Annotated in this window: 112 protein-coding genes, 3 tRNA genes and 1 riboswitch (2 of these 116 only partly in view); of the genes, 63 read left to right on the forward strand and 52 right to left on the reverse strand. The window is 61.2% G+C overall.

Going from position 1 to position 110,331, the window contains the following annotated elements; genetic code table 11:
- Positions 1–118, forward strand: the end of a protein-coding gene (locus tag ACSQ16_RS09075; protein WP_317406041.1) for an NAD(P)H-hydrate dehydratase. It extends 746 nt beyond the left edge of the window; 118 of the gene's 864 nt are visible here — the last part of the coding sequence; its start codon lies beyond the left edge, outside the window; its stop codon occupies positions 116–118.
- Here ACSQ16_RS09075 and ACSQ16_RS09080 read toward each other — a convergent pair.
- The gene (locus ACSQ16_RS09080) at positions 106–627 is read right to left on the reverse strand and encodes a Hint domain-containing protein (protein ID WP_317406042.1); all 522 of its coding nucleotides are present in this window, start codon (positions 625–627) and stop codon (positions 106–108) included. The two genes, ACSQ16_RS09075 and ACSQ16_RS09080, sit on opposite strands and share 13 nt — an antisense overlap.
- A 132-nt stretch (positions 628–759) precedes the next feature.
- On the opposite strand from ACSQ16_RS09080, the gene ACSQ16_RS09085 reads away from it, so the two are divergent.
- Positions 760–843: transfer RNA gene (locus tag ACSQ16_RS09085), tRNA-Leu, on the forward strand.
- A 50-nt stretch (positions 844–893) separates the two neighbouring features.
- On the opposite strand, the gene ACSQ16_RS09090 is transcribed toward ACSQ16_RS09085, so the two are convergent.
- The 7 genes from ACSQ16_RS09090 to ACSQ16_RS09120 are packed head-to-tail and all read right to left on the reverse strand — an operon-like array spanning position 894 to position 7,382.
- Positions 894–1,823 (reverse strand): AEC family transporter, encoded by a 930-nt coding sequence (locus ACSQ16_RS09090; RefSeq protein ID WP_243260867.1) that lies wholly within the window; start codon positions 1,821–1,823, stop codon positions 894–896.
- Between the two features lie 33 nt (positions 1,824–1,856).
- Entirely contained in the window at positions 1,857–2,654 is a 798-nt protein-coding gene (locus ACSQ16_RS09095; protein ID WP_243260866.1) for an MBL fold metallo-hydrolase, read from the reverse strand.
- On the reverse strand, positions 2,654–3,460 hold the full coding sequence (locus tag ACSQ16_RS09100; protein WP_243260865.1) for a TatD family hydrolase: 807 nt from the start codon (positions 3,458–3,460) through the stop codon (positions 2,654–2,656). Before ACSQ16_RS09100 ends, ACSQ16_RS09095 begins: the two co-directional genes overlap by 1 nt.
- Positions 3,461–3,473: 13 nt before the next feature.
- Positions 3,474–4,586: a DNA polymerase III subunit delta' gene (locus tag ACSQ16_RS09105; RefSeq protein ID WP_243260864.1), complete on the reverse strand. Its 1,113-nt coding sequence runs from the start codon at positions 4,584–4,586 to the stop codon at positions 3,474–3,476.
- Between the two features lie 47 nt (positions 4,587–4,633).
- The gene (tmk, locus tag ACSQ16_RS09110; RefSeq protein WP_243260863.1) at positions 4,634–5,278 is read right to left on the reverse strand and encodes a dTMP kinase; all 645 of its coding nucleotides are present in this window, start codon (positions 5,276–5,278) and stop codon (positions 4,634–4,636) included.
- Positions 5,275–6,465, reverse strand: a complete 1,191-nt coding sequence (locus tag ACSQ16_RS09115) for a D-alanyl-D-alanine carboxypeptidase family protein (RefSeq protein WP_243260862.1) — start codon at positions 6,463–6,465, stop codon at positions 5,275–5,277. The genes tmk and ACSQ16_RS09115 overlap by 4 nt, the downstream gene beginning before the upstream one ends.
- Before the next feature lie 23 nt (positions 6,466–6,488).
- Entirely contained in the window at positions 6,489–7,382 is an 894-nt protein-coding gene (locus tag ACSQ16_RS09120; protein ID WP_243260861.1) for an SPOR domain-containing protein, read from the reverse strand.
- 247 nt (positions 7,383–7,629) lie between these two features.
- Here ACSQ16_RS09120 and ACSQ16_RS09125 point away from each other — a divergent pair.
- Positions 7,630–7,719 (forward strand) — tRNA-Ser (locus ACSQ16_RS09125).
- A 22-nt stretch (positions 7,720–7,741) separates the two neighbouring features.
- On the opposite strand, the gene ACSQ16_RS09130 is transcribed toward ACSQ16_RS09125, so the two are convergent.
- The 13 genes from ACSQ16_RS09130 to ACSQ16_RS09190 form a co-directional block, all read right to left on the reverse strand.
- Entirely contained in the window at positions 7,742–8,494 is a 753-nt protein-coding gene (locus ACSQ16_RS09130; RefSeq protein WP_243260860.1) for an ABC transporter permease, read from the reverse strand.
- Complete coding sequence (locus tag ACSQ16_RS09135) at positions 8,494–9,261, reverse strand: ABC transporter ATP-binding protein (RefSeq protein ID WP_435988730.1); 768 nt, start codon at positions 9,259–9,261, stop codon at positions 8,494–8,496. Before ACSQ16_RS09135 ends, ACSQ16_RS09130 begins: the two co-directional genes overlap by 1 nt.
- A complete protein-coding gene (locus ACSQ16_RS09140) occupies positions 9,228–9,911 on the reverse strand; it encodes a TenA family protein (RefSeq protein WP_243260858.1) in 684 nt (227 codons plus the stop codon). Before ACSQ16_RS09140 ends, ACSQ16_RS09135 begins: the two co-directional genes overlap by 34 nt.
- Complete coding sequence (locus ACSQ16_RS09145) at positions 9,908–10,855, reverse strand: ABC transporter substrate-binding protein (RefSeq protein WP_243260857.1); 948 nt, start codon at positions 10,853–10,855, stop codon at positions 9,908–9,910. Before ACSQ16_RS09145 ends, ACSQ16_RS09140 begins: the two co-directional genes overlap by 4 nt.
- Before the next feature lie 37 nt (positions 10,856–10,892).
- Positions 10,893–11,855, reverse strand: coding sequence for a HesA/MoeB/ThiF family protein (locus tag ACSQ16_RS09150; protein WP_243260856.1), 963 nt, complete (start codon positions 11,853–11,855; stop codon positions 10,893–10,895).
- Positions 11,852–12,448, reverse strand: coding sequence for a thiamine phosphate synthase (locus tag ACSQ16_RS09155; RefSeq protein ID WP_243260855.1), 597 nt, complete (start codon positions 12,446–12,448; stop codon positions 11,852–11,854). The genes ACSQ16_RS09150 and ACSQ16_RS09155 overlap by 4 nt, the downstream gene beginning before the upstream one ends.
- The gene (locus tag ACSQ16_RS09160; protein WP_243260854.1) at positions 12,445–13,206 is read right to left on the reverse strand and encodes a thiazole synthase; all 762 of its coding nucleotides are present in this window, start codon (positions 13,204–13,206) and stop codon (positions 12,445–12,447) included. The genes ACSQ16_RS09155 and ACSQ16_RS09160 overlap by 4 nt, the downstream gene beginning before the upstream one ends.
- A 3-nt stretch (positions 13,207–13,209) precedes the next feature.
- The gene (thiS, locus tag ACSQ16_RS09165; RefSeq protein WP_243260853.1) at positions 13,210–13,407 is read right to left on the reverse strand and encodes a sulfur carrier protein ThiS; all 198 of its coding nucleotides are present in this window, start codon (positions 13,405–13,407) and stop codon (positions 13,210–13,212) included.
- Complete coding sequence (locus tag ACSQ16_RS09170) at positions 13,397–14,377, reverse strand: FAD-dependent oxidoreductase (RefSeq protein ID WP_243260852.1); 981 nt, start codon at positions 14,375–14,377, stop codon at positions 13,397–13,399. Before ACSQ16_RS09170 ends, thiS begins: the two co-directional genes overlap by 11 nt.
- Positions 14,370–15,173: a bifunctional hydroxymethylpyrimidine kinase/phosphomethylpyrimidine kinase gene (gene thiD / locus ACSQ16_RS09175; protein ID WP_243260851.1), complete on the reverse strand. Its 804-nt coding sequence runs from the start codon at positions 15,171–15,173 to the stop codon at positions 14,370–14,372. Before thiD ends, ACSQ16_RS09170 begins: the two co-directional genes overlap by 8 nt.
- Before the next feature lie 66 nt (positions 15,174–15,239).
- A riboswitch (TPP riboswitch) is annotated at positions 15,240–15,337 on the reverse strand.
- A 111-nt stretch (positions 15,338–15,448) separates the two neighbouring features.
- Positions 15,449–18,778, reverse strand: a complete 3,330-nt coding sequence (locus ACSQ16_RS09180; RefSeq protein ID WP_243260850.1) for an error-prone DNA polymerase — start codon at positions 18,776–18,778, stop codon at positions 15,449–15,451.
- A complete protein-coding gene (locus tag ACSQ16_RS09185; RefSeq protein ID WP_243263190.1) occupies positions 18,778–20,265 on the reverse strand; it encodes a Y-family DNA polymerase in 1,488 nt (495 codons plus the stop codon). Before ACSQ16_RS09185 ends, ACSQ16_RS09180 begins: the two co-directional genes overlap by 1 nt.
- Complete coding sequence (locus tag ACSQ16_RS09190) at positions 20,213–20,947, reverse strand: ImuA family protein (protein WP_243260849.1); 735 nt, start codon at positions 20,945–20,947, stop codon at positions 20,213–20,215. The genes ACSQ16_RS09185 and ACSQ16_RS09190 overlap by 53 nt, the downstream gene beginning before the upstream one ends.
- A 135-nt stretch (positions 20,948–21,082) precedes the next feature.
- On the opposite strand from ACSQ16_RS09190, the gene ACSQ16_RS09195 reads away from it, so the two are divergent.
- Positions 21,083–21,721, forward strand: coding sequence for an SOS response-associated peptidase (locus tag ACSQ16_RS09195; RefSeq protein WP_243260848.1), 639 nt, complete (start codon positions 21,083–21,085; stop codon positions 21,719–21,721).
- Here ACSQ16_RS09195 and ACSQ16_RS09200 read toward each other — a convergent pair.
- Both ACSQ16_RS09200 and ACSQ16_RS09205 read right to left on the reverse strand, forming a co-directional pair.
- The gene (locus ACSQ16_RS09200; protein ID WP_243260847.1) at positions 21,718–23,148 is read right to left on the reverse strand and encodes a UdgX family uracil-DNA binding protein; all 1,431 of its coding nucleotides are present in this window, start codon (positions 23,146–23,148) and stop codon (positions 21,718–21,720) included. The genes ACSQ16_RS09195 and ACSQ16_RS09200 overlap by 4 nt on opposite strands.
- Positions 23,148–24,383: a putative DNA modification/repair radical SAM protein gene (locus ACSQ16_RS09205; RefSeq protein ID WP_435988793.1), complete on the reverse strand. Its 1,236-nt coding sequence runs from the start codon at positions 24,381–24,383 to the stop codon at positions 23,148–23,150. The genes ACSQ16_RS09200 and ACSQ16_RS09205 overlap by 1 nt, the downstream gene beginning before the upstream one ends.
- Before the next feature lie 227 nt (positions 24,384–24,610).
- Here ACSQ16_RS09205 and dctP point away from each other — a divergent pair, with 227 nt between their 5' ends.
- From dctP to choV, 15 genes are all read left to right on the forward strand, one after another.
- Positions 24,611–25,582: a TRAP transporter substrate-binding protein DctP gene (gene dctP / locus ACSQ16_RS09210; protein ID WP_243260846.1), complete on the forward strand. Its 972-nt coding sequence runs from the start codon at positions 24,611–24,613 to the stop codon at positions 25,580–25,582.
- 7 nt (positions 25,583–25,589) lie between these two features.
- Complete coding sequence (locus ACSQ16_RS09215; protein ID WP_007120055.1) at positions 25,590–26,084, forward strand: TRAP transporter small permease; 495 nt, start codon at positions 25,590–25,592, stop codon at positions 26,082–26,084.
- 1 nt (position 26,085) lies between these two features.
- Complete coding sequence (locus ACSQ16_RS09220; RefSeq protein WP_120350810.1) at positions 26,086–27,402, forward strand: TRAP transporter large permease; 1,317 nt, start codon at positions 26,086–26,088, stop codon at positions 27,400–27,402.
- Positions 27,403–27,581: 179 nt separating this feature from the next.
- A complete protein-coding gene (locus tag ACSQ16_RS09225; protein WP_435988731.1) occupies positions 27,582–29,099 on the forward strand; it encodes a malonate--CoA ligase in 1,518 nt (505 codons plus the stop codon).
- 198 nt (positions 29,100–29,297) lie between these two features.
- Entirely contained in the window at positions 29,298–32,156 is a 2,859-nt protein-coding gene (locus ACSQ16_RS09230; RefSeq protein ID WP_243260844.1) for a monovalent cation/H+ antiporter subunit A, read from the forward strand.
- A gap of 1 nt (position 32,157) precedes the next feature.
- The gene (locus ACSQ16_RS09235; RefSeq protein WP_243260843.1) at positions 32,158–32,499 is read left to right on the forward strand and encodes a Na+/H+ antiporter subunit C; all 342 of its coding nucleotides are present in this window, start codon (positions 32,158–32,160) and stop codon (positions 32,497–32,499) included.
- Positions 32,496–34,040, forward strand: a complete 1,545-nt coding sequence (locus ACSQ16_RS09240; protein WP_243260842.1) for a monovalent cation/H+ antiporter subunit D — start codon at positions 32,496–32,498, stop codon at positions 34,038–34,040. The genes ACSQ16_RS09235 and ACSQ16_RS09240 overlap by 4 nt, the downstream gene beginning before the upstream one ends.
- A gap of 1 nt (position 34,041) precedes the next feature.
- Positions 34,042–34,542 carry a Na+/H+ antiporter subunit E gene (locus ACSQ16_RS09245; RefSeq protein ID WP_243260841.1) on the forward strand — a complete coding sequence of 167 codons (501 nt, stop codon included), beginning with the start codon at positions 34,042–34,044 and terminating at the stop codon, positions 34,540–34,542.
- On the forward strand, positions 34,539–34,826 hold the full coding sequence (locus ACSQ16_RS09250) for a K+/H+ antiporter subunit F (RefSeq protein ID WP_093925894.1): 288 nt from the start codon (positions 34,539–34,541) through the stop codon (positions 34,824–34,826). Before ACSQ16_RS09245 ends, ACSQ16_RS09250 begins: the two co-directional genes overlap by 4 nt.
- Positions 34,823–35,218, forward strand: a complete 396-nt coding sequence (locus ACSQ16_RS09255; protein ID WP_243260840.1) for a Na+/H+ antiporter subunit G — start codon at positions 34,823–34,825, stop codon at positions 35,216–35,218. The genes ACSQ16_RS09250 and ACSQ16_RS09255 overlap by 4 nt, the downstream gene beginning before the upstream one ends.
- 119 nt (positions 35,219–35,337) lie before the next feature.
- Entirely contained in the window at positions 35,338–35,628 is a 291-nt protein-coding gene (locus tag ACSQ16_RS09260; protein ID WP_243260839.1) for a caspase family protein, read from the forward strand.
- A gap of 36 nt (positions 35,629–35,664) precedes the next feature.
- Entirely contained in the window at positions 35,665–36,966 is a 1,302-nt protein-coding gene (locus ACSQ16_RS09265; protein ID WP_243260838.1) for a peptidoglycan-binding protein, read from the forward strand.
- Positions 36,967–37,094: 128 nt separating this feature from the next.
- Positions 37,095–38,015 carry a choline ABC transporter substrate-binding protein gene (locus ACSQ16_RS09270; protein WP_243260837.1) on the forward strand — a complete coding sequence of 307 codons (921 nt, stop codon included), beginning with the start codon at positions 37,095–37,097 and terminating at the stop codon, positions 38,013–38,015.
- 86 nt (positions 38,016–38,101) lie between these two features.
- Positions 38,102–38,935, forward strand: coding sequence for a choline ABC transporter permease subunit (choW, locus tag ACSQ16_RS09275; RefSeq protein WP_243260836.1), 834 nt, complete (start codon positions 38,102–38,104; stop codon positions 38,933–38,935).
- Positions 38,932–39,951, forward strand: coding sequence for a choline ABC transporter ATP-binding protein (gene choV, locus ACSQ16_RS09280; protein ID WP_243260835.1), 1,020 nt, complete (start codon positions 38,932–38,934; stop codon positions 39,949–39,951). Before choW ends, choV begins: the two co-directional genes overlap by 4 nt.
- 74 nt (positions 39,952–40,025) lie before the next feature.
- Here the strand turns inward: choV and cueR are convergent, their stop codons facing one another.
- Both cueR and ACSQ16_RS09290 read right to left on the reverse strand, forming a co-directional pair.
- Complete coding sequence (cueR, locus tag ACSQ16_RS09285; protein WP_243260834.1) at positions 40,026–40,421, reverse strand: Cu(I)-responsive transcriptional regulator; 396 nt, start codon at positions 40,419–40,421, stop codon at positions 40,026–40,028.
- Between the two features lie 9 nt (positions 40,422–40,430).
- Positions 40,431–42,938 (reverse strand): heavy metal translocating P-type ATPase, encoded by a 2,508-nt coding sequence (locus ACSQ16_RS09290; RefSeq protein WP_243260833.1) that lies wholly within the window; start codon positions 42,936–42,938, stop codon positions 40,431–40,433.
- 302 nt (positions 42,939–43,240) lie between these two features.
- Here ACSQ16_RS09290 and ACSQ16_RS09295 point away from each other — a divergent pair, with 302 nt between their 5' ends.
- Positions 43,241–48,472: a GEVED domain-containing protein gene (locus ACSQ16_RS09295; protein WP_435988732.1), complete on the forward strand. Its 5,232-nt coding sequence runs from the start codon at positions 43,241–43,243 to the stop codon at positions 48,470–48,472.
- A gap of 48 nt (positions 48,473–48,520) precedes the next feature.
- Here the strand turns inward: ACSQ16_RS09295 and egtB are convergent, their stop codons facing one another.
- The gene (egtB, locus tag ACSQ16_RS09300) at positions 48,521–49,783 is read right to left on the reverse strand and encodes an ergothioneine biosynthesis protein EgtB (protein WP_435988733.1); all 1,263 of its coding nucleotides are present in this window, start codon (positions 49,781–49,783) and stop codon (positions 48,521–48,523) included.
- A gap of 235 nt (positions 49,784–50,018) precedes the next feature.
- On the opposite strand from egtB, the gene purU reads away from it, so the two are divergent.
- On the forward strand, positions 50,019–50,903 hold the full coding sequence (gene purU / locus ACSQ16_RS09305) for a formyltetrahydrofolate deformylase (RefSeq protein ID WP_093925904.1): 885 nt from the start codon (positions 50,019–50,021) through the stop codon (positions 50,901–50,903).
- 150 nt (positions 50,904–51,053) lie between these two features.
- Here the strand turns inward: purU and ACSQ16_RS09310 are convergent.
- A tRNA-Thr gene (locus ACSQ16_RS09310) sits at positions 51,054–51,129 on the reverse strand.
- A gap of 127 nt (positions 51,130–51,256) precedes the next feature.
- On the opposite strand from ACSQ16_RS09310, the gene ACSQ16_RS09315 reads away from it, so the two are divergent.
- A complete protein-coding gene (locus tag ACSQ16_RS09315; protein ID WP_243260830.1) occupies positions 51,257–52,132 on the forward strand; it encodes a hypothetical protein in 876 nt (291 codons plus the stop codon).
- 3 nt (positions 52,133–52,135) lie between these two features.
- Here ACSQ16_RS09315 and ACSQ16_RS09320 read toward each other — a convergent pair whose 3' ends face one another.
- Complete coding sequence (locus ACSQ16_RS09320) at positions 52,136–53,539, reverse strand: pyridoxal phosphate-dependent decarboxylase family protein (RefSeq protein ID WP_243260829.1); 1,404 nt, start codon at positions 53,537–53,539, stop codon at positions 52,136–52,138.
- Positions 53,540–53,725: 186 nt separating this feature from the next.
- On the opposite strand from ACSQ16_RS09320, the gene hpaR reads away from it, so the two are divergent.
- Positions 53,726–54,196 carry a homoprotocatechuate degradation operon regulator HpaR gene (hpaR, locus tag ACSQ16_RS09325; RefSeq protein ID WP_317406076.1) on the forward strand — a complete coding sequence of 157 codons (471 nt, stop codon included), beginning with the start codon at positions 53,726–53,728 and terminating at the stop codon, positions 54,194–54,196.
- 13 nt (positions 54,197–54,209) lie between these two features.
- Here hpaR and ACSQ16_RS09330 read toward each other — a convergent pair whose 3' ends face one another.
- Positions 54,210–55,094 carry a 2-dehydro-3-deoxygalactonokinase gene (locus ACSQ16_RS09330; protein ID WP_243260828.1) on the reverse strand — a complete coding sequence of 295 codons (885 nt, stop codon included), beginning with the start codon at positions 55,092–55,094 and terminating at the stop codon, positions 54,210–54,212.
- Positions 55,095–55,275: 181 nt separating this feature from the next.
- Between ACSQ16_RS09330 and ACSQ16_RS09335 the strand changes: the two genes are divergently transcribed.
- The 9 genes from ACSQ16_RS09335 (at position 55,276) to ACSQ16_RS09375 (ending at position 64,981) form a co-directional block, all read left to right on the forward strand.
- Entirely contained in the window at positions 55,276–57,567 is a 2,292-nt protein-coding gene (locus ACSQ16_RS09335; protein ID WP_435988734.1) for a bifunctional salicylyl-CoA 5-hydroxylase/oxidoreductase, read from the forward strand.
- The gene (locus ACSQ16_RS09340) at positions 57,564–58,295 is read left to right on the forward strand and encodes an SDR family NAD(P)-dependent oxidoreductase (protein ID WP_243260826.1); all 732 of its coding nucleotides are present in this window, start codon (positions 57,564–57,566) and stop codon (positions 58,293–58,295) included. The genes ACSQ16_RS09335 and ACSQ16_RS09340 overlap by 4 nt, the downstream gene beginning before the upstream one ends.
- Positions 58,292–58,753, forward strand: a complete 462-nt coding sequence (locus tag ACSQ16_RS09345) for a MarR family winged helix-turn-helix transcriptional regulator (protein ID WP_243260825.1) — start codon at positions 58,292–58,294, stop codon at positions 58,751–58,753. The genes ACSQ16_RS09340 and ACSQ16_RS09345 overlap by 4 nt, the downstream gene beginning before the upstream one ends.
- Entirely contained in the window at positions 58,743–59,543 is an 801-nt protein-coding gene (locus ACSQ16_RS09350; protein ID WP_174858736.1) for an enoyl-CoA hydratase family protein, read from the forward strand. Before ACSQ16_RS09345 ends, ACSQ16_RS09350 begins: the two co-directional genes overlap by 11 nt.
- 41 nt (positions 59,544–59,584) lie before the next feature.
- Positions 59,585–60,736, forward strand: coding sequence for an acyl-CoA dehydrogenase family protein (locus ACSQ16_RS09355; protein ID WP_243260824.1), 1,152 nt, complete (start codon positions 59,585–59,587; stop codon positions 60,734–60,736).
- Positions 60,733–62,355: an AMP-binding protein gene (locus tag ACSQ16_RS09360; RefSeq protein WP_243260823.1), complete on the forward strand. Its 1,623-nt coding sequence runs from the start codon at positions 60,733–60,735 to the stop codon at positions 62,353–62,355. The genes ACSQ16_RS09355 and ACSQ16_RS09360 overlap by 4 nt, the downstream gene beginning before the upstream one ends.
- Positions 62,352–63,179, forward strand: a complete 828-nt coding sequence (locus ACSQ16_RS09365) for a tryptophan 2,3-dioxygenase (RefSeq protein ID WP_243260822.1) — start codon at positions 62,352–62,354, stop codon at positions 63,177–63,179. Before ACSQ16_RS09360 ends, ACSQ16_RS09365 begins: the two co-directional genes overlap by 4 nt.
- Positions 63,180–64,367 (forward strand): kynureninase, encoded by a 1,188-nt coding sequence (kynU, locus tag ACSQ16_RS09370; protein ID WP_243260821.1) that lies wholly within the window; start codon positions 63,180–63,182, stop codon positions 64,365–64,367. It abuts the gene before it with no gap.
- Between the two features lie 215 nt (positions 64,368–64,582).
- Entirely contained in the window at positions 64,583–64,981 is a 399-nt protein-coding gene (locus tag ACSQ16_RS09375) for a RidA family protein (protein ID WP_243260820.1), read from the forward strand.
- Positions 64,982–65,039: 58 nt separating this feature from the next.
- Here the strand turns inward: ACSQ16_RS09375 and ACSQ16_RS09380 are convergent, their stop codons facing one another.
- From ACSQ16_RS09380 to ACSQ16_RS09390, 3 genes are read right to left on the reverse strand one after another with little or no spacing between them, the layout of a single operon-like run.
- Positions 65,040–65,834: a metal ABC transporter permease gene (locus ACSQ16_RS09380; protein WP_093925917.1), complete on the reverse strand. Its 795-nt coding sequence runs from the start codon at positions 65,832–65,834 to the stop codon at positions 65,040–65,042.
- The gene (locus tag ACSQ16_RS09385; protein WP_243260819.1) at positions 65,827–66,597 is read right to left on the reverse strand and encodes a metal ABC transporter ATP-binding protein; all 771 of its coding nucleotides are present in this window, start codon (positions 66,595–66,597) and stop codon (positions 65,827–65,829) included. The genes ACSQ16_RS09380 and ACSQ16_RS09385 overlap by 8 nt, the downstream gene beginning before the upstream one ends.
- Positions 66,594–67,073, reverse strand: a complete 480-nt coding sequence (locus ACSQ16_RS09390; protein ID WP_243260818.1) for a Fur family transcriptional regulator — start codon at positions 67,071–67,073, stop codon at positions 66,594–66,596. Before ACSQ16_RS09390 ends, ACSQ16_RS09385 begins: the two co-directional genes overlap by 4 nt.
- Positions 67,074–67,156: 83 nt before the next feature.
- Here ACSQ16_RS09390 and ACSQ16_RS09395 point away from each other — a divergent pair, with 83 nt between their 5' ends.
- A complete protein-coding gene (locus ACSQ16_RS09395; RefSeq protein ID WP_435988735.1) occupies positions 67,157–68,233 on the forward strand; it encodes a zinc ABC transporter substrate-binding protein in 1,077 nt (358 codons plus the stop codon).
- Between the two features lie 244 nt (positions 68,234–68,477).
- Here the strand turns inward: ACSQ16_RS09395 and ACSQ16_RS09400 are convergent, their stop codons facing one another.
- The 3 genes from ACSQ16_RS09400 to ACSQ16_RS09410 are packed head-to-tail and all read right to left on the reverse strand — an operon-like array spanning position 68,478 to position 70,226.
- On the reverse strand, positions 68,478–69,536 hold the full coding sequence (locus ACSQ16_RS09400; RefSeq protein ID WP_243260816.1) for a YeeE/YedE family protein: 1,059 nt from the start codon (positions 69,534–69,536) through the stop codon (positions 68,478–68,480).
- Positions 69,529–69,867, reverse strand: coding sequence for an ArsR/SmtB family transcription factor (locus tag ACSQ16_RS09405; protein WP_243260815.1), 339 nt, complete (start codon positions 69,865–69,867; stop codon positions 69,529–69,531). Before ACSQ16_RS09405 ends, ACSQ16_RS09400 begins: the two co-directional genes overlap by 8 nt.
- The gene (locus ACSQ16_RS09410; protein WP_243260814.1) at positions 69,864–70,226 is read right to left on the reverse strand and encodes a hypothetical protein; all 363 of its coding nucleotides are present in this window, start codon (positions 70,224–70,226) and stop codon (positions 69,864–69,866) included. The genes ACSQ16_RS09405 and ACSQ16_RS09410 overlap by 4 nt, the downstream gene beginning before the upstream one ends.
- 97 nt (positions 70,227–70,323) lie before the next feature.
- On the opposite strand from ACSQ16_RS09410, the gene ACSQ16_RS09415 reads away from it, so the two are divergent.
- The 12 genes from ACSQ16_RS09415 to ACSQ16_RS09470 all read left to right on the forward strand — a co-directional run bounded on the left by ACSQ16_RS09415 (position 70,324) and on the right by ACSQ16_RS09470 (position 80,836).
- The gene (locus ACSQ16_RS09415) at positions 70,324–71,061 is read left to right on the forward strand and encodes a cytochrome c biogenesis CcdA family protein (RefSeq protein ID WP_243260813.1); all 738 of its coding nucleotides are present in this window, start codon (positions 70,324–70,326) and stop codon (positions 71,059–71,061) included.
- A 22-nt stretch (positions 71,062–71,083) separates the two neighbouring features.
- Complete coding sequence (locus ACSQ16_RS09420) at positions 71,084–71,668, forward strand: thioredoxin family protein (protein ID WP_394805075.1); 585 nt, start codon at positions 71,084–71,086, stop codon at positions 71,666–71,668.
- Between the two features lie 136 nt (positions 71,669–71,804).
- The gene (soxX, locus tag ACSQ16_RS09425; RefSeq protein ID WP_208604006.1) at positions 71,805–72,278 is read left to right on the forward strand and encodes a sulfur oxidation c-type cytochrome SoxX; all 474 of its coding nucleotides are present in this window, start codon (positions 71,805–71,807) and stop codon (positions 72,276–72,278) included.
- A 114-nt stretch (positions 72,279–72,392) separates the two neighbouring features.
- Positions 72,393–72,812, forward strand: a complete 420-nt coding sequence (gene soxY, locus ACSQ16_RS09430) for a thiosulfate oxidation carrier protein SoxY (protein WP_243260812.1) — start codon at positions 72,393–72,395, stop codon at positions 72,810–72,812.
- Positions 72,813–72,845: 33 nt separating this feature from the next.
- Positions 72,846–73,175: a thiosulfate oxidation carrier complex protein SoxZ gene (gene soxZ / locus ACSQ16_RS09435; protein ID WP_067941571.1), complete on the forward strand. Its 330-nt coding sequence runs from the start codon at positions 72,846–72,848 to the stop codon at positions 73,173–73,175.
- 43 nt (positions 73,176–73,218) lie between these two features.
- On the forward strand, positions 73,219–74,067 hold the full coding sequence (gene soxA, locus ACSQ16_RS09440) for a sulfur oxidation c-type cytochrome SoxA (protein WP_243260811.1): 849 nt from the start codon (positions 73,219–73,221) through the stop codon (positions 74,065–74,067).
- 87 nt (positions 74,068–74,154) lie between these two features.
- A complete protein-coding gene (soxB, locus tag ACSQ16_RS09445) occupies positions 74,155–75,855 on the forward strand; it encodes a thiosulfohydrolase SoxB (protein ID WP_243260810.1) in 1,701 nt (566 codons plus the stop codon).
- Positions 75,856–75,928: 73 nt separating this feature from the next.
- Positions 75,929–77,188, forward strand: coding sequence for a sulfite dehydrogenase (gene soxC, locus ACSQ16_RS09450; RefSeq protein WP_243260809.1), 1,260 nt, complete (start codon positions 75,929–75,931; stop codon positions 77,186–77,188).
- Positions 77,172–78,227: a c-type cytochrome gene (locus tag ACSQ16_RS09455; protein WP_243260808.1), complete on the forward strand. Its 1,056-nt coding sequence runs from the start codon at positions 77,172–77,174 to the stop codon at positions 78,225–78,227. The genes soxC and ACSQ16_RS09455 overlap by 17 nt, the downstream gene beginning before the upstream one ends.
- A gap of 121 nt (positions 78,228–78,348) precedes the next feature.
- Entirely contained in the window at positions 78,349–79,005 is a 657-nt protein-coding gene (locus ACSQ16_RS09460; RefSeq protein ID WP_067628353.1) for an ATP-dependent Clp protease proteolytic subunit, read from the forward strand.
- A gap of 123 nt (positions 79,006–79,128) precedes the next feature.
- Positions 79,129–80,397, forward strand: a complete 1,269-nt coding sequence (gene clpX / locus ACSQ16_RS09465; RefSeq protein ID WP_243260807.1) for an ATP-dependent Clp protease ATP-binding subunit ClpX — start codon at positions 79,129–79,131, stop codon at positions 80,395–80,397.
- Between the two features lie 70 nt (positions 80,398–80,467).
- Positions 80,468–80,836, forward strand: a complete 369-nt coding sequence (locus ACSQ16_RS09470; protein WP_243260806.1) for a RidA family protein — start codon at positions 80,468–80,470, stop codon at positions 80,834–80,836.
- Here the strand turns inward: ACSQ16_RS09470 and ACSQ16_RS09475 are convergent.
- Positions 80,833–82,608, reverse strand: coding sequence for an FkbM family methyltransferase (locus ACSQ16_RS09475; RefSeq protein WP_243260805.1), 1,776 nt, complete (start codon positions 82,606–82,608; stop codon positions 80,833–80,835). The genes ACSQ16_RS09470 and ACSQ16_RS09475 overlap by 4 nt on opposite strands.
- Positions 82,609–82,731: 123 nt before the next feature.
- Between ACSQ16_RS09475 and ACSQ16_RS09480 the strand changes: the two genes are divergently transcribed.
- Entirely contained in the window at positions 82,732–83,115 is a 384-nt protein-coding gene (locus ACSQ16_RS09480) for an NADH:ubiquinone oxidoreductase subunit NDUFA12 (protein ID WP_093925932.1), read from the forward strand.
- Between the two features lie 55 nt (positions 83,116–83,170).
- On the forward strand, positions 83,171–83,533 hold the full coding sequence (locus ACSQ16_RS09485) for a DUF2155 domain-containing protein (protein WP_093925933.1): 363 nt from the start codon (positions 83,171–83,173) through the stop codon (positions 83,531–83,533).
- Here the strand turns inward: ACSQ16_RS09485 and aat are convergent.
- The 8 genes from aat to ACSQ16_RS09525 all read right to left on the reverse strand — a co-directional run bounded on the left by aat (position 83,497) and on the right by ACSQ16_RS09525 (position 91,440).
- On the reverse strand, positions 83,497–84,132 hold the full coding sequence (gene aat, locus ACSQ16_RS09490; RefSeq protein ID WP_243260804.1) for a leucyl/phenylalanyl-tRNA--protein transferase: 636 nt from the start codon (positions 84,130–84,132) through the stop codon (positions 83,497–83,499). The genes ACSQ16_RS09485 and aat overlap by 37 nt on opposite strands.
- Before the next feature lie 6 nt (positions 84,133–84,138).
- Positions 84,139–85,491: an acetyl-CoA carboxylase biotin carboxylase subunit gene (gene accC, locus ACSQ16_RS09495; protein WP_093925935.1), complete on the reverse strand. Its 1,353-nt coding sequence runs from the start codon at positions 85,489–85,491 to the stop codon at positions 84,139–84,141.
- 9 nt (positions 85,492–85,500) lie between these two features.
- Positions 85,501–86,001, reverse strand: a complete 501-nt coding sequence (gene accB, locus ACSQ16_RS09500; protein WP_243260803.1) for an acetyl-CoA carboxylase biotin carboxyl carrier protein — start codon at positions 85,999–86,001, stop codon at positions 85,501–85,503.
- Positions 86,002–86,193: 192 nt separating this feature from the next.
- Complete coding sequence (locus ACSQ16_RS09505) at positions 86,194–86,946, reverse strand: ABC transporter ATP-binding protein (protein WP_243260802.1); 753 nt, start codon at positions 86,944–86,946, stop codon at positions 86,194–86,196.
- Positions 86,947–86,979: 33 nt separating this feature from the next.
- Complete coding sequence (locus tag ACSQ16_RS09510) at positions 86,980–87,744, reverse strand: ABC transporter ATP-binding protein (protein WP_093925938.1); 765 nt, start codon at positions 87,742–87,744, stop codon at positions 86,980–86,982.
- 10 nt (positions 87,745–87,754) lie between these two features.
- Positions 87,755–88,960, reverse strand: coding sequence for a branched-chain amino acid ABC transporter permease (locus ACSQ16_RS09515; protein ID WP_435988736.1), 1,206 nt, complete (start codon positions 88,958–88,960; stop codon positions 87,755–87,757).
- Between the two features lie 3 nt (positions 88,961–88,963).
- Positions 88,964–89,992: a branched-chain amino acid ABC transporter permease gene (locus ACSQ16_RS09520; protein ID WP_243260800.1), complete on the reverse strand. Its 1,029-nt coding sequence runs from the start codon at positions 89,990–89,992 to the stop codon at positions 88,964–88,966.
- A 101-nt stretch (positions 89,993–90,093) separates the two neighbouring features.
- Positions 90,094–91,440: a substrate-binding protein gene (locus ACSQ16_RS09525; protein WP_243260799.1), complete on the reverse strand. Its 1,347-nt coding sequence runs from the start codon at positions 91,438–91,440 to the stop codon at positions 90,094–90,096.
- A 236-nt stretch (positions 91,441–91,676) separates the two neighbouring features.
- Here ACSQ16_RS09525 and ACSQ16_RS09530 point away from each other — a divergent pair, with 236 nt between their 5' ends.
- The 4 genes from ACSQ16_RS09530 to ACSQ16_RS09545 all read left to right on the forward strand — a co-directional run bounded on the left by ACSQ16_RS09530 (position 91,677) and on the right by ACSQ16_RS09545 (position 96,500).
- Entirely contained in the window at positions 91,677–92,969 is a 1,293-nt protein-coding gene (locus ACSQ16_RS09530) for a helix-turn-helix domain-containing protein (RefSeq protein WP_317406088.1), read from the forward strand.
- Positions 92,970–93,084: 115 nt separating this feature from the next.
- On the forward strand, positions 93,085–93,453 hold the full coding sequence (locus tag ACSQ16_RS09535; RefSeq protein ID WP_093925942.1) for a response regulator transcription factor: 369 nt from the start codon (positions 93,085–93,087) through the stop codon (positions 93,451–93,453).
- Positions 93,454–93,459: 6 nt separating this feature from the next.
- Positions 93,460–93,762, forward strand: coding sequence for a hypothetical protein (locus ACSQ16_RS09540; protein WP_093925943.1), 303 nt, complete (start codon positions 93,460–93,462; stop codon positions 93,760–93,762).
- A complete protein-coding gene (locus tag ACSQ16_RS09545; protein WP_243260797.1) occupies positions 93,762–96,500 on the forward strand; it encodes an ATP-binding protein in 2,739 nt (912 codons plus the stop codon). Before ACSQ16_RS09540 ends, ACSQ16_RS09545 begins: the two co-directional genes overlap by 1 nt.
- Here ACSQ16_RS09545 and ACSQ16_RS09550 read toward each other — a convergent pair.
- Positions 96,497–96,919 carry a TIGR01244 family sulfur transferase gene (locus tag ACSQ16_RS09550; protein WP_243260796.1) on the reverse strand — a complete coding sequence of 141 codons (423 nt, stop codon included), beginning with the start codon at positions 96,917–96,919 and terminating at the stop codon, positions 96,497–96,499. The two genes, ACSQ16_RS09545 and ACSQ16_RS09550, sit on opposite strands and share 4 nt — an antisense overlap.
- 67 nt (positions 96,920–96,986) lie before the next feature.
- Positions 96,987–97,226 carry a hypothetical protein gene (locus tag ACSQ16_RS09555; RefSeq protein WP_243260795.1) on the reverse strand — a complete coding sequence of 80 codons (240 nt, stop codon included), beginning with the start codon at positions 97,224–97,226 and terminating at the stop codon, positions 96,987–96,989.
- A 108-nt stretch (positions 97,227–97,334) separates the two neighbouring features.
- On the opposite strand from ACSQ16_RS09555, the gene ACSQ16_RS09560 reads away from it, so the two are divergent.
- The 3 genes from ACSQ16_RS09560 to tig all read left to right on the forward strand — a co-directional run bounded on the left by ACSQ16_RS09560 (position 97,335) and on the right by tig (position 100,151).
- Positions 97,335–97,619, forward strand: coding sequence for a DUF2312 domain-containing protein (locus ACSQ16_RS09560; protein ID WP_067261835.1), 285 nt, complete (start codon positions 97,335–97,337; stop codon positions 97,617–97,619).
- Between the two features lie 126 nt (positions 97,620–97,745).
- Positions 97,746–98,666: a calcium/sodium antiporter gene (locus tag ACSQ16_RS09565; RefSeq protein WP_243260794.1), complete on the forward strand. Its 921-nt coding sequence runs from the start codon at positions 97,746–97,748 to the stop codon at positions 98,664–98,666.
- Positions 98,667–98,819: 153 nt separating this feature from the next.
- Positions 98,820–100,151 carry a trigger factor gene (gene tig / locus ACSQ16_RS09570; RefSeq protein WP_243260793.1) on the forward strand — a complete coding sequence of 444 codons (1,332 nt, stop codon included), beginning with the start codon at positions 98,820–98,822 and terminating at the stop codon, positions 100,149–100,151.
- A gap of 207 nt (positions 100,152–100,358) precedes the next feature.
- Here tig and ACSQ16_RS09575 read toward each other — a convergent pair whose 3' ends face one another.
- From ACSQ16_RS09575 to rpsF, 6 genes are all read right to left on the reverse strand, one after another.
- Positions 100,359–102,317, reverse strand: coding sequence for a bifunctional 2',3'-cyclic-nucleotide 2'-phosphodiesterase/3'-nucleotidase (locus tag ACSQ16_RS09575; protein WP_093925948.1), 1,959 nt, complete (start codon positions 102,315–102,317; stop codon positions 100,359–100,361).
- A gap of 72 nt (positions 102,318–102,389) precedes the next feature.
- On the reverse strand, positions 102,390–102,875 hold the full coding sequence (locus tag ACSQ16_RS09580; RefSeq protein WP_167360175.1) for a transglycosylase SLT domain-containing protein: 486 nt from the start codon (positions 102,873–102,875) through the stop codon (positions 102,390–102,392).
- 127 nt (positions 102,876–103,002) lie between these two features.
- The gene (locus ACSQ16_RS09585) at positions 103,003–103,269 is read right to left on the reverse strand and encodes a hypothetical protein (protein ID WP_243260792.1); all 267 of its coding nucleotides are present in this window, start codon (positions 103,267–103,269) and stop codon (positions 103,003–103,005) included.
- A 175-nt stretch (positions 103,270–103,444) separates the two neighbouring features.
- Complete coding sequence (rplI, locus tag ACSQ16_RS09590) at positions 103,445–104,071, reverse strand: 50S ribosomal protein L9 (protein WP_093925950.1); 627 nt, start codon at positions 104,069–104,071, stop codon at positions 103,445–103,447.
- 11 nt (positions 104,072–104,082) lie between these two features.
- Positions 104,083–104,310 (reverse strand): 30S ribosomal protein S18, encoded by a 228-nt coding sequence (rpsR, locus tag ACSQ16_RS09595; RefSeq protein WP_005852865.1) that lies wholly within the window; start codon positions 104,308–104,310, stop codon positions 104,083–104,085.
- A gap of 28 nt (positions 104,311–104,338) precedes the next feature.
- On the reverse strand, positions 104,339–104,692 hold the full coding sequence (gene rpsF / locus ACSQ16_RS09600) for a 30S ribosomal protein S6 (RefSeq protein WP_007119975.1): 354 nt from the start codon (positions 104,690–104,692) through the stop codon (positions 104,339–104,341).
- Positions 104,693–104,905: 213 nt separating this feature from the next.
- Here rpsF and fabD point away from each other — a divergent pair, with 213 nt between their 5' ends.
- From fabD to mltG, 9 genes are all read left to right on the forward strand, one after another.
- On the forward strand, positions 104,906–105,838 hold the full coding sequence (gene fabD, locus ACSQ16_RS09605) for an ACP S-malonyltransferase (protein ID WP_243260791.1): 933 nt from the start codon (positions 104,906–104,908) through the stop codon (positions 105,836–105,838).
- A gap of 17 nt (positions 105,839–105,855) precedes the next feature.
- Positions 105,856–106,041 (forward strand): hypothetical protein, encoded by a 186-nt coding sequence (locus ACSQ16_RS09610; RefSeq protein WP_435988737.1) that lies wholly within the window; start codon positions 105,856–105,858, stop codon positions 106,039–106,041.
- Positions 106,042–106,260 carry a hypothetical protein gene (locus tag ACSQ16_RS09615; RefSeq protein WP_435988738.1) on the forward strand — a complete coding sequence of 73 codons (219 nt, stop codon included), beginning with the start codon at positions 106,042–106,044 and terminating at the stop codon, positions 106,258–106,260.
- Positions 106,257–106,826 carry a hypothetical protein gene (locus ACSQ16_RS09620; protein WP_243260789.1) on the forward strand — a complete coding sequence of 190 codons (570 nt, stop codon included), beginning with the start codon at positions 106,257–106,259 and terminating at the stop codon, positions 106,824–106,826. Before ACSQ16_RS09615 ends, ACSQ16_RS09620 begins: the two co-directional genes overlap by 4 nt.
- A gap of 22 nt (positions 106,827–106,848) precedes the next feature.
- Positions 106,849–107,586, forward strand: a complete 738-nt coding sequence (gene fabG / locus ACSQ16_RS09625; protein WP_243260788.1) for a 3-oxoacyl-[acyl-carrier-protein] reductase — start codon at positions 106,849–106,851, stop codon at positions 107,584–107,586.
- Positions 107,587–107,788: 202 nt separating this feature from the next.
- A complete protein-coding gene (locus ACSQ16_RS09630; RefSeq protein ID WP_067261852.1) occupies positions 107,789–108,022 on the forward strand; it encodes an acyl carrier protein in 234 nt (77 codons plus the stop codon).
- A 159-nt stretch (positions 108,023–108,181) separates the two neighbouring features.
- On the forward strand, positions 108,182–108,715 hold the full coding sequence (locus ACSQ16_RS09635) for a GNAT family N-acetyltransferase (protein WP_243260787.1): 534 nt from the start codon (positions 108,182–108,184) through the stop codon (positions 108,713–108,715).
- Between the two features lie 155 nt (positions 108,716–108,870).
- Positions 108,871–110,130 (forward strand): beta-ketoacyl-ACP synthase II, encoded by a 1,260-nt coding sequence (fabF, locus tag ACSQ16_RS09640; protein ID WP_243260786.1) that lies wholly within the window; start codon positions 108,871–108,873, stop codon positions 110,128–110,130.
- Positions 110,131–110,331, forward strand: the start of a protein-coding gene (gene mltG / locus ACSQ16_RS09645; protein ID WP_243260785.1) for an endolytic transglycosylase MltG. It continues 984 nt past the right edge of the window; 201 of the gene's 1,185 nt are visible here — the first part of the coding sequence; its start codon is at positions 110,131–110,133; the stop codon falls past the right edge of the window.

Below are 110,331 nucleotides of genomic sequence, written 5' to 3' on the forward strand. Positions count from 1 at the left end.
AATGGCCGCATGGCTGCACGCCGAAGCGGCGCTGACCCATGGCCCCGGTTTGATTGCTGAGGATTTACCAGACCTGTTGCCGCAGGTGCTTCGTGCCCTGAACGTTCAAGCGGCGTGAAGCACCGCGCCCCGCGCGCGGGCAGCATCGGCGGTGCCAAGTTCTAACCCATCGGCGTAGATAATATGCGGACCGTCGCAGAAAATCTGGATCAGCGTCGTTTCTTCTTCGCCCAGATCGGTAATGAATTCGTCATCCACCAGCGCCCGCGCGGCGACCAAGGCCCGCTCAGAGTTGAACAGTGCCCGTGCGCGCCAATCACGGACCAGCACCATTTGATCCCCGGCAAGCTGCGCATCACGTTCAGGCCGTGTATGGCCTAGTGATCCAGCCGCCAAAGCAATACGCCGCGCCTTTCGAGTGGAGCGTTGGATATGCATGATCTTTGCGAAACCGCTATCGCGCGTGATGATCCGATCCCCGACGGAGAGATACTCAACCGGAATTTCGCCATCCAGCGTTAGAATAAGGGCGCCCTGCACAAGACCAGTGTCCAGCGCAGCATAGGGGGAAAACTGGCCCGCATGGCGATCATTGCCGCCTACGCACCCGACCGTATTCGGTTTCATGGGCGTTTCTTTCTGTTGTACCTGCTCAGGTATGATCAACCATATGCAAACATCTAGTTAATGTCTTGTGTTTTTTGCTCTCGCATCTGCCGCGCGGGTTTGCTAATCAGCGCGGGCACCGGTTGGTGCAGTGCGGGTGTGGCGGAATTGGTAGACGCACCAGATTTAGGTTCTGGCGCCTATGGCGTGGGGGTTCGAGTCCCTTCACCCGCACCACTCCCCCTCTTAATTGACTGGCTTTGAGGTGTTTTCATAGGCGCTTGCGCTCAGCCTAGGACCGTTAGCCAGAGCCATACCGTCAAGATCGAGCTGCCCGTGGCAATTAGGACCGAGCTTGCCGCCACCCGGCGTGCGCGGCCGTACATGTTGGCGAAGATATAGGCGTTGAACCCCGGTGCCATGGCCGCCGTCAGCACGCCTGACCGAAATCCCGCCTGCGGCAGGTTAAGGGCGCTGCCAAAGCTCCAAACCAAGGCAGGGTGCACCAGCAGGGCAATGGCGCAGACCATGAGGATCGCCTTCATATCGCCTTCGGGCTTGTATTGCAGCAGTACGCCGCCAAGCGCGAAGAGCGCGGCAGGCAGGGCGGCGCGGACGATCAGCGACAACGCGTCATCCACCACGCCGGGGATTGGCAGACCGATGAGATTGACCGCGAACCCCCCAAGGATCGCGATGACCAGCGCATTGCGGAACATCGCCCGGCTGACATTGCGCAAAAGCGACAGGCCCGACTGCCCCCGGTTGCGCACGAATTCCATCACCGTGATGCCCAAACCATAGCAAAAGGGCGCGTGGAACGACAGGATCGCATAGTTCCCGGCTAGCGCCTCGGGCCCATAAGCCCGTTCGGTGATCGGCAGGCCCAAGAGGATCGAGTTCGAAAACAGGCAACAAAACCCGATCGCCACACTGTCCTCCCAATCGCGGCGGAACAGCACCCGCGCACCAAGGATACCAAGCGCAAAGCAAAGCGCCGCGCCGCCGTAGAAACTGCCCAAAAGGCGCGGGTCATAGCTGCTGGACAGGTCAATGCGGGCAATGGCTTGGAACAGCAGGCAGGGGATGGCGAAATTCTGGGTGAACTTCATCACCCCATCGATGCCGGAGACGGGGAAAAGCCCGCGCCAGACGGCGACATACCCAAATCCGATGACCAGAAAGACCGGCAGGATGACGTCTAAAAGAGTTTGCACGAATATGGCCTTTAAAAAGCGCGGAATGCCTCGTCAGAGGGGGAAATGCAGGGTCAGCCCATCATAGGCCGGTTGAATGTGCGCGGCTGTCTCAGCGGCAAGGGTCTGGTAATCAAGATCGTTATGCAGATTGGTCAGCACAGCCGTTTTGGGCTGCACCCGGTCGATCCACTCCAACGTCTGCGCCAGATGGCTGTGGGTGGGATGTGGATCACGGCGCAGCGCATCGACGATCCAGCAGCGCAGGTTATCCATCATCGGCCAGCACGCATCCGGTATGGCCGAGACATCGGGCAGATAGACGATATCGTCAAAGCGAAAACCGAGCGCGTCGATATTGCCGTGGGTGACGGTGAAGGGTGTGAATTTCAGCGTGCCGCCGGGGCCGTCGATGCTGACCTCTCCGGTGATGTCATGCATATCGAGGATCGGCGGATAGCTGGACCATTCGGGCTGCACAAAGGCATAGCCAAACCGCTCAATCAGCGCGTCCCGTGTGGGCGCATCGGCCCAGACCGGCAGCCGCGCGCGCATGTTCATCACGACCATGCGCAGGTCATCCAGCCCGTGCACGTGGTCCGCATGGGCATGGGTGTAGATCACCGCATCAAGCCGCCCGATGCCCGCGTCGAGGAGTTGACTGCGCATGTCGGGGGAGGTGTCGATCAATACGGTGGTGGTGCCTGCCTCCGTCACCCGCTCGACAAGGATCGAACAGCGGCGGCGGGCGTTCTTGGGCTCATTCGGGTCGCAAGCGCCCCAGTGGCCGCCGATCCGCGGGACACCCCCGGAAGAGCCGCAGCCCAATATGGTCACCCGCAGGTCAGCCATCAGCGCGCGGGCTCCCAAGCGGCGGCTTTCGCGAAGAGACGCTCAAAATTCGCCTGCGTGCGGGCCGCGAAATCGGCGTAGTCGAGGCCAAAGGTCTCTGCCGCACGGCGGGCGGTATGGGCGGTGAAGGCCGGCTCATTCGGCTTGCCGCGATGCGGCGGCGGGGCGAGATAGGGCGCGTCGGTTTCCACCAGAATACGGTCGAGCGGGGCGGCGGCGAAAATGTCGCGCAGATCCTGCGACTTGGGGAAGGCGGTGATGCCGGACATCGACAGGTAGAACCCCAGATCAAGCGCCGCGCGGGCCAGATCAGCGGAGGAGGAGAAGCAGTGCATGACGCAGCTATAGGCGCCATTCGCATGTTCCTCGCGCAGGATGCGGGCCATGTCGTCATCCGCGTCGCGGGCGTGAATGATCAGCGGCAGGCCACTTTCCCGCGCTGCTGCGATATGGATCCGCAGGGAGGTCTTTTGCACCTCCGCACTCTCGGCGGTGTAGTGGTAATCAAGACCGGTCTCACCGATGCCGACCATCTTGGGGTGCTGGGTCAGGGAGAGCAGTTCGTCGACGGAAGTCAGGGGCTCTTCGGCAGCGGACATCGGGTGGGTGCCTGCGGCGTAGAAAACCGGATCATGCGCTTCGGCGATGGCGCGCACGCTCGGTTCGTTCTTCAGCCGGGTGCAGATGGTGACCATCCGTGTGACGCCAGCTTCACCTGCTCGGGCGATGACGGCGGGCAGGTCGGCGGCAAGGCTCTCGAAATCGAGGTGGCAATGGCTGTCGGTGATGTGGGGCGTGTCGGTCATGCTGTCCTTTCGGCTATCGCGGCGCCGTCTGGCCTATTTGCCGCAGGGTATCTAGGACCAGCGCGGCAGGGTCAAGGTTCACCGCCAGCCCGTGACGGGCGCGGTCGGATATCTGCTGCGCCGCATCGGCCCATGCGCGCCCCTGTGCGGGGCTGGGCGAGAGGCGTTGCAGCACGGTGATTTCATCGGGGCAGGCGGCACGCGCAGGCGGCGCACCGGTGGCCCCGGTGCGCGCCAGACGGACCAGCAGCAGGTCGAGCAGGGTAAAGAGCAGGTCGAGCTTGGCCTCCCCCCCGCGTTGTGCTGCGGCTTCGGCCAGTTTGATGGCGCGGCCTCGGTCCATCTGAGGGAGTGAGGAGATTAGTCCGACGAGATCGGCATAGGTTTTGACCCCGCCCATCAGCGACAGGCGCAGCGCCCCGCCGACCGAGCCGCCGGACAGCTCGGACAGTGCGGCGGGATCGTCTTCGACCTCCACCCCCGAGCCGGCCAGCGCCTCGGCCATCTGGTCCGCGTCAAGCGTGCCGAGCCGCAGCGTCCGGCAGCGCGAGCGGATGGTGGGCAGCAGGCTGGAGGGTTGGTGGCTCAGCAGCAGCAGGATCGCCCGCTCTGGGGGTTCTTCCAGCATCTTGAGCAAGGCATTGGCGGCGTTGGGGTTCATCTCATCCGCGTCGTCGATGATGACCACGCGTCGGCCCCCGTCGGCGGCGGACATCTGGAAGAAGCCGTTCAAAGCGCGGATGTCATCGACGACGATCTGCTTGCGCATCTTCTTGGTGTCGGGGTTCAGCGTGCGGGTGACGGATTTCAGCCCCGCTTCGGCGCCGGCGGCCACGCGGCGGGCGACAGGATGCTCGGGGTCGATCTCAAGCGTGTCAGCCGGGGGCAGATCAAACATGCCGCCATCGGGGTCGGGCGTGGCCAAAAGAAACCGCGCGATGCGCCATGCCAGCGTCGCTTTGCCGACACCGCGTGGGCCGGTGAGCATCCAAGCGTGGTGCAACTTGCCGCTGTTAAAAGCGTCGAGAAAGGCAGCCTCGGCTGCGCTTTGGCCGATCAGTTTCGGCGTGTCGCGCGGGTGGCGGGCACCTTCCACACGGTCTGGCTGGGGGGCGTCGTCTGTCATGGCCTCGGTCTAGCATGTTTCGCCGCAGAGGGAAGCGGGCAGGGCGATCAGCCCAAATGGGCGGTCACGGTCGTGGTCACATCACGCGCAACGCTGTCAATATCGCGGCCCCCGTCGATTACTTGGAAACGGTGGCTGAATTCCTCGGCAAGGCTGAGAAAGCCCGCACGCATCTTGGCCTGAAGCTCGACGCCGAAATCCTCGAAACGTTCTTCTACCGTCTGGCGCGACAAGGCGCGTTCGAGACCGTTTGTCGGGTCCATGTCGATCAGGATGGTCAGATCAGGCTCCACACCGATCATCAGCACATGCAAATCATCTACCATCTGCCGCAAATCGCCCCGCGACAGGCCCTGATACATCCGCGTGCTGTCAGCGAAACGGTCGCAGATGACGATCTTCCCTGCCTCAAGCGCGGGGCGAATGGTCCGTTCCAGATGGTCACGTCGCGCGGCGGTAAAAAGCAAGATTTCAGTCTGCGCCGACCAGCGGTCCGGATCGCCCTGCAAGACGAGCGCACGGATTTCCTCGGCCCCCGGGCTGCCGCCCGGTTCGCGGGTCAGCACCACATCATGGCCCTGCGCTGTCAGATGGTCTGCCAAAAGTCGCGCTTGGGTGGATTTGCCGGACCCGTCAATGCCTTCAAAGGTGACAAACAGACCCGGCGTGCGGGTCTTTTCTATAGTCGTCACGAAGCTTCCGCTTCCACTTCGGGGGCGGCCTGCGGCCCGGCGTTGAGGCGGTTCATCAGATGCATTGCGGCGGCGGTCATCTTGACCATGAAGCCGCCCGGAGAGATGGAGGCGGAAGCCACCAGCGGCACGCGCATGGCTGGCAGTTCGCCCCGATCAATTACCAATTCGCCCAATTCGTCACCCTTGCTGATCGGCGCTTGGAATGGGCCGGTATAGATCACTTCGGCTTCGATCTCATCGCCGCCGGTGACGGGCACCAGCATCGACAGATCGTCTTTCAGTTCAAGTCCCACAGATTGGGTGGTGCCAAGTGCCACAGGTGCTTCGGCGATCTGTGTGCCTGCTTCGCCCAGATCACGCTGGGTGAATTGGCGGAAAGCCCAATTGACAACCGATTCAGCTTCTTGTGCGCGGGCGGCTGCACTGTCGAGGCCGGAAAGCACAAAGATCACCCGGCGATTGCCCTGCTTGGCCGAGCCGACAAGCCCATAGCCTGCCTCATTGGTGTGACCGGTTTTCAGGCCATCCGCGCCGATGCCAAGGCCCAGCAAAGGGTTGCGGTTGGTCTTGTTCTGCGGTGCGCGGCCATCAAAGGCAAATTCGCGTTCGGCAAAAAGCGGGTAGAACTGCGGGTAATCCGAGATGATCCGGTTCGCCAGCAGACCGAGGTCACGCACCGACATCAGATGCCCTGCCTGCGGCCAGCCGTTGGAATTGGCGAAGGTAGAATTGGTCATTCCCATCTGTTGTGCGCGCTGTGTCATCAGCCGGGCAAAGCCGTATTCTGTGCCATCGGGGCTCAGCGCCTCGGCGATCACGGCGGAGGCGTCATTGCCAGACAGAACGATGACACCACGGATCAGGTCTTCGACCGACACGCGGTCGGTGGTGTCGAGGAACATCGTCGAGCCGCCATAGGACATGGCGTGTTCGGACACCGGCAATTCCTCAACCAGATCAAGCCCGCCATTCTGCTTGCCACGCTCGACGGCCTCAAAAGCCATATAAAGCGTCATCAGCTTGGACATTGATGCGGGCGGCAGCGGTTCATCCGCGTTCTTGGCCAGCAGCACGGTGCCGGTGGTTTGGTCCAGCACATAGGCGGCGGTGGCGCGGGTGTCGAAAGCGGCGGCAGGCTGGAGCGTGAGCACCAGTGCCACGGCGGCGGCAAAAAGGCGGATCATAGGAAGCATTTCCTCCGGTTTTGTCAGTTCGACACGGCGTAGGCGTCGGTAAAGCCCTCAGCTTTGACCTTCTTGAGAAGGCTGTCGAGTTCGGATTGGCTTGTGGCGGGGCCGATCACCACGCGCCAGAAGGGTTTGTTGTTTATAGAGCTTTCTTTGACGGTGGGCACCATGCCCGCGCCGCGCATCTGTTTGGCCGTGCGGGTGGCATTGGCCTCCACACTAAAGATGCCCAGTTGCACGAAGGGTTTGGAAAGCTTGGCTCCAGCCGCCGGGCTGGCCGGTTTTTGGGCCGCAGGCACGGGCGCTGCTGCCGTCGGCGTGGTGCTGGCTGCTGCCTTAGCCGGTGCCGTCGCGGCAGGCTCCAACGCCGTCGCTGTCACGGGGGCCGGGGCGGCAATGGCGCTTGTCGCATCGCCGGTATTTTCCGCCTCAAAGCTTCCCTCAGGGGCCGCGCTTTCTTCGCGGCGCAACGCGGTTACGTTGAGCGGCGCCGGAGCGCCCGCCAGAATGCCAAGTGCCGCGGCAGCGTCCGAGGAGATTTGCAGTTTCGGGCCGGGCAGTTCCCGCTCGCGCCGGAACAGCGCGCCGATCACGAATTTGCCATTGGCCTCATTGCGCACGATCACGCGCTCAGGTTCGGTCACGTCAGGGTGCGCCACCCAGACCCCACCGAGCGAGGGGCGACCGTCCCAGAGCCCTTCATCTGTGGCCGAGAATACTTCGGGTGCTTCGACATCGCGCTCAACCAGTTTGGTCGAGGTGCTGCGCGGCGCGCTGGCGCCGTCCTTTGCGCCGAAGGGCAGGCTGAAATCGCCGCCTTCACAACCTGCCAGCAAACCGATTGCGAGAATGCTCACACCTAAGCCCGCTGCGCGGCGTTTCTTGGTGCGCAACGGTTGATTGTCCCTGCTCATGCCTTTGATGTCCTTGCCTGCTGTCGTCGCGCATCGCGACCCATGTCCCGCGAGAATGTCGCGCCGTTGGATCGGCACGCCCTACGCCCCTCTGAAAGGGACTTTGGCGCACGATAACCTGACCAAGCGCCTGTGAAAAGGCCGCCGACAGAAGATCGGCGAATTTCCCCAAGGTTGTGCTGGGGGTTAGGGGGCGCAAATGTGTGTTTGCCGAATCAATCAGAGCGCTCTAGGAGGAGCGTGCTGCGGAGGAGTGGCAGAGTGGTCGAATGCACCGGTCTTGAAAACCGGCGTGCGTGAGAGCGTACCGTGGGTTCGAATCCCACCTCCTCCGCCACCATCCCCTTAATCGCAGCCCGCTATGTATAGAACCGCCGCGCCGGCCAGCGGGCCAGCGCTTCGACGATCACCCACAACATTAATGACAGCGCAGCCAGCACCATCAATGCTGCAAACATCAGTGCCGTCTGGCCGCGGCCATTTGCCATCAGCATCAGATGCCCCAGCCCGCGGGATGACCCAACCCATTCGCCGATCAACACCGCCAACGGTCCATAGACCACAGCAAGGCGCAGACCAGAGATCAAGCCGGGCACGGCGTGGGGCAGGCGCAGCAGCAGCGTTTCGCGCCAGCGGCTGGCCCCGGCAAGGCGCGATAGATCGCCAAGGCCGGGGGGAAGCGCCATTAGGCGGTCGAACAAAGACGAGGCGATGGGGAAATAGGTAACAAGGGCGATGGTTACGATTTTGGACGGCATGCCATAGCCGAGCCAGAGCGTAATGACCGGCGCAAGGGCAAAGACGGGCACGGCTTGAGCCACAACCAGCATCGGGCGCAGCAGCCAGCGTGCGTGGCGGGATAGGGTCAGCAACAGCGCGGTTTCGATCCCTAGAAAAACCCCCACTCCAAGGCCGAGCGCGAGATTGCCCGCTGACCAAAGGGCGTTCTGCCACAGCAGCGTGGCATTGGCACCAAGCGCTTGCAGCACAAGCCACGGCCCCGGCAAGATAAAACGCGGCACACCGCTGAGGGTGACAACCAACTGCCAAACTGCGACCGCAAGCGCAAAGCTTACCGCACCGCGCCATACTCTATGTCCGGTAAATGGCATCAGGCGGCTTTGTCGGGAAAGGTGAGGCCTATCCGGCGCAGCAAGTCCGCTTGGGCTGCGAGGGTATCGGGCGCATCAATACGGCGCGGGGGCGGCGGGGAAGGTAGGGCGCAGGGTGAAATCCCGCCGCGCGCCACGATCCATGCGTGATTGGCCAACCGCAGAGCTTCGGCAGGGTCATGGGTAATCAATACAACGGTCCGTCCCGCCAGCAACCGAGCGGCCAAACCCTGCATCTGATGGCGGGTCACCACATCGAGTGCAGAAAAGGGCTCATCCAGCAGGACAATGTCGCGCCCCTCATAGAGCGTGCGGGCTAAGGCGACGCGCTGGCGTTGACCGGCGGAGAGTTCGGCAGGTCTGCGATCCGCCTCTGAACCCAATCCGACCTCGGCCAAAAGCGCCTCAGCGCGTTCAGGGTCGGGGCGTTCTCCGCGCAGGCGGGCGGCGATTGTGACATTTTCTAAGGCGCCAGCCCAAGGCAGCAGGTGATCGTCCTGCGCCATCATGGTCACGCGCGGCGCAAGATGCGCGCCGTCCTCTGCTTTGATCTGCCCGTGCAGCCGCGCCGCACAGGGCAACCCGGCCAGCAGACGCAGAAGCGAGGTCTTTCCGACGCCCGAGGGGCCAAGAAGCACGCTCCATTCGCCGCCGGGCAAGGTGATGTCAAAGAGGTCAATCAAAGTGGCTTTGGCACCTTGTAAAACCCCCGCAAGATGGATCGCAGGAGCGGTCATGCGCCAATCGGCGAAAGCGCCATGTTCCAAAACCCCACCTCAAGCCGTGTCGCGGTATCAAACCGGGATTGTAGCGTCGTCGCGCGCGGCAATGATTGCCATTCCGGCCCCAGACGCCGTTCTAGCGCACCATCGATCAGCGCTCCCACATCACGGCACAGGGCTTGGTATTCCTCCCCTCCATAGACGGCGCACCAATCGGCATAGGGGCCGGTGCTGCCTTTGAGCCGCAAACCGATCTCGCCGTAGCCTAAAACACAGGGCGCGAGGGCGGCCATGAGATCAAGGAAATCACCGGAATAGCCGGCCTCTAGCACATAGCGGGTATAGGCGAGGTTGCCGGGGGCTTCTGCCGTGGCCTCAAGCGTCACGCGGTCGATGCCGTGGGCTGCACAGGTTTCTACATGCAGCGGCATCTCGACATGAACCAGCGCATGAACTGTGGCGCTGGCGGCGGCCATCTCATCCAGCGTTTCCGCCTTGGCTGCAGCCAGCGCCCAAGAGCGGGCGAAGTGGATGAGAAAGACGTAATCCTGCCGCAGGTAATGCAGGTAGCTCGCCTGTGGCAGGGTGCCGTCACGCAGCCCTTCGACGAAGGCATGGCGGGTGTAATCCCGCCAATCCTGTCCGGCCCCAGCGCGCCATGCGGCAAAGGCTCGGCCATAGTCGGTGGCCGTCATGGCTTGGCCTTCGCGGTCACATCCACCACCAGATCGGTGGCTGGGATTGTCGTCTCAACCACGCCGCTTTCCTGCATGAAGGTCTCAAAGCGATCGTAGCGCCCATGGTCCACGGCAGCGGGGCGGGTGGCGAAACGCGGCCAAGTGTCTACCCATGCGCGGGTGTTCAACTCGTTACGCAGTTCGGCGTCAGAGGCAAAGAAGACCTCTCCGCTGGCGGTCGGATCATTCACGATATCGGCAGCGGCCCGTTCGGTGGCACGCAGGAAACGGGCGATCATGTCGCGGTCCATCTTTTCGGCATGGGCGACGTAGATCAACTCGTCATAGGCTGGCACGCCCTCGGCTTCGGGATAGAAGCAGCGGCCTTCATGGCCTTCGATCTGCATCTGGTTCAACTCGAAATTGCGGAAGGCGCCAATTACACCATCAACTTGGCCTGACATCAGGGCGGGGGAAATCGACCAGCCGATGTTGATCTGCTCAACCTCTGAGGGGTCCACACCATTGTTGCTCAGCATCGCGTCCAGCAGCATCTCCTGCACGCCCGCCACGGCAAAGCCTACTTTGCGCCCTTTAAGATCGGCCATCTCCTGCACCGGGCCATCGGCGCGGACGACAAGGCAGGTGAGCGGGGTCTCAATCAACGTGCCGACACGGCGCAGGTCCAGCCCTTCGCGCTGGGCCAAATGCAGTTCTGGTTGGTAGGAGACCGCAAGATCGACCTGGCCCGCCGCGACCATGCGCGGCGGCTCATTCGGGTCGGCGGGGGAGATCAGTTCAACCTCCAGCCCCGCATCGGTGAAATAGCCGTTTTCTTGCGCTAGAATGATCGGCCCATGATCGGGGTTGATGAACCAGTCCAGCATGACGGTCATTTTATCCTGGGCCAGCGCAGGCGCAGCAATGAGGGTCAGGGCAAGGGGGGCGAGGATATTTTTCAAGGGAAAGGCTCCAATATAATGTTTGTTCAGAAAAGGATTAGGCGCTAGGCAGGGCCAGCAGGGCGATCTCGCCCGGCCAGCGGGTGCGAAGGGTGCTGGCTGCGTGATGCGCGCGCAGGCCGGTGCGGCAGGCGAGCACGATGCGGGATGTGTCGGGCGGTAGCGGCATGTCGGGCAGCGCATCGGGCGGGACATGGCACGCTTGGGGTGAGAAAGGCGCGGGCGCTTCGGCACGCAGGTCGATGACCCGATCGCGGGGGGTGATCTGGCTTTCGGCTATGAAAGGTGTCAGCGTTTCAGGCTCGGGTGCGCCGTCAAATCGAAAGCCCGACATGCGCCAATTTGCGGCGTCCCAGATCATCAGCTGCCCAAGCGGGGAGGGCGCGAGCCCCAGCAGCACCGACAGCGCCATCTGCGCCTGCGCCGCGCCGATCATTCCCACCACGGGGCCCAAGACGCCCGCCGTGGCACAGGTGGCCGCCGTCTGCGGCAAATCAGGGAAAACCGCGCGGAGAGAGGGGGCAGGCCCGCAAAAGCCGCCAACATAGCCCGACAGCCCAAGCGCCGAAGCCGAGATCAGCGGTTTGCCCTGTGCCAAGGCCTCATCCGAAAGCGTCAGGCTGGCGGCGAACGTATCCGCGCAGTCGAGGGCGATATCGCATTCCGCAAGCAATGCGGGCGCATTGGCGGGGGTGAGCCATTCAGCGCGGGGCATAACCGTTACCTCGGGGTTCAGTGCTGCCATGGCCTTTGCGGCGGCACTGACCTTGGGCCTGTCGATATCATCCATGCGGTAGAGCGGTTGGCGGTGCAGGTTACTCATCGCCACCACATCGCCATCGACCAACGTAATTTGCCCAACACCGGCCCCGACGAGATATTGCAGCACCGGCACCGCCAGCGCACCGGCACCAACGACCAGAACCCGCGCCGCAGCCAGCCGAGCCTGTCCCTCGGCACCGACCTGCGGCAGAACGGTCTGGCGGGCATAGCGGCTCATGCCGTTACCTCAAGCCATTCGCGCATCCGCGCCTCGGGGTTGGCGTGAAGGGTGATATCCGTGACCGCCGCCACCGTATCGGCCCCGGCGGCAAAGGCCCCCGGCGCGCGGGCGACTGACATGCCGCCGATGGCGCAAAGCGGGATATCCCCGATCCGCGCTTTCCATTCGGTTAACCGGTCAAGCCCCTGTTCGGTCCATTTCATCTTTTTCAGGATCGTCGGATAGACGGGGCCAAGCGCGATGTAATTGGGGGCGAGGGCCAGCGCACGGTCAAGCTCTGCGTGGTCGTGGGTGGAGAGGCCCAGTTTCATCCCCGCGCGCCGGATCGCGGGGATGTCGGCCACGTCCAGATCCTCTTGGCCCAGATGCAACCAGTCGGCCCCCAGTTCGATCGCCATCTCCCAATGGTCATTCACCACCAACTGCGCACTGTGCTGACGGCAAAGGTCAAGCGCGGTGGTGATCTCGCTCCGCAACACCTCTTCAGGTGCATCCTTGATGCGAAGCTGCACCAGCCTCACGCCCAAAGGCACCGCCCGCGCAACCCATGCAGCACTGTCAAAAACAGGATAAAAACGCGGCAGGGTCATAGCCAAGCCTTTCCGATCACGGGGGTGGAGGGCACCGCCATATCGCGCTGGCCCATCGGGCCGGAGGCGGCGGCAAGCGCCCCCGCGCGGCAGGCCAGCGCGAAGGCTTCGGCCATGGCGGCGGGGTCACGGGCCTCGGCCACGGCGGTGTTCAAAAGCACCGCGTCGAACCCCAGCTCCAACGCCTGCGCGGCATGGCTGGGCAGGCCGAGACCTGCGTCAATCACCATTGCCACATCGGGAAATGCCGCCCGCAGGCTGCGCAGCCCGTGGAGATTGTTCAGCCCCAGCCCGGAGCCGATTGGAGCACCCCAAGGCATCAGCACCCGGCAGCCCGCATCGACCAGTCGGGCAGCCAGCACCTGATCTTCTGTGGTATAGGGGAAGACCTCGAACCCATCGGCGCAGAGCGCCTCGGCGGCCTCGACCAGCCCGAAGGGATCGGGTTGCAGGGTGTCGGCATGACCGATGACCTCCAGCTTGATCCAATTGGTGCCGAAATACTCCCGCGCCATCTGTGCCGTGGTGATCGCCTCGCGCGCGGAATGGCAACCGGCGGTATTAGGCAGCAGATGCACGCCAAGCCCGCGCACCATGTCCCAAAACGCCTGACCCGCGCCCTGTTCGCGGCGCAGCGAAACGGTTGCAACCGGGGCGGCACTTTGGCGAAAGGCGGCCTCCATCACCGCGGGCGAGGGGTAGCGCGCGGTGCCTAGCATCAGGGGCAGGGGCAGGGTGGTGCCGTAAAAGTCGCGCATCGCTCAGCCCCCCTGCATGGCGCTGAGCACTTCGAGCCGGTCGCCGTCGCTGAGCGTCGTCGCACCCCGCGCGCCTGCGGGGACGAAACTGCCGTTGAGCGCGGTGGCGACTTTCGCCTCGCCCCAGCCAAGCTCCACCAATGCCGCATCAAGCTGCGCGGCCGCGACCTCACGCGCTTCGCCGTTCACTTCAATTTTCACGAAATAAATCCCCCGTTGTCGCTGTTGCAAGAAAGGCCGCCGCTTGTTCGGCCAAGGCCGGAGCCATCAAAAATCCATGCCGAAACAATCCATTAAGGTGCAGCACTGCACCGCGTTGCACGATGCCGGGCAGGTTGTCGGCAAAGGCCGGGCGCAGGTCCTCGCCCATCTCGACGATCTCCCCTTCGGCAAAGCGCGGGTCGAGCGCATAGGCCGCCGAGAGCAATTCCAGCGCCGACCGAGCCGTCATCTTGGCGCGGCTGGCACTCTCGATCTGGGTCGCGCCCAGCATGTAAAGTCCGTCGCCACGCGGCACCACATAAAGCGGGTGGCGCGGGTGCAGCAGGCGGATCGGGCGGGTGAGGGTGATCTCAGGCGCACGCAGCAGGATCATCTCGCCGCGCACCGCACGCAGGCCGGGCAGGTCGGCGCTGGCGGCCATGCCTCGGCAGTCGATCACCGGGCCTGTGACCTCCGAAGGTGTGAGGGGCGTGGTCTCGACCTTCACTCCTTGGGCGGTGAGCGTTTCGGACAGATCATGCAGCGCTTGGCGCGGGTTCAGATGCGCTTCTTCGGCAAAGAACAGCCCGCGCCGATGACGCCCTGCGAGGTCCGGTTCTAGGGCCGCGATGGCCTCCGCGTCGCAAGTGCTGTGGCCGTCGGTCCGGTCGGCGAACCGCTGGATCTCAGCGCGGTCACGTTCCGGGGCGAGGACCAGCGTGCCCCTATGGGTGACCTCGGTAATCTCAGACCACAGCACCGCGGCACGTCGCCCGTGGGTCACCACCGCAGGCTCGCTCAGCGCCCCTTCGCAGAAGGGCGCGAGCATACCGCCCGCCCACCATGAGCAGCCATGCGGGCCGGGCGTGCCTTTGCGGTCGACGAGCCTTGGCCGCAGCCCCTGCGCCAGACAGGCCCGAGCGGCCCAGAGCCCGGCCACGCCCGCGCCGATGATGGTGACGTCACTCATGGGGCCAAACCGCGTGGAAATGATGCACCGGGCCATGGCCACTGCCGATGTTGAGGGTGTCGGCAGCGGCAATGGCGCGTTGCAGATAGGCATGGGCGGCCTGCGCGGCCTGCGGCAACGTCTGCGCCCGCGTCAGCCCCGCGGCGATGGCGGCGGAAAGTGTGCAGCCGGTGCCGTGGGTGTTGGCGGTGTGCTGGCGGGGCGCGGAAAGGCGCAGGGTTTCATCCGCGGTGATCAGCAGATCGACGCAGGTCTGCCCCTTGCCATGCCCACCCTTCATCAGCACCGCGCCGGGACCGGCAGAGAGCAGGGCGCGGCCCTGTTCCAACATGGTGGCCTCATCGGTGGCTTCTTGCGTGTCCAGCAACCGCGCGGCTTCGGGCAGGTTTGGCGTTAGTAAATGGGCCAAGGGCAGCATCCGGTCACGCAGTGTCGCCACCGCCTCGGCAGAGAGCAGCGCATCGCCGGATTTTGCCACCATCACCGGGTCAAGCACCACAGGCGCGGCGCAGCCCGCCAGCCCCTCAGCTACGGCGGTGATCGTTTCAGGATCGCCCAACATGCCCACTTTCACCGCACCGATCGCCAGATCATCAAAGACCGCCGCCATCTGTGCGCGGATCATTGCGGGAGAGATCATCTCGACCCCAGTGACCGCGCGGGTATTCTGCGCGGTCACGGCGGTGAGCACGCTGGCCCCGTAAACGCCAAGCGCGCTGAAGGTCTTGAGATCGGCTTGAATCCCCGCCCCGCCGCCGCTGTCGGAACCCGCAATCGTCAGTGCTTGAAACGCCATTTGGCCCCCATTCTTCAGATGGGCCAAGGGCGTGTGGATACGGGATAAACGACGGGCCGCGCGGGGCCGATGCTTGGTTCCGTTCCCTACGCCGGTACGACCCGGATCAGGTTCGATGGGTCGGTTTTTCACCTCTCAGCCTTGCGGCACCCCAACGGATTGCGGGCAGGCTAGCGAGGGGCGTTCATAGGGTCAACAGGGGATCTGTTATTTATTAGTTTTCTTTTTATATCATGTGGTTGTGCTGCATATCTCATGCATCACATGAGAATTCGTTAATGAAAATCCCGCGATCTGGGGATCACCTTGGCGTCGCGCGGATGGCCGTGCATGGCCACCTGACCGGGCAGCGGATTGGTAGGGTGATCGCCCCGCGTGGTGATGCCGGGCATCGGTGCGTTCGACAGGTCCGCCAGCCGGTCAGAGCGATCCTCCAACCTATCGGCCACCACGTGGATCACTCGTCCGTCAGTCTGCACGCGCCCTTCGACGACCAGAAGCCGCGCCGACATGATCGTGGGGCGGTAAAGCTTGAACATATTCGGCCAGATCACGAGGTTCGCCACGCCGCATTCATCCTCCAGCGTGATGAAACACACCCCCTTGGCGCTGCCTGGCTTTTGCCGCACCAGCACCAGCCCGGCGAGCTTGACCCGTCGCCCATGGCCCATGCGCGCCAGATCGCGGGCCGAGGCAAACCCCTGCGCGGCGAGGCTGGAGCGGTAGAAGGACATCGGATGCGCCTTGAGCGACAGCCGCAGGGTTTGGTAGTCGGCCACGACCTGTTCGGCCTTTGGCATCACCGGCAGGGTGACTTCCAGCTCCGGCCCCTGAGCCGCGGCCTCGGCATGGTCAAAGATCGGCAAGGCGGGCGCGTCGCGCAGCCCTTGCGCCTGCCAGAGCGCTTGGCGTCGGTCGATCCCCATGCTGCGCATCGTGTCGGCGGCGGCCAGTTGACGGATCGCCTTGGCGTCGAGGCCCGCGCGGCTCTTGAGGTCCTCGACATCTGCGAACGGCGCATCACGCCGGTGCATGATCCGCGCGCCTGCTTTTTCCTGCAACCCGTCCACCATGCGCAGCCCCAGCCGCAGGGCAAAACCGTCGCCGCAGGGTTCCAGCGTGCAGTTCCAGTCCGAGAAGTTCACATCAACCGCGCGCACCTCAACCTGATGCTCACGCGCATCGCGCACGATCTGGGCGGGGGCATAAAATCCCATCGGCTGGGAGTTCAGCAGCGCGCAGGCAAAGGTCGCCGGGTAGTGGCATTTCATCCATGAAGACACATAAACCAGCTTGGCAAAACTCGCGGCATGGCTTTCGGGGAACCCGTATTCGCCGAAGCCTTTGATCTGGTCAAAACAGCGCTGCGCGAAGATGGGATCGTAGCCGCGGTTGGTCATTCGGCCCACCATCTTGTCCTGCAGCTTTTCGATGGTCCCGCGCGAGCGGAAGGTGGCCATGGCCTTGCGCAGCTCGTTCGCCTCGGTCGGGGAAAACTGTGCCGCGTCGATAGAGATCTTCATCGCCTGTTCTTGAAAGATCGGCACGCCCAGCGTCCGGCTGAGGATGCTGAAGAGTTCGTCCTGCGGATAGGCTGGGCCAGGGGCGGGGTAGACCACGCTCTCCATCCCCTGACGGCGGCGCAGGTAGGGGTGTACCATATCGCCTTGGATCGGGCCGGGGCGGACGATGGCGACTTCGATCACTAGATCGTAGAAGACGCGGGGGCGCAGTTTCGGCAGCATCGCCATCTGCGCACGGCTTTCCACCTGAAAGACCCCCAGACTGTCGCCCCGGCAGAGCATGTCGTAGGTCGGTCGCCCGGTGGCGTCGTCCTCATGGTCCTCCACCGGGACCGTGGCCAGTTCCAGCGGGCGGTCGTAATGCGCCTCGATCAGATCGAAACATTTGGCGATACAGGTGAGCATGCCAAGGGCGAGGATATCGACCTTGAAGATTTGCAGCGCGTCGATGTCGTCCTTGTCCCATTCGATGAAACTGCGCTCGGGCATGGCGCCGTTGCCGATGGGCACGATCTCGGTCAGGGGGCGTTCGGTCAGGATGAAACCGCCGACGTGTTGGGATAGGTGGCGCGGCATGCCGATCATCTGGGAGGCCAGTTTCAGCACCATGCGCAGATAGGGATCTGACAGGTCCAACCCCGCCTCGCGGGTGCGGGCGTCGTCCATCTGGCCCTCGAAACTGCCCCAGATCGTGCCCGCGAGTTTCGAGGTCACGTCTTCGCTAAGCCCCATCGCCTTGCCGACCTCGCGAATGGCCGAGCGCGGGCGGTAGTGGATCACCGTGGCGCAGAGCCCGGCGCGGTGGCGGCCGTATTTGCCGTACATGTACTGGATGACTTCCTCGCGCCGCTCATGCTCGAAATCCACGTCGATGTCGGGCGGCTCGTTGCGTTCCTCCGACAGGAACCGCTCGAACAGAAGGTTGTGCACCGCCGGGTCGACCGAGGTGATGCCGAGGCAGAAGCAGACGGCGGAGTTGGCCGCAGAGCCGCGCCCCTGGCAGAGGATCGGCGGTTCAGCTTCCTCGCGGGCAAAGCGCACGATGTCGTAGATGGTCAGGAAATAGCGGGCGATTTTTTTGGACGCGATGAGGGCGAACTCCTTTTCGATCGTCTTGGTCACCGCCTCGGGCACGCCTTGCGGGTAGCGGCGGGCGGCACCTTCCCATGTCAGCCGCGCCAATTCCTCCATCGGGCTGCGGCCATCGGGGACGATCTCATGCGGGTATTCGTAGGCCAGATCAGTCAGTTGAAAGGTGATCCTGTCCGCCAGACGGCGCGTCTCGGCGATGGCATGGGGCCAGTCGGTGAAGAGGCGGGCCATCGCCTCGGGCGATTTCAGGTGCCGCTCGGCATTGGCGGCCAGCAGGTAGCCCGCTTTCGGCACGATCACGCCTTCGCGGATCGCCACCATCACGTCCTGCAGCGGGCGGCGGTGGCGGGCGTGGTAGAGCACGTCGTTGGTGGCCAAAATCCTCAGCCCATGGGCGCGGGCCAGTGAGTCCAAGCGGTTGATCCGGGCCCGGTCATCGCCACGATAAAGGAAGCTTGCGCCCACATGCCGCATGTCCGGCAGTGCTTTCACCAGACGCGGCAGGCCAGCGGCAAAGACATCAAGGTTTTCGGGCGGCATGACGATGAGGTGCAGCCCTTCGGCATGCCCCTGCAGCATCTCCAGCGTCAGATGGGTCTCGCCCTTTTGCTGCCATTCGCCGTCCACCGATTGCATCTTGCCCGCCGATAGCAGCGTCGAGAGCCGCGCATAGGCGGCGCGGTCCTGCGGGTAGGCCAGCAGTTCAGTCCCGCAGAGCAGCACCAGACGCGCGCCGATCAGGGGGCGGACATGCGCCTTTTCCGCCTCCACATGCAGCCGCACCACGCCCGCCAGCGTGTTGTGATCCGCGATGCCGAGGCTGTCGTAGCCGTGGTGATGCGCCGTCTCGACCAGATCGACGGCGTCCGAGGCGGCGCGCAGGAAGGAAAAGCAACTGGCCAGCCCAAACTCCACGTATTCCGCCCGCGGCGGGGCGGCAAAACCGTCTTCGCCCAGCGTTCGGCGCTTATGCCCTTCTTGCTCGGGCATCAGGCAAAGAGCCCATGCAAAAACCAGCGCGGCTCGGCCCCGCGACCGTCATAAATCACCCCCTCGCGGTAGAGCCAGAAACGCTGGCCGCCTTCGACCTCCACCTTGTAGTAATCGCGCAGACGGGTGCCGGGGCGGTCGCGCCACCATTCGGGCGCGATGCGTTCGGGGCCGGTGTGGCGCGTGGTTTTATAGGTGACGCGCCGCCAGTTGAACTGCGAGGGCGGGCCTTCGGGCACGGCATAGATCACGCGCACCTCTTCGGCGGGGGTCAGCAGACGCAGCGGGCGGTCGCGCAGCAAGGCGGGTGCAGCGGTGGGGGTGCCGTGCAGGGCGTCGACACGTTGCTCCACCCGTTCGGGCTTATGGGTCTCGCGCCATTGCGGCCAGTTGACCTTGTCCGCGCCCAGCTTCGCGGCGAGCCGGTCGAGCAGCCCGGCCACATCCGCCGAAGGGTCGCGTTTGCCGTCGAGGTGGTCTTGCATCAGCGGCAGCGGTTCGCTGGCCAGCGCCTCCAGCGTCAGCAGGTCAAAGCCAAAGCCGCTGTCGATGTTTTCAAGTTTGCCGTCGAACAGTCTGCGCAGATGCGCGGCGTCCCGGCTGGCGCGGGCGGTGGCGACCCCAAGGCCGCGCCAGTCGCCGTCGATGCGATAGACGGTCAGCCGCAGCCGCCGTGCGCCCAGTTCCGCCCTGGCCAGTTGTGCGCAGAGATCCTCGACCAGCGCGGGCAGATGTGGGGCGGGGTCGATCACCGGCTCAGGTAGGCGGCTGCGGGTTATGAAATGGCGGTGGTCCGGCGGGGCGTTCAGCGGGTTGGGGGCCTTGCCGAGGGCCTTGTCGAGCAGGATCAACGGGTTGCGATCGGGCTTGAGGCTGGCAAAGCGCCGCATCAGCGCGGCGCGGGGCAGATCGCTCAGCGCGCCGATGGTCTTGAGGCCAAGCCGGTCCAAGAGCCGCGTGGTCTGCGCATCCAGCCGCAGGGCGGCGACGGGCAGGGGGGCGAGGGCGGTGGCCACGTCCTCGGCCCCGCAGATCTGCGCGCCGGAGCCGAAGCGTGCCAGTGCCTGCGCGGCACCGGGGGTGGGGGCCATGGCCACCCGCGCGGTCAGCCCCTGTAGCGCAAAACGGCTGCGGATGTCGCGCAGCATCGCGGCCTCTCCGTCGAACAGATGGGTGCAGCCGGTCACGTCCAGCAGCAGGCCGTGGTCCTGATCCCGCGCCGTCCAAGGGCACCAGCGCCGCGCCCAATGCACTAGCCGTTGGATCAGCGCCTCATCGCCCTCCAGATCCGCAGGCTCAACATGCAGATCGGGGTGAATGGCTTGCACATCGACCACCCGCGCGCCCGCCTCGATCCCGCGCATCGTGGCGGCAGCGCTCAGCCCATGGACCACCGGCCCATGGGTTCCGTCGCGCGACAGGATGACGGGCACCTCATCCCCCGGAACGCTGCGGTATTGGGCGATCACCCGGCGCCACCGCTCCATCGTCAGCATAGGGAACCAGACGGAGACGATCCGCGGTGCGGGGGCTTTGGCTTTTGTCGGGGTCATGGGCAGCCACCCAACGTCCCGGCGCATGGCCACGCGCGCGAAACAGTTCCAAATCCCAGCGGGCCGCGCCGGGGGCCTGCGCATCGTAGGGATGGGCCTGTGAGGGCAGCGAGGAAATGCGCCAACGCATTCGCGCCGCACTCAAGCCGCCGGGATCGCCGCTGCGAATGAGATAGAGCGGCACATTTGAGGCCTCGGCCCGAAGCGAGAGCCGTTTGGTGGCGGTGAAATCCAGCACCTCCGGCCCGCCGTGCACCTCGCCGATCACGGCAGAAAGCCCCGCACAGGCGGCCCCTTCCTCCATCGTCCAAAGCACATCGCGCGGGTGGCTGACGGTGACCAGCAGCACCGGTTGTTCCAGCCCGAAACCGCGCAAGCTGGGCGTATAGGGTGCCCCATTCTCGCGCCGCGACAGAAAGTCCTGCACCCAAAGCACCGGCCCCTTGCCACGCGGCAGCAGCGACAGCACGAAGGCACTGGCCGGGGCCGTGGCAAAAGCCCCCGGAAAGACATCCGTCAGCGGCGCATGTGCTGCCAGAACCCCCGGTTCGGGGGGTGTCGACGGCAGCCGCCGCGGCAGGGTAAGGACCTGCCCATATGTAGAATCGGTTGTCATGCACGACTCCATATGTTCATATTTTGTTCTAGTTATAAATCATCAATTGCGGCGCTGTCAAAGTTCCTGTGACCCTTGCCGGGCGCGGGCAAAACCGCATCTAATGGGCCAAGACGACGGCAAGGGGGCCAACCGATGTGCAATCTCTATTCCTTGACCAAGGGGCAGGCCGCGATCCGCGGCTGGTTCGACGGCATCGACGACCAAACAGGCAACCTGCCGCCGATGCCCGGCATCTACCCCGACTATGCCGCCCCGGTGGTGTGCCACGGCGATAGCGGCCCGGTGCTGAGTATGATGCGGTGGGGGATGCCGTCCCCGGCCTTTGCGCTCAAGGGCAAGAAGACCGACCGCGGCGTCACCAACATCCGCAACATCGCCTCGCCGCATTGGCGGCGCTGGCTGGTGCCGGAGCATCGCTGCGTCGTGCCTTTCACCGCCTTTTCCGAGCCGCTGAACCGCCCCGGCGAACGCTCGCGCCCGATCTGGTTCGCGCTTGGCGAGGACCGTCCGCTGGCCTTCTTTGCTGGGGTCTGGACGCAATGGACGAGCGTGCGAAAACTCAAGGACGGGGAGACCACGGATAACCTCTTCGGCTTCCTGACCACCGAGCCCAATGCCGAGGTCGGCGCCGTGCACCCCAAGGCGATGCCGGTGATCCTGACCACGCCCGATGAGGTGCAACGCTGGCTGAGCGCCGAGACCGCCGACCTGCCAAAGCTGCAACGCCCGCTGCCCGATGGTGCCCTTCAGGTCATCGACCCCGAGGATTAAGCCGCCTCCGCCATCATCCGCGCCGCCATCGCCAAATCGGAACGGAACTGCGCCGTGGCCTCCTCGCGCACCCGGGGATCAGGCACGCGCAAGAGGTAGGAGGGGTGCAGGGTGATCAGCACCGGGATGCCCTCGGGCCCCGTCTCGATCGTGCCACGGCGTTTCAGGATGCCCGTGCCCTTGCCGGTGAGGCTCTGCGCCGCCGTGGCGCCCATGGCGAGGATCAGCTTCGGCTGCACCTGCGCCACCTCGGCGTTCATCCACCAGCGGCACTGGTCGATCTCGGGCGTCTCGGGGCGCTGGTGAATGCGGCGCTTGCCCCGGGCGGTGAATTTGAAGTGTTTGACGGCATTGGTGACAAAGGCCGCCTCGCGGTCCAGCCCGGCCTCGCCGGCGATGCGGTCGAACATCTGTCCCGCCGGCCCGACGAAGGGGCGGCCCGCGAGATCCTCCTGATCGCCGGGTTGTTCACCGACCACCATCAGATCGGCGCGGTTTGGCCCTTCGCCCGGCACGGCTTGGGTCGCATGGCAATGCAGCGGGCAGCGGGTGCAGGCGCGGATGGCGGCGGGCAGTTCTTCCATCGGGCCGTTCCAAGCGGATGAGAAGGCCGAAAGCTGCGCCTGCACCCGGTCCATCCGCACCGGCGGCAGGGTCGGTGCCGCTTCGGCCATGGCGCGGGCGCGGGCGGGGGCCTCGGCGATCATCTGGGGGATGAAAGCGGCCTCGGGCATGTTTTTCCAGTATTTCTTGGGCATCTCGGACTGCATCGCCTTCACCATGAGGCGGGCGGGGTTAAAGATGTTCTGGAAATAGGTGATCCATAGCTGCTCGCCCGCGTCTTCGGGCAGGTCGGGTTTTTCGTGGCCCTCTTGGAACGTGAGTTTGCCGTTCTCGAAGATCGCCGAGACATCCGGCGTCAAAATGCGCCAATCCATGTCGGAAAACCGCCGTACGAAGAAATCCGCCGTGGGCTCCACCGTATGATGCGTGGGCTCGAACCACGCGGCGAAGCTGCGGCGCGGGGCGTTTGGGTCACCGATCTCGCGGAAGCGGACGAAGGCCTTCATCTTGTGTTGGCAGCGGCGGACGTTCTTCTCCATCCCGCGCAGCACGGCGAGGTCGGCATCGCCCCGGTCCGACATCAGATGCGGCGCGTCTTTCACGCGCCAGAGAAAGGCATAGAGCCGGGCGAAGCGTTCGGGGTCGCTGTGCCAGACGGCCGTTTCCGCCATCGAGACAAAACTGCGCGGGACCGAGACCTGCCCGGCTTTAGGTGACACAGTCTCGCCGACAAAAAGATCGGGCGCGGCGGCATGATCGCCCCAGAGGATCTGCTCGGGCGGGACACCTGCGGCCAGAAAACCGCGCGCCGCTTCGCGCCATGCTTTCGCCGTACCAATGGGGGGGAGCGAGACCCGCTGCATCAGACCAGGTTCAACTGTTCGGGCGGCGGCGCGAAACGTGCGCGCAGGTCGGCGCTGTCGGTCAGCCCACCGGGCGACCAGCCGCCTGCCGTCACAAAGGCGCGGGCCTTTTTCATCGAGGCACCCATGCGGGTCAGGTCTTCGTAGCGCAAGCTGCGATGCCGTCGCGCGGCGAGGATACGGGTCACGGTTTTCACCCCGAACCCCGGCACCCGCAGCAGCATCTCGCGGCTGGCGCGGTTGACGTCGAGCGGGAAGTGCTCGCGGTGCACCAGCGCCCAAGCGAGCTTGGGGTCGACCTCAAGGTCGAGATTGCCGTCGCGGGTGACGGAGGTGATCTCGTCCAGTTGGAAATCATAGAAGCGCAGCAGCCAGTCGGCCTGATAAAGCCGGTGCTCGCGTTGCAGGGGCGGGCGGATCAGCGGCAGTTTGGCGGAACTGTCGGGGATCGGCGAGAAGGCGGAATAGTAAACGCGCTTCAGCTTGTAGCTGGAATAGAGCCGCGTCGATTGGCCCAGCACCGTGGCGTCGTTCGACCCGTCCGCGCCGATAATCATCTGCGTCGACTGGCCTGCGGGCGCGAAGCGGGGCGGGCGCTTGCCGGAGAAAGATTTCTCTTTGCTCGCGTCCTTGACCATCCGGACATTCGCCATAGCCCGGCGGATTTGCTCGGGCTTCTTCTCCGGCGCGTATTGCTGCACCGCCGTGTCGGTGGGAAGTTCGACATTGATCGACAAGCGGTCGGCCAAACGGCCCGCTTCCTCGATCAACTCAGGGGAGGCATCGGGGATCGTCTTAAGATGAATATAGCCGCGAAAGTTCTCCTCGTGCCGCAGCTTGCGGGCGATCTGCACCATGTCGGACATGGTCGCATCGGGCGAGCGGATCACGCCCGAGGACAAGAACAGCCCTTCGATATAGTTGCGGCGGTAGAACTCAATGGTCAGTTTCACCACCTCATCCACGCTGAACCGCGCACGGTCCACGTTGGAGGACACGCGGTTGATGCAGTAGCTGCAATCGTAGATGCAGAAATTGGTCATCAGGATCTTGAGCAGGCTGATGCACCGCCCGTCGGGGGCGTATGCGTGGCAGATGCCGCTGCCTTCGTTTGACCCCAGCCCCTTGCCATCACGCGAGTCGCGTTTGGTGGAGCCGGAGGAGGCGCAGGAGGCGTCGTATTTCGCCGCGTCGCTGAGAATCGCCAGTTTTTGATCGAGTGTCTGTTTCGCCATGCGTTCTGTATATGTTCTCATGACATGCCTGTCATTAAACTATCTTAATGCCGCGACAATCTGCGCATGGTCCCGCCTGTGCAAAGGCGCGGGCAGGGGGGCGAGAGTTTAAATTGACGTAGGGAAATCTTGTCGCTACCAATTACATGCAGATACATATTATGCATATGCATGCGAAGGCGTCGGGGCAGAGATCGCGAGCTTTTGATAACAACTGGGAGACGACCATGAAAACAACGACCACGCTCAGCGCGGCGCTCTTTGCCGTGAGCACCCTTGCCACCACCAGCACCGCCCAGGCAGAGGAAATCACCCTACGCGCCGTGTCGGCCTTTACCCTTGGCACCGCTTTCAGCCGCGAATTTGAATCCTTTGTTGAGTGGATCAATGAGAATGGCAAAGGTGTTGTGCAAATCAATCTTATCGGCGGCCCCGAAGCCGTGCCGCCCTTTGAATTGGGCAACGCCGTGCAATCCGGTGTGGTCGATATCGCCAACAACACCACCGCCTATTACCCGAACCTGCTGCCCACGGGCGATGCGCTGCATCTGGCGGAAAACACCATTCAAGAGCAGCGCGAGAACGGCTGCTATGAACTGGTCGACCGCATCCACCAAGAGCAGATGAACGCCAAATACCTCGGCCATGGCGGCGACGGCATTGGCTATCACCTTTATCTGACCAAGCCGGTCGAAGGGCCGGACCTCAGCGGTCTGACCATCCGCACCACGCCGGTTTATCAGGCGATGTTTACGCAGCTGGGTGCCAATCTGGTGCGCACCGCGCCGGGCGAAGTCTATAGCGCGCTGGAACGCGGTGCGATCGATGGCTACGGCTGGCCGAGCCAAGGCGTGTTGGATCTGGGTTGGGACGAGCAGACGAAATACCGTGTCGATCCGAGCTTTTACAATGTCGACGTGAACACTCTGGTGAACCTCGACACATGGAACTCTCTGACCGACGAACAGCGCGCCAAGCTCGAAGAGGGCGCGGCTTGGATGGAAGAGCTTAACAACGACAACGCCGACCGCAACGCGACGGAATACGCGGCGCAGGCAGAGGCGGGGATCGAGACGATCACCTTCAGTGAGGCCGATGCCGAAGCTTGGACCAATGCCGCGCGTGATGCTGGCTGGGCCGCTGTCGCAGAGGTGGATGCCGATCTTGCGCAGCAGATGCGCGCCTGCATGACCAAGTGATCGCCCGATGATCTCAACACTGTTTGACCGGACACTCCGGGGGCTGGCCGTCTTTTCGGCCGGTATCCTCGGGGTGATCGCGGTGTTTATCGCGATCAACGTGGTGCTGCGCAATCTGGGGCTGCCGGTGGTCTATGGCGCGCTGGATGCAATCCAATATGCGTTGATGATTGCCACTTTCCTTGGCGCGCCTTGGGTGCTGTCAATCGGCGGGCATGTGAAGGTTGATCTGATCACCAGCAACCTGTCGCAGCGCACTGCCTATGCTTTGACCCGCCTGACCAGCGCCATTGGCGCGGTGACGGCAGGGGTGCTGGGCTGGTACGGGTTGCAAGCGGTGCTGGCTTCTGCCGCCCGTGGGTCGATGATCCGCACGTCTTTCGTGATCCCGGAGTGGTGGATGCTGGCCTTTGTGCCGCTGTCGCTGGCGCTTTGTACGATCATCTTTATCCGTCGTCTGCTCTATCCGGAAACGGCCGAGCGTAGCTTGAGTGGTCTTTGACATGGATTGGGGCCTGACACTGACCTTGATGCTGGGCGGATTGGCGGTTTTGCTGTTGATCGGTCTGCCGGTCGCCTTTGCCTTCATCGCCGTGACAACCGTGGGGGCGTATTTCGTGCTAGGCGGAGACCGCGGCATTCTGCAACTGGCACGCAACTCAGCGCAGTCGGTGGCGAATTTCCAGCTCGCGCCGATACCGCTGTTTATCTTGATGGGAGAGATCCTCTTTCAAACCGGGGTCGCGCATCGCGCCATTGATGCGATTGAGCGTGTGGTGACGCGCATTCCGGGCCGCATGTCGGTGGTAACGATCTTTGGCGGCACGATCTTTGCAGCCCTTTCCGGCTCGACCATCGCCAATACCGCGATGCTGGGCGGCACGCTGCTGCCGGGGATGTTGAAACGGGGCTATCATCCGTCGATGGCGATGGGGCCGATCATGGCCTCGGGCGCGATTGCGATGCTGATCCCGCCCTCGGCGCTGGCGGTTCTGGTGGGCTCGCTCGCGGGCATCTCCATCGCCGGGCTGCTGATCGCGGGGGTTTTGCCCGCGCTGCTGCTGGCGGTGCTTTTCGTGGCCTATGTGGTGGGGCGGAGCCTTCTCGACCCGAAAGTCGCGCCGCCCGATGTCTATGAGGAAATGCCGCTGCGCGAACGTTGGACGCCCTTCGTGATCTATGTGCTGCCGCTGTCGGTGCTTTTCGCGGTGGTGATCGGCTCGCTTCTGGCGGGGATCGCAACGCCCACGGAAAGTGCCGCCCTTGGCAGCATCACCGCCGTGATCATCGGGGCGGCCTACCGCGCGCTGAGTTGGGAGAAGATGGGCCGCGCCTTGATGGAGACCCTGAAGCTGTCGGTGATGATCCTGTTCATCATTGCGGCCAGCCAGACCTTTGCGCAGGTGCTGTCCTTTTCAGGCGCGACCAATGGGCTGATCAACGCAATCAACGCGGTCGATCCGACGCCTTTGATGGTGCTCTTGGGGATGATCGCGATCCTGCTGTTTCTGGGCTGCTTCATTGATCAAGTGTCGATGCTGATGGTCACCGTGCCGGTCTTCGTGCCTCTGGCGGGTGCGATGGAGATCAACGAGCTGACCCTCGGCGTGGTCTACCTGCTGACGATGGAGATCGGCCTGCTGACGCCGCCCTTCGGGTTGCTGCTGTTTGTCATGCGCGGGGTCGCCCCGCCGGAAATTCGCATGCCGCAAATCTATGCCTCGGTGATGCCGTTCTTGCTGATCAAGCTCTTCGTTCTGGCCCTCATCGTCTGGCTGCCGGGCATCGGGACATGGCTGCCCAGCCTGATGGGCCGGTAACGACCACAAGGGCGGCGCGGATCAGCGCCGCCCTGCAAGTTATTGCCATAATTCGACATTTGCCTACACCATGCGCTCGAGCGGGGTGTGCGTCCGCTTGCATTACCCCGCGTAATACGTTTGTAATCCCGCGCGGCGGCAGTCTGCTTTCCCACCCCTAACACGCGAGGAGCACCGTGATGGCAAACCCCCTTTATGACACCCTGTTTGGCCGTCACGCTGGCAAGACGACAGCCTTTCTGCATCTCGAAGGCGGGGTGACACTGACCCATGCGGGGTTTCTGGGCCGTGCCGCGCGTTTCGCCCATGTATTGACCGGGCTGGGGCTGAAGCCCGGTGACCGGCTGGCGGTGCAGATCGATAAATCCGCCGATGCGCTGGCGCTCTATGCCGCTTGCGTGCAGGCCGGGGTGATCTTTTTGCCGCTCAACACTGCCTATACCGCAGACGAAGTACGCTATTTCGTGACTGACAGCGGGGCGGCGGCCTTTGTCTGCCAGCCCGCGCGCCGCAATGAGATGGCCCCGGTGGCCAAGGCCGCAGGCTGTCAGCTTGAGACCTTGGGCACCGAAAACGATGGCAGCTTTGCAGATCGCGCGACTTCGGCTTCCGATAAATTCGAGACCGTCGCGCGGGGGGCAGATGACCTTGCGGCCTTCCTCTATACTTCCGGCACCTCGGGGCGCTCTAAGGGCGCGATGCTGACGCAGGCGAACCTTTTGTCGAACGCGCAGACGCTGGCTGATCTGTGGCGCTTCACCGCGCGGGACGTGTTGCTTCATGCGCTGCCGATCTTTCACACCCATGGTCTGTTTGTAGCGACGAATGTGACGCTGGTGGCGGGGGGCGCGATGATCTTCATGCCCAAGCTCGACATCGACCGGCTGATCGACCGGATGCCCCACGCAACCGCGATGATGGGCGTGCCGACCTTCTATACCCGGCTTTTGGATGACGCACGCTTTACCAGTGAAACTGCAGCGAACATGCGGCTGTTCATCTCGGGGTCGGCGCCGCTTTTGGCCGAAACCCATGTCGATTTCGAAACCCGGACCGGCCACCGTATCCTAGAGCGTTACGGCATGACCGAGACCAATATGAACACCTCAAACCCCTATGAAGGCGAGCGCCGCGCAGGGACGGTGGGCCTGCCGCTGCCCGATGTGGAGTTGAAGATCACCGACCCCAAGACCGGCGCGATACTCCCGGACGGAGAGATCGGCAGCATTGAGGTACGCGGCCCGAATGTCTTTAAAGGCTATTGGCAGATGCCCGAAAAGACCGCGCAAGAATTGCGTGAAGACGGGTTCTTTATCACCGGCGATCTGGGGCGGCGCGATGCGGATGGCTACGTCACCATCGTGGGCCGCGACAAAGACCTGATCATCTCGGGCGGCTACAACATTTACCCAAAGGAAGTCGAACTGCTGCTCGATGACCAACCCGGCGTGCTGGAAAGCGCGGTGATCGGCGTGCCGCATCCCGATTTTGGGGAGACTGTGGTGGCGCTGCTGGTGGCGCGCAAGGATGCAGAGTTGGACCTTGATCAGATTACCGCAGATATGGCCGCATCGCTGGCCAAATTCAAACAGCCGCGCAAGCTGATCGTGCTGCCGGAACTGCCACGCAACACCATGGGCAAGGTGCAAAAGAACGTGCTGCGCGACACCTACCGGGACTTGTTTCACACAAGTTAAGGGGCTTGGGCGGGCAGGGGGCTGTCCCCCACACCGCGATTTGTCCTGCGCGAAATCTTCACCCGCATGACCGCCACGGGTCTGCCTTGGCCGCGTAACCTGCGACAAACTGGCGTTTAATGCCCGGTTTCGCTTGAGGTATCGGGAAAATTTCTACAGAACTTGGTGACCTTTTAGTCCGCCAGATCAGGAGTTCGCGTGTCCCTCTTCCTTATCGTTGCCTTGCCCTTCTTGGGCGCATTGTTACCCGGACTGATGAATTCCGCAGGGCGTCAAGCCTGCGCCGGGGTGACCTTTATGGTGACCCTCGTGGCGCTGGTGGGCTTGCTCACGCATCTGCCTGCCGTGCTGGCGGGTGAATTGGTCACCGCGCGGGTTGATTGGATTCCGCAGCTCGGCCTGAACCTGACCTTGATGCTCGACAGCCTCGGCTTTTTCTTTGCCTGTCTGATCCTTGGCATCGGTCTGTTGATCATCGCCTATGCACGGTCCTACCTGTCGCGTGATGATCATATGGGTGAGTTTTTCACCTATCTGCTGCTGTTCCAAGGCGCGATGGTCGGTATCGTCCTCAGCGATAACGTACTGGTCTTGCTGATTTTCTGGGAGCTGACCTCGCTCTCGTCCTTCCTGCTGATCGGCTATTGGAAACACCTGCCCGAAGGCCGTCAAGGCGCGCGCATGGCGTTGACTGTAACCGGCATGGGCGGCCTTGCGATGATCGGTGGCATGTTGCTGCTGGGGCAGATCGTCGGCAGCTATGACCTGAGCGTGATCCTCGAAAACCGCGAGTTGATCCAAGCCTCGCCGCTTTATCTGCCCGCGCTGATCTTGATCCTCTTGGGCTGTTTTACCAAATCCGCGCAGTTCCCGTTCCACTTCTGGTTGCCGCACGCCATGGCCGCGCCGACACCGGTTTCGGCCTATCTGCACTCTGCCACGATGGTGAAGGCAGGCATTTTCCTGATGGCACGCATGTGGCCGGTATTGTCGGGCACGCCTGAATGGTTTGTCATCGTCACCACGGCGGGGCTGATCACCATGGTGCTGGGCGCGGTGATCGCACTGTTTAAACATGACCTGAAGGCTTTGCTGGCCTTCTCGACCGTCAGCCACCTTGGCCTGATCACCATGCTTTTAGGGACCGGCACGGCCTTTGGCGCGCTGGCGGCGGTATTCCACATCTTGAACCACGCGACCTTCAAGGCGGCGCTCTTTATGTCGGCGGGGATTGTGGATCACGCAGTGCATACCCGTGATATCCGCCGTTTGGGTGGGCTGCGGCATCTGATGCCGGTGACCTTTGTGATCGCCACGCTGGCGGCGCTGTCGATGGCGGGGATTCCGTTGCTGAACGGCTTCCTGTCCAAAGAGATGATGCTGGAAGAGACCCTGCACACCACGCTGTTTGACATGCCGTGGCTGGTGCCGGGGCTGGCGACCTTTGGCGCGCTCTTCTCGGCGGCCTATAGTTTCCGTCTGATCGGCCATACCTTCCTTGGCAAAGAGCGTGACGACTATCCCGACCATCCGCATGATCCCCAACCCGGCCTGTGGCTGCCGCCTGCGCTGTTGATCATTCCCGTTGTGGTGATCGGCCTTGCACCTTTCCTCGCTGAGCCTTTTGTGAAGCTGGTGACGGCTTCGGTCCTTGGCGGCGCGGCCGAGATGCCCTCGGCGCATTTCAAAATCTGGCACGGGCTGGGTCCGGCGCTTTATATGTCGATCATCGCCGTTGTCGGTGGCCTGATCCTGCTGGCGCTCTTCAGCCCGCTGCTGCGACTTTGGGATGCCACGCCCCGGCCTGAGGCCAAGTCGATCTTTGACCGCATCATCGCGGCCTTTGTCGGCTTGTCGCAGGCGATTTCGCTGCGTCTGCACAACGGCGCCTTCTCGCGCTATGCCGCGATTATGGCGGTGACCGTGGTGGTCGTGGGCTATTACGCTTGGGCCACCGGAACCGTAGGCGCGGCGACCCGCGAGTTGCAGCCGACCAACGCCGTGCAGATCGCGGGCTGGCTGATGCTGGTGGCGGCGGCCTGCGGGCTGGTGTTCCTGCACCGCAACCGCCTGTTGTCGCTGATCCTGATCGGCATCGTCGGCCTGATCGTCTCGGCCGGTTTCGTCTTCTTCAGTGCGCCCGACTTGGCGATGACCCAGCTGACGGTTGAGGTGGTCACGATCATCTTGCTGTTGCTGGCGCTGAACTTCCTGCCCAACCGCACCCCGATCGAAAGCAGCGTTTTGCGGCGCAGCCGCGATGTGGTGGTGTCGGTCGGCGCAGGCTTGGCGACCATGGCCCTGTCTTACCACTATCTGCTGCGCGACACTGTGGCGCCTAGCATTTCTGAATTCCACCTCGCCAACTCCTACAAGGGCGGCGGCGGCACCAATGTGGTGAACGTGATCCTCGTCGATTTCCGGGGGTTCGACACCTACGGCGAGATCATCGTGCTGGGCATCGCCGCACTGCTGATCTACGCGCTGACCGAGACGCTGCTCTCGGGCCCAGTACGCGCACGCCTACTTAACCGCAAACCGGACCAGCCACGGGCAGGGGACCGGCACCCGATGATGATGGTGGTGATGACCCGCGTGATCATGCCGGTGGTGATGATGGTCGGCTTCTACATCTTCCTGCGCGGGCATAACGAGCCAGGTGGCGGCTTTATCGCCGGTCTGATCGTCTCGATCGCCGTGGTGATGCAATATATGGCCAGCGGCTTTGCATGGGCATCGGCGCGGCTGCGCTATCCCTATCACGGGATCATCGGCACCGGTGTGTTGATCGCGGGGCTGACGGGCATTGGCTCGTGGTTCTTTAACAAACCCTTCCTGACCTCGGATTTTACCTATGTGCGCATCCCGCCTTTCTACAAATTTGAATTGGCCACGGCGGCGCTCTTTGACCTTGGGGTGTTCCTTGCGGTTGTTGGTGCGGTGATGCTGACGCTGGAAAGCTTCTCGCGGCTTGCGCGCCGCGCCCATGTGCCCGAGGCGGATCACCCGATGGACATCGACCCATCGCGCGAAGACAACACCAAGGCGGAGGCATAAAATGGAACTTCTCGTCGCTTCTGCCATCGGCATCCTGACGGCCTCTGGCCTGTATTTGGTGCTGCGTTTGCGGACTTTCCCCGTGATCATGGGCACCTCGCTGCTGACCTATGCGGTGAACGTGTTTCTCTTTGCATCGGGCCGTCTGACCGTAGGCGCGCCGCCGATCCTGACCGATGCTGCGCGCTACACCGATCCGTTGCCGCAGGCCTTGGTGCTGACGGCCATCGTTATTTCATTCGGCATGACCGCTGTGGTCGTCATGATCGCACTTGGTGCGTATTTGGGGGGCAATGACGATCACGTCGACGATCCCAGCACCGAGGCGGAGGAGCGCACATGACCCATTGGCTGATCCTTCCTATCGTGCTGCCCGCCTTTCTGGCACCGTTCATCGTGTTGGCGGCGCGGTATCACATCACCATCCAGCGGGTACTGTCGCTGTTTGGGGCGCTGGCGCTGGTCGTCGTCGGGCTTGGCCTCTCGGTCGAGGCATCTGACGGCACGGTGATGCTTTATCAACTCAGCGATTGGGCAGCACCCTTCGGCATCGTGTTGGTGGGCGACCGCCTGTCGACGCTGATGGTTACCCTGACCGCGGTGCTGGCGCTGTTCGTGCTGCTTTATGTGATCGGGTCGAAATGGGACGAACGCGGGCGGCATTTCCATGCGCTGTTTCAGTTCCAGTTGATGGGCATCATGGGCGCCTTCCTGACGGGCGACCTTTTCAACCTTTTCGTGTTTTTCGAAGTGCTGCTGATCGCTTCCTACGGGTTGATGATCCACGCCGGCGGTACGCCGCGTCTGCGGGCGGGGGTGCAATATGTGCTCTATAACCTCTTGGGCTCGACGCTGTTTCTCTTTGCGCTCGGGGCGATCTATGCCGAGACGGGGACGCTCAACATGGCCGATCTGGCGCAGCGGGTGGCCTTGATCGATGCAGGAGCGACCGTGGGTATCCGCATCGCAGCGGTGCTGCTCTTGATGGTATTCGCGGTCAAAGCCGCCGTGGTGCCGCTGCACTTCTGGCTGCCGTCGAGCTATGCCGAAGCGCCCGGCCCGGTGGCGGCGCTTTTCGCCATCATGACCAAAGTCGGCGCCTATGCGATCATCCGCGTCTATACGCTGATCTTCCCGCCCGAACTGGCCGCCACGGCGGACCTGCACACCATATGGCTGCTGCCTGCCGCGCTGCTGTCGCTGGCGCTTGGCATGATCGGGGTGCTCGCGGCCAAGCAGTTGGACCGTATGGTGGCGTTTTCCGTCATCGGGTCGATGGGCATGGTGATGATCTCAATCGCGCTGTTCACGCCCGAGGGGATCGCGGCAGCCCTTTACTATATCGTGCATTCGACATTGGCCGCGGGCGCGCTGTTCCTGATCGCCGATCTGGCGCGGGCAGGGCGGGACAACCTTGATCTGACGGCGCAGCCGCAGGTGGCGGGGGCCAAGCTGACCTCGGCCCTGTTCTTTGTCGCGGCCATCGCCATGGTCGGCGTGCCGCCGCTCTCGGGCTTTGTCGGTAAGCTGCTGATCATGGACGCCGCCACGCAAAGCGGGCTTTGGGTCTGGATCTGGGCCGTGATCTTGGGCGCGAGCCTTTTGAGCCTCGTCGGTTTTGGCCGCGCGGGCAGCGTCGTCTTTTGGAAGTCCCGTAGCGTCGCGCCCGAAGAGGGGGCCACCCCATCCGAGGCGCCATCTGCGCTGAGCTATGTCGCGGTGGGCGGCCTGCTGGCGCTGCTGGTCGCACATACGCTGTTGGCGGGCCCCGCCACGCAATATGCCACGGCGATTTCAAATCAATTGTTCGGCCCTGAGCGTTACCTGACCACCGTGTTGGAGACCCCCGGCAAGCTGTCGGACGGCAAAGAGGAGGCCCATTGACATGATGCGACCTATCCGTTGGCTTTTGCCGCATCCGTTTCTGACCCTGCTGCTGACTGTCGTCTGGATTTTGCTGCAAAATGAATTCAGCGCTGGCATGGCGGTCTTTGGCCTGATCCTTGGGATCGTGATTCCGGTTCTGACCGCGCGTTGGTGGACTGACCGGCCCCACCACATCCGCCCAATGCGCATGATTGCCTATGTGGCGCTGGTTCTGTGGGACATCATCATCGCCAATATCCAAGTGGCATGGATCATCTTGACCAAATCCAACGCCAGCATGTCGCCCGCTTGGGTCGTTGTGCCGCTTGATCTCAAAGAGCCGGAAGCCATCAGCATCCTTGCAGGGACCATCACACTGACCCCCGGCACTGTGTCGGCGGATCTGTCAGACAACGGCCGCTACCTGCTGGTACACGCGCTTGACGCCACCGACCCCGATGCGGTGCGCGATGACATCAAAGACCGCTATGAACGCCGCTTGAAGGAGATCTTCCTATGACCCAAGCAAGTGATTTTCTGACCCTCACGCTTTACGGTGCGCTGACGCTGGTCGCCATCGCGCAATTCATGGCGATGATCCGACTGTGGATCGGCCCCGGCACCGGGGATCGCATTCTGGCGCTGGATACGATGTTCATCAACGCCATCGGCATCATCGTGCTTCTGGGAATCCTGCAAGGCACGCAGATCTATTTCGAGGCGGCGCTAATCATCGCCATGCTCGGCTTCGTGTCGACCGTGGCCTATGCCCGGTTCGTTCTGCGCGGAGATATCATCGAATGAGCCCCGACATCATCGCCACCTATGCCGTCGCTGTGTTGCTGATTATCGGCAGTTTCTTTGTCGTCGTCGCCGGGATCGGCCTGCTCAAGCTAAACGACCCGATGACCCGGCTGCACGCGCCGACCAAGGCTGCCACATTGGGCATCGGCGCCTATCTATTGGCAGCAATGGTCAGTTCCTTCCTGTCGGGATCGGGATCGCTGCATGAGTTGCTGATCATGGCCTTTATCTTTGTCACCGCGCCCGTTTCGGCCAATTTCATGGCCAAGGCAAATATCCACCGCCGGGACTGCCTGCCCAATCCGCCTGAATTGCCGGATGGGGATACTTGGGCCACGCTCAACGTGCCAGAAGAAGACCGCGAAATCGAAGAAACACCGCCCAACGCCTGAGCCCGAGCGGCAAGGGGCAGATTCATTTCAAACTGTTACGATGGTGGAAACCTTTTCCTGCCAGCATAGGTTAATGGGCGGCGTCGCCCAACCGAAGCTGACCGAAAGGAGCCCGCCAAATGCGTCTAATTGCCATCCTGCTAATGCTGACCCTGCCTCTTGCGGCAGCGGCCCAAGACCGTGTGGCGATGGTGATCGGCATGGCCGCCTATGAAGGCGCTGCGGTACCCGACGGACCGCGCGAGGATGCCGCAGCCCTGACTGCCGCACTTGAGGGGCAGGGATTTGATGTTACCACGCTGATTGATGCTGAAAGCGGGGCGCTTAAAAAAGAGCTTTCTGATTTCGCTTTTCAGGCGGAAACGGCGGATATCGCCGTCATCTATTATGCAGGTCGCCGGATCGCCTAGGGCGGGGAAAGTTATCTGATTCCAGTTGGTGCGCCTATGGCCCCGGCCTCTGCGCTTCGTGGCGAAGGGGTGGCTTTGCCAGCGCTGCTGCGCGCGGTGGGTAAGGCGCGCCAGATACGGCTCGTGGTGCTCGACAACTGCCATGCAGCCCCGCTTCAGCCGACATCGTCGCTGCCCCCGCCAGAGCCGCGCCAAGGCACGTTGGTCATCACATCCGGCGAGGTAGGATTTTGCGATGACAGCGGTCAAAGCCCGAGCATTTTCGCGGCCACATTGGCCGACGCATTGGCAGAGCCAGGGGTAGAGATAGGCACCATGTTGGACCGATTCCGCGCCGATCTGCGCAGCCATAGCGGTGGCAGGCTTTCTGTGCGCCGCTTTGGACGGCTGAACCCTATCCCGACCTTTATCGGCGGGGGCGAGCAGGCAGACGGATTAAACGGGCCGCTCCCTGCATGGTCGAGCCTGAGTGATGACCAAGCCGCAGATTTGGCGGGTTTGGCACAGCGGGGGGATGCCCGATCTCAGCTTGGACTGGCTGCGATCCTGAGCGATAAGGACGACCCGCGGTATGACCCGCAAACCGCTGCGGAACTCCTTCAACGGGCCGTGGCAACCGGATCGCCCGAGGCGCGATTTCAACTGGCGCAGCTTTACGAACAGGGTCTGGGCGTTGCACAGGATCAGGGGCGTGCCCTTCAGCTTTACCAAGCAGCGGCCGAACGAGGGCATGCTGCTGCTCTGAACGATTTGGGCTTCATTCATCTACAGGGCGCATTGGGGCAGCAGGCCAACTCCGAACTGGCGCTGGATTATTTTCACCGCGCAGCCGATAGGCGACACCCGGCGGCCATGTTCAACTTTGCCGCGATGATCGACGATGGCAAAGTGTCTGGACGTGGGGCGGCGGATGCGGCGCTTTATCTTTATCGCGCGCTGCGGGCGGGGGACGGCACGCTGCTGGGGCTGATGCAGGATGAGCCCAAACTTTTCAACAGCGAGACACGCAAAGCCCTGCAACGCAAACTTTCGGATTTCGGATTTTACGACGGCGCGATTGACGGGCTTTACGGCGAGGGAACCCAAGCCGCGATCCGCGCGGCATTTGGCAAGGTAGCCGCAAAAGGTCAGGGCGAAGCCCTTGAAACCTTTGAGGAAACACAAGGGGCCGACGCACCCGAAGCGCCCCCCTCAACGCCCGCCACGCCCGAGTCTGCGCCTGCTCAGACACCCGCCGCCTCCGCTGAAGAGACCCCAAGGATTGACGCCGAACCAGAGCCCGGCGCGGACCAAAATGTCACCCCCGTTCTGCGCCCGAAACAGGCCGCACGGGGGTGAGTTTTGAAACAAGTAGTATTGCTTTTTGCCCTCCATTAAGTTGGCGAAATTAATCCGGTTGCAATATCGCGGCCGATGGCTTTTGATTGGCGCATCAGTCAATAAAAACTTCTCTGGGGAGAACACCAATGAAAAAACTGCTTATGACATCCGCTCTGGCGACGGTCGCCGCGTCCTCGCTGGCTGCTGCAGAATGCAACGAAGTCACCTTCTCTGACGTGGGCTGGACCGACATCACAGCGACAACCGCCGCCGCCTCTGTTGTGCTGGACGCGCTTGGCTATGATACCGAGACCAAGATCCTTGCCGTGCCAGTGACCTACACCTCCATGGCGTCGGGCGACATCGACGTGTTTCTGGGCAACTGGATGCCCACCATGGAAGGCGACATCGCGAAATACCGCGAAGAAGGCAGCGTCGACACCGTGCGCGCCAACCTTGAAGGCGCGAAGTACACGCTGGCTGTGAACAAAGCCGCCGCCGACATGGGCATCAAGACCTTCGCCGACATCGCCGCCAACGCGGATGCGTTGGAAGGTGAAATCTATGGCATCGAGCCCGGCAATGACGGCAACCGTCTGATCCAGTCGATGATCGACGAGAATGCATTTGATCTGGGCGAGTTTGAGGTCGTTGAATCCTCCGAGCAGGGGATGCTGGCCCAAGTCCAGCGCGCCACCCGCAAAGAAGAGCCCGTTGTCTTCCTCGGTTGGGAACCGCACCCGATGAACGCCAATTTCGATCTGACCTATCTGGAAGGCGGCGATGACTACTTCGGCCCCGATCTGGGTGGTGCAACGGTCTATACCAACACCCGCGCCGGTTTTGTTGAGGAATGCCCGAACCTTGGCAAATTCCTGAACAACCTTGAGTTCACGCTGGCCATGGAGAACGAGATCATGGGCGCGATCCTCGATGATGGCGAAAAGCCGGAAGAGGCCGCCGCCGCTTGGATCAAAGCGAACTCCGACGTTCTCAGCACTTGGCTGGACGGTGTGACCACCGTTGACGGCGGCGATGCGATGGAAGCTGTCGCTTCGCTGAAGTGATCCTCACGCTATGATGGAAAAGACCCGCCCCAACGCGATGGGGCGGGTCATTCTCATGCGCAATTCTCCAATCCTGAAGGACTGACATGGACTGGCTGACAGAAAACAAGATCCCCGTGGCCGATGTGGCCGAAGACGCGCTGGATTGGTTGCAAACGAACGGGGCATGGTTCTTTGACGGGCTGTCGGACCTGATGGAACGGCTGATCGAGGCGATCCTCTGGGTGCTGCAAACCCCGCATCCGCTGATCCTGATCGCCGTCTTCGCCGCGATCACTTGGGGCATCCAGCGCAACTGGAAAACCGTGGCCTTTGTGGTGCTGGGTTTCCTGTTCATCCTCAACCAAGACTACTGGGAAGAGACGATGGAGAGCCTGACGCTCGTGCTCTCGGCCTGTTTGGTCTGTATGGGCGTGGGCGTTCCGATTGGTATCGCCGTGGCGCATCGGCCCCGGCTTTATGCATGGGTGGCCCCGGTCTTGGACCTGATGCAGACGCTGCCGACTTTCGTCTATCTGATCCCTGCGATTGTGTTCTTCGGTATCGGCATGGTGCCGGGGCTGATCGCCACGGTGATCTTCGTGCTGCCCGCGCCGATCCGGTTGACGCAATTGGGCATCTCTTCGACCCCCAAGGCGCTTTTGGAGGCCGCGCAGGCCTTTGGTGCCAAACCGCGCCAGACACTGTGGAAGATCGAGCTGCCCTATGCGCTGCCGCAGATCATGACGGGTCTGAACCAGACCATCATGCTGTCGCTGTCGATGGTGGTGATTGCAGCACTGGTGGGCGCAGATGGCTTAGGTGTGCCGGTGGTGCGTGCCCTGAACCAAGTGAACACAGGCTTGGGATTTGAATCCGGGTTGGTGATCGTCGTCGTGGCGATCATGCTCGACCGTATCCTGCGGGTGGGACGGAAATGAATAAAGCAGTAGAATTCGACAACGTATCTATCGTCTTTGGCGACAAACCGGAGAAGGCGCTGCCGCTGATGGACGAAGGCCAAAGCCGTGCCGAGATTGAAGCGGCGACCGGGCAAGTGCTGGGCGTGCATGACTGCTCGCTCACCGTTGAGAATGGCGAAATCCTTGTGTTGATGGGGCTTTCGGGCTCGGGCAAATCGACGCTTCTGCGTGCGGTGAATGGGCTCAACCCGATGGTGCGCGGTACGGTGCATGTGCATGATGAAAACTGGTCTTGCGACATTCATGCCAGCAATGCCGCCGAGCTGCGCCGCGTGCGCCGTGAATGCGTGTCGATGGTGTTTCAGCAGTTCGGCCTGCTGCCATGGCGCACGGTGCGCGACAATGTGGCGCTTGGGCTGGAACTGTCGAATGTCCCCAAGGCCGAGCGGTTGGAACGGGCCAAGCGTCAGTTGAAACTGGTGGGCCTCAGCGATTGGGCCGACCGCAAGGTGGGCGAGCTTTCGGGCGGGATGCAGCAGCGTGTGGGCCTTGCCCGCGCCTTTGCCACCGAAGCGCCGATTTTGCTGATGGATGAGCCTTTTTCGGCGCTTGACCCGTTGATCCGCACGCGGCTGCAGGATGAGCTGTTGGACCTGCAACGCGAGTTGAATCGTACGATCATCTTCGTGAGCCACGACCTTGATGAAGCCTTCAAACTGGGCGGGCGCATTGCCATTATGGAAGGCGGCCGCATCGTGCAGATCGGCACCCCGCGCGAGATTTTCTCGAACCCTGCATCGGACTATGTGGCGGAGTTCGTGGCCAATATGAACCCGCTTGAGGTTCTGACGGCGCGCGACGTGATGGGCGCGGATGACGGTGCTCCGACGCAGGGCGAAACCACGGCAGAGACCCCGGTGCGTGCGCTGATGGAGCGGCTGCGCGGGGCAGATGCGGCGATTGCGGTGATGGAAGACGGCACGCAGATCGGGACAGTCACGGCGCATAGCATCGTGGACCGGCTCAAGGCCTAGGCCGGGATCTGACAAAACGCAAAAGGCGCCGCCCGGCTTGGTTGGGCGGCGCCTTTTGCTATTGAAAGCGGTGGTTATAGGGCCGCCGCGGTGCCCAAGGTCTTTAGGATCGGACAGTCGGGTCGATCATCCCCGGCGCAGTCGCGGACCAGCGTGCTCAGCGTGTCGCGCATCTCTTGCAGGCCGCTGATCTTGGCTTCGATCTGCACCAGATGCTCTTTGGCAATCGCCCGCACGTCGGCACTGGCGCGGTTTTTGTCCTCCCAGAGGGCCAGCAGGTTGCGGCAATCCTCAATACTGAAACCCAGCGTCCGGGCGCGGCCCAGAAAGGCGAGCTTGTGCATCTCGCTTTCGCGAAAGGCGCGGTAGCCATTGGCGTCGCGCAGCGGTTTGACCAGCCCGATATCCTCGTAATAGCGGATGGTTTTCGGCGGCAGGCCCGTGTGTTGTGAGACTTCTCCAATGTTCATAATGCGCTCCTATTCTGCGGCCACGGGGGTGGCGGCCCGTGGTTCTTTTTCTGGGGTGGCGTTTTCGGCCAAGGGGGCTGCGATCCAGCGCAGGCGCAGCGCGTTGCTGAGGACGAATACGCTCGACAATGCCATCGCCCCGGCGGCCAGTGCGGGCGACAAAAGCCAGCCGGTCAGCGGATAGAATGCACCCGCGGCGACCGGGATCAGCAGCACGTTGTAGCCAAAGGCCCAAAAGAGGTTCTGCCGGATATTCGCCATGCTGCGCTGGCTCACATCGATGGCATTGACCACGCCGCGCAGGTCGCCCGACATCAGCACCACATCTGCGGCCTCAATCGCCACATCGGTGCCGGTGCCGATGGCAAGCCCCACATCGGCCTGCGCCAAGGCAGGTGCATCGTTAATGCCGTCGCCAACGAAGGCGATGCGGTTGCCGCCCTCTTTCAACTTGTCGATGGCGGCCACTTTGCCATCCGGCAGCACTTCGGCGACGACCCGATCAATGCCCAGTTGCGCCGCGATAGCGTCTGCGGTGCCCCGGTTGTCACCAGTGATCATCGCTACATCAAGACCAAGGTCGTGCAGCCCCGCGATGGCTTCTGGCGTGCCGGGTTTGATCGGGTCGGCCACGGCGATCACAGCGGCGAGTTTCCCGTCCAAAGCGGCATAGAGCGGGGTTTTCCCGGCCTTCGCCATCTCTGACGCGATCCGCCCGGTGTCGCCCAAATCGATCCCGTCGCGGATCATAAGGCGGTCCGCACCCAAGGTAACCTTGCGGCCCAAGACCGTCGCGCTGACGCCAAAACCGGTGTGGGATTGGAAATCGCTGACCTCGCCGGGCACAGGGCCCGCAGCTTCTGCCCGGCGCAGGATGGCTTGGGCGATGGGGTGCTCCGAGCGCGCCTCGACCGCGCCGATCAGGAGCAGCACCTCATCTTCGGTCAGGTCGTCCATCAGCACAAGATCGGTAAGTTCGGGCTTGCCCTTGGTCAGCGTGCCGGTCTTGTCCAGCGCCACGGTTTTGACGCATTGCAGGCTTTGCAGCGCATCGCCCTGACGGAAGAGCACGCCCAATTGCGCCGCGCGTCCGGTGCCCACCATGATGGAGGTCGGTGTGGCCAGACCCATCGCACAGGGGCATGCGATGATCAGCACCGCCACCGCCGGCACCAAGGCGTGGCTGAGCGAGGGGCCGAAGGCGAGCCAGACCCCGAAGGTCACCAGTGCCACGGCAATCACGGCGGGAACGAACCACAGGGTGATGCGATTGACCAAGTCTTGAATGGGCAGCTTTGCACCTTGGGCCTCTTCGACCATGCGGATGATCTGCGCCAGCATCGTGTCGCCGCCGACTTTGGTCGCGCGAAACGTGAGGCTGCCGGTGCCGTTGACCGTGCCGCCGACAACCTCTGATTCCGTGGCTTTCTCAACCGGGACAGGCTCACCCGTGATCATGCTTTCATCGACGTAGGATTGGCCCTCGACAACAACGCCGTCGGTCGCGATCTTTTCGCCGGGACGCAGGTGGATGATGTCGCCCGCAATGATCTCATCAATGGGCAGCTCAACGACCGCGCCGTCCCGTTCGACCCGCGCGCTGCTGGCGCGCAGGCCCATCAGTTTGGCAATCGCCGCCCCGGTGCGCCCCTTGGCGCGGGCCTCAAGATAGCGGCCCAGCAAGATCAGCGTCACAATCACCGCAGCGGCTTCGAAATAGACCACGCGGCTGCTTTCCGGCAGCAGTCCCGGCGCAAAAAGGGCGGTCACCGAAAAGAGCCACGCCGCCCCTGAGCCGAGCGCCACCAGCGAGTTCATATCCGGTGCGCCTTTCAACAAGGCACGCAGACCCTTGCTATAGAAATGTCGTCCGGGCCAAGCCAAAACGAGGGTGGTGAGGGCAAATTGAACGAACCAACTTGTCGCCATCCCGATGTTTTCAGCGATCCAAGTGTGGAACGCCGGGATCAGGTGGCCGCCCATTTCAAGCAAAAAGACGGGTAGGGTTAATAAGGCTGCCAGTACGGTCATTTGTCTGAGGTGCGTCGCCTCTGCTTCCTTTCGGGTTGCCGCATCGGGGCTGCCTGCATCTTGCGTGTCGACGGCTGCGGGATAGCCTGCCTGCGCCGCTGCATCATGCAGGGTGGACAGCAGATTGGCGTCCTCCAAAACCTCGACTTGGGCCTCTTCGCTGGCAAGGTTGACGGAGGCCGAGATCACGCCCGGCACCGCAAGAAGGGCCCGTTCCACACGGCCCACGCAGGACGCGCAGGTCATATTGGACAGCCTCAAACGATGCGTAGCCGTGCGGGCCGGGTAACCCGCCTGTCTCAATGTAGCCGCGACTTTTGCCGCATCGAACCCCGGTGCCGTCGCGATCCGCACATTTTCTGCCGCGAGGTTCACCCGCACATCGTGCACCCCGTTAACCGTGTTCAGCGCCTTTTCCACCCGTCCAACACAGGACGCGCAGCTCATGTTTTGCACGCCAAAAGTGAGTGTATCTGTCTTGTCCATTTCGGGCTCTCTTTTCGTTGTTTTCCCAAATATGGGGGTTCCAGTTGCTGGAGGGTCAAGGCCTAAACTTGAAAAAGATTGCGGGGGCAGAAAGGATTTCGAATCATTGTGAATGATCTGCTGAAACCCACAAGATCTGCGCCAGGCCATGCAGTACTTTGGAAAATGCTATCTATTCTTTTGAATAAGCGCTCTGCCCATCGCGCCACCGCTATGGCTTGAAGCATATCTTAATACCTTCCTGCGCAACTGATCCCAACTCGCTTTGTCGGTAGGCTGTTTCAAAAGTAGTGGGCATAGAAATGCATTTTAAGTTTCATCTGATTGGTCTGTTCTTGACGCGCATTCTGCAGGGGGTGGCCGTCAGTCTCCGCTGGTGCGTTTTAAAAGCGCCCCTGCTGCGGTTGATCTTTGCCACGCTTTTGTCGCTCTTGCCGCTTTCGCTGGCGACACGGGCCGCGCTTGCGCAGCAATTGATCCTTAACCCTGTTGGTTTGCCCGCCGTGGTTGGCGCCGGGGTTGGGGAGCGGGCATTGTGGTCCAACGCGGGCACTGTCGGCGGTGTCGCTGTCGATATCGTGGCCGAGATGGCCTTCGCGGGCCGGGACCATGTATTCACCACCGGTAATGGACAGATCCAGATTACGTCGAGGGGGCAAGATCCGCATTTTGTGGATTTTTACCTCTATGAGGCGGGTACCCATAACCTCACGACCAACTCCGGCGGCGTGCCAGTGGTGGCCGATGTTTTCTTTCAGATCAATGACATTGACGGGCCACTGAACGAGCAGGTTTATGTGAATATCTGCGAAGGCTCGGCCGAATTCGTCCGGATTGACCGAGGTGCAACAACCTATCGCGGCTATATCGAAGGGCCGGATGCGAACCTTGGGACGGAGGTTTTCTACCTCGCCGGAGATCGTCCTTATAGCAACCAACCGGTGTCCGGGCTTGAGATTTTCTATCCGCAGGTCTCCACTTTCAACTTTGGCCGTACCGCGAACAATGGCTTCCTCGTGCTGCTTTCCAATCCGACCTATGATGAAGCGCAGACCTATGACCTTCAATGCGGCGACTTCAAAGCGCCGCTGTTGCAGGACGATCTAAAAGAACAGGTCTTGGGGGAGCCGGTCGTGGTGAACATCTTGTTCAACGACAGTGTCGCGACCGAAAACAACAATGCCCCTGCCAATAATTCCGGTGAGCCGAGCGAATACGCCAAACAGGCCATTGACCTGATTCCTCCGACCGGCGCACTGAATATCGTGACGGATTCCCAAGGGCACCGCGTTGGATTTGAGGTGCTGGGCGAAGGGACATGGAGCTATGACGACCTAACCGGAGAGCTGACCTTTACGCCCTTCGCGGCCTTCTTTGCAGCGCCGACGCCGATTAATTATCGTTACCAATCACCCATCATCCTACCCAGTGAACCGCAGGCCTATTCCGCCCCTGCGGAGGTCTCGATCGATGTGGGATCTGTCGGTCTGCTAAAGTTGGCGCAATTGGTGGATTTAAACTTGAACGGCTATGCCGATGCAGGCGAAACGATTGCTTATGTCTTTACGGCTGAGAACTTTGGCAATGTCGATCTGACCAATGTGCAACTGCAAGAGACGCAGTTCAGCGGCAATGGGGTACAGCCCGTCATCACCTTTCAGGCTGCGACATCCTTGTCCCCCGAAGGCACGCTTTTGGTCGGTGAAAGGGCCGTCTATACCGCGACCTATACGCTGGTGCCCGAAGATCTGGACACCACGATTACAAACCAAGCAGAGGTGACAGCCCAGACGCCGGGTGGAACAAATGTGTCTGATCTGTCAGACTCGGAAAATCCCGGCGATGGGGATGGCACCCCCTCAAACGGCCCAGGTGAAGGCCGTGATGATCCGACAACGATCTACGCTGGCTCTGGTCCTGATCGGGGCGATGCGCCGATCACCTATGGCGACCCCCAGCATGCCGACACCGCCCAATATTGGATTGGTGCGCTCAACGGTGATGGGGACGGTTCGCCGCAGCATTCCATCGATGGGTCCGGCGATGATCTAGACGGCACAGACGACGAAAGCGAAGAGGCATTTCCCCAGCTTTACGGGGATCTGACCCGCACGGTTACCGTGGCCGTGAATGAGCCTACGCCCGGCAACGGATATCTTCAGGCATTCGTCGATTTCGGCGGAGATGGCATCTTCGTTGGCGATCAGGTTGCGACCAATATCCAAGATGGCGGCCCGCAGGACCTTGACGGAGCGGTAAATGGTCAGATTTCCTTCCCAGTAAGCGTTCCGGTGACGGCCGTGCTGACGCCGACATTCGTCCGCTTGCGGTGGTCGTCGGCGATTGGGCTGGATGCCATCATTGCTGCCCCGGATGGGGAAGTCGAAGACTATGGCATTACCATCAAGACACCGCCTGACGCCGACCGTGGCGATGCCCCGGCGAGCTATGGCGATCCGCAGCACATCATTGAAGGCCCCGGCGCGCCAGAAATCTATTTGGGGAACAATCCGCCGGATATTGATCTGCTGCCGCAAAACTCGGTTGGGGCCACGGGCGATGATGTTAATGGATCGGATGACGAAGACGGGGTGGTTTTGCCGCAGTTCTATCGTGGCGGGCTGGCGGAGATTACAGTTACTGTCAGCGATCTAAGCGGCGCAGCGAGATCGTCTTATTTGCAAGCGTTCATCGATTTCAACGGGGATGGCACCTTTGCGCAAGCCGGGGAACAGGTGGCCCTAAATCTGCAGGATGGCGATTTGCTTGATAAGGATGGCTCAGCCAATGGGTCGATCCTTTTCGAGGTGGCGGTGCCGGCCAATGCCACGACCTTGCCAACCTATGCCCGTTTCCGCTGGTCAACAGACAGTACGGGGCTTGTCACCGCCTTTGAGGGGGAGGTGGAAGACTATCAACTTATCATTTCCAACGATCCGCCGCCTTTGACCTGCGACGCATCACTTTACGCGGTGGTCGATAGCCCTTCGGCCCTCGTGCGAATGACTTTTCGAGATAGCGGCGGCAGCTATTCAACAACCGTGGATTCCTCAGGCTCTATCGGGGCTAACCGGGATGGGGCATGGGGGTATAACGCGCTGGATGGCTATATCTATGGCGTGGATCAGGGCACCCGTAGGCTCTACCGGATCGACGGTGCGGGTAACATTACCGACTTCGGCGATATTTTCGGCGCGAGTGCTGCGCGCAATGCGGGCGATATTCTGCCCAATGGTCGAATGATCTATGAAGCGGGCGCAACCACATGGCAGATCGTCGATTTGACCAATCCTGCCGCGCCTGTTGCTGTAGGGCAGATAAGTCTCAACATCAGCGTTAACCCGGACGACATCGCCTACAATCCCGTTGACGGCATCATGTATGGGATTGATCAAAACTCAGGGTTTCTGTTCCGCGCCGCGGTCAATAACGGCGCCCCGAGTAATGTGACACCCCAAGCGATTGGACCGGCTATCTATGCTGGCGTATTCGATGCGCTCTGGTTTGACGGCGACGGTAGGCTTTATGGCTACTCGAACACCACCAACAACCTTTTCGTCATTTCTACTACCACGGGTGCGGCGCAGTTAATCTCAACCGTCGCCTTTGACGAAGGCGGGCGCAGCGATGGCATCTCTTGCCGGGGGCCAGCACCAATCCCCTTGGGCGGGATTTCGGGCAATATCTATGAGGATGCAGATGCCTCTGATGTAAGGGACAATGGTGAGACCAATCTCGGGGCGGGCGTGGGCATTTCGATCTATGACGATAATGGCACGCCGGCCAATACCGCAGATGATGTGTTTCTTGTCACGACCGACACGGCGGCCGATGGGACATATGCGGTGGGCGACCTTCTGGTCAGCACCACCTACCGCGTCGCGCTTGATGAGGCTGACCCTGATCTGCCTTCTGGGGCGACAATCGGCACGTCAAATCCACTGATCGGGGTTGGGGTTTCAGGCAATAGCTTCACCACTGACCAAGACTTCGGATTTGACCCGGCGGGCAGTGACCTTGAGCTCAGCAAGATCGCCGCTGCAACCGGCACCACGACGCCGATCACCAACGTATCAGAAGGCGACACGATTGACTGGATCATCACAATCACCAATGTCAGTGGTGGCTCACCTTCTGGTGTGAAAGTAATTGATCAGATTCCCAGCGGATTTGCCTATGTCTCTGACGATGCGCCGTCGACTGGGGATACGTATGATCCCGACACCGGATTGTGGTTTGTGGATGAATTGCTCAGTGGGGCCAGCGAAACCCTCACTATCACGACCACCGTGCTTGGCAGCGGTGACTTCACCAATCAGGCCGAAATCATCTATAGTTCTCTGCCGGACCCGGACAGCGATCCAACCACCGGGCCGTTGACCGACGACCTTTTCGACCAACTGCCCGATGATGACGAAGCATCTTATTCCGTGAACCTCGTCACCGGAGAGCGGATCATGTCGGGCCGTGTCTTTATTGACAATGGGGCAGGCGGCGGCACCGCGCATGATGCTTTGCTGAACGGCAGCGAAGGCGGGGTGTCATCGGCGGTTTTGGAAATTCTCGATAGCGGTGGCGCGGTGCTGGCGACACCCGGCGTGGCGACGGACGGTACATGGAGCTATGGTCTCTCAGGCGCCTACAGTGGGGAAATCACGATCCGCGCGATTCCGGCCAATGACTACCGCGCGATATCGGAGGCAACGACCGATCTGCCCGATCTTGTGAATACCAACCCGCATGATGGTGAATTCACTTTTACGCCCGAAGCCTTTGGCAATCGCATGGGGTTGGACATTGGGCTTCTGAAACTGCCCAGCTTGACGAATGACCGGACAACGACCGTCGCACAGGGCCAGGTGGCAACCTTACCGCATATCTACACCGCCACGTCTGAAGGGCAGGTGACATTTTCCTACGCAGGTGCCACTTCGACACCGACCGGCGCCTTTAGCGCGGCGCTCTATCAAGACGTCGGTTGTGACGACAGTCTGGATGGGCCAATCACCGGCCCCATCGCGGTCACCACCGGGCAAACCATCTGCATCGTATCGCGTGTTTCTGCAGGCTCGGGCGCTGGGCAGGGCAGCACCTATGTCTATCAAGTTCTGGCGGCGACGGCGTTCGCCCGCACCACGGTGACAAGTTCTGCCAGCAATACCGATGAAATCTCTGTCGGGGGGCAGTCCACGCAGATTGACCTGCGCAAAACGGTCGAGAATGAGACCCAAGGGACGGTAGAAGGCACCACTAATCTTGGCGGAGTCAATGATATCCTGCTCTACCGGATTTATCTGCGCAACAATGCGACCACGCGGGCGTCGAACGTAAAGATCTATGACATGACCCCGCCCTATACGAGCCTGTCCGAACCCATCGTCGACCCGCAGCAGGTTTCGCCCAACCTGAACTGCAATCTGGTGCGCCCTGCGAGCAATGTAGCAAACTATGCAGGCGCGATTGAATGGAATTGCATAGGTGAGATGTTACCAGGTGAAACCGGCGCGGTGCGGTTCCGGGTTGGGATACAGTAGATCGGCTGGACGTTAGCCGGGGCGCTTTATGCCCCGGCGCATCCGCGCTTAGCCCACATCGCGGGCCAAGCGCAGACCCATCATTTGCCAGCGCTGATGGGGGTAGAAAAACGTCCGGTAGCTGGGGCGCAGTTGATCCTTTGGCGTGGCACAAGAACCGCCGCGCAGCACCCGCTGATTGACCATGAACTTACCGTTGTATTCGCCCAATGCGCCATCAGGTGGCCGGAAACCGGGGTAGGGGGCAAAGTCAGAGGCGGTCCATTCCCAAACGTCGCCCCAAATGCCTTTGCCCGGCAGGGGCCGCAGCGCGCCAAGGTCCTTCGCATCGCCCATCAAATTACCGCTGATCGGCACATCGCGAAACGCGACCTCATGCTCTGCCTCGGTGGGTAAACGGCCTCCGGCCCACCGCGCAAAGGCCTCTGCCTCATAATAGCTGACGTGCACAACCGGCGCATCAAGGGCAACGGGTTGCGCCCCACGCAGGCTAAAGGTCCACCATGCGCCGTCCTGTCGCCACCAATAGAGCGGATGCTCCGAGCTTTCGCGCTGCGCCACTGCATGGCCTTCCATCAGCCACAGCCGCGCATCACTATAGCCGCCATCCTCCATGAAGGCGATCCATTCACGGTTGGTAACTGGGCGGTCAGCGATTTCAAACGGGTCCAGCCACACCTTGTGCCGCGGCCCTTCGCAATCATAGGCAAAACCGCGCCCCTCATGGCCAATCTCAACCAGCCCGCCCGCGTGTCGGGTAAAATTCAACGGGGTTTCATCGGTCACCGCCAGCGGCTCGGGGTCTTTATAGGTGGGCAAAAGGGGGTTGAAGCTCAGCCCATGCAACAGGTCGGTGATCAAAAGCTCCTGATGCTGCATTTCGTGGTGGCAGCCCAGTTCCACCAGTTGCGCGATCTCATCCATGTCGGCGCGGTTGGCATTCATCAGGTCGTTCAAGCTGTTTTCCACATGGTCGCGATAAGCCCGCACAGCATCTCCGTCGGGGCGCGACACCAGCCCCCGTTTGTCGCGGGCATGGCGGGGCCCGGCTTGCACGTAGTAGGAATTGAAAAGGACGGCGAAACGGTCATCGGGCGACATGTACTCAGGCAGCCGAGGTTTGAGGATGAATTCCTCGAAGAACCACGTCGTATGGGCCAGATGCCATTTGACCGGCGAGGCGTCCTCCATGCTTTGCAGCATCATATCTTCAGGACATAGCGGCGCTGCCAAGGCCTGCGTCCGGCTGCGGGTGGCGGTAAAGAGGTTCAAAGCCTCATTGGGGGACATCGGCAGGGGGGTGGCGTTCATCTTAGGCGCTCCTTTGGTGGTCCGCGGGCAGGTTCCACTATGGGCAAACTTAAGGCCGACGCGTAGATTTCAAGCGATCACACTGGCTCACCATTCGGTATAGCGCCGTTGCGGCCCCGGCAGAGCGCAGCATGGCTTGCCTTTCCCGCGCTGACCCGGCACTCGGTTCTTGCGCAAACGCGCAGAGGTTCCGCGCCTGACCACGCCCCGTACAAAAGCCCCCAAGGATCGCCCCATGACCAAGTTCTGTCTGACCGTTACCTGCCCCTCAAAGCGGGGGATTGTTGCCGCGATTGCCAATTATATCGCTGAAACCGGCTGCAATATCACCGACAGCGCGCAGTTCGACGATGCGGATAACGGCCAGTTTTTCATGCGCATTAGTGCCGAGGCCGAAACCGGTGCGACGCTTGAGGCATTGCGCGAAGGCTTCGCTGCGGTCGCCCAGCCCTTTGCCATGAATTATGAGTTCCATGACCAAGATACCACGATGAAGGTCGTCATCATGGTCTCGCGCTTTGGTCACTGTTTGAACGATCTACTTTATCGGGTCCGCATCGGCGCCTTGCCGATCGAGATCGTCGCGGTGATTTCAAACCACATGGATTACCAAAAGGTGGTGGTGAACCACGATATTCCATTCCACTGCATCAAAGTGACCAAGGACAACAAGCCGCAGGCTGAGGCGCGGATCATGGAGATTGTGGAAGAAACCGGCGCGGAGTTGATCGTGCTGGCCCGCTACATGCAGATCTTGTCGGATGCAATGTGTCAGAAAATGTCGGGCCGGATCATCAATATCCACCATTCCTTTCTTCCGTCATTCAAGGGGGCGAACCCCTACAAACAGGCCTATGAGCGCGGCGTGAAGCTGATCGGCGCGACCTCGCATTACGTAACTGCTGATCTGGACGAGGGCCCGATCATTGAGCAAGACATCGTTCGGATCACCCAATCGCAAAGCGCGTCTGACTATGTGTCGCTGGGCCGTGATGTCGAAGCGGGCGTCTTGGCGCGGGCGATTCATGCCCACGCTCACCACCGTGTATTCATGAATGGCAATAAAACCGTGGTCTTCCCAGCTTCGCCGGGCAGCTACAGCTCCAAACGTATGGGGTAAGGGCAGGCGGCCCCGCGTTTGATCGCGGGGCATGCTGCTTTGGCAGCGCAGATTAATGGTGACAAGGCAGTTGACCGCGATTGGGCGGCGACGCATGCGAAGTTATCTGCTGCGAGCGATAGACAATTATCGTTAATCTATTTGGAGAAGTGGTGCCCCCACACGGACTCGAACCGCGGACCTACTGATTACAAATCAGTTGCTCTACCAGCTGAGCTATAGGGGCACTGAGGGCTCATTTAGAGAAATGGCGCGGGGGGTGCAAGAGGGGAAATGCCGGATTCTTTCGGATTTTACACGGGGCACGCGACGGGCTATTCAACGCCAAGGTTTTAGCGGTTGAGCGGAGTATTATGCAGCTCGTTTTACACACAGGCGTCCATTTTACAGAGGACGAGCGGCTGCTGAAATGCCTGCTGCGCAACCAAGATGACTTTGCCAAGGCGGGGATCAGGGTGCCGGGGCCCAGCACCTATCGCAACCTGTTTCGCGACACACTCAATGCGATGCACAAAACCGAGCCTTCGGATGTGGCGCGCGATGTGTTGCTGGATGCGATTCTGGATGATGGCAAGGCCGATCGGGTAATTCTGTCGGACGCCAATTTCTTCCGCTCGCCTGCGACGGCGTTGAAAGAAGGGGTGCTTTACCCCGCCGCGGCTGTGCGGATGCGGCGCATGACCCGGCTCTTCCCAGATGATGAGATCAGCATCTTCATGGCGATCCGAAACCCCGCGTCGCTGGTGCCGATGCTTTATGAAAAAGCGGCGGATAAAACATCGGCAGCATTCTGGGGTGAGCGGGGGCCGACAGACCTGCGGTGGTCGGAAACGATCCAACAGTTGCGCGAAATGGCGCCAGAGATTCCGATCACCGTTTGGTGCAACGAAGATACGCCGCTGATCTGGGCGCAGATCATCCGCGAGATGGCTGAATTGGCACCAGAGACCAAAATCAAAGGCGGCTTTGATCTGCTGCAATCCATCATGTCCGAAGAGGGGATGCGGCGTTTCCGCGGCTATGTTGATACCCACCCCGAGATGTCCGAGGCGCAGAAGCGGCGGGTTATCATCGCTTTCCTCGACAAATACGCGCTAGAGGAAGAAATCGAAGAGGAGCTCGACATGCCCGGTTGGACCGAGGAGCTGGTCGAGCAGATGACGGCACTCTATGACGCGGATGTCGAGATTATCCGCGCCATGCCGGGGGTTACCCTGATCGCGCCCTAAGGTTCAGCCCGCGCCTGCCAATTCGGTGATCACCTCATAGGCCATCGCCACATCCTCGGCCGTGGCGGTGAAGGCGCCTGCCTGAAAGCGGATCACCAATGCCCCGTCGATACGGGTCTGAGTCAGGTAGATGCGGCCGTCATCGTTGATGCGATTGAGCAGGTCTTGGTTATGCGCATCAAGGTCTGCGGTCGCAAGATGACGGAAGGTGAATAGCGACAGCATTGGCTGGGTCACGATCTCAAACCCGTCTGCTTGTTCCAGCCGTTTCGCCAGATCTTGCGCCCATGTCACATGGTTGCGGATCATTTCACGCAGGCCTTCCAACCCATGGGCCCGGATCAGAAACCACAGTTTTAGCGCCCGGAAGCGACGGCCCAGTGGGACTGACCATTCGGAATAATTCACGATCCCATCTGCGCCGTGGGTTTTAAGATATTCAGGTTGGATCGCCAGCGTACGGACAAGATCGTCGGGATTGCGCAGGAAGTGGGTCGTGCAATCAAACTGCGCGCCCAGCCATTTATGCGGGTTCATCACAACGGAATCGGCACGTTCCACCCCGGCCCACAGGGCGCGAAACTCAGGGCAGATCATCGCAGACCCGGCCCAGGCGGCATCAACATGGGTGTAAAGCCCCTCGGCTTCGGCCACATCCATCACAGCAGCGATGTCATCGCTGGCACCCGCGCTGGTGCCGCCGGTGCAGGCGATAATCCCCGCAGGCAAATGCCCCGCAGCGCGGTCAGCTACGATGGCGTTGCGCAGCGCATTCGCGTCCATCGCGCGTGTCGGGCCGTGGGTGGGGATGCGCACAAGGTTCTCTTCGCCCAAGCCCGCAATCCAAATGGCCCGGTCGACCGACGTGTGCACCTCTGCCGAGCAATAGACCCGCAAGCGCGGCTGCCCAGAAAGCCCCGCTTTGTTGCCCTGCCAGTCCAGTGCCCGTTCGCGCATGGTCAGTACGGCACAAAGCGTGGCGGAACTGGCGCTGTCTTGGATCACACCCGTAAAACCATCCGGCAGGCCGATCGCCTGGCGCATCCAGTCGCAAACGCGGGTCTCTAGCTCTGTCGCCGCCGGAGAGGTCTGCCACAGCATGCATTGCGCTGCGATGGCAGAGACGAAATACTCTGCCAAAACCGAGACGGGGGCGGCGTTGGCGGGAAAATAGGCAAAGAATCGAGGATGTTGCCAATGGGTCATGCCGGGCATGATGGTTTGCTCGAAATCGTCAAAGATCGCCTGCATCGCCTCGGCCCCCTCGGGCGGCGTGTCGGGCAGAGCAGAGAGCACCGCGCCGGGGGCGACCTGCGCGCGCACCGGCTGGCTGCGCAGGCCCGCGTGATAATCTGCGGCCCAATCAGCCGCGCGGCGGCCCCAGTGACGGAAATCTTCCCAGTTCATCCGCGGCTCCCGTGGCTTTTGATCTTGGTCCTAATGCGCATTTTCCGCCCCTTGTTGTTGTATTGTCTCACTATTGTTCCGCTCCGCATCACCCCTTCAAGAATGTCGCCGCAGCGGTTATGGTGATCGTCACGCCCTTAGGGGCGGTGTTTGACTTGGTAAGTAGCGATCAGGAAACCGTCAAGAATGGCCACTATGCCCCCCCTGCGCCGCACGGCCCGCTCCCTGCCGATAGCGCTGTTGCGCGCGCGCGAAAGGGTGATGGGCCCGATCCGGGAAATTCTGAACGAAAGCGGCATCTCGGAACAGAAATTCCGGGTGCTGCGTGTCGTTGAGGAATCCGGCCCAATGGAGCAAACAGCGCTCGCGCAGCAGGCCTGTCTGCTGCTGCCTAGCCTGACACGCATGTTGCGCGCGATGGAGGAAGAGGGGCTGCTGAGCCGTGCCAGTGATCCAGATGATGGGCGTAAATCCATCGTGACGATCACCGATCAGGGGCAACAGATTTTGCAAGACCATGCAGGCGACGCCGCGGCGCTATTTTCCGATTTCGAGGCCCGTTTCGGCAAACAGCGGATGGAAGACCTGCTGGATATGCTCGAAGACCTCGTTAATCTGGATATGCAGAAAAAGACCGACGGGCAAAAGAAAGACTAACGGTGAAGGGCGCTTAGCCCCTGTTTGCCGCCCGCCGTACCGCGCAGATCCCTGCCAACGCCATCCGGTTGCCATCCGCCTCAGTCGCGGGTGCACCCTGTTGTGACAAGGCCCGTAGATACAACCGCGCCTCGGTGCCTGCGCCGATCACCGCCAAAGTTTGCCCCAGCCAATAGGGCCGTGCCGCTGCCAGTTCCGCACCAATCAAGGTGCCAGCCAAACGCGCCTGTGCCGTGGGAGGGGGGATCTCTCCCAACGTAATGTCAGCGCGAATAGACGAAAGCCGCGCGGCCAACCGTTCAGGGCGCGATAACCCGTCGCTCAGGGCTTCGTCAAAGGCCGTATCGTCCAGCGCCGTGTCATTGGCGGGGGCTGCCTCTCCCAGACGGCCGGCCAACTCACCGGTGAGGAAGGTCTGAAAGCTGACGATCTCGCCCGCACTGACTTGCGCCCAAACCGATGTCATGCCCGGCAGGCAGATGACCCCATCCCAATCTTTGTTAAGGCTGAGAAACCCCGCGATCCGCGTTTCGGCCCCTTGAAGCAAACCGCTTGGCGCGTGCTGGCGCAGGGGCGGGATGACCTGAAGTGCGAAGTTCTCGGTCGTGCGGGGCGTGGTGGTAGGGGCGGTCGCATCGCAGGGCACCGGGCGTGGCGCAGCATTGGACCACCCTCCGGCGGGCAATCCGGCGATGAAGACGGGCAGGCGGGGAAGCTGCCATGGTGCGATGAGGGATTTGAGCGCGGCGTCGAACGCCTCAATGCTGTCCGTCACGCAGGGTGCGTCGATGTTTGCCGTAGCACTTTCTAGCACCGAACTGCCCTGCATCACCCAAACCGTAAGGCTGCCGTCTTGGCAATCTGCCGCCAACCATTCTGCTGCTGCTACGTTTGTCATCGCGCTGCCCCTCTGAGTGAATTGCCCATACCGCATAGGGCCTGCCGGAGGCGGGTGCAATGTGCAGGCCGGACCGTAAACCGTAATCCAGTAATTTTACTTTAAGCATAAAATATTTATCCTTGAACGAAAAAGCGACTCGGCCTAGGCTCCTTCCAAACCGAACCAAAGGGGAATTTCGATGCGTGCAATCTGTCTTGGCGGCGGTCCTGCGGGGCTTTACTTTGCGATTTCGCTAAAGCTGCGCCAGCCCGACGCAGATGTGACAGTGATGGAACGTAACCGCGCCGATGATACGTTCGGTTGGGGCGTCGTGCTGTCAGATGAAACGCTTGATAATCTTGAGGTCAACGATCCCGTTTCGGCACGCGAAATCCGCAGCCATTTCGCCTATTGGGACGACATCGCCCTGCATCACAAAGGCCATGTGATCCACAGCACCGGCCACGGGTTCTGCGGCATTGGCCGCAAGCGTCTGCTGCTGATCCTGCAAGAGCGGGCGCGGGAATTGGGTGTTAACCTTCAATTTGAAAGCGAAGTCAAAGCAGCATCAGAATATATGGGCGACTATGATCTGGTGGTCGCCAGCGATGGTCTGAATTCCAAAACGCGGATGGAATTCGAAGAGACGTTCCAGCCCGACATCGATGTGCGGCGCTGCCCCTTTGTTTGGCTTGGCACGCACCAGAAGTTTGACAACGCCTTCACCTTTATCTTCGAGAAGACCGACAAAGGCTGGATCTGGGTCCACGCCTATCAATTCGACAAAGACACCGCGACTTTCATCGTGGAATGCAGCCAAGAAACCTTTGACGCCTACGGTTTCGGCGAAAAGACCCAAGAAGAGACCATCGCGATCTGTGAGGAGATCTTCAAGGATCACCTTGACGGTCACAAGCTGATGACCAACGCCAGCCACATCCGCGGCTCGGCTTGGATCAAGTTCCCTCGCGTGCTTTGCGAAAAGTGGAGCCACGAAAATGTTGTGCTTCTGGGCGATGCTTCGGCCACGGCGCATTTCTCGATCGGGTCGGGCACCAAGCTGGCGCTGGAATCGGCGATCTCACTGGCGAAACATGTGAGCGATGACAAAAACCTAAGCACGGCATTTGAGAAGTATGAAGAGGCGCGGCGTCTCGAAGTGCTGCGTCTGCAATCGGCTGCGCGCAACTCGGTTGAATGGTTTGAGGATGTTGAGCGCTACCTCGACCTCGACCCGGTGCAATTGAACTACTCCATGTTGACCCGCAGCCAGCGCATCAGCCACGAGAACCTGCGCGAGCGTGACCCCAAGTGGCTTGAGGGGGCCGAGAGATGGTTCCTCGAACAGGCGGGGGCGGATAGCAACGGCCCGGTGCGTGCGCCGATGTTCGCGCCGTTCCAACTGCGTGACATGAAGCTGGAAAACCGCATCGTCGTCTCACCGATGGCGCAGTACAAGGCCGTCGATGGCTGCCCGACAGATTGGCACCTGATCCACTACGCCGAACGCGCCAAGGGTGGTGCCGGGCTGGTCTATACCGAGATGACCTGCGTCTCGCCGCAGGGGCGCATCACGCCGGGCTGTCCGGGGCTTTACGCGCCCGAACATGAAGCCGCGTGGCAGCGTCTGACCGATTTCGTACATGCCGAAACGGATGCCAAGATCTGTTGCCAGATTGGCCACTCGGGGCGCAAAGGCTCGACGCAAGTTGGGTGGGAAGAGATGGACGCGCCGCTGAAAGCCGGCAACTGGGATATCATCTCGGCTTCGGCAATCCCGTGGTCCGAGGGCAATGCCATGCCCAAAGCCGCCAGCCGCGCCGATATGGATACGATCCGCGATGAGTTTGTCGATGCCACGCGCATGGCCCATCGCGCCAACTTCGACATGATCGAGCTGCATGCGGCGCATGGCTATCTGATCTCGTCCTTCATCTCGCCGCTGTCGAACCAGCGCGACGATGAATACGGCGGCAGCCTGGAAAACCGCATGCGTTATCCGCTGGAAGTGTTCAAAGCGATGCGCGATGCATGGCCCGAAGAGAAGCCGATGGCAGTGCGCATTTCGGCCACCGATTGGGTCGAAGAAGACGGGGTAAGCCCCGAAGAAGCCGTAGAAATCGCCCGTATGTTCAGTGACGCAGGGGCCGATATCATCGACGTCTCGGCAGGCCAGACCTCGAAACAGGCCAAGCCGGTCTATGGCCGCATGTTCCAGACCCCGTTCAGCGACCGCATCCGCAACGACGGGGGCATCAAGACCATGGCCGTGGGCAATATCTATGAGGCCGACCACGTGAACTCGATTCTGATGGCGGGCCGCGCCGATCTGGTCTGCCTTGCCCGCCCGCATCTGGCCGATCCCTATTGGGCGCTCCATGCCGCCGCCGCGATTGGCGACCGCCACGCTGATTGGCCGCTGCCCTATGGCCCCGGCCGAGATCAAGCATGGCGTCTGGCAGACCGCGCCGCAGAGATGGAGAAAGTATGAGCCATGTGATTATCACCGGCGGCGGGTCAGGCGTTGGGGCAAAGATTGCCCGCGCTGTCGCCGACAGCGGCGCAAAAGTTACCATCATGGGCCGCCGAGAAGCACCTTTGCGCGAACAAGGGCTGCCGTTTCAGGTCTGTGATGTGACAGACCCACAAGCCGTGGCCCACGCCTTTGCCGCCGCCCGTACTGAAAATGGCCCCATCACCGGAGTCGTCGCCAATGCAGGCGCAGCCCATTCCGCCCCTTTCGACAAGATCACCGCGCAGGACATGGCCGATATGCTGGCCGTTAATGTAACGGGCGTCTTCAACGTCTGGCAGGCAGCACTGGCCGAGATGAAAGAGGCCAAGCGGGGTAGGCTTATCGCTGTGGCTTCTACCGCCGGGCTCAAGGGCTATCCTTACGTTGCGGGCTATGTCGCGGCGAAACATGGTGTCGTGGGCTTGACCCGCGCGCTGGCGTTAGAGGTCGCGCGCACGGGCATCACGGTGAACGCCATTTGCCCCGGTTTCATCGACACGCCGCTGTTGGAGCGCTCGGTGGAGAATATCACCAAAAGCACAGGAAAGACGGCAGACGAGGCCCGCGCCATTTTGAAACGCGCTAGCCCGCAGAACCGTTTTGTCACCACCGATGAGGTCACGGCGGCTGCGCTCTATCTGCTGTCGGACGGTGCTGCTTCGGTCAACGGGCACGCGCTGTCTTTGTCGGGGGGCGAAGTGTGAGCAATGCGGCCAAGGATCGCGTGCGGCTTTGGCTGCGGCTGTTAAAGGTCGTGCGTGGCCTTGAGCAGGAATTGCGCGACACGCTGCGCCGCGAGCATAACACCACGCTGCCGCGTTTCGATGTGATGTCGGCCCTGTCGCGGCATCCGGAAGGGCTGAAGATGAGCCAACTTTCGGGCGTGCTGCGGGTGTCCAACGGTAATGTCACGGGCATCGCCGACCGGCTTAGCGAAGAGGGGCTGGTGCAACGCATCCCCGTACCCGGCGACCGCCGTGCGATGATGTTGCGTCTAACGCCCCAAGGGGCCGCCGAATTTGCGCTTCAAGCGCAGGCCCATGAAGATTGGATCAACGAAAAACTACGCGGCGTCTCCCCCGAGGAAGCCCGCGCGATGGCGGCCCGCTTGCAGGCTTTCGCCGCCCAAACGGAAGAAAAGGAAAACGCCAATGCGCAGTGACGTGAAGCACTTTCAATGTGAGATCAAAGACCGGATCGCCACCGTGCGGCTGGACCGGCCCGACCGTAAGAACCCGTTGACCTTCGACAGCTATGCCGAACTGCGCGACTGGTTCCGCGACCTCGTCTATGCCGATGATGTCGACGTGGTGATCTTTGGCTCCAACGGCGGAAACTTTAGCTCCGGCGGCGATGTGCATGATATCATTGGCCCTTTGACGCGAATGAACATGAAGGAACTGCTCCGATTCACCCGCATGACCGGCGATCTGGTCAAAGCGATTGTAAATTGCGGCAAGCCGGTCATCGCGGCGGTCGATGGTGTCTGTGTGGGCGCAGGGGCAATCATTGCCATGGCGTCTGACCTCCGTTTGGCCACGGCAGAAGCCAAGACGGCATTTCTGTTCACCCGCGTCGGCCTTGCCGGGTGCGATATGGGCGCTTGTGCGATCTTGCCGCGTATCATTGGACAGACCCGCGCGGCGGAACTGCTTTATACGGGGCGCGCCATGTCGGCCGAGGAAGGCGAACGCTGGGGTTTCTACAACCGTCTGGTCACAGGCGAAACGCTGGAAGATGAGGCGCTGAAGCTGGCGCAGAAAATCCAAGCAGGGCCAAATTTTGCACATATGATGACGAAAACGATGCTGGCGCAGGAATGGGCCATGTCTATCGAACAGGCGATTGAGGCCGAAGCACAAGCGCAGGCGATCTGCATGCAGACCGGCGACTTTGAGCGCGCCTATAACGCTTTCGTCGCCAAGGAACGCCCGGTCTTTGAAGGGGACTGAGTAACAAAAGCCAAAAGATAAACACGCGGGGAGGCCTAAAGATGGCTGATAGAACTTTTCTCGACTGGCCCTTTTTTGAGCTGCGCCACAAAGAGTTGGCGCTGGCGCTTGATGAATGGGCCGGACAAGAATTGAAGAACGTGGATCACGCCGATACCGACGGGGCCTGCCGTGATTTGGTCGGAATGATGGGCCGAGATGGCTGGCTGCGCCACAGCGGGGCCGAAGGCGATGAGGTGCTTGATGTTCGCACCCTCTGCCTGATCCGCGAAACGCTGGCGCGGCACGACGGGCTGGCGGATTTTTCCTTTGCGATGCAGGGGCTTGGCACCGGCGCGATCTCGCTTTTTGGGAGTGATGAACAAAAGGCCGAGTGGCTACCTAAGACGCGTTCGGGTCAGGCGATCTCGGCCTTTGCGCTGACCGAGCCGCAATCCGGGTCGGACGTGGCCAATTCCACCATGACCGCCAAGGCAGATGGCAACGGCTATGTGCTCGACGGGCGTAAGACGTGGATTTCCAACGGTGGTATCGCTGACGTCTATACCGTCTTTGCCCGCACCGGCGAGGCACCGGGCGCAAAGGGGCTTTCGGCCTTTATCGTACCCGCCGACACGCCCGGCCTAAAGGTCGAGGAACGGCTTGAGGTTATGGCACCGCACCCGCTGGCCACACTGCATTTCGATGGGGTGAAACTGCCCGGGTCGGCGCTTCTGGGCGAGGCGGGGCGTGGATTTGCCATTGCGATGTCTGTGCTTGATGTCTTCCGATCAACCGTGGCTGCTGCCGCTTTGGGCTTTGCCCGCCGCGCCTTGGACGAAGCGCTTTTGCGGGTGACCTCCCGCCAAGTGCAGGGCGCAGCATTGAGTGAGTTGCAGTTGGTTCAAGGCCATATCGCCGATATGGCGTTGGATGTGGATGCAGCGGCCTTGCTGGTTTACCGCGCCGCGTGGACCAAAGACAGCGGCGCGCCGCGCGTGACCCGCGAGGCGGCGATGGCCAAACTGTTTGCTACCGATCAGGCCCAAAAGGTCATCGACACGGCGGTGCAACTGCATGGCGGGGATGGTGTGCGTAATGGCGAGGCGGTCGAGCGACTTTACCGCGAAATCAGGGCCTTGCGGATTTACGAAGGCGCATCTGACGTGCAACGTGTCGTCATTGCACGCCAAACGTTGGGAGCCATGACATGAAGCTGCACCCGAGTGGACATGAAGACACATTCGCCCGTGAGAACCTACCGCCGTTCGATCAATGGCCCGACCTCAATCTAGATCAGTTTACCTATCCCGATCGCCTGAATGTAGGCGTAGAACTTACTGATACTATGGTGGAAAAAGGTTTTGGGGATCATACGGCGCTGATCGGCAATGGGCGGCGGCGCACCTACAAAGAACTCGCCGATTGGACCAACCGTCTGGCCCGCGCCATGGTGGATGATCTTGGCGTTAAACCCGGCAATCGGGTGCTGATCCGCTCGGCCAACAACCCGGCGATGGTGGCCTGCTGGCTTGCCGCGACCAAGGCGGGCGCGGTGGTGGTGAATACCATGCCGATGCTGCGCGCAGGAGAGCTTGCGGCGATTGTCGACAAGGCTGAAATCAGCCACGCGCTTTGCGATACAAGGCTGATGGATGAGATGATGACATGCGCGAAGTCGTCGAAATTCCTCAAGACGGTGCTGGGCTTTGACGGCACCAGCAACCATGATGCAGAACTTGACCGTTTGGCGCTCGAAAAGCCGGTTCAGTTTGAGGCCGCCGACACCGCACAAGACGATGTGGCGCTTCTGGGATTTACATCAGGAACGACTGGTAACCCCAAAGCAACAATGCATTTTCACCGAGACCTTTTAATTATCGCGGACGGCTATGCGCGCGAGGTTCTGGGAGTCACGCCTGAGGATGTTTTCGTCGGTTCGCCCCCCTTGGCCTTTACCTTCGGGCTTGGCGGGCTTGCGGTTTTTCCGCTGCGCTTCGGGGCCGCGGCAACGTTGCTGGAAACCGCCAGCCCGCCCAATATGATTGAGATCATTGAGAAATATAAAGCGACCGTGTGTTTTACCGCCCCCACGGCTTACCGCGCGATGTTGCAAGCGATGGAAGAGGGCGCGGACCTCAGTAGCCTGCGTGCCGCCGTGTCTGCCGGGGAAACACTCCCTGCGCCTGTTTATCATGAGTGGAAAGAGAAAACCGGCAAACCCATGCTCGACGGGATCGGCGCGACAGAGATGTTGCATATCTTCATTTCCAACCGTTTCGACGACCATCGCGCGGCCTGCACGGGCAAGCCTGTCACGGGCTATGAGGCACGGGTGATCGACGCGGACGGTGCTGAGGTGCCGCGCGGCGAGGTGGGGCGGCTGGCCGTGCGCGGCCCTATCGGCTGCCGCTATTTAGGCGATGCGCGTCAGGCCGATTACGTCAAGGATGGCTGGAACATCACTGGCGACAGTTTCACCATGGATGAGGACGGTTATCTGCACTTTGCCGCCCGTAACGACGATATGATTATCAGTTCGGGTTACAACATTGCCGGGCCAGAGGTTGAGGCAGCATTGCTTAGTCACCCATTGGTGAGCGAATGCGGCGTGGTCGCGGCCCTTGACGAAGCGCGCGGTTCTATCGTGCAAGCGCATGTGGTTGTGGTTGATGGAACGCCGGAAGATATCAATACAATCAAGATACTGCAGGACCATGTTAAAGCGACCATTGCGCCTTATAAGTACCCGCGCGATATTCGTTTCATCAAAGAGTTGCCGAAAACCGCAACCGGAAAGATCCAGCGTTTCGCGCTGAGAGAGGGTAAATGAGCACGTTTGACGAAGCCTCCAAGGGCGCGAAGATGAGTTTTGCCAAGGATAAATCCTATGGGGATTACCTTGGGCTGGACCAAATCCTGACGACGGAAAACCCGCTGGATATGGCGCACGATGGACTGTTGTTTATCATTCAGCACCAAACCTCGGAACTGTGGATGAAGCTGGCGATCCATGAGTTGACCGCCTGCCGCAAATCGCTTCAAGCGGGGGAGTTGCGTCAAAGTTTCAAGATGTTGACCCGCGTGGCGCGGATCTTTGAACAGCTTAACTCCGCGTGGGACGTGCTGCGCACCATGACGCCCAGCGAATATACTCAGTTCCGCCCGTATCTGGGGGCGTCGTCGGGGTTTCAGTCTTACCAGTACCGTTTGATTGAGTATCTTCTAGGCAACCGCATCGCGGCGTTGACCAAACTGCATGAACACACGCCCGAACCCCATGCGGCACTGGTGGCAGAGATGGAGCAGCCAAGTCTTTATCAAGTGGCGATTGATCTGCTTTGTGAGCGGATGGGCGAGCCGTCATTGGCAGGCGGACCGGAACCAAAGGCTTGGGAGGCCAAAGCTGAGGTTCAGGCGCTTTGGAAACAGGTTTATGAAGACCCGACAACCCATTGGGAACTTTATGAATTGGCGGAAAAGCTCGTCGATCTTGAGGACTACTTCCGCCGCTGGCGGTTCAACCACGTGACCACCGTGGAACGCATCATTGGTTTCAAACGCGGCACCGGGGGCACGTCGGGCGTGACCTATCTGCGTAAAATGCTCGAAGTGGAGCTTTTCCCCGAGCTTTGGCATGTGAGAGGAGCACTGTAAGTGTCTGTTTTGAAAAAAGATCAGTTTATCCTGCCCGAGGGCGTGATCTACCTCGACGGCAACTCTCTGGGGCCGCTGCCCAAGGCCGCCGCCGCGCGGGTGCAGGAGATGATCACCGACGAATGGGGTGACAGGCTGATCCGCGGCTGGAATCAAGCCGGATGGATGGAACAGCCTACGCGGGTTGGTAATATGGTCGCGGGCATCGTCGGCGCGCCGGAAGGGTCGGTGGTGATGGGCGACACGCTGTCGATCAAGGTGTTTCAGGCGTTGGCTTCGGCGGTCAAACTGCGCCCCGGTCGCAAGGTGATCTTGTCGGATACCGGCAACTTCCCCTCGGATCTATATATGGCTGAAGGCTTGGTCGGGCTGTTGGAACAGGGCTATGAGCTGCGCAGCGTCGCCCCCGAAGAGGTGAAAGACGCCATCAACGAAGACATCGCTGCCGTGATGCTGACGGAGGTCGATTACCGCACGGGTCGTAAACACGACATGAAGGCCATGACCGAGCTGGCCCATGCCAGTGGCGCGGTGATGATCTGGGATCTGGCACATTCGGCAGGTGCGCTGCCGGTCGATCTGGCGGGCAGCAACTGCGAATTTGCCGTGGGCTGCACCTATAAATACCTGAACGGCGGACCGGGCGCGCCGGGGTTCATCTATGTGCGCCCCGATCTGGCGGACGAAGTACAGCCTGCGCTTGCCGGGTGGCTGGGGCACCGCCAGCCCTTTGCCTTTGATCTGGAGTACAAACCGGGGCAGGGCATTGAGCGGATGCGCGTCGGCACGCCGCCGGTGATCCAATTGACCGCGCTGGAAGTGGCGATGGGGCTTTGGACGGACGTAGACATGCAAGAGCTGCGCGCCGCCTCCATTGCATTGCAGGAGCAGTTCATCGAAGAGATCGAGCGTGACGTGCCGCAACTGACCCTTGCCAGCCCGCGCAACAGCGCTGAGCGGGGCAGTCAGGTGTCGTTCCGATTTGAGGAAGGCTATGCCGCGATGCAGGCGGTGATCGACCGCGGCGTGATTGGTGATTTCCGCGCGCCCGACATCATGCGTTTCGGCTTCACGCCGCTCTATATCGATGCCGAGGACGTCTCCAAAGCGGTCGCGATCATCCGCGATGTGATGGAGAACCGCCTCTGGGACAACGAAAAATACAAGACCCGCGCGCGGGTGACCTGATAGGGACTGTTCTTTGCTGGCCGTCTCGCCCGCGTGCCCTTTGGGCGGGCGCAGTTGGCGGTAGTTAACTCCTTCGCCGATCTGCGCCGGGTGGCGGATCACGCCGTTATTCTCGAACGTGGCCACTCGGCCTAGACTGGCCCAATGCCTGCGCTCAATTCTCAAATCGCCGATCAGTTTCTCGGCGTGTGACTGTTAATAAAAAGGAACACGACATGTCGCATCAAGTTATCCACCCCGAAGGTTGGGCGCCCGCCAAGGGCTATGCAAACGGTATGCTCAGCGCCGATGGCCATCTTTTTGTCGGTGGTCAGATCGGTTGGACCGCAGAGCAGAAATTCGAATGCCATGACTTTATCGGTCAGATGAAACAAGCGCTGCAAAACATCCGTGATGTGGTCGAAGCGGCGGGTGGCACGCCCGAAGATATCATGCGCCTGACATGGTATGTGACAGATAAGAAAGAATATCTTGCCGCGCAAAAGGACGTGGGCCGCGCCTACCGTGAAGTGATGGGGAAACATTTCCCCGCCATGGCAATGGTGGTGGTTGCAGGATTGGTCGAAGACGAGGCCAAGCTTGAGATCGAAGCCGACGCGGTAATCAAGCGCTAAGCACGCCGCACCGCTAAGACATACCGCGCGGCCCTTGCAGGGCCGGGCGGGCAGGGACTTAGGCTCGCCGCAGCAGTGGGGCCAGAGCCGAAGACAGCGCAAAAAGTGCCGCCGCGATGCTGACGATGCTGGGGCCGGTTGGCGTGTCGAATTCCAGTGACGCCATCAGCCCGCCGAAGGCTGCCAAAGCGCCCAGTCCCATCGCCCAGATCGCCATGGTTTCGGGCGTGCGGGCGAAGGGGCGTGCGGTGGCGGCGGGGATAATCAGCATGGCGGCGATCAGCAGCGCACCCACGACCTTGATCGCCACAGCCACCATGATCGCCAACGCAAGCGTTAGGATTAACTGCTCGCGCTTGGGGTTGCCACCTGCCGCTTGCGCAAGGTCGGGGTTCAACGTTGCCGCCAGCAGTGCAGACCAACGCCATGCCAACAGCAGCGCCACGGCCACGGCACCGCCCCAGATCACGGCGAGGTCAAAGCGCGTGACGGCAAGAATTTCACCAAAGAGGTAAGACGAAAGATCAACCCGCTGCCCCGGCAGCAGCGACACGGCCACCAATCCAAGCGCCAGGGCGGAATGGGCCATCACGCCTAGTAGGGCATCGGCACTGACATTCCGGCCCGACAGCGTGCTGATCACCAGCGCCATCACCAGCGCCACCAAAAGCACCCCTGCGGTGATCGGCAGATCGGTTGCCAGCGCCAAAGCGACGCCCAGAAGGGCCGCGTGGCTTGTGGCATCGCCGAAATAAGCCATGCGCCGCCAGATCACGAAACAGCCCAACGGCGCGGCGGCCAGTGCGACGCCAAGCCCGGCAAGTGCTGCGCGCACAATAAAATCGTCAAGCATTCTCGGTCTCTTCGTGCTGTCCATCACAAGCGTCGCCGTGGTGGTGATTGTGATGGTGGTGATGATGGTCGTGATCGTGACGGTAGAGCGCCAGCGCCCCTTGGGTGCCACTGCCGAATAGCGCGCGGTATTCTGGTGCGTCCGCCACGGTTTCTGGCGTGCCTTCGCAGCAGACATGACCGTTGAGGCACAGCACCCGGTCGCTGGCGGCCATCACGACGTGTAGATCATGGCTGACCATCAGCACGGCACAGCCCAAATCTTGGCGCACCGCTTCGATTTGGCGGTAAAAGGCGGCAGATCCGGGTTGATCCAACCCTTGGGTCGCCTCATCAAGGATCAGCAGGTCAGGTTTTTCCAGCAGCGCACGGGCCAGCAACACGCGCTGGAACTGCCCGCCAGAGAGGTCGACCATCTGCCGCTCGGCCAATTCCGGCACGCCGGCGGTGGTAAGGGCATCGCGGATCGCTTCGGGCGTTTGGCGGCGCGGCAGGTTGACGAAACGGCGCACGGTGAGTGGTAGGGTCGCGTCGATCTGCAATTTTTGCGGCACATATCCGATGCGCAGCCCCGGTTTGCGGGTGATCTTGCCCGCCGCCGGTTTCAACGCGCCGATCAGCGCACGCAGCAGGCTGGACTTGCCTGAGCCGTTGGGGCCGACGATGGTGACAATCTCCCCTGGTTCGATGTTGAAGTTCACATCGCGCAGGGCGACTTGTCTGTCGTGGCGCAGGGTCAGGCCACGGGTCTCAATCAGGCTCATGCACCGGTCCCCTGACAGGCGGGGCAAAGGCCTTCGGCCTCGACCACGCTGCGCTCGATGCGGAAGCCTGCGGCGCGGGCGGCATCGCCTAGGCGGCTTTTCGTGGGTGAGGTTTCGGCCTCTGCCACCGACCGGCAACTGCGGCAGATCAGGAAAGCGGGCGCATGGTCTTCGCCCGGATGCACGCAGCCGACATAGGCATTAAGCGCTTCGATCTTATGGGCCAGCCCGGCTTTGACCAAAAAATCCAGCGCGCGGTAGGCCACAGGGGGCTGCGCGCCCAAGCCTTCGGCCGAGAGATGGGCCAAGAGGTCATAGGCGCCCAAAGCGCGGTGCTCTGACAGCAAAATTTCCAATGCACGACGGCGAACGGGCGTCAGCCGCAGCCCGCGCGCGGCGCATTGTGCTTCGGCGGCCTGCATGGTGCTGCGCATACAGGCGGCGTGGTCGTGATCGCGGAATTCGATGGCGCTCATGGGGGACCTCAATTCATTTGTGCATTGATATGTTATAACAAGGATGCTAGCAAGGTGATACTATAACATTTTGAAGGTCTGCCATGTATCGTTTCTCGCTCCCCGCTGCCGTTCTTGCGTCGGTCTCGACGCCGCTTTGGGCCGATGTGCCTGCCGTCGCCACGGATATCGCACCAGTTCATGCGCTGGTGTCTCAGGTGATGAAGGGTGTTGGGACGCCAGACCTCATCGTCCCGCAGCGTAGCTCGCCCCATGGCTATGCGATGCGCCCTTCGGAGGCCCGCGCGCTGAGCGGGGCTGATCTGGTCGTTTGGGTTGGCCCCTTGCTGACCCCTTGGTTGGCCGATCCACTGAATTCGCTGGCAGGAAGTGCGAGCCATCTTGCATTGATGGAGCAACCCGGCACCCGCGTGTTGCCTTTCCGTGAGGGCGCAACATTCGAGGCGCATGACCATAGTGCGCACGGCGATGAGGGGCATGATGACCACGAGGTGCACGACCATGGCGATGAGGGGCATGATGACCATGAGGGGCATGACCACGACGATGAGGGTCATGATGACCATGAGGGGCATGACCACGGTGAAAAAGATCATGATGACCACGAACCCCATGATAACCACGGACACGGTCACGCCCATAGTGGCGATGATCCCCATGTCTGGCTTGATCCGCGCAACGGCCAGTTGTGGTTGGGTCAGATCGCGGAGAGCTTGGCCGAGCTGGACCCTGACAACGCCGCCCAGTACCGCGAGAACGCCGAGGCAGCACAGGCAGAGCTCGCCACACTAGAAGAGGAAATCTCTGAAACCCTCGCGCCGGTCAGGGACCGCCCCTTCATCGTCTTCCATGATGCCTACCATTATTTCGAAGCACGTTTTGACATCGAAGCGCTTGGGGCCATCAGCGAGAATGACGCCCGTGCTCCGGGCGCGGCGCGCGTCTCGGAGTTGCGGGCCTTGGTGGCTGACAATGGCGTCAAATGCGTCTTTGCTGAGCCGCAGTTCAATCCCGGCCTAATTGCAGCCGTGGCAGAAGGACAGGACACCGGGGCCGGTACGCTTGACCCGCTGGGTGCCGATCTTGAACCGGGGGCCTCCCTCTATGCGGATCTGCTCCGCGGTATGGCTGAAGATATGGCTGCTTGCCTTTCGGATTGACCAAAGGGGCGCTTGGTTGAGGAACCGGGCGTTTTTAAAGAAAAGTGGTGCAGCTGGGGAAGCTGCACCACATCTTACATGCTAAAATCAATTTTATAGAATTTCGATCAGTCCGCGGTCTTTCCGCTGCCCTGTTGCTATTCAAAGCTACCGTAGGGTGCACCGTCTTCGCCCTGTTCTGCGCGCCCTTTGGAAACTCTACTGGCGTTTCTTTGCACCATAACTGTCACGGTTTTATGACGCGCTAGACCGGGCTGCGGCGAAATCCGACAATTAGTTGGCGCAGTCCAATCGCGGCCCCGGCAAAAATCGACGCCAAGGTCACAGGGCCGCTGAAAGCCAAGACCGATATGGCAGAGATGCCTTGCCCGATGGTGCAGCCCATAGCGATTACCGCACCAGCGCCCATAAGCCCTGCGCCGAGTATCTGGCGGCGCAGCTCGCGCGGGTCTTCGCAAGCTTCCCAACGGAAATGCCCCTGCCAGAGAGAGCCGAGGAAAGCGCCGACCCAGACGCCCGAGACAGAGCCGATGCCAAAGCTCAGCGGGCGGACAGAGCCCTGCATGGCGTAGAGCAGGGTCTCTCCCACCGGGGCGGCGTAGCTGTGAGACATGAGCGTCTGTGTGCCAAAGCCGGTCTGTGCCAGCCACGCCGTGCCCGCCCAGCCTGAAACGATGGCGAGACCGGCGACCACGCTCCAGAAAACCATTCGAAAATCGCAGCAAAAGCTGCGGGCGCTCAGCATAAGGGCACAGATCACCATGCCCACAGCCACACCGATCATGGCCACCGATCCGCCTGCGAGTGCGGAAAGCGCATGGGCGATGCCATCGGGCGGACCTACGTTCAGTTGCCGGGGGAAGAGGAGCACACGCGCCGGGGCGAGAGGGCCAGAGAGCACGGCAAAGGCTGCCAGCCCCATGACCACCACGATGACAAAAGCGCGCAGATCACCCCCGCCAAGCCGCGCCAAAGCGCCAAAGCCGCAGGTGCCCGCCAGCGCCATGCCATAGCCGAAGATCAGCCCGCCAAAGATCGCAGGCGCCCATGAGAAGGCGATTGTCAGATGAAAGGCGCGGTCGATGTTGATGAAGCCAAACCCGCCAAGGGTAAAACTGCCCAGCATCGCTACACCGATCGCCAAGCCCCACATCCGCATCCGGTGGCTGGAGCCGCCATAGAGCAGGTCTTCGATCGCGCCTAAAGTGCAGAACCGCCCCAATCGTGCGGCAAGGCCCAGCAATACGCCGCCCAATCCACCCAAGAGGGCGGCGGTCAGCGGCTGGCCCAGAAGCTCAATCATCCTTGCAGAACAATTCGTAGACCAGCTCCAGCATTTTGCGCGGGCGGTCATCGGCAAGCCGGTAGTAGATTGTTTTGCCATCGCGACGGGGGGTCACCAGCCCTTCGAGCCTGAGCCGCGAGAGTTGTTGCGATACGGCGGCTTGCCGGGTCGAGAGCAGGGCTTCCAACTCGCTCACCGACTTTTCACCCGAAACAAGATGACACAGGATCATCAACCTCCCCTCATGGCTGATCGCCTTGAGAAAATTCGACGCGGTCACGGCGTTGGTCAGCATCCGGTCCATGTCCTCTTCGGACATGTCGGGGGTAATCACGGGCAGGGCTGTCATTCGGTCGGTTCCTCGAAATCGGTCTTGTCGCGTAATAGCATATTCAGCATGGGCCAGAAAAATTCCGCGCCGGGGTAGCCTTCGAGACGGCCCAGTTCGGTGTCATCTTCAACCAGCAGGAAGGTTGGCGTAAATACCACCGCGCGCTGGGGGGTGACGCTATCCTCGACCGCCGAGATATCGACGCGGCGCAGCGGGGCAAATTCGCCCTCGTCGGTTTTGGGGTAGGCGGGGGCGATCTCTTTGTCCCAGCGTTCGCAATAGATGCAACCGGGCTGTTCGACCATGACCAGTTCCACCGCCAAGGCGGGCAGGGCGGTTAGGGCCGCGAGGCTCAGGGCGGTCACTGTGCGGATCATTGGCTTGCCTGATTGACGTTTGGACAACACTCAACGTAATTTGAATATGTGAATTATTCAAGCGCGGCGACATGTGTCGGCGCGGTCAGGAGGTAACATGTTCGACATCACCTATGCAGGCGCGCTGCTGGCGGGGCTGCTCAGCTTCTTTACCCCCTGTATTCTGCCGATGGTGCCGTTCTATCTGAGCTATATGGCAGGGCTCAGCGTGACCGAATTGCGCGGCGACGGCGCGATTGCGCCAGGGGCGCAGCGGCGGCTGGTGCTGTCATCGGTGCTCTTTGCGCTTGGGGTGACGACGATCTTTGTGCTGCTGGGCATGGGGGCCACGGCCTTGGGGCAGGTGTTTACCCAATACCTTGAACCGCTGAGCTGGGTGGCGGCGGCGATCCTGTTGGTCTTTGGTCTGCATTTTCTGGGCGTCATCAAAGTGCCGCTGCTCTACCGCGAAGCGCGGTTGGAGGGGGGCGGCAAGCCCACGTCGATCTGGGGCGCTTATGTGATGGGGCTGGCCTTTGGCTTTGGCTGGACGCCCTGTGTGGGCCCGGCACTGGCGGCGATTTTGATGATTGCCTCGGGCATGGGCGACATCACGCGGGGTGGGCTGCTGTTGGCGGCCTATGGCGCGGGGATGACCGCGCCCTTCGTGGTCGCGGCGCTGTTTGCAAAGCCGTTTCTCAACTGGGCGGCGCGGCATATGGCGCTGGTCCAAAAGGTGGAAAAGGCGATGGGGGTCATGCTGATCCTCTTTGCCGTGCTGATCGTGACAGGCGGGGTGCAGTTAATCGCGGATGCAATGATCCGTTGGTTCCCCAGCTTCACGACGTTAGGGTAACCGCAACAAGGAGGACGCCGATATGATGATCGCAAGGATAGGGGCCGCAGCCGCTGCAATGCTGCTGGCATGGCCATTGGCCGCCGCGGAACTGGGCGACGACGGTCTGCACAAGACGCCGTGGATGCGCGACACCTTCAAAGACCTGCGCGAGGATTTGGAGGAGACCAACGCCGAAGATAAGCGCCTGATGCTGATGTTTGAACAACGGGGCTGCATTTACTGCACCAAGATGCACGAGGAGGTCTATCCCGCCCCCGAAATCACCAATTATATCGAAGAGAATTACTTCGTCGTGCAGCTCAACCTGCACGGGGACATCGAAGTGACTGATTTCGATGGTGAGACCCTCTCGGAAAAGCAGATGGCGCGGAAATGGGGGATTCTCTTTACCCCAACGCTGATGTTCTTGCCCCAAGAGGTGGCCGAAGACGCGACCGCGCCGCAGGCGGCGGTGGCGGTGATGCCGGGTGCCTTTGGCAAGGGCACGACGCTGGATATGCTGACCTGGGTTAATGAAGAACGTTATGCGCTTGAAAGCGAGGAGGATTTCCAGCGCTACCACGCGCGGATGATCCAAGAGCGCAACAACGGCCGCACGGATTAACCCGTGAAAAACAGCAGCGCGGATGTAAAGCTATTCAAAAGTTTGAATTTGTTGTTGCGCCGCGCCGCATCCCTGTCTTAGGGTCAGGTAAACCGGATCACACATCACCGTGATCGGCACTGGGAGGAAGTTTTCGATGATGAGATGGATCGCCGCCGCAATTGTGTCGGGCGCGCCTGTTCTGGCCGCCGCTGAAACCGTGGCACCTGCCGACGTGACCTATGATGATTACGGTTCGGTTGAACAATCGCTGACCGGCACGCCGGGGGATGCTGCCAATGGTGCCGCCATCGTTGGCAACAAGAAGGCTGGCAACTGCGTGGCCTGTCACCAGTTGGATGCGCTGAGCGATGTGCCCTTTCAAGGGGAGATCGGCCCGATGCTCGACGGGGCGGGCGACCGCTGGTCAGAGGCAGAGCTGCGCGGCATCGTCGCCAACAGCAAAATGACCTTCGAAGGCTCGATGATGCCCTCCTACTACAAGACAAGCGGATATATCCGCCCCGGCGACGGGTTCACCGGCAAGGCCGGGTCTGAGCCGCTGCCGCCTCTGTTGGATGCTCAGCAGATCGAAGATATCGTGGCTTTCTTGGTCACGTTGAAAGAGTAACGCCGAGGCTTCGCGGCCTAGGGGCGGCGGACGGCTCGACAGATCATCGCGGTCAGCGCACCGCGGCAATGGAATAACGGCGCAGAGCGCCGCTGACGCATAAGGAGATGAGAGATGAACTTCTCAAGACGTGAAACTTTCGGCCTCGGCCTTGGAGCCGTGGCGCTTACCATGCTGCCCGTGGGGGCTTCTGCCGCCACGGTTGACGAGCTGATCGCGGAATTCACCGGCGGGGCCGATATGGCCGACACCGGCGTCACCCTGACCGCGCCTGAAATCGCGGAAAACGGCAACACTGTGCCAGTCTCGGTCGAAGCGCCCGGTGCGTCTGCGATCATGGTGCTGGCCACCGGCAACCCGACCCCGCCCGTGGGCACCTTTAACTTTGGCCCCTTGGCCGGTTCGCGCAGTGCCTCCACCCGCATTCGTTTGGCCACGACCCAAGACGTTGTCGCCATCGCCAAGCTGGAAGACGGCACCTTTGCCCGCACCAGCGCAGAGATCAAAGTCACAATCGGCGGCTGCGGCGGCTAAGCCCGCGCGCCCCAATTTTTAGGAGTTTTCAAAATGGCAGAAGGTGTAACCCCTCGCGTCAAAGTGCCGAAAAAAGCCGAGGCAGGTGAGGTCATCACGATCAAGACCCTGATCAGCCACCCGATGGAATCGGGCCAGCGCAAAGACGGCGACGGCAATGTCATCCCGCGTTCGATCATCAACCGCTTCACCGCTGAGTTCAACGGCGAGAGCGTGATCGACGTGAAGATGGAACCGGCGATGTCGACCAACCCCTATTTCGAATTTGACGCCACCGTGCCAGAGGCCGGCGACTTCAAATTCACGTGGTACGATGACGACGGTTCGGTCTACGAAGAAGTCAAATCCATCACGGTTGGCTGACCCCGCGTCAGCCAGAACCGTGCGTGGAACAGGGAGGAAAGACATGAAATTCAAGGCAATGACCGCGGTCGCGGCGCTTTTGGTGGCCGCCCCCATGCTGGGGATGGCCGATGAGGAGGCCGAGCTTGTCGTCAACGGCGAGATCGAGATGGTGACCAAGACCGATGCGCCTCCGCATCTTGAGGGGGCTTTGCCGGAAATCATGTCTGGCTGGCGCTTCCGCTCGGATGAGACGCAGCAAACGCAAATGGACGATTTCGATAACCCCGGCATGATCTTTGTCGACCAGGCCCAAGCGGTTTGGGACACGGCAGAGGGCAGCGAGGGCAAGTCCTGCGCGTCCTGTCACAATGACGTGGAATCGATGGAAGGCGTCCGCGCCGTCTATCCCAAATGGAACGAAGAGGCGGGCGAAGTTCGCACGTTGGCGATGCAGATCAACGACTGCCGCGAGACCCAGATGGGCGCCGAGCCGTGGAAATACGACGGCGGCGACATGACCGCGATGGAGGCGCTGATCTCGGTCCAGTCGCGCGGCATGCCGGTCAACGTGGCCATCGACGGCCCGGCCCAGAGCGTTTGGGAACAGGGCAAGGAGATGTACTACACCCGCTACGGCCAATTGGAGCTGAGCTGCGCCAATTGCCATGAGGACAACTACGGCAACATGATCCGCGCCGACCATCTGAGCCAAGGTCAGATCAACGGCTTTCCGGTCTATCGTCTGAAGAACACAAAGCTGAACAGCAGCCACGCCCGGTTTAAGGGCTGCATCCGCGATACTCGGGCCGAGACCTTTAGCCCCGGCAGCCCCGAGTTCGTGGCGCTTGAACTCTACGTCGCCAGCCGCGGCAACGGCCTGTCGGTCGAAGCCCCTTCGGTGCGTAACTGATTTAACATCCGGGCGTTTTGCCTGACCTGATCCCGCCCCTCACGAGGGGGCGGGGCCTTTCCCTGTTTTCAAGTGATGGAGCGTAACATGCTGTCTCGCCGTGATTTTCTGCAAATGTCCATGGCTGCGGCCTCCATCTACGGCGGCTCGGGCTTCGGCAACTGGGCGCGGCTGGCGGCGCAGGACCGCTTTGATCAGGACGCGCTGCTGGAATTCGAGAAGTTCGGCAATGTCACCCTGATGCATGTGACCGACATCCATGCGCAGCTGAAACCGATCTATTTCCGCGAGCCCTCGGTCAACATCGGTGTAGGCGAGAACCGTGGCAAGGTGCCCCATATCACCGGCGAGGATTTCCGCATCCGCTACGGCATCGGCGGTGGCACGCCGCTTGATTACGCACTGACCTATGACGATTTCGTCGCCCATGCGCAGGCTTACGGCAAGGTCGGCGGCCTCGACCGTGTGGCCACCGTGCTGGACGCGATCCGCGCCGACCGCCCTGATGCGCTGCTTCTGGACGGCGGGGATACGTGGCACGGCTCGATGACCTGTCTCAAGACCCAAGGTCAGGACATGGTCAACGTGATGAACGCGCTGAAGCCCGATGCGATGACCTTCCACTGGGAGTTCACGCTGGGGTCTGAGCGGGTGCAGGAGATCGTGCAGGGGTTGCCCTTCGCGGCGCTTGGCCAAAACATCTTTGATGCGGAATGGGATGAGCCTGCGGAACTCTTCAAGCCCTACGAATTCTTTGAGCGCGGCGGCGTGAAGATCGCCGTGATCGGGCAGGCCTTTCCTTACATGCCCATCGCCAATCCCGGCTGGATGTTCCCTGAATACTCCTTTGGCATCCGCGACGAGCATATGCAGGAGATGGTCGACGAAGTCCGCGCGCAGGGCGCCGAACTGGTCGTCTGCCTCAGCCACAATGGTTTCGACGTCGACAAGAAGATGGCCGGCATCGTCAAGGGGATCGACGTGATCCTGTCGGGCCATACCCATGACGCGTTGCCCGAGCCGGTGCTGGTGGGGCAGACGCATATCATCGCATCTGGCTCGAACGGGAAATTCGTTTCCCGCGTGGATCTGGACGTGCGCGATGGCAACATGATGGGCATCCGGCACAAGCTGATCCCGATCTTCTCGGACCTCATCACACCAGATCAAGAGGTGGCTAAGTTGATCGACGCGCAGCGCGCGCCTTATCTGGATGAGTTGACCCATGTGGTGGGGCAGAGTGATGCGCTGCTCTACCGCCGCGGCAACTTCAACGGCACTTGGGACGACCTCATTTGCGACGCGCTGCTGAGTGAGCGTGACGCCGAAATCGCGCTGAGCCCCGGTGTGCGTTGGGGGCCGTCAATCCTGCCGGGCCAAGACATCACCCGCGAGGATATCTTCAACGTCACCTCGATGACCTATCCCAATGCCTATCGAACGGAAATGACTGGCGAATTCCTGAAGGTCGTGCTGGAGGATGTGGGTGACAACCTATTCAACCCCGACCCCTATTACCAGCAGGGCGGCGACATGGTCCGCGTTGGCGGCATGGGCTTCAAAATGGACATCGCCAAGCCGCAGGGTGAGCGGATCAGTGATATGACCCTGCTCAGTTCCGGTGAGCCGATTGATCCGTCGCGCAGCTATGTCGTCGCCGGTTGGGCCTCGGTCAATGAAGGCACCGAAGGTCCGCCGATCTGGGATGTGGTCGAAAGCCATATAGCCAAATTGGGAACGGTTTCTGATGGGGCCCGCACGCCGGTGGAAATCGTTCTACCAGACTGAGAAAAAGCAGAATAGGGGTTCTCACGCGCCAACAAATTCAATAAAATGAATTTGAATATGTGAGGGCCACGACATGACTGACGAAAATCAAACTGGACCATCGCGCCGTGCCTTTCTAACGGGGGCAGGGGCGGCGGCTGCGGGGACGCTGGCGGGCCACGCCAGCGCCCAGACGGACCCGGCGATTGCCATTCATCCTTGGATGCAGGAGCTGGGCGACGGCGTTGACGCCGCGCCCTACGGGATGCCATCGCCGCATGAGGCGGATGTGAAACGCCGCACCGTGGAGTGGCTCACCGCAGATCCGGTGAGTTCGATCAATTTCACGCCGCTGCATGACCTCGATGGGACGATCACCCCCAATGGACTGTGTTTTGAGCGGCACCACTCTGGCGTTGCCCGCGTTGATCCGGCGCAGCATCGGCTGATGATCCACGGGTTGGTCGACAAACCCTTGGTGCTGACCATGGAAGACCTCAAGCGGTTTCCCCGGCAGAACCACGTCTACTTCCTTGAATGTGCAGCGAATTCCGGGATGGAGTGGCGCGGTTCTCAGCTTAACGGCTGTCAGTTCACCCATGGTATGATCCATAACGTCATGTACACCGGCGTGCCGCTGCGGCTGGTATTGGAAGAGGCGGGGGTCAAGCCTGAAGGCAAGTGGCTGCTTGCAGAAGGGGCCGATGCCGCCGCTATGACGCGCTCAATCCCGATGGAAAAGGCGCTCGACGATTGTCTCGTCGCCTTCAAGATGAACGGTGAAGCGCTGCGCCCCGAACAGGGCTACCCGGTGCGCCTCGTGGTGCCCGGCTGGGAGGGCAACATGTGGGTCAAATGGCTGCGCCGTCTCGAAGTCGGCGACCAGCCTTGGCATCACCGCGAAGAAACCAGCAAATACACCGACCTCATGGCCGACGGCGTGGCGCGCCGCTTTACTTGGGAGATGGACGCGAAATCGGTCATCACCAGCCCCAGCCCGCAGGCGCCGATCACCCATGGGCCGGGACCGACCGTTCTGACCGGTCTGGCGTGGTCCGGGCGGGGCACGATCCCGCGTGTCGATGTGACCATCGACGGTGGCATCACTTGGCAGGAGGCACGGATGGATGGTCCGAGCACGCCCAAGGCGCTGCACCGCTTCTATTACGACTTTGAATGGGACGGAAAACCGCTGCTGTTGCAAAGCCGCGCGCATGACAGCACCGGCTATGTCCAGCCGACCAAGGACGCCCTGCGCGAGATCCGGGGCGAGAATTCGATCTACCACAACAACGGCATCCAGACTTGGGCTGTTGACGCTGACGGAAAGGCCGAAAATGTCGAGATTTCTTAAACTTGCGCTGCTGGCCAGCGCCATGGCCAGCCCCCTTGCCGCCGAGCCTTTGGGCCTTGGCCGCGCCGCCACGCCCGAGGAAATCGCCCTTTGGGACATCGACGTGCGCCCCGACGGTCTGGGCCTGCCTGCGGGCAGCGGCGACGTGATGACCGGCGATAAAATCTACACCGAGAAATGCTCGGCCTGTCACGGGGTCTTTGGCGAGGGCACAGGCCGCTGGCCGGTGCTGGCGGGCGGGCAGGGCAGCCTGTCCGATGCACGTCCCGTCAAGACGATCGGCAGCTATTGGCCATATCTCTCAACGGTTTACGACTATGTGAACCGCGCCATGCCCTTTGGCAACGCGCAGTCGCTGACCCATGATGAGGTCTATGCGATCACGGCCTATCTGCTTTATCTCAATGATGAGGTGGATGAGGATTTCGTGCTTTCTTCGGACAACTTTGCCGAAGCGCGTCTGCCGAATGAGGAGGCCTTCAAACCCGATGACCGGGCAGAGGTCGAGTTTGCGGCCTTTAAAGAAGAGCCCTGCATGACCGAATGCAAACCCTCGGTCGAAATCACCATGCGCGCCGCTGTGCTGGATGTGACGCCCGAAGAAACCGCCGCCAAAGCCGCCGCCAAGGCTGAAGAGGCGCAAGCCGCTGAACCCACACCCGAAGCACCGACCGCCGAGGCACCGGCGGTTGAGGTCGCCGAGGTTCCTGCCGCCGACCCGGCGCTTATCAAAGCCGGCGAAAAGGTGTTCCGCAAATGCAAATCCTGCCACCAGATCGGCGCCAAGGCCAAAAACCGCGTCGGCCCGGTGCTGAACGGCATCGTGGATGGCCCAGCGGGTGCGGTCGAAGACTTCCGGTACTCCAAACCGATGGCAGCCGCAGCCGAGGCAGGTCTAGTCTGGACCGAGAGCGAGCTCGGCGCGTTTTTGGGAAACCCCAAGGGCTATATGAAGGGCACGAAAATGTCCTTCCCCGGTGTGCGCAAAGAAGAAGACATCGCCGCTCTGATCGCCTACCTGCGTGACGCGTCGGAGTGATTGAGGCGATTAGAGAAAACTGACGTGCCTGCCCCCCTTGAACCCCCATACCGGGGGGACTAATCTCTGGGTAACAGTTTTGCGGGTATGGTCCCGCGAACAGGAACTGAGGCAGGCACGCATGAACGATCCGATCAACACCTATATGAATACGCTTGTCCCGATGGTGGTTGAGCAAACCAGCCGGGGCGAGCGGTCCTACGACATCTTCTCGCGCTTGCTGAAAGAGCGGATTATTTTCGTCAACGGTCCGATCCACAGCGGGATGAGCCATCTGGTCGTCGCCCAGTTGCTGCACCTTGAGGCGGAGAACCCGACCAAGGAAATCAGCATGTACATCAACTCGCCCGGTGGCGAGGTGACGGCGGGCCTGTCGATCTATGACACGATGCAATACATCAAACCCAAGGTCTCGACGCTGATCTGCGGCATGGCGGCCTCAATGGGGTCGGTCATCGCGATCGGTGGCGAAAAGGGCATGCGTTTCGCGCTGCCCAATGCTGAAGTGATGATCCACCAGCCGTCCGGCGGTTCGCAGGGCATGGCCGAAGACATCCTGATCTCGGCCCGCCATATCGAGCGGACCCGTGAGCGGATGTACCAGCTTTACGTCAAACACTCCGGCCAGCCGCTGGAGACCGTTCAAAAAGCGCTCGACCGTGATCTTTGGATGACCCCTGAAGAAGCCAAAGAATGGGGCCACTTGGACGAGATCGTCGAAAGCCGTGGCAAGGCCGATGATGCCGCCGCCAGCGGTAAGGGCAAGAAAGACAAATAATTGAGGGGCCCGGCGCTGCATATTTTGCGATTGTAGCGCCGGGATCACTGGCCTAAGCTTGAGGCCAAATCTCGCAGCCTCACGTTCGGGGCGAACATACACGACAGACCTGAAAGGTTTGAGATGGCGAATAATTCCGGCAACGACAGCAAAAATACGCTCTACTGTAGCTTCTGCGGCAAGAGCCAGCACGAGGTGCGCAAGCTGATTGCGGGGCCGACGGTGTTCATCTGTGACGAATGCGTCGAGCTGTGCATGGACATCATCCGAGAAGAAACCAAAGCCTCGGGGCTCAAAGCGACCGACGGCGTACCGACACCCCGCGACATCTGCGGCGTGTTGGACGATTACGTGATCGGTCAGGCGATAGCCAAGCGCGTGCTCTCGGTGGCGGTCCACAACCACTACAAACGTTTGAACCACGCCCAGAAGGGCGGCGATATCGAATTGGCGAAATCCAATATCCTGCTGATCGGCCCCACCGGCTGCGGCAAGACGTTGCTGGCGCAAACGCTGGCGCGCATTCTGGATGTGCCTTTCACCATGGCCGATGCGACCACGCTGACCGAAGCCGGTTATGTGGGCGAGGATGTGGAGAACATCATCCTCAAGCTGCTGCAATCGTCTGAATACAACGTGGAACGTGCGCAGCGCGGCATCGTCTATATCGACGAGGTCGACAAGATCACCCGCAAGTCCGAAAACCCCAGCATCACCCGTGATGTGAGCGGTGAGGGCGTGCAGCAGGCGCTCTTGAAGCTGATGGAAGGCACCGTGGCCTCTGTGCCGCCTCAGGGTGGGCGCAAGCATCCGCAGCAGGAATTCCTGCAGGTGGACACGACCAATATCCTCTTCATCTGCGGCGGTGCCTTTGCTGGCCTCGACAAGATCATCGCGGCGCGGGGTAAAGGTTCGGCCATGGGCTTTGGCGCTGACGTGCGTGACAACGACGCGCGCGGCATCGGTGAGATTTTCACCGACCTTGAGCCTGAAGACCTGTTGAAGTTCGGTCTGATCCCGGAATTCGTCGGCCGTCTGCCAGTTCTGGCAACCCTCGAAGATCTGGACGAAGATGCGCTGGTGACCATCCTGACAGAGCCGAAGAACGCTTTGGTGAAACAGTACCAGCGTCTGTTCGAGTTGGAAGACACGCAGCTGACCTTCACCGATGATGCGCTGACCGCGATCGCCAAACGCGCGATTGAACGGAAAACTGGCGCGCGGGGTCTGCGCTCTATCCTCGAAGACATCCTGCTCGACACGATGTTCGAACTGCCGGGGCTGGACACGGTGACCGAGGTGGTCGTCAACGAAGAGGCCGTTACATCCGAGGCCAAACCGCTGATGATCCACGCCGACAGCGAAAGCAAAGAACCAGCCAGCGCGGGCTAAGACCCGACGCGAGGCAGAGAGATAGAGGGCGGGCCAATGGGTCCGCCCTTTTACATTGAAGGGAACGGTCATGAAGCGGATTTCATCGGGCGGTGCCTATGAAGAAAAGATCGGCTACAGCCGCGCAGTGGTCGCGGGCGGCATGGTCTATGTCTCGGGCTGCGTGGGCGATGGGGCAGATGTCACGGCCCAATGCGCAGCCGCATTGGCGACGATTGAGCGGGCGTTGGCAGAGGCGGGAAGCGATTTCGCCCGTGTGGTCCGCGTCACCTATATGCTGCCGGACGCTGCGGAGTTTGAGCCCTGCTGGCCGCTGCTGCGCGAGGCCTTTGGCGCACACCCGCCTGCGGCGACGATGATCGAATGCGGGCTGATTGACCCCAAATACCGCATTGAGATCGAAGTCACCGCGATGCTGCGAGAGGCGGCAGAGGGTTAAGTTTTCTCCGGCACCAATTCAAATTGATCCCCCAGCCGGGCGCGCACCTTTGCGGGATCTAGGTTCGCCCAACGCGGCCCGCTATCGTCGATAAAACCCGTCTCCCGCAGGCTATCTTGCAGCGCGGGCATATCAAGCTCCCCCATCCAAAGCCGCGCCTTGGCCTTGCCGAGTGGTTTCCACGAGCGGGTAAGGTGGCAGAGCGTGGCGGTGGTGATCCCTGCAAAACTTTGCAAATGCTGTTCCAACCCGCGCGTGGCTGAGGAGGGGCGGCGCACGACAATGGCCACTTGCTGCGCGGGCCGGGCGACCATCCCCAAGAGATGCAGGGCCGACCCTTCGGCGGCGATGACCTGCTTGGCCGCCTTATAGACCGCGATCTGTTCGCGCAGCCCGTGTTTCTCGGGGTGAAAGATCGTGTAGCCCTGTGCCGTCAGATAGGTTTCCAACGCCTCTTCCCCGATCAGGTTGCCGCGCCCTGCGGGCAATTGGCTGCGGCTGATATAGAGCTTTTCTGGCCCCTCGGGCGCGATCTCTTGCGCGAACCGATTGGCGATGGTGTTGCGGTAAGGCTCGGTGCCGGTGATCAAACTTCCCAGACCAAAGCCTTGCCCCGGTATGATCAAACGCTCGACCCGGGTCGGTGCGTCCAAACTGACTAGCGGCTTGTCGCAGCCCAGAAGGGCGAGGAAGTCACGCTGATACCCCGATACCTCTCCGCCATTGCGGGGGCGTTTGGGGATGAAAAGAACACCGTGGATTTCCTCCTCAAGGTGATCCAGCGCCCATAGGCGCGCGGTGCTCTCAACCAGAAAATGTCCGAAGTGCAGCCAGAGGACACCCCCCCAAAGCCAAGTGCCCGCACGCTCAGTAACCGGGCCTTGTGGCATCTGCGGCGGCGTTGTTAATGCGCGCCCGTTTCGCCACAGCGCTGCCGGCGGGCAGGGGCGGCCATCGCTGTGCAGTACGCCCGCGGGCTGGACAAGGCCGTCACGTTCAGGAAGTTGAACAAGCGCGTTGTCCAAAGTCGTAATCTTTGTCGACCAGCCACCATCAGGCGCGGGCGGACGCTCGGCCGGATTGCATGTACAGGTCCAGACAAGCCGGGTGCTGACATCGGGCTGCTTGCGAAACCCGGCGCGTTCTAGGATGCTCTTGCATTCGCGCATCCCTTCGCGGCCATAGGCGTCGGGGTGAAACTCAATCACCACGGCACGCAGCCCGTCAAGGGACGCATGGCGCAAAAACTCCAACTCTGCGCCTTCAATATCCATCAGCAGCACATCGGGTTTGAAGGTTTGGCAGACCTCCGCATAGCTGATTGTGGGCACTTCCACCTGTGTCGTCTCGCGGTTGTCACTGTCGATAAGGGACGATCCAAGGAAGGAGTTGCGCACATGAAAGGGCAGGGTCGCTGGCCGGTTGTCACCACTGATCACCAGCTGATTTCGCACCGTGATCTTATTCTGCAACTCATTCAGGTCATAGAGCGCACGAATATGGGGAATCAGCGCGGCGTTCGCCTCAAACGACAAAACCGTTTCGGGTGCGCCCTTATGGGCGGCAATGGCACCCACCAGTCCCAGCCCCGCGCCCATTTCTAACACCCGATCGCCGGGCTGGATCACTGCCAGCGCACCAGCGATCTCTTGCCCTTCATAGCGCCCTGCGTTGATCCGCTGAATGCGTGTCTCGTTCAAAAAGGGCGACTGCGGCACCCGAACGCCATGGCATTCTGCCGCCACCGGAGGGGTCTCTTTCGCCGTAACCATCGCTGCCCTTTCTGTTTTTGTGATCCTAGCCAGAGGCCGCGCACAGGCCAAGCTCCTTCGCGGTGAGGCTGGACGCCAAAGCCTCCATGGTGCATATAACGGACAACAGGAACGGAGACCTCGATGGGCATTCTCAATTCACTTCTGCGCGGCGTCACTTGGTGGAACGGCCAGACGCTGAACACCCAGCTTTTCACTTGGCGCAAGGGCAGCAAGGTGGGCGAAGACGCGCAGGGCAATATCTATTACCGCAACGCCGATGACAGCAAACGCTGGGTCATTTTCAACGGCGAAGCCGAGGCCAGCCGCGTGAGCCCAGATTGGCATGGCTGGCTGCACCGCACTTGGGACGAGCCGCCGACAGAAAAGCCTCTGATCCACAAGCCGTGGGAAAAGGCACATGTCGAGAATCGCACCGGCACCCCCATGGCCTATGCGCCAGCAGGGTCGCTGCGCCGGGCTGAACCGGTTGAGCGCAAAGACTATGAGGCCTGGCAGCCTGAATGATCGGACGGCTGCGCCTGAGGCGCGGCCCCAAGTTTCACGCAATCCGGGTGGATGAATGAAAAAGCTTTTGATGGCTGCGCTTTTGCTGGCCGCGCCGCTTCATGCACAAGAGGGCGGTCAGGTCGCCAGCGCCACGGGTGGCGTGTTGCGGGCGTTGGATAAGATTTCCGGCAATACGATCGACCTTGAGATCACTAGGGGCGACAGCCAGTCGCTTGGGAATTTGCAAATCACCATGGTTGATTGCCGCTATCCGGTGGGTGATCCGGCGGCCAATGCCTATGCGGCGCTTGAGATAACCGAGAATGACAGCGCAGACCCGCTTTATTCAGGGTGGATGATCGCCTCGGCCCCGGCGTTGCACGCGCTGGAGCACTTTCGCTATGATATCTGGGTCATCCGTTGCAGTACATCCTGAAGACTGTCTAATGCGGGCCTACTAAACGCGGCGCTGCCGCGCTTGGCCACGTCCAGCTGCGCGTGATAATCGGCGCGGCTGATCTCTTTGGCCCCGAGAGAAGCCAGATGATCGGTCAGGAACTGTGTATCAAACAGGATAAATCCGGCGCGACGAAGGCGGTCAACCAAAGCCGCTAACGCCATTTTTGAGGCATTGTCCCGGCGTGAAAACATGCTCTCACCAAAGAACGCGCGGCCCAGCGTGACGCCGTAGACACCGCCAACCAGTGCCTCTCTGTCCCAAACCTCAAGCGAATGGGCGAGGCCCGCGCGGTGCAGCGCGCCGTAGAGAGCAGCGATTTCTTCGTTGATCCACGTGTCTTCACGGTCTGCGCAGGCGGCGACGACACCGTCAAAATCACGGTCGATCGTATGGTGAAACGACGTGCGCCTTATGGCGCGGGTCAACGACCGTGAGATATGAAAACCGTTTAACGGCATAATGCCACGGCGCCGCGGGTCGACCCAGAAAATCTCCGGGTCGTCGCGGTGTTCGGCCATAGGGAATATCCCGATGGAATAGCCGTGGAGCAGTATCTCGGGCGTAAGCTCCGACATCAGTCGTCATGCGTTCCCGAGGTTGGTTTCCAGCCAATGCTCAAGCCAGTGGATGTTGTATCCGCCCGACTGCACGTCTTCCTCGGCCAAAAGCGCGTGGAACAGGGGCACAGTGGTATCGACACCATCCACAATCAACTCACCCAAGGCCCGACCCAAACGCGCCAGCGCCTCGGGGCGGTCGCGGCCATGTACGATCAGTTTGCCGATCAGGCTGTCGTAATAAGGCGGGATCGAATAGCCGTCATAGAGGGCTGAATCCATCCGCACGCCAAGGCCGCCCGGCGCGTGATACTGCGTGATCCGGCCCGGGCAGGGCGCGAAGTTCGGCAGTTTCTCGGCGTTGATGCGAACCTCAATGGCGTGACCATTGATGACCAGATCCTCTTGGGTGAAGGACATTGGCAGCCCTTCGGCGACGCGGATTTGCTCGCGCACCAGATCCACGCCAAAGATCGCCTCGGTTACCGGGTGTTCCACCTGAAGGCGGGTGTTCATTTCGATGAAATAGAACTCACCGTTCTCATAGAGGAACTCGATCGTGCCGGCACCGATATAGTTGATGTTGGCCACGGCATCCGCACAGACCTTACCGATCCGCGCGCGCTCTTCTTCGGTGATCGAAGGGCCGGGGGCCTCTTCGAAGACCTTCTGGTGGCGGCGCTGCAGCGAACAGTCGCGCTCGCCCAGATGCACGGCGTTGCCCTTGCCATCGCCAAAGACCTGAATCTCAATGTGGCGCGGGGTGGTCAGGTATTTCTCGATATAGACTTCGTCATTGCCGAAATTCGACTTGCCTTCTGCGCGGGCAGTCTGGAAGGCTTTTTCCATATCCTTGGCGGTCTGGGCGACTTTCATGCCCTTGCCGCCGCCGCCTGCCGTGGCCTTGATGATGACCGGATAGCCGATCTCTTCGCCCAAGCGCTTGGCTTCTTCGAGCGAAGCTACGCCGCCTTCGGAGCCGGGCACGCAAGGCACGCCGAGCTTCTTCATCGTGTCCTTGGCGGTAATCTTGTCGCCCATGACACGGATGTGTTCCGCAGTGGGGCCGATGAAGGTCAGGCCGTGGTCTTCGATGATCTGCACGAAGTTGGCGTTCTCCGACAGGAAACCATAGCCGGGGTGAATCGCTTCGGCCCCGGTGATTTCACAGGCAGCGATGATTGCCGGGATCGACAGATAGGATTGGGTTGAGGACGGTGGGCCGATGCAGACGGATTCGTCGGCCATGCGCACATGCATCGCGTCACTGTCGGCGGTGGAATGCACCGCGACCGTCTGGATGCCCATCTCGCGGGCCGCGCGGATGACGCGCAGGGCGATCTCTCCGCGGTTGGCGACTAGGATTTTGCTGAACATGATCTGCCCTTATTCCAAGATCACCAGCGGGGCGCCAAACTCAACCGCATCGCCGTCACCGACGAGGATGCGCTTGACGGTGCCAGCGCGGGGGGCGGGAATGTGGTTCATCGTCTTCATGGCTTCGACGATGAGCAGCGTATCCCCTTCGGAGACGCTGGCACCTACGCTGATAAACGATGGCGCGCCGGGCTCACCCTGCAGATAAACCGTGCCGACCATGGGCGAAGTCACCGCGCCGGGGTGGTCTGCAGGGTCGGTTTCGATTTGAACGGGGGCAGGGGCGTTCCCTGCGGCGGGCGCAGCTGCGGCAGCGGCGGGGGCAGGTTGGTATTGCTGCTGCGGGGCGGCCATGACCTGCTGTGGCGGTTTACGGCTTACACGCACGTTCAGACTGTCGTCCTCGGCGTAATCGCGTTTTACCTGAAGCTCGGTCAGGTCGTTCTCGTTCAGCAGTTCGGCGAGGGCCTTGATGAAGGCCACGTCACTATCATGGGTGTTTTTTGTCATTGGATCCTCGAAGATTTCGACAGGCAGGCAGCCTATCGCTGCGCGATTGATTGTGCTCGCTTATAGGGCATGGGCAAAGCCATGAAAAGCCAACTGTTGTCTAGGGGGTAGGATCGGTTTTTTGACGCGCAGATGCGGCCCGGTACATGATGACGCAATATGCTCAGGCGCCGGGCCGTGGGGACAAGGGGATCAGATCGCGAGGTACTCCGCACGTAGCTCTGCGTTTTCCAGCACCTCCGCCGCCGTGCCGTCAAAGACCACGCCGCCGGTGTCGAGGATCACCGCACGATCTGCCAGTTTCAGGGCGCGCACGGCGTTTTGCTCAACAAGGATGGTGGTGATGCCCTGTGCCTTGATAAGGCCCAGTGTCTTTTCAATCTCGTCCACGATCACCGGGGCCAGGCCTTCATAGGGTTCATCAAGCAGCAAGACCTTGATGTCGCGCGCCAGGGCCCGGGCGATGGCCAGCATCTGCTGTTCGCCACCCGAGAGGGTCACCCCCTCTTGGTTCCGCCGCTCGCGCAGACGGGGGAAGAGGTCATAGAGCCGGTCGAGTGACCAGCCGATGGGCGGGGCGATCTGGGCGAGTTTCAGGTTCTCTTCGACCGTGAGGCCAGAAATGATGCGCCGATCTTCGGGCACCAGCGCCAGCCCCGCTGCGGCGGCCTGGTGGCTGGCCATATTGTGCAGCGGCTGATGATCGAGCCAAATCTCGCCGCGCTTGAGTTCCGGGTCGCTGACCCTTGAGATGGCCCGCAGGGTCGAGGTTTTGCCTGCCCCGTTGCGGCCCAGCAGCGCGAGGATTTCGCCCTCATGGACGTTAAAGCTCACCCCCTGCACGATATAGCTCTCGCCGTAATAGGCGTGAATGTCCCAGACCGAGAGGAAGGCCGGGGCGGTTTGGGCGTGGTTGGCGTTTTTGTCTAACGTGTCGGTGCTCATCGGGGTGTCCTTGGGGTTTGGCAACAGGATAGATCAGGCGGCGTCTTGGCTTTCGCCGAGATAGGCTTCGCGCACCTTGGGGTGGCCCTTGATCCGGTCGGGCGTGTCTTCGACCAACGGCGTGCCTTGGGCCAGCACGGTGATGCGTTCGGCCAGCGAAAAGACCACATGCATGTCATGCTCGATGATGGCGATGGTGATGTCGCGCTCGTCCTTGATCTGTTTCAGTAGGTCGATCGTATTGTTGGTATCGGCCCGCGCCATCCCGGCGGTCGGTTCGTCCAAGAGCAGCAGACGGGGGTCTTGGGCGAGACACATGGCGATCTCCAACCGCCGTTTGTCACCCCGCGACATGGAGGCCGCGGGCATGTGCCGCTTGTCGATCATGTTCATGTCGCGCAGCATTTCTTCGGCCTTGTCGATCATGTCACGCTGGCCCACGACCCGCGACCAGCCGTTCAGCTGAAACGCCCCGTCGCGTTTGGCAAGGCAGGGGATCAGCATGTTCTCCATCACCGTGAGATCACCAAAGATTTCAGGCGTTTGGAACACGCGGCTGATGCCCATCTGGTTGATCTCATAGGGTTTGCGCCCCAGCACCGACTGGCCGTCGAACATGACCGAGCCGGTATCGGGGATAAGCTTGCCCACCAGACAGTTCAGTAGCGTGGACTTGCCCGCCCCATTGGGGCCGATGATCGCATGGACGGAGTTCTCCGCCACACTGAGGTTCACATCGCTCAGCGCCTGCAACCCGCCAAAGCGTTTGCCGACATTTTTGACTTCGAGAATGGACATGATGTCTCTCCTATTCTGCGGCTTCGCTACGGCGTTGGGCGGCCTCGGCTTCGACCGAGCCTGCGTTTTTGTCTTTTCGGCGGAAGACAAGGCCCAGACGTTGCCCACCCTCGACCAGCCCACCGGGCAGGAAGATCACAACAAGCATGAACAGCAGGCCAAGCGTCAGGTGCCAGCCCTTGCCGACGAAGGGGTGAATGATCGCGACCATCGCGTCTTCGATCCCGTCGGGCATGAAGGCGAACCAGCCGTGCAGCACATTGTCGTTGATCTTGGCAAAGATGTTTTCAAAGTACTTGATGAACCCTGCGCCCAGCACCGGCCCGATCAAGGTGCCCGCGCCGCCAAGGATGGTCATCAGCACCACTTCGCCAGAGGCCGTCCACTGCATCCGCTCAGCCCCGGCGAGCGGGTCCATCGCGGCCAGCAGGCCACCGGCCAGACCGGCATACATGCCCGAGATGACAAAGGCCGCCAGCGTGTAGGGCCGCGTGTTTAGGCCCGTGTAGTTCATCCGCTGCTGGTTAGACTTCACCGCCCGCAGCATCATGCCGAAAGGCGAGCGGAAGATGCGGATCGCCAGATAGAAGGCGAGGATCAGGAAGACCGCACAGAAGTAGTAGCCGACGGAGAAAGTAAACGTCCAACCGCCAAAGAACAGCGTCGTCGAGGAGTTCATCGCAGCCCCGAAGAGATTAGGGAATGACGGCGCGTCGACGGACTGGAGGTACTGCGGATCGGAGGTATAGATCTGCAACCCCGTCTCGCCATTGGTGATCGGCGTCAGTACAGAATAGGCGAGGTTGAACGACATCTGCGCGAAGGCCAGCGTCAGGATCGAAAAGTAGATGCCCGAGCGTCGCAGGCTGATAAAGCCAATCAGCGCCGAGAACAGCCCCGCCATAATCACCGCCAGCACCAGCGCGGGCACGACGTTGTAGCTGAGCAGTTTGAACATCCACACGGCAGAGTAGGAACCGACCCCCAGAAAGGCCGCATGGCCAAAGGAGAGATAGCCGGTCAGCCCGAAGAGGATGTTAAACCCGATGGCAAAGATGCCAAAGATCACAAAGCGTTGCATCAGGTCGGGGTAGCCCGCGTTGAATTGCGCAAGGCCTGAATCCGCCGGAAAGGGATTGAGGATGAAGGGGGCAAAGAGCGTGATAACGACCACGACCCCCAAGAGAAGCGTATCGCGTTTTTCCAGTCCGAACATGTCTTATTCCTCCATCACGCCGCGGCGACCCATCAGACCGCGCGGGCGGACCAGCAGGATCACGATGGCAACGACGTAGATGATGATCTGGTCGATACCGTAGATGATGTTCTTGATTTCATTCATGGAGGCGAGGCTTTCGAGGATGCCCAAAAGGAACCCCGCCAGCACCGCGCCGGGCAGGGAGCCCATGCCGCCGACCACGACGACGACAAAGCTCAGCACCAGAAAGTCCATGCCCATGTGATAATTCGGTGAGTTGATCGGCGCATACATCACCCCCGCAAGCCCCGCGACAGCAGCAGCGATGCCGAACATGATGGTAAAGCGGCGGTCGATGTCGATGCCCAGAAGGCCCACGGTTTCGCGGTCTGCCATGCCGGCGCGGACAACCATCCCGAAGGTGGTGAATTGCAAGAAGGCAAAGACGGCAGCGATGATGAGCGTGGAAAAGCCAAAGTAAACCAAGCGCCAATAGGGGTAGGCCAAAGACGTGTCTAACCCCAGAAGCGGCGCGAAGTCGAAGCTGCCCACGAAAGCCTGCGGCGCAGGGGTGGGGATCGGGTTGGCGCCGTAGAAATACTTGACGACTTCCTGCAGGACGATGGCAAGGCCGAAGGTCACGAGGATCTGATCCGCATGGGGGCGTTTGTAGAAATGTTTGATCAGCCCGCGCTCCATGATGAAGCCAATGAGCAGCATCACCGGGATCGCAAAGAGGATCGCCAGCGGCACCGACCAATCGATGATCGCCTGTCCCGTCTCCGGCCCGAACCACTGTTCGACATAGGGGGTTTTGACCTTCAGCGGATTGCCGAGGAAATCCTTCTTGGTCTCGTCGATGGCCTCGACGCTCAGCGTCAGAATGCGTTGCAGCGTGACCGAACAGAAGGCCCCGATCATGAAAAGAGCCCCATGGGCGAAATTGACCACGCCAAGGGTGCCGAAGATCAGCGTTAGCCCAAGCGCGATCAGCGCATAGGCAGAGCCTTTGTCGAGGCCGTTGAGTATTTGCAGAAGGATTGCGTCCATGGTCCCCACCTGTAAGGGAAGCGTTTACAAGCGGCTCGGCCGCTTGCAGCGATAAAAAGGGCGCGCAGGATCAGGCCCGCGCGCCATCTGATTTCAGCGGATCACGCGCCGGGGTTGCATTTGCCCAGATCACCGCCCGCGAACATCGGGTGATCGGGGGCATATTCAACCTGTGCACGGGGCGTCTGTTCGACGATCTCAAGCGTGTCGTATTCGTTGGTCGGGTTCTCCGCCCCCTTCATCACGAGCACGTCCTTGAAGCATTGGTGATCGTCCGCGCGGTAGAGCGTCGGCCCGTTGCCCAGACCGTCGAACTCATAGCCTTCCAGCGCCTCGACCACGGCGCAGGGGTTGAATGAGCCCGCGCGTTCCACCGCATCGGCATAGAGCAGCGTTTGCACGTAGCAGGTATGCGCGGAGTTCGACGGCGGGCGGCCATATTTCTCACCAAAGGATTTGGTGAAGGCTTTGGACCCTTCGTCTTGCAGCTGCCAGTTCCAGTTCATCGAGCCGATCACGCCCTGCACGTTGGCCCCGGCACCGGCGGCCATCAGCTCGGAGTAGAGCGGCACGACGATCTCGAATTTCTTGCCGTTGACCTCTTTGTCGAGCAGGCCGAACTGCACCGCATTGGTGAGCGAGTTCACCATGTTTCCGCCGTAGTGGTTCAGCACCAGCACATCGGCTCCGGAGTTTAGCACCGGCGCGATATAGGAGGAGAAATCGGTCGAGGCGAGCGGCGTCAGCACGTTCTCCACGGTCTCCCAGCCCATCGCCTCGGTCGCGGCGGCGATGGATTCCTGCTGGGTCCAGCCCCAGTTGTAATCCGCCGTCAGGTGATAGGCGCGGCGCTCAGACCCATAGGCGTTCTTAAGCACCGGGGCGAGGGCGGCGGCAGACATATAGGCGTTGAAGAAATGCCGGAAGCCATTGGCCTTGCGGTCCTTGCCGGTGGTGTCATTGGCATGGGTGAGACCCGCCATGAAGATCACGCCCGCCGATTGGCAAAGGTCTTGCACCGCCACGGCCACGCCCGAGGACGAGCCGCCATTGATCATCACCGCGCCGTCTTTTTCGATCATCGACTTTGCGCTGGCGCGGGCGGCGTCGGATTTGGTCTGGGTGTCGCCCGTGACATATTCGACCTTCTTGCCCAGAATGCCGTTCCCTTTCAGCGCCTTGGAGCTGAAGGTGTTCATCATGCCGCCGTCGCCCCCGCCATTGAGGTGTTCGACCGCAAGCTCCTGCGCGCGCAGCTCATCCAGACCCTCTTCGGCATAGGGGCCGGTCTGGGGCACGTTGAAGCCCAGCGTGACCGTGCTGCCCGTGGGGGCATTGGTAAAGCCCGCGTGCGCCTCGGCGCGCAGATAGGTCGGCAGCGCCAACCCTGCACCGGCAACCGCGCCGGTCTGGATCAGTCCGCGGCGTGTCAGTTTTGTAAACGACATGAAGTCCTCCCATGTTTTTAAGAGCCGTGGCAGCGGAACCTCCCCCCGGTGCCACGGCGCGCAAGAATGCAAAGAAACTATGGCGCGGAAAATGAAAACCGATCAATAACCTGCTTGATGGAAACAATATTTCTGTAAATATATTCGCAATCACTTCGCGAGGTTTGTAAATAACATGATGTTGCGCCGCAGAAAGACCTTGAAACAACGGGCGAAATCACGCGCGGAGCGACCTCATGCGTGAGGGGCTGACCGGCAGCCGCATCCGTGAGCGGCGGGTGATGGCGGGGGTGAAGCAAGCTGAGTTGGCGCAGCAAAGCGGTATCTCGGCCAGTTACCTCAATCTGATCGAACACAACCGACGCAGAATCGGCGGGAAACTCTTGCTCAACATCGCCCATGCGCTTGGGGTGGAGCCGCAGGCGCTGACCGAAGGGGCCGAAGCCGCGCTGATCGCCGCGCTGCGCGAAGCGGCTGAGGATGCAGGGCTGATGGGGCCGGAGGGCGACCGCGCTGACGAATTCGCAGGGCGTTTCCCGGGCTGGGCCAAAGTGCTCGCCACCAGCCAGCGGCGCATTGATGCGTTGGAGCAGACGGTAGAGGCGTTGTCAGACCGGTTGGCCCATGATCCGCAGCTTGCCACGTCAATGCACGAGCTGCTCAGCACCGCCGCCGCAATCCGATCAACCGCCTCGATTTTGGCGGAGACGGACAGTCTGCAGCCCGAATGGCGCGACCGGTTTCATGCGAACATTCACGAGGATAGCCGCCGTTTGTCCGACAGTGCGCAGGCACTTGTGACCTATTTTGACAATTCCGCCGAGACTCGCGAGGTGGCTCATTCCCCGCAGGCGGAGGTGGAAACCTTCCTCGCCGCGCATGACTACCGTTTTGACGCGCTGGAACAGGCTGACACGCCGCAGGATGCGATTGCAGCCCTTGTAGGGGAGGCTGAGGCGCTCAAAACCAAAGCCGCGCGGCATATCGCAACGGGGGTGTTGCAGCAGATTGCGCGGGACGCGGCGGCGCTGCCTTTGAACCGTTTAGAGGGGGCAGTGGCCGAGCGGGGACATGATCCGGCACGACTTGCACAGGCGCTGGAGCAACCGATGGGGCGGGTGCTGCGCCGCTTGGCCTCGCTGCCCGATCTTGGCGCGGGGTTGGTGGTCTGTGATCGCGCAGGCAGTGTGACATTTGCCAAATCCGTCGAAGGGTTCACCGTGCCGCGCTTTGGCGCCTGTTGCCCGCTTTGGCCGCTGTTCGCGGTGCAGGGTCAGCCGGGGCTGGTGATGAAATCCCGCGTCATGCAGATGGGCCGGGGGCAGGCGCAGTTCGAGGCGATCGCGACCTGCGAGGTTCAAGCCGCTGCCGCCTATAACACGCCGCCCTTGAGCCAATCGGTCATGTTGCTTTTACCGGTGCCGTCGGGGGCGGCACCTGCGCAGCCCGTGGGCGCAACCTGCCGCATTTGTCCGGTGGAGGGATGCCGCGCACGGCGTGAGCCGTCGATCCTGCGCGACGGAATCTAACAGGCGCTCAGGCAGTTTTTGACAGGGCTGCCAAACCGATGCATGCTCGCCCCGGTGCGCGAGACCCCGCAACAAGACGGGGCGGTCGCACACCGAGGGGGGAGACTTTTTGCCGATGAGCAAACTCGTAGTTCTGGTGGAGGACGAGGTGAATATCGCCGAGGCCATCCGCTTTTTGTTGGGCCAAGAGGGCTGGCGTGTGGAGACGCTTGCCAATGGATCGGGCGCGGTTGAGGTGATCCGCAAGGCATCGCCCGATCTGGTGATGCTGGATGTAATGCTGCCGGGCAAGAGCGGTTTTGAGATACTTGATGAACTGCGCGGTGACCCGGCAATGGAGACCTTGCCGGTCTTGATGCTGACCGCGCGGGGCCAAAGCCGGGACCGCGCCATGGCCGAAAAGGCCGGGGTCAGTCGCTTTATGACCAAGCCGTTTTCGAACTCAGAGATGCTGGACGCGGTGCGCGACCTGATCGCCAGTTAACCCGCCATGCCCCGCTCTCCGATCTTTCTGGAAAAACGCGGCTACCGCCAGCGGCGCATGATGGATGCGGTGCGGCTGCTGCCGTTTTTGGGGCTGATGCTGTGGATGGTGCCGCTACTCTGGCCCGTGCCAGAGATCCTGCCTGACGCCACCCCCGAACCCACCGAGCCGACAATCGCTATGAGCGTGGCACTGCGCTATCTCTTCGGGGTTTGGGCGTTGCTGATCTTGGCGACTTGGGCGCTCTGGCGGCGCACGCGGGATGTGGCGTCGGACGGGGGTGCCGATACCAAAGACGGGCCGCGCTGATGGTGTCGCTCAACCAGTTGGTCGCGGTTTGCCTGATGTATGTCGCGGGGCTGTTCATCGTGGCCTTTGCCGCCGAACGCGCGGCCCTGCGCGGGCAGGGCGGCTGGCTGCTGCGCTCGCCACTGGTCTATACCCTGTCCCTGTCGATCTATTGCACCGCTTGGACCTTTTATGGCGCGGTGGGCTATGCCGCGCGTTCGGGGTTGGAGTATGTGACGATTTACCTTGGCCCGTCGCTGGTGATGATCGGTTGGTGGTGGGGGCTGCGGCGTTTGGTGCGGATCGGGCGGAGCCATCGGGTGACCTCTATCGCCGACCTGATTTCTTCGCGCTACGGCAAGTCAAACACGTTGGCAATTGTGGTGACGGTCATGGCCGTGATTGGCGTGACACCCTATATCGCGCTGCAATTACAGTCGGTTATCTTGTCTCTGTCCATTTTTGCCGCCGCGGATGTGCCGCTGGCCGAAGCGGGAGGCGATGTGATCAACCGTGGGCAGGCTGCCCTGTGGGTGGCGGCGGGGCTGACACTGTTTACGGTGCTTTTCGGCACGCGGAACCTGAACGTGAACGAGCGGCACCACGGCGTTGTCATCGCCATCGCGGTTGAGGCGGTGGTGAAGCTGCTGGCACTGGTGGCGGTCGGTATCTACGTGATCTGGGGGCTGGCCGGAGGCTTGAGTGAGGCTTTGGCGCGGATCGATGCCTCGGACATCGGCCAATGGGAAGTCCAAGGCAGCCGTTGGGCCGCGCTGACGGTCCTTTCGGGGGCCGCGCTTTTGTGCCTGCCGCGCATGTTTCAGGTGATGGTGGTCGAGAATGACGACGAGCGCCAGTTGCAGATCGCCAGCTGGGCCTTCCCGCTTTATATGATGTTGATGAGCCTTTTCGTCGTGCCGATCGCGGTGGTGGGGCTGGACCTGATGCCCGAAGGCTCGAACCCCGATCTGTTTGTGCTGAGCCTGCCGCTTAGCCAGGGGCAGAACGGGCTGGCGATGCTGTCTTTCTTGGGCGGTTTTTCGTCAGCCACCTCGATGGTGATTGTCGCCACACTGGCACTGTCGACCATGGTCAGCAACCATATCGTCATGCCGATCTGGCTGGCGTTTCGGCGCGATGGGGCGACGCAGTCGGGTGACGTGCGCAATATCGTGATCCTAGCGCGGCGGCTGTCGATCTTTTGCGTGGTCGGCTTGGGCTACCTCTACTACCGCGCCTCGGGCGGCAGCGGGGCGTTGGCGGCGATTGGCACGATCTCCTTCGGCGGGGTGGCGCAGTTTTTGCCCGCCATGTTGGGCGGCGTGCTATGGCGCGGGGCCACGCGGACCGGCGCGCTTTGCGGGCTTGGCACGGGCTTTGTGCTGTGGGTCTTCACCATGCTGCTGCCCAGTTTTGGCGCGGATGTGGCATTGTCGAGCGCGACTTTGGAGCGCGGGCTGTGGGGGCTGGCATGGCTACGTCCCGAGGCGCTCTTTGGCATCGCCGGGATTGATCCGACCGTCCATGCGGTGGTCTGGAGCCTTGCGCTCAATACGCTGGTTTTCGTGGTCGTCTCTCTATTCAGCTTTCCTGCACCGCTGGAGCGGCTTCAGGGGGCGCAGTTCGTAAATGTTTTTGACCATTCCGGCCCGGCGCGGGGGTGGACGGCCTCAGTCGCGGGCAGCGAAGACCTGATGATCATGGCGCAGCGGATCTTGGGCGCGACGGAGGCGCAGGCGTTCTTTGCGCGAGAAGCGGAACGGCAAGGGCATGGGCAACGCCTGCCGGAACCCACGCCGCGATTCGTACAGGCGTTGGAGCGAGAATTGGCGGCCTCCGTCGGCGCGGCCACGGCACATGCGATGGTGGCACAGATCGTGGGCGGAGCGTCTGTTTCGGTGCAGGACCTGCTCGCCGTGGCCGACGAATCCGCGCAAATGTTGGAGTATTCCAGCCAGCTTGAGGCCAAATCGCGGGAGTTGACCGAAACGGCGGCGCAGCTACGCGCGGCGAATGAAAAGCTCACCCAGTTGTCGCTGCAAAAGGACAGTTTTCTCAGCCAGATCAGCCATGAGTTGCGCACGCCGATGACCTCGATCCGGTCGTTTTCGGAGATTCTGCGCGATGCGCCGGGCCTCACGGACGCGGATAAGAATCGCTATGCCACGATCATCCACAGTGAGACGATCCGCCTGACGCGGCTCTTGGACGATCTGCTGGACCTGTCTGTGCTGGAGAACGGGCAGGTGACGCTGAACCAGCGGGAGGGCAACCTGCGCGACCTGCTCGATCTGGCGGTGACCACGGCGCAGGCCGGGGCCACGCGACCGCTTGAGGTGCTGCGCGATGCTCAGGCTGAGGATATCACCCTGACGAGCGACCTCGACCGGCTGGTTCAGGTGTTCATCAACCTTGTTACCAATGCGCGCAAATACTGCGCTGCCGATCAGCCGCAATTGGTGATCTCGGCACAGGTCACGGCGCAGGGGCTGGTGATCGATTTCGTCGACAACGGCCACGGGATCGACGCAGGCTCAGAAGCGCTGATTTTCGAGAAATTTTCGCGCATCACGGGCGAGGGCGATGGCGCGGGCCTTGGCCTTGCCATCTGCCGAGAGATCATGTGCCGCTTGGGCGGCGAGATCAGCTTCCTGCGGGATGTGCCCGGCACGGCCTTCCGGGTGCAATTGCCGCAGAGCGTCCTGACAGCGACTGCAAAAGACACCGGCCCCGCGGTCGGGGCTGATGCGCGGTCTTAGCTGTAGCTCTGGCCCAGCATCGGGCGCATGTTTTCAAGGTCATAGCCCCCTTGACGCGCGGCCTCGATGATCGCATCGCTGTCCATCTCGCCGGCTTGGCCCAAGGCCCAAGCGATGGTCGAACGGGTGCCGGAGGCGCAATAGGCCAGCACGGTATCGTTCGTATCGACGCCAAGGGCGCGGTTGTTGGCAATGACATCGGGGGTCATGGTCTGATGGGTCAGGGGCTGTTCGGCAAAGGCGATGCCTGCCGCCTCAGCCGCTTCGCGCATGGCGGCGGCTTGGTGGCTGGGCGGCACTTCCGCGTCGGGGCGGTTGCACAGAATGCGGGTGATGCCTTGGGCGCGCAGGCTTTCCATGTCACCGGGCTCGATCTGCGGGGCGACGAAATAGCGGGGGGTGATTTGGCGAATATCCATGCGTCGATTTAAGCAGATGCAACGGCCCTGTCCAGCACCGCTGCAACCTGCCGCAGCAGCCCGCCGATCAGCCCAGAGAAATCCCGAGAATTACCAGCATCAGCCCGATGACCGACAAAAACAGCGCGCCCATGTTCAACGGCACCACTTTGCGCAACACAACGCGCATCGCCTCATCGTCAAGCTGGGCGCGTTTGGCGCGGCTCACTTTGATGATACACAAGCCAAGACCGAGCAATCCCAGAAGGGACAGACCCGCGCCGCCCCAGACCATGAGATCGAAAATAGATGTGTTTGCGCTTTCCATGGCGGCAGAGCTACGCCAAACCGCCAAGGGGGGCAAGTCCCGCTTGCGGGCTGGGCGTGCAGCCTGTAGTCACACCCGCCAGAGCCAGCCATTCCGTGAGGACTTCCCATGAGCGATACCAGCACCAACCCCGACGTCGTCGAATCCCAAGGCGATGCCACTTACCGCGTGACAGCCAACGAGCTGCGCCAGTTTGTGGAGCGGATCGAGCGTTTGGACGCAGAGAAGAAAGACCTCGCTGAACAGCAAAAAGAGGTCATGGCCGAAGCGAAATCGCGCGGTTACGACACCAAGGTGCTTCGTAAAGTGATTGCCCTGCGCAAGCGCGACAAGGACGACATCGCCGAAGAAGAAGCGGTGATGGAAATGTACAAAGAAGCTTTGGGCATGTGAGCGCCGGGCCGCAGCGGAACTGAATTTTCCGCGCGGCCTTGAACGCCTCCGGGCCATGCCCATTTGCATCGGGCGTCTGCGCGGTCTCCGCGACGCCCGATGGTGTGAGACCGGTGAGATTTTCTCGTGAACATTTTGTTTGTACTCGGCGGTTTGCTGGGTCTCGTGCTCGGTGGAGAGTATTTGGTGCGCGGTGCCGTGGCACTGGCACAAAGGGTTGGGCTGTCGCCGCTGGTTATCGGTTTGACAATCGTGGGCTTTGGCACCTCAACCCCTGAACTGGTGACTTCGGTCCAAGCCGCGATGCTGGGTGCGCCGGACATCGCGCTTGGCAACGTCGTCGGGTCGAACATCGCGAATATCCTACTGATTCTAGGCATTGCCGCGCTGATCGCGCCCTTTGCGATTAATCGGGGCAGCTTTGCCCGCGATGGATCCGTCATGTTGGCGGCGAGCGTGCTTTGTTTGGGGGCGGTGCTTTTGGGGCGCGTTGACCGTGTGGCCGGGTTGATCTGTATCGTCGGGCTCGCGGGGTATTTAATTTACACCTTCCGGAGTGATCGCAGCAGCCTGCAGACCATCGAGGCCCTGCCGGATCACGCACCGATGGGGCTGTCGCTGCTTTGGCTTTTGGGGGGGCTGGTGCTGACGATCCTTTCGGCGCGGTTTCTGGTGACCGGGGCGGTGGCGTTGGCGCAGGCCGTAGGGCTCTCTGAGGCGGTCATTGGCTTGACCATCGTGGCCGTGGGCACCTCCATGCCGGAACTTGTAACCTCGGTCATCGCGGCACGCCGCGGGCAGAGCGATGTGGCTCTGGGCAATGTAGTCGGCTCCAATATCTTTAACATTCTTGGTGTGCTTGGGATTACGGCGGTGATCCAGCCGGTCGGTGTGGCTACGCAGATTGCCACGCTCGACATCTGGGTCATGCTCGCGGCCACGCTGGCTTTGATTGGCTGCGCCGCGTTTGGCGGGAGTGTGACGCGCGGGCGGGGCGCGGTCTTTGCCTTGGCCTATGCGGGCTACATCGGTGTGCTTTTGATCTAAGGCTGTCGGCAGGCGTTGCACGGGGGTGGGGCCGATTTCTGCGGATGTGGCGCGATGGCCGCGGACCCCCTTGCGCAGGCGGATCAACACCCATAGAAGGACACAAATTTTCGCCCGCGCCCCGGCTGCGCGGCCTTACCCTATGGAGCACACATGCAGGTCAACGAGACGCTGAACGAAGGTCTGAAACGCGGTTACAACATCACCGTGACCGCCGCCGAACTGGAAGCCAAGGTCAACGAAAAGCTGGCCGAAGCGCAGCCCGAAGTCGAAATGAAGGGCTTCCGCAAGGGCAAGGTTCCGATGGCACTGCTGAAAAAGCAGTTCGGCCAGCGGATCATGGGCGAAGCGATGCAGGAAAGCATCGACGGCGCCATGGCAGAGCATTTTGAAAAATCCGGCGATCGCCCCGCGATGCAGCCCGAAGTCAAAATGACCAACGAAGACTGGAAAGAAGGCGATGACGTCGAAGTTTCCATGGCTTACGAAAAACTGCCCGAAATTCCAGAAGTTGATCTGAGCAAGATCGAGCTGGAAAAGATGGTCGTTAAGGCCGATGACGCCGCCGTCGAAGAAGCGCTGGCAAGCCTTGCCGAAACCGCGCAGGATTTTAAGGCCCGCAAAGAGGGTGCCAAGGCGGAAGATGGCGATCAGGTTGTGATCGACTTCAAAGGCTCCGTAGACGGTGAAGAATTCGAAGGCGGTGCGGCGGAAGATTACCCGCTGGTGCTGGGCTCCAACTCCTTCATCCCCGGCTTCGAAGAGCAGTTGGTCGGCGTGAAGGCGGGCGAAGAAAAGTCCGTCGTCGTGAACTTCCCCGAAGAGTATCAGGCTGCCCACTTGGCCGGTAAGGAAGCGACATTCGCTTGCACCGTCAAAGAAGTGAAAGAGCCCGTCGCCGCTGAAGTGAACGACGAGATGGCCAAGAAATTCGGTGCCGAGGATCTCGACGCGCTGAAAGGTCAGATCGCTGAGCGTCTGGAAGCGGAATATGCCGGTGCTTCGCGCGCTGTGATGAAGCGTAACCTGCTGGACGCGCTGGACAAAGAGGTCAGCTTTGACCTGCCGCCGTCGCTGGTTGACGCCGAAGCCAAGCAGATCGCGCATCAGCTGTGGCACGAGGAAAACCCTGACGTAGAAGGCCACGATCACCCCGAGATCGAGCCGACAGACGAGCACAAGACATTGGCCGAGCGCCGCGTCCGTCTTGGCCTGTTGCTGGCCGAACTGGGTCAAAAGGCCGAGGTTCAGGTGACCGACGCCGAGATGACCCAAGCGATCATGAACCAGGCGCGTCAGTACCCGGGTCAAGAGCGTCAGTTCTTTGAGTTCGTGCAGCAAAACCAGCAGATGCAGCAGCAAATGCGTGCGCCGATCTTTGAAGACAAGGTTGTCGATCACGTTGTTGAGCAAGCCAAAGTGACCGAGAAAGAGATCTCCAAAGACGAGCTTCAAAAAGCTGTTGAGGAACTGGAAGACGAATAAGTCTTCTCGTAGATCGAATTTGGGGCAGGGGCGACGGTTTACCGTCGCCCCTGTTTCGTTTTGGAGTGGTGTGGAAACTTATCGCTGTTCCAGACGGGGGAACCACGAGGCGCAATCACGCAAGGGGGCTGACGGCACCCTTTACGGATGTGAGATGCGCAAATTGGTATCGCCCCGGCGCGGAGGGCGATACCTTGAGTACCTGCCTTACAGAGTGATGCGGAACTGGGCGAAACCAGTATCGGTATCGCGCACCTGCTCCATCTCCACGCCGGTCACCTCATCCAGATAGTCGGCAGCCTTTGGTCCCGTTTCAAACAAGACGCTGGTGTTCTCCAACGGTGCAAAGCGCCAGTTGGCGTCGGCACGTGGGCTGATGGTGCCTTTCTCAACAATGTAGCGGACGATCACATCGCGGTTTGTATCTGGCCCTTCAAAGACGATTGTATCGCCCTTCGCGCCGGGAAACGCGCCGCCCCCGCCTGCGCGGTAGTTGTTGGTGGCAATGATAAATTCAGATTTGGGGTCAATCGGTTGACCGTCGAACTCCAGATTGGTGATGCGGTTGGCATCGGAGTTTTGCACTTCACCCTCGGGGCCGAACTTGGACGGTTGGCTTAGGTCAATCTGGTAACTCACCCCGTCGATGACATCGAAGTTGTAGCTGGGGAAGCTGTCGCTGAGCAGGGGTTGGTCCTGCTCGCCGGGGGTAATCTGATTGAACATACCAGCAGACCGCTCCAGCCAGTCTTTGACCTGTGCACCGGTCACCCGCACGGCGCGGGCGGTGTTGGGGTAGAGGTAGAGGTCGGCGACATTTTTGATAGCCACATCGCCCTTGGGCACATCGGTGTAATACTCCGGTCCACCCCGCCCTCCGGCCTTGAAGGGCGCGGCGGCTGACAGGATCGGCAGACCCTCATGCTCGGTCCCCTTGAGCATTTGTTCAATATACCACGTCTGCGCGTTTGAGACGATCTGCACCGAAGGGTCATCGGCCACCAGCGCGAAATAGCTGTGCAGGTTTGCGTCAGTCTTACCCACGGCGCGGCGGACATAGGCGAGTGTTTCGTCATGTTCTTGCTGCACTGAAGCAAGGATTTCAGGATCGCTTTCCACCAGCGGCAAGACTGAACGGTCTTCGTTGCGCTGCGAGATCGCGCGGGCCTCGGCGCTGTGGCTGGCAATGCGCCATCCGTTGCCATCACGTTCGAGCATCAGGTCGATCAGGCCAAGGTGGCTGCCCCAGAAGCCGCCCATCGTGGCGGGTTTGCCGTGGATCGTGCCCTTGCTCACATCGACGCCCGGATAGTCGGCATAGGTGCCTGAGGGGAAGACGAGGTGACTGTGCCCGGTCATGATCGCATCGATCCCTTCGACAGCGGCCAGCGGGACCGAGGCGTTCTCCATCAGGTCTTCTTCTTTGGCCGCGCCGATGCCGGAGTGCGACAGCGCGATGATGATGTCGGCTCCGGCCTCTTTCATTTGCGGCACCCACGAGCGGGCGGCCTCAAGGATGTCGCGCGCCTGTACCTTGCCTTCTAGGTGGCGGCGGTCCCATGCCATGATCTGCGGCGGGACAAAGCCGATGATGCCGATCTTGATGCTATGTTCCGCGCCCGCGCCATCGGTCAGCTTTCGGTCAAGCAGGACATAGGGCTTCACCAGCGTTTCATCGTCGCTGGGCTTGGCACCTGTCTTTTTAACGACATTGGCGCTGACCACGGGAAAATCGGCACCGGCGAGCGATTTCATCAGGAAATCGAGCCCATAGTTGAATTCATGGTTGCCTAAGGTGGAGGCATCAAAACCGAGCGTGTTCATCGCTTGGATGACCGGGTGCATGTCACCCTCTTTCATGCCGCGCTCATAGGCGATGTAATCGCCCATTGGGTTGCCTTGCAGGAAATCCCCGTTGTCGAGCATCAGCGTATTGGTCGCTTCGGCGCGGATCGATTTGACGATGCTCGCGGTGCGGGCAAGGCCCACGGTGTCGACCTCCTTGTCGGCGTAATAGTCGTAGGGAAAGACGTGCACATGCAGGTCTGTCGTTTCCATCAGCCGCAAATGCGCCTGATTGGCCGCAGCGCGGAGCGAAAACGGATGCAGGGCCAACAGCCCGGCAGAACCGGCTAAGAAGTGACGGCGGTTAAGGCGAAGGGTCATGCGGGCATTCCTTTGTCAGCGTTACCTCATACCTGCGGCGAAGGGAGAGGCCGTTGCAAGCCCGAAAATTAATCACCCATCGCGCAGGCCGGTTTCCACTAGCATACCGCGTTTCTTGGCTTCGTAATAATAGCCACGTGCGTACCATTTGATGGCGGTGCCGTGGTCTCCGTCAGACAAAAGCCAAGCGCCGCGAAGGTATTTCAGCGCGTATTTCAGATTGGTGTCTGCATCCAAAAGGTCAGACGAACTGCCTTGGAAACCCATTGAACGGGCCGTGGCAGGCAAGATTTGCATCAAGCCATAGTAGGGGCCGTTGCGGGCACGGGGGTTATGGGTGCTTTCGCGGATTGCCAAACGGTGAACCAATGGGCGCGGGAGGTCGTAGAAATCGGCCCAGTGGTTGATCTTGCGCCGCAGTTCAGGCGTCTCGTTCGGGTGCAGGGGCAGGGCGGGGCGCTGCGGGGGCTCTGGTGACACCATAGGGGCTGCGTTGCAGGCGGTGAGAGCAGTAGCGGCAATGAAAGAGAGGAACATGCGGCGTGTGGTCTGTGGCATGGTGCACCGGGGCTTGTTATATCGGCGCGAAGATCGCCCCAAGGGGCCTCAAGGGCAAGCGTCATGGTCCAGCATACGCGACCCCTTGCCAAGCGGTTCAGGCGCAAAGCGCGGCTTTTCGCCATGTTCAGACATCAGCGACGATTTCGCCTTTCATTTCGCCTGTCATGCGGCTTTGATCTTCGCGCCTTACTGAACGGCGCACCTCGTCGATTTTAAGCTCGGCAGCGTCGCGCGTGGCTTTATCTGGCCATTCGGTGATGACGGCGCTGGTCCGACCAGTGGTGCGTACCACGGCGATGCGGCTGGCACCGAAGTCTTTGAGTGCGGGCAGGCGTTTCTCTTTGATCGCGCTGAGAGCGACATCATAGTCTGCCCGTCGGCGATTTCCCAAGTGGTAATGGTGATGTATCGCATGTGTCGTCCTCCATGCTGAATGAGGGCATTATACCACACATTTGGTCGTTTTTGCAGGGGGGCTTCTGTCGCCGGGCTGCGGAGAGGGGCAGCAATACGAAAACGCCGCGCGGAGGACCGCACGGCGTTCAAATTTAGCTCTGACGGACGGATCAGCTGTTGCTGTCGTCCTGTGCGTCGCCCTCGGGGGTGCGCACAACGTCCGAGTCACCGTCTTCGTCAGCGGCGGAACCGATGTCGTCAAACAGTTCGGAGATTTCAAATTCAGCAGCGGCTTCCTCTTCGGCGGCCAATTCCTGAATCGATTTGCCGGATGCCTGAAGCTCGGCCTCTTCGGGCGAACGTGCGACGTTCAGCTCGATTGTGGCGGTCACTTCGGGGTGCAGAACGACCTGCACTTCGTGGACGCCCAGATACTTGATGGGCTGGCCCAGAACGACCTGCTTGCGGTCAACCGAGAAACCTTCTTCGGTGGCGGCTTCGGCGGCGTCACGGGTGGTGACGGAACCATAAAGCGCGCCAGCGTCGGAAGCAGAGCGAATCACGACGAATTGCTGACCGTTCAGCTTTTCGGCCATGGCTTCGGCTTCTTTTTTGGTCTCGAGGTTTTGCGCCTCAAGCTGAGCTTTCTGACCTTCAAAGGCTTCGACGTTGGCTTTGGAGGCCGACAGCGCTTTGCCTTGGGGCAGAAGATAGTTGCGAGCGTAGCCAGACTTTACGTCCACGACTTCGCCCATCTGGCCCAGTTTGGCCACACGTTCCAGAAGGATAACTTGCATGTGCTCTCTCCTTACTTAACGGCGTAGGGCAGCAGGGCGAGGAAACGAGCGCGTTTGATGGCACGGGCCAGTTCGCGTTGTTTCTTGGCCGATACGGCGGTGATACGGGAAGGAACGATCTTGCCACGCTCAGAGATGTAGCGTTGCAGCAGACGTGTGTCCTTGTAGTCAATCGCAGGAGCGTTGTCGCCCGAGAAGGGGCACACTTTACGACGACGGAAAAATGGTTTTGCAGCCATGATTTAAGTCCTTTTTTTCAAGCGTTGATCAACGGCGTTCGCGGCGGTCGGGCCGCTCGTCACGCTTTTGCATCTGTACGGACGGCAGTTCTTTGTGCTCATCAACTTTGATGGTCAGAACGCGCATCACGTCATCATGCAGGCGCATCAGGCGTTCCATTTCCTGTACGGCGGTCGCAGGTGCGTCCGAACGCAGGAAGGCATAGTGGCCCTTGCGGTTTTTGTTGATCTTGTAGGCCATCGTTTTGACGCCCCAGTACTCGCTGTCGACGAGCTTGCCGTCGTTGTCCGCGAGGACGGTGCCAAAGTGTTCGATGAGGCCTTCTGCTTGCGTGTTGGACAGGTCCTGACGCGCAATCATAACATGCTCATAAAGCGGCATGTGCACTCCTATTTATATCAAGGCGCATTTCATAGGCGGGGCATTCATCCTTGCGGCCCCACCACGAGAGTCTGCGCGGTTCATATGCTTTGCAAGGAAGCGCCCGTATACACGGTTTGCGCCGCACGGCAAGCCCCAAGCGCCTGCGGCAAGGCTTGTTCGGCTGGGGCGCAGAGGATACATCAGGCAAAACGCATAAGAGAGGCCGCAACCATGAGCATTGCATTCGTTTTCCCGGGCCAAGGTGCCCAGACCATCGGCATGGGCCGCGATCTGGCTGAAGCCTATCCTGAAGCCCGCGCCGTTTTCCAAGAAGTCGACGACGCCCTTGGTGAAAAACTGTCGGACTTGATCTGGGAGGGGGATATTGAGACGCTGACACTGACGCAAAACGCCCAGCCTGCGTTGATGGCCACGTCTATGGCGGCGATGGCCGCGCTGAAGTCCGAAGGGATCGAGGTTGGCAAAGCGGCCTATGTGGCGGGCCATAGTCTTGGAGAGTATTCCGCGCTTTGCGCCGCAGGGTCGCTGTCACTGGCGGATTCCGCGCGGTTGCTGCGCATTCGCGGCAAGGCGATGCAGGCCGCTGTTCCAGTGGGTGAGGGCGCGATGGCTGCGATCCTTGGCCTTGGCATCGAAGAGACCGAGAAGCTGGCCGAAGCCGCGGCCGAGGGCGAGGTCTGTCAGGTCGCCAATGAGAACGACCCCAGCCAGAACGTATTGTCGGGCCACAAAGCCGCAGTGGAGCGTGCCGTGGCGATGGCCAAGGACGCAGGCGCGAAACGCGCGTTGTTGCTGCCGGTCTCTGCGCCTTTCCATTGCCCGCTGATGGGGCCTGCCGCTGAGGAGATGGCGCGCGCTTTGGGGGAGGTCACGTTCAATGATCCCGCCGTGCCGCTGGTGGCGAATGTCACCGCCGAGGCGGTCACCGATGCCGCGAAGATTCGCGACTTGTTGGTAGAGCAGGTGACGGGCCGGGTACGCTGGCGGTCTTCGGTTGAGTGGATGGCCGCGCAGGGTGTCACCGAAGCATGGGAGATCGGCGCGGGCAAGGCGCTCTCGGGCATGATCCGCCGGATCGAAAAGTCGCTTGCCACCCGCAGCATCGGCACGCCGGATGAGGTCAAAGCCGCGAAAGAGGCGTAACGCCCCGGAGGGTCAAGGTGACGATGCAAGAAACCCTGACGCTGCTGCCGGATTGGCTGATCTGGTGGTTCAATTGGCTGGTCTTTGCCGTGGCCGTGCTGCCGCTGGCTCTGCTAATCTGGCCCCAAAGCCGCAGGGTCGGGGTGATTGCCGTTTTTTCGAGTATCCTGACGGGTGCTGCGGTCTACGGCATGTTCCGCTAGATGGGATACGTCAAACTGCTCGGCCTGCCGCATTTGCTGATCTGGGGGCCGCTGGCGGTATATCTGTTCCGCAAGCAGGCCAAGGATGCTATGCCAATCGTCGCGCGTTGGATCATTCGGGTGATCTTGGTCACCTTGTTGATCTCGCTGGCCTTCGATGTGGTGGACGTGTTGCGCTATATCTTGGGCGAGCGGACTCCGCTGGGGCGTGAGGCATGAGGCGGCTGATTGCCGTCTTTGCGCTGCTGCTCTCAGTTGTGGCCTGTGGCACCCTTGAGAATGCCAGCGATGGCACGCGGATGCAGGTCCAGGGGCCGTATCTGTTGATGTCCGGCACGATCACCAGCCGAACACCTGCCACTTTCGCGCGCCGTCTGGCCGAGAATCCGCGGATTGATACGGTGGTTCTGGGGCAGATCGACGGCTCCATTGATGCCAAGGCGACGCATCGTATGGGGCGACAGATTCGCAGATTGGGGCTGGCGACCGAGCTGCGGTCGGGCAGTGTGGTTGATTCTGGGGGTGTTGAGCTTTTCATCGCCGGAGCCAAACGGCGCATGGCGCCGGGGGCAGCGCTGCGGGTGCATAGCTGGCGCAATGGCTACCGCGAGGGCAGCAGCTTTCCGCGGCAATCGCCCAAACACCAGATGACACGGCGCTATATGGCCGAGATGCTGGGCAATGACAGCTTTTACTGGTTTACCTTGCAGGCAGCGCCATCTGACGGGATACACAAGATGACAGCGGATGAAATCCGCCGCTACGGGCTGCTGACACGGCCCTGACTGATAGAATAAAGGAAGAGACATGTTCGATCTTACAGGAAAGAATGCCCTGATCACTGGCGCTTCGGGCGGCATTGGTGCGGATATCGCCCGCAAATTGCACGCTCAAGGCGCGACCGTTGGCCTGTCGGGCACGCGGACCGAGCCTTTGCAAGCGCTGAAGGCCGAACTGGGCGAGCGGGCGCATGTGTTGCCCTGTAACCTGAGCGACATGGAAGCCGTCGATGCGTTGCCGAAACAGGCGGCTGAGGCGATGGGCTCGGTCGATATTTTGGTGAACAACGCAGGCATCACCCGCGACAACCTGTTCATGCGCATGTCGGATGATGAGTGGAACTCTGTGCTCAACGTGAACCTGACCGCGACGTTTAAGCTGTGCAAAGGGGTCATGCGCGGGATGATGAAGGCCCGTTGGGGCCGGATCATCAATATCTCCAGCGTGGTGGGGGCCACCGGCAATCCCGGTCAGGCGAATTACGCGGCCTCCAAAGCGGGTGTCGTGGGCATGTCCAAATCGCTTGCCTATGAGGTGGCGAGCCGTGGGATCACCGTGAATGCTGTGGCACCGGGCTTTATCACCACGGCGATGACCGACAAGCTGACGGATGAGCAAAAGTCTGGAATCATGGGGCAAATTCCGGCAGGCCGCATGGGTGATCCGGATGAGATTGCCGCCGCTGTGGTCTATCTTTCTAGTGCCGAGGCTGCTTATGTGACAGGGACCACCTTGCATGTGAACGGCGGTATGGCCATGTTGTGACCCTGCGCCGCAATAGCGTTTGCCAAGCCTGCGGCATGTGCTAAAGGGGGCGCAGAATCGAAACGAAGGGTGCTTGATTGCCCCCTCCGCCTTGTGCGAACAAGGAAAATAGCCGCCCCTTTTGGGGCATCCTCCAAACGCTGATCATCGGCGGGCGGAAACCAAAAGGGGCCTGAATGGCCCGAAGACATGAGGACTTATTATGAGCGACGTCGCAGACCGCGTGAAAAAGATCGTTGTAGAACACCTGAGCGTGGAAGAGGATAAAGTGACTGAGAATGCGTCGTTCATCGACGATCTTGGCGCTGACAGCCTTGACACCGTGGAACTGGTGATGGCGTTCGAAGAAGAGTTCGGCATCGAGATCCCCGATGACGCCGCTGAGAACATCCAGACCGTTGGCGATGCGGTTAAGTTCATCAAAGAAGCCTCCTAAGGCTTTGCCGGGCGACCGGCGGAATTGAGATTTTAGAACGGCGTTGTTCCTAGCGGAATGACGCCGTTTTTATTTGTCGCAGCGGGGCGGGCTTGTCCCTTTGGTGCCGAAGCCGCATGTCTTCGCCAAGAAGTTTCAAGCGTGAAGGCAATTCACCCCATGTCCCGAACGATCCCGACCATTAACACAGCGAGACTGACCCTGCGTGCCATGCGTGCCGAGGATTTTGAGCGCTATGCTGAGATCTGGGCGATGCCGGATGTGGCGGACCGGATACTTGATCGGCCCCGGGCAAAGGGGCAGTCGTGGGATGCTTTCCTGCGCAATGCTGGGCATTGGCAAATCACGGGATTCGGGCAATGGGCTGTGCAGCTTCATCGGCAGAGAGAGATGCTGGGGCAGACGGGTTTCGTCTTTGGCTCACGGAATTTCGGTGAAGATTTCGATACTTACCCCGAGGCGCGGCTGGTTCTAGCGCCTCAGGCACAGGACCAGCGTTTGGGGTTTGAGGCCGCACGCGCGGCGCATGAATGGTTTGATCGGGTGATCACCGGGCGCACGGTTTGCATGATTTCGGGGGGCAATGAGGCAGCGTTGCGGATCGCGGGCGCGCTTGGGTATCAGCTGCTGCGGGAGGCAAAGACAGCGGGTGGCCCGGTGCATCTGCTGACCCGGCGCGGGCCGCCGGTCTAACGGTACCGTAAGGCCCTCACCACGTGTGATAGCCGCCCGGTTTCGAAGATCGGCGTTTTTGTGCTATGCCTGCGGCCCCCCGCCGATATGCTTGTGCCTACAGGCTTTTGCAGGGTAAGAGGTTCGCCGAGAGATTATCGGCAAGGGGCACTAAGATGCGCAGAGTTGTAGTAACGGGTTTGGGTTTGGTTACCCCCCTCGCGGACGGCGTGGAAGAAAGCTGGAAACGGATCCTTGATGGGCAATCCGGGGCCGGACCGATCACCGGTTTTGATCCCAGCAAATTGGTGACCCAATACGCCTGCGAAGTGCCTTTGGGCGATGGCAGCGATGGCACCTTTGACGCCAATAAATACATGGAGCCGAAAGAGCAGCGGAAAGTCGATACTTTCATCCTGTTCGGCATGGCCGCCGCCCAGCAGGCGGTTGAGGATTCGGGTTGGTTGCCGACTGAGAAAGAAGATCAGGAGCGCACCGGCGTGTTGATCGGCTCGGGCATCGGCGGGTTGAACTCCATTGCCAATACCGCCGTGATGATGGCCGAAAAAGGTCCGCGCCGGGTCAGCCCGTTCTTTGTGCCGGGCGCGCTGATCAACCTGATCTCGGGTCAGGTGTCGATCCGCTATGGGTTTAAGGGGCCGAACCACTCGGTCGTGACTGCTTGTTCCACCGGGGCGCATGCCATCGGTGACGCGGCGCGGCTGATTAAATACGGCGATGCGGATGTGATGATCGCAGGTGGTGCCGAGGCGGCGATCTGTGAGATCGGCATGGCGGGCTTTAACGCCTGCAAAGCGCTATCGACCAAACGCGGAGACGACCCCGAGAAAGCCAGCCGCCCCTATGATGTGGACCGTGACGGTTTCGTCATGGGTGAGGGCGCGGGCATTGTGGTCTTGGAAGAATACGAGCACGCCAAGGCGCGCGGTGCCAAGATCTATGCCGAAGTGCTGGGCTATGGCCTGTCTGGCGACGCGCATCACATCACCGCACCGTCGGAAGACGGCGAGGGTGGCGAACGCTCCATGCGGGCGGCGTTGAAGAACGCGGGGTTGGAGCCCAAGGATGTTGATTACATCAACGCGCATGGCACCTCGACAATGGCCGATACCATCGAATTGGGCGCGGTTGAGCGTTTGATGGGCGATGCGGCGGACAAGGTCACCATGTCCTCTACCAAATCCGCGACCGGGCACCTCTTGGGGGCAGCTGGCGCGATTGAGGCGATTTTCTGCATGCTCGCGATCCGCGATCAGGTGGCACCGCCGACGATCAACCTTGATAACCCAGCGGTTGAGACACCGATTGATCTGGCGCCCAACAAAAAGGTCGAGCGCAAGATCGACGTGGCGCTGAGCAATTCGTTCGGCTTTGGCGGCACAAACGCATCGGTACTGTTCGGGAAAGTCCGCTAAATGTGGCGTCATATCGCTTCTAACGCCGTGACGTTTCTGTTGGTCGGCCTGTTTCTGCTTGGGGGGATCATCCTCTGGGGCAAGACGACCTATGTCGCCGAAGGGCCGCTGGAGCAGGCGATCTGTGTGCAGGTCGAGCGCGGCTCGAACATGCGGCTGGTGAGCCAAAGCCTTGAAGAACAGGGCGCGGTTTCCTCGCCC

Source organism: Sulfitobacter sp. SH24, assembly GCF_965641895.1.
GTDB lineage: Bacteria > Pseudomonadota > Alphaproteobacteria > Rhodobacterales > Rhodobacteraceae > Sulfitobacter > Sulfitobacter dubius.

What these genes read in the sequence shown, in the direction of transcription:
- ACSQ16_RS09080 (WP_317406042.1), bottom strand. Translation starts at nt 627, where the DNA reads ATGAAACCGAATACGGTCGGGTGCGTAGGCGGCAATGATCGCCATGCG.
- ACSQ16_RS09095 (WP_243260866.1), bottom strand. Translation starts at nt 2,654, where the DNA reads ATGGCTGACCTGCGGGTGACCATATTGGGCTGCGGCTCTTCCGGGGGT.
- ACSQ16_RS09100 (WP_243260865.1), bottom strand. Translation starts at nt 3,460, where the DNA reads ATGACCGACACGCCCCACATCACCGACAGCCATTGCCACCTCGATTTC.
- ACSQ16_RS09105 (WP_243260864.1), bottom strand. Translation starts at nt 4,586, where the DNA reads ATGACAGACGACGCCCCCCAGCCAGACCGTGTGGAAGGTGCCCGCCAC.
- ACSQ16_RS09115 (WP_243260862.1), bottom strand. Translation starts at nt 6,465, where the DNA reads ATGATCCGCCTTTTTGCCGCCGCCGTGGCACTGGTGCTCACGCTCCAG.
- ACSQ16_RS09120 (WP_243260861.1), bottom strand. Translation starts at nt 7,382, where the DNA reads ATGAGCAGGGACAATCAACCGTTGCGCACCAAGAAACGCCGCGCAGCG.
- ACSQ16_RS09130 (WP_243260860.1), bottom strand. Translation starts at nt 8,494, where the DNA reads ATGCCATTTACCGGACATAGAGTATGGCGCGGTGCGGTAAGCTTTGCG.
- ACSQ16_RS09140 (WP_243260858.1), bottom strand. Translation starts at nt 9,911, where the DNA reads ATGACGGCCACCGACTATGGCCGAGCCTTTGCCGCATGGCGCGCTGGG.
- ACSQ16_RS09150 (WP_243260856.1), bottom strand. Translation starts at nt 11,855, where the DNA reads ATGAGCCGCTATGCCCGCCAGACCGTTCTGCCGCAGGTCGGTGCCGAG.
- ACSQ16_RS09155 (WP_243260855.1), bottom strand. Translation starts at nt 12,448, where the DNA reads ATGACCCTGCCGCGTTTTTATCCTGTTTTTGACAGTGCTGCATGGGTT.
- ACSQ16_RS09160 (WP_243260854.1), bottom strand. Translation starts at nt 13,206, where the DNA reads ATGCGCGACTTTTACGGCACCACCCTGCCCCTGCCCCTGATGCTAGGC.
- ACSQ16_RS09170 (WP_243260852.1), bottom strand. Translation starts at nt 14,377, where the DNA reads ATGAGTGACGTCACCATCATCGGCGCGGGCGTGGCCGGGCTCTGGGCC.
- thiD (WP_243260851.1), bottom strand. Translation starts at nt 15,173, where the DNA reads ATGGCGTTTCAAGCACTGACGATTGCGGGTTCCGACAGCGGCGGCGGG.
- ACSQ16_RS09180 (WP_243260850.1), bottom strand. Translation starts at nt 18,778, where the DNA reads ATGCCCGAGCAAGAAGGGCATAAGCGCCGAACGCTGGGCGAAGACGGT.
- ACSQ16_RS09185 (WP_243263190.1), bottom strand. Translation starts at nt 20,265, where the DNA reads ATGGAGCGGTGGCGCCGGGTGATCGCCCAATACCGCAGCGTTCCGGGG.
- ACSQ16_RS09190 (WP_243260849.1), bottom strand. Translation starts at nt 20,947, where the DNA reads ATGACAACCGATTCTACATATGGGCAGGTCCTTACCCTGCCGCGGCGG.
- ACSQ16_RS09195 (WP_243260848.1), top strand. Translation starts at nt 21,083, where the DNA reads ATGTGCAATCTCTATTCCTTGACCAAGGGGCAGGCCGCGATCCGCGGC.
- ACSQ16_RS09200 (WP_243260847.1), bottom strand. Translation starts at nt 23,148, where the DNA reads ATGCAGCGGGTCTCGCTCCCCCCCATTGGTACGGCGAAAGCATGGCGC.
- ACSQ16_RS09205 (WP_435988793.1), bottom strand. Translation starts at nt 24,383, where the DNA reads ATGGCGAAACAGACACTCGATCAAAAACTGGCGATTCTCAGCGACGCG.
- dctP (WP_243260846.1), top strand. Translation starts at nt 24,611, where the DNA reads ATGAAAACAACGACCACGCTCAGCGCGGCGCTCTTTGCCGTGAGCACC.
- ACSQ16_RS09215 (WP_007120055.1), top strand. Translation starts at nt 25,590, where the DNA reads ATGATCTCAACACTGTTTGACCGGACACTCCGGGGGCTGGCCGTCTTT.
- ACSQ16_RS09220 (WP_120350810.1), top strand. Translation starts at nt 26,086, where the DNA reads ATGGATTGGGGCCTGACACTGACCTTGATGCTGGGCGGATTGGCGGTT.
- ACSQ16_RS09225 (WP_435988731.1), top strand. Translation starts at nt 27,582, where the DNA reads ATGGCAAACCCCCTTTATGACACCCTGTTTGGCCGTCACGCTGGCAAG.
- ACSQ16_RS09235 (WP_243260843.1), top strand. Translation starts at nt 32,158, where the DNA reads ATGGAACTTCTCGTCGCTTCTGCCATCGGCATCCTGACGGCCTCTGGC.
- ACSQ16_RS09240 (WP_243260842.1), top strand. Translation starts at nt 32,496, where the DNA reads ATGACCCATTGGCTGATCCTTCCTATCGTGCTGCCCGCCTTTCTGGCA.
- ACSQ16_RS09245 (WP_243260841.1), top strand. Translation starts at nt 34,042, where the DNA reads ATGATGCGACCTATCCGTTGGCTTTTGCCGCATCCGTTTCTGACCCTG.
- ACSQ16_RS09250 (WP_093925894.1), top strand. Translation starts at nt 34,539, where the DNA reads ATGACCCAAGCAAGTGATTTTCTGACCCTCACGCTTTACGGTGCGCTG.
- ACSQ16_RS09255 (WP_243260840.1), top strand. Translation starts at nt 34,823, where the DNA reads ATGAGCCCCGACATCATCGCCACCTATGCCGTCGCTGTGTTGCTGATT.
- ACSQ16_RS09260 (WP_243260839.1), top strand. Translation starts at nt 35,338, where the DNA reads ATGCGTCTAATTGCCATCCTGCTAATGCTGACCCTGCCTCTTGCGGCA.
- ACSQ16_RS09265 (WP_243260838.1), top strand. Translation starts at nt 35,665, where the DNA reads ATGGCCCCGGCCTCTGCGCTTCGTGGCGAAGGGGTGGCTTTGCCAGCG.
- ACSQ16_RS09270 (WP_243260837.1), top strand. Translation starts at nt 37,095, where the DNA reads ATGAAAAAACTGCTTATGACATCCGCTCTGGCGACGGTCGCCGCGTCC.
- choW (WP_243260836.1), top strand. Translation starts at nt 38,102, where the DNA reads ATGGACTGGCTGACAGAAAACAAGATCCCCGTGGCCGATGTGGCCGAA.
- choV (WP_243260835.1), top strand. Translation starts at nt 38,932, where the DNA reads ATGAATAAAGCAGTAGAATTCGACAACGTATCTATCGTCTTTGGCGAC.
- cueR (WP_243260834.1), bottom strand. Translation starts at nt 40,421, where the DNA reads ATGAACATTGGAGAAGTCTCACAACACACGGGCCTGCCGCCGAAAACC.
- ACSQ16_RS09290 (WP_243260833.1), bottom strand. Translation starts at nt 42,938, where the DNA reads ATGGACAAGACAGATACACTCACTTTTGGCGTGCAAAACATGAGCTGC.
- ACSQ16_RS09295 (WP_435988732.1), top strand. Translation starts at nt 43,241, where the DNA reads ATGCATTTTAAGTTTCATCTGATTGGTCTGTTCTTGACGCGCATTCTG.
- egtB (WP_435988733.1), bottom strand. Translation starts at nt 49,783, where the DNA reads ATGAACGCCACCCCCCTGCCGATGTCCCCCAATGAGGCTTTGAACCTC.
- purU (WP_093925904.1), top strand. Translation starts at nt 50,019, where the DNA reads ATGACCAAGTTCTGTCTGACCGTTACCTGCCCCTCAAAGCGGGGGATT.
- ACSQ16_RS09315 (WP_243260830.1), top strand. Translation starts at nt 51,257, where the DNA reads ATGCAGCTCGTTTTACACACAGGCGTCCATTTTACAGAGGACGAGCGG.
- ACSQ16_RS09320 (WP_243260829.1), bottom strand. Translation starts at nt 53,539, where the DNA reads ATGAACTGGGAAGATTTCCGTCACTGGGGCCGCCGCGCGGCTGATTGG.
- hpaR (WP_317406076.1), top strand. Translation starts at nt 53,726, where the DNA reads ATGGCCACTATGCCCCCCCTGCGCCGCACGGCCCGCTCCCTGCCGATA.
- ACSQ16_RS09330 (WP_243260828.1), bottom strand. Translation starts at nt 55,094, where the DNA reads ATGACAAACGTAGCAGCAGCAGAATGGTTGGCGGCAGATTGCCAAGAC.
- ACSQ16_RS09335 (WP_435988734.1), top strand. Translation starts at nt 55,276, where the DNA reads ATGCGTGCAATCTGTCTTGGCGGCGGTCCTGCGGGGCTTTACTTTGCG.
- ACSQ16_RS09340 (WP_243260826.1), top strand. Translation starts at nt 57,564, where the DNA reads ATGAGCCATGTGATTATCACCGGCGGCGGGTCAGGCGTTGGGGCAAAG.
- ACSQ16_RS09350 (WP_174858736.1), top strand. Translation starts at nt 58,743, where the DNA reads ATGCGCAGTGACGTGAAGCACTTTCAATGTGAGATCAAAGACCGGATC.
- ACSQ16_RS09355 (WP_243260824.1), top strand. Translation starts at nt 59,585, where the DNA reads ATGGCTGATAGAACTTTTCTCGACTGGCCCTTTTTTGAGCTGCGCCAC.
- ACSQ16_RS09360 (WP_243260823.1), top strand. Translation starts at nt 60,733, where the DNA reads ATGAAGCTGCACCCGAGTGGACATGAAGACACATTCGCCCGTGAGAAC.
- ACSQ16_RS09365 (WP_243260822.1), top strand. Translation starts at nt 62,352, where the DNA reads ATGAGCACGTTTGACGAAGCCTCCAAGGGCGCGAAGATGAGTTTTGCC.
- ACSQ16_RS09375 (WP_243260820.1), top strand. Translation starts at nt 64,583, where the DNA reads ATGTCGCATCAAGTTATCCACCCCGAAGGTTGGGCGCCCGCCAAGGGC.
- ACSQ16_RS09380 (WP_093925917.1), bottom strand. Translation starts at nt 65,834, where the DNA reads ATGCTTGACGATTTTATTGTGCGCGCAGCACTTGCCGGGCTTGGCGTC.
- ACSQ16_RS09385 (WP_243260819.1), bottom strand. Translation starts at nt 66,597, where the DNA reads ATGAGCCTGATTGAGACCCGTGGCCTGACCCTGCGCCACGACAGACAA.
- ACSQ16_RS09390 (WP_243260818.1), bottom strand. Translation starts at nt 67,073, where the DNA reads ATGAGCGCCATCGAATTCCGCGATCACGACCACGCCGCCTGTATGCGC.
- ACSQ16_RS09395 (WP_435988735.1), top strand. Translation starts at nt 67,157, where the DNA reads ATGTATCGTTTCTCGCTCCCCGCTGCCGTTCTTGCGTCGGTCTCGACG.
- ACSQ16_RS09400 (WP_243260816.1), bottom strand. Translation starts at nt 69,536, where the DNA reads ATGATTGAGCTTCTGGGCCAGCCGCTGACCGCCGCCCTCTTGGGTGGA.
- ACSQ16_RS09405 (WP_243260815.1), bottom strand. Translation starts at nt 69,867, where the DNA reads ATGACAGCCCTGCCCGTGATTACCCCCGACATGTCCGAAGAGGACATG.
- ACSQ16_RS09410 (WP_243260814.1), bottom strand. Translation starts at nt 70,226, where the DNA reads ATGATCCGCACAGTGACCGCCCTGAGCCTCGCGGCCCTAACCGCCCTG.
- ACSQ16_RS09415 (WP_243260813.1), top strand. Translation starts at nt 70,324, where the DNA reads ATGTTCGACATCACCTATGCAGGCGCGCTGCTGGCGGGGCTGCTCAGC.
- ACSQ16_RS09420 (WP_394805075.1), top strand. Translation starts at nt 71,084, where the DNA reads ATGATGATCGCAAGGATAGGGGCCGCAGCCGCTGCAATGCTGCTGGCA.
- soxX (WP_208604006.1), top strand. Translation starts at nt 71,805, where the DNA reads ATGATGAGATGGATCGCCGCCGCAATTGTGTCGGGCGCGCCTGTTCTG.
- soxY (WP_243260812.1), top strand. Translation starts at nt 72,393, where the DNA reads ATGAACTTCTCAAGACGTGAAACTTTCGGCCTCGGCCTTGGAGCCGTG.
- soxZ (WP_067941571.1), top strand. Translation starts at nt 72,846, where the DNA reads ATGGCAGAAGGTGTAACCCCTCGCGTCAAAGTGCCGAAAAAAGCCGAG.
- soxA (WP_243260811.1), top strand. Translation starts at nt 73,219, where the DNA reads ATGAAATTCAAGGCAATGACCGCGGTCGCGGCGCTTTTGGTGGCCGCC.
- soxB (WP_243260810.1), top strand. Translation starts at nt 74,155, where the DNA reads ATGCTGTCTCGCCGTGATTTTCTGCAAATGTCCATGGCTGCGGCCTCC.
- soxC (WP_243260809.1), top strand. Translation starts at nt 75,929, where the DNA reads ATGACTGACGAAAATCAAACTGGACCATCGCGCCGTGCCTTTCTAACG.
- ACSQ16_RS09455 (WP_243260808.1), top strand. Translation starts at nt 77,172, where the DNA reads ATGTCGAGATTTCTTAAACTTGCGCTGCTGGCCAGCGCCATGGCCAGC.
- ACSQ16_RS09460 (WP_067628353.1), top strand. Translation starts at nt 78,349, where the DNA reads ATGAACGATCCGATCAACACCTATATGAATACGCTTGTCCCGATGGTG.
- clpX (WP_243260807.1), top strand. Translation starts at nt 79,129, where the DNA reads ATGGCGAATAATTCCGGCAACGACAGCAAAAATACGCTCTACTGTAGC.
- ACSQ16_RS09470 (WP_243260806.1), top strand. Translation starts at nt 80,468, where the DNA reads ATGAAGCGGATTTCATCGGGCGGTGCCTATGAAGAAAAGATCGGCTAC.
- ACSQ16_RS09475 (WP_243260805.1), bottom strand. Translation starts at nt 82,608, where the DNA reads ATGGTTACGGCGAAAGAGACCCCTCCGGTGGCGGCAGAATGCCATGGC.
- ACSQ16_RS09480 (WP_093925932.1), top strand. Translation starts at nt 82,732, where the DNA reads ATGGGCATTCTCAATTCACTTCTGCGCGGCGTCACTTGGTGGAACGGC.
- ACSQ16_RS09485 (WP_093925933.1), top strand. Translation starts at nt 83,171, where the DNA reads ATGAAAAAGCTTTTGATGGCTGCGCTTTTGCTGGCCGCGCCGCTTCAT.
- aat (WP_243260804.1), bottom strand. Translation starts at nt 84,132, where the DNA reads ATGTCGGAGCTTACGCCCGAGATACTGCTCCACGGCTATTCCATCGGG.
- accC (WP_093925935.1), bottom strand. Translation starts at nt 85,491, where the DNA reads ATGTTCAGCAAAATCCTAGTCGCCAACCGCGGAGAGATCGCCCTGCGC.
- accB (WP_243260803.1), bottom strand. Translation starts at nt 86,001, where the DNA reads ATGACAAAAAACACCCATGATAGTGACGTGGCCTTCATCAAGGCCCTC.
- ACSQ16_RS09505 (WP_243260802.1), bottom strand. Translation starts at nt 86,946, where the DNA reads ATGAGCACCGACACGTTAGACAAAAACGCCAACCACGCCCAAACCGCC.
- ACSQ16_RS09510 (WP_093925938.1), bottom strand. Translation starts at nt 87,744, where the DNA reads ATGTCCATTCTCGAAGTCAAAAATGTCGGCAAACGCTTTGGCGGGTTG.
- ACSQ16_RS09515 (WP_435988736.1), bottom strand. Translation starts at nt 88,960, where the DNA reads ATGTTCGGACTGGAAAAACGCGATACGCTTCTCTTGGGGGTCGTGGTC.
- ACSQ16_RS09520 (WP_243260800.1), bottom strand. Translation starts at nt 89,992, where the DNA reads ATGGACGCAATCCTTCTGCAAATACTCAACGGCCTCGACAAAGGCTCT.
- ACSQ16_RS09525 (WP_243260799.1), bottom strand. Translation starts at nt 91,440, where the DNA reads ATGTCGTTTACAAAACTGACACGCCGCGGACTGATCCAGACCGGCGCG.
- ACSQ16_RS09530 (WP_317406088.1), top strand. Translation starts at nt 91,677, where the DNA reads ATGCGTGAGGGGCTGACCGGCAGCCGCATCCGTGAGCGGCGGGTGATG.
- ACSQ16_RS09535 (WP_093925942.1), top strand. Translation starts at nt 93,085, where the DNA reads ATGAGCAAACTCGTAGTTCTGGTGGAGGACGAGGTGAATATCGCCGAG.
- ACSQ16_RS09540 (WP_093925943.1), top strand. Translation starts at nt 93,460, where the DNA reads ATGCCCCGCTCTCCGATCTTTCTGGAAAAACGCGGCTACCGCCAGCGG.
- ACSQ16_RS09545 (WP_243260797.1), top strand. Translation starts at nt 93,762, where the DNA reads ATGGTGTCGCTCAACCAGTTGGTCGCGGTTTGCCTGATGTATGTCGCG.
- ACSQ16_RS09550 (WP_243260796.1), bottom strand. Translation starts at nt 96,919, where the DNA reads ATGGATATTCGCCAAATCACCCCCCGCTATTTCGTCGCCCCGCAGATC.
- ACSQ16_RS09555 (WP_243260795.1), bottom strand. Translation starts at nt 97,226, where the DNA reads ATGGAAAGCGCAAACACATCTATTTTCGATCTCATGGTCTGGGGCGGC.
- ACSQ16_RS09560 (WP_067261835.1), top strand. Translation starts at nt 97,335, where the DNA reads ATGAGCGATACCAGCACCAACCCCGACGTCGTCGAATCCCAAGGCGAT.
- tig (WP_243260793.1), top strand. Translation starts at nt 98,820, where the DNA reads ATGCAGGTCAACGAGACGCTGAACGAAGGTCTGAAACGCGGTTACAAC.
- ACSQ16_RS09575 (WP_093925948.1), bottom strand. Translation starts at nt 102,317, where the DNA reads ATGACCCTTCGCCTTAACCGCCGTCACTTCTTAGCCGGTTCTGCCGGG.
- ACSQ16_RS09580 (WP_167360175.1), bottom strand. Translation starts at nt 102,875, where the DNA reads ATGCCACAGACCACACGCCGCATGTTCCTCTCTTTCATTGCCGCTACT.
- rplI (WP_093925950.1), bottom strand. Translation starts at nt 104,071, where the DNA reads ATGCAAGTTATCCTTCTGGAACGTGTGGCCAAACTGGGCCAGATGGGC.
- rpsR (WP_005852865.1), bottom strand. Translation starts at nt 104,310, where the DNA reads ATGGCTGCAAAACCATTTTTCCGTCGTCGTAAAGTGTGCCCCTTCTCG.
- rpsF (WP_007119975.1), bottom strand. Translation starts at nt 104,692, where the DNA reads ATGCCGCTTTATGAGCATGTTATGATTGCGCGTCAGGACCTGTCCAAC.
- fabD (WP_243260791.1), top strand. Translation starts at nt 104,906, where the DNA reads ATGAGCATTGCATTCGTTTTCCCGGGCCAAGGTGCCCAGACCATCGGC.
- ACSQ16_RS09615 (WP_435988738.1), top strand. Translation starts at nt 106,042, where the DNA reads ATGGGATACGTCAAACTGCTCGGCCTGCCGCATTTGCTGATCTGGGGG.
- ACSQ16_RS09620 (WP_243260789.1), top strand. Translation starts at nt 106,257, where the DNA reads ATGAGGCGGCTGATTGCCGTCTTTGCGCTGCTGCTCTCAGTTGTGGCC.
- fabG (WP_243260788.1), top strand. Translation starts at nt 106,849, where the DNA reads ATGTTCGATCTTACAGGAAAGAATGCCCTGATCACTGGCGCTTCGGGC.
- ACSQ16_RS09630 (WP_067261852.1), top strand. Translation starts at nt 107,789, where the DNA reads ATGAGCGACGTCGCAGACCGCGTGAAAAAGATCGTTGTAGAACACCTG.
- ACSQ16_RS09635 (WP_243260787.1), top strand. Translation starts at nt 108,182, where the DNA reads ATGTCCCGAACGATCCCGACCATTAACACAGCGAGACTGACCCTGCGT.
- fabF (WP_243260786.1), top strand. Translation starts at nt 108,871, where the DNA reads ATGCGCAGAGTTGTAGTAACGGGTTTGGGTTTGGTTACCCCCCTCGCG.